The sequence below is a fragment of the Mesorhizobium sp. CNPSo 4661 genome, assembly GCF_057784215.1.
This window is the reverse complement of sequence record NZ_JBWGIO010000003.1, coordinates 1-111391: the sequence shown is the minus strand read 5'-3', so window position 1 is coordinate 111391 and position 111391 is coordinate 1. Positions and strand designations below refer to the sequence as shown.

Below are 111391 nucleotides of genomic sequence, written 5' to 3'. Positions count from 1 at the left end.
CCGGCTTTGCCGGAATGCTGATCGCCCGTCTCGACCAGATGTCGGCCTTCACCACCCAGATCTCCGAGGCGCGCGCCAAGCTCGAGGACTTCTACCGTCTTGAAGACTCGGCCGCCGAAACCGTCGAGCCCGATGGCCTGCGCGAGCTCACCAACGTCACCGGCCATGTGCGCTTCGAGGACGTCAGCTTCGAGTTCGCCAATTCCGGCCACGGCATCGAGGACGTCTCGTTCGAGGTCCAGGCTGGCCAGACGGTCGCTATCGTCGGCCCGACCGGCGCCGGCAAGACGACGCTCATCAACCTGTTGCAGCGCGTCTTCACGCCATCCAGCGGCCGTATCCTGATCGACGGCATCGATACCCGCACGGTGACCCGCAAGTCGCTGCGCCATTCGATCGCCACCGTCTTCCAGGACGCCGGCCTGCTCAACCGTTCGATCGAGGACAACATCCGCGTCGGCCGCGCCGATGCGAGCAATGACGAGGTGCACGCTGCTGCCAATGCCGCCGCCGCACAGGACTTCATCCTGTCCAAGAGCTGCGGCTACGACACTGTCGTCGGCGAGCGTGGCGGCCAGCTCTCGGGCGGCGAACGCCAGCGTATCGCCATTGCCCGCGCCGTGCTGAAGGACGCCCCGATCCTGGTGCTCGACGAGGCGACCAGCGCGCTCGACGTCGAGACCGAGGACCGCGTCAAGGAAGCGATCGACGAGCTGCGCCGCAACCGCACGACCTTCATCATCGCCCACCGTCTGACCACGGTCCGCGACGCCGACCTCGTCGTCTTCATGGACAAGGGCAAGGTGGTCGAGTTCGGCGGCTTCACCGAGCTATCGCTGCGCAACGGCCGCTTCGCCAGCCTGCTGCGCGCCGGCGGCCTGCTCAACGACGAAGAGGTCCGGCGCCTCAGCCGTCCGGTCACGGAAGCGGCGTAAGCACGGCGCTTCTCCTTCTCCCCTTGAAGGAGAAGGTGGCCGCGTAGCGGCCGGATGAGGGGTGCTCCAGGGAAAGCCGACGTCTCACTCCGCTGGAACACCCCTCATCCGTCTCGGCGCTATCGCGCCGATCCACCTTCTCCCACAAGGGGAGAAGGGAAGGTCGCGCCGTCTGCGACAACCGTCCAATTGCCCTCGATCCATCGTCGGTCTATTTAGGTCGGCATGAGCGATACCACCTCACGGCTTGCCGCCTGGACCGATCTCGCCAACCCGACGCGCTTCGTCGGGCTGGCGGACAAGGTCATTCCGTGGCTGGCGGCGGTCGCGGCGATTCTGCTCGCCGTTGGCCTCTATATGAGCTTCACCGCGCCGGAGGATTTCCAGCAAGGCATCACGGTGCGCATCATGTATATCCACGTGCCTTTCGCCTGGCTCGCCATGATGTGCTACACGATCATGGCGCTCTCGGCGCTTGGCACGCTGGTCTGGCGTCATCCGCTGGCCGATGTCGCGCTGAAATCGGCGGCCCCGATCGGCGCCACCTTCACAGCGCTGGCGTTGATCACCGGCTCCATTTGGGGCAAGCCGATGTGGGGCACCTGGTGGGTGTGGGACGCCCGGCTGACCTCGGTGTTTGTGCTCTTCCTGATGTATCTCGGCATCATTGCGCTGACGCGCGCGCTGGACGATGCCGGCCGCGCCGCCTGGGCCGCCGCCATCATCACGCTGGTCGGCTTCATCAACATCCCGATCATCAAATTCTCGGTCGACTGGTGGAATACGCTGCACCAGCCGGCTTCCGTTTTCCGCCTCGGCGGCCCGACCATCGATCCCTCGATGCTGTGGCCGCTCGCCGTGATGGCGCTCGGCTTCACGGTGCTGTTCTTCGCGCTGCATCTGATGGCGATACGCACGGAGATTTTCCGGCGCCGCGTCACCGCGATGCGCAGGGTTGCGGCAAGGCAGGCGGAGCGGGCCTAACCTTCTCCCCTTGTGGGAGAAGGTGGATCGGCGCGTAGCGCCGAGACGGATGAGGGGTGTTCCAGCGGAGTGAGGCGCTGGTGTTCCCTGGAGCACCCCTCATCCGTCGCCTTCGGCGACACCTTCTCCCACAGGGGGAGAAGGAGAGGCCGCTCCTCACCCCATCCGCCCCCTTGCCGCAACCGGCAGCGTTTCCAGCAGCTTGTCGCCGTCGATCAGATGCACCTGCTCGAACAAATTCGTCACCACGCAGCAATGGTCGGGAACGACGCGCACGCGCTCGCCGATGTGCAATGCGGCGCCGTCCGATAGCGTGACGGTGCCGTGCTCTTCGCTCAAGCCAGTGACGCGGGCGCCGGGCACGCCCAGCAACTCGCCGAACTCCGGCAGCCCCAGCGTATCGGAGGACAGTGCCTTGCTCCCGCTGTCCAGGATGGCTCGGGTCGGGGTCGGATGGCTGACCACCGTGGCGAGTACCGTCAGCGCACAATCGTTCAGCGTGCCGACGCCTTTGGCGACCTGGTAGCGATCGAGATAGATGTAGGTGCCGGGCCGATATTCGGTGACGACGCTGTCCTCGCCGGAACGCCACATGTCCGGCGTGCCGCCGCTGGAGATGCGCTCGCATGCGAGGCCGGCCGCCGCAAGCGCGTCGCGCGCGGCCTTCAGCCACGCTTCCGCCTCGGCGGCGCGGCCCGCCGCCGGATAGGTCATCAGCCCGCCGAAGGCGAGCCCCTTGGCCTTGTCGATCACTTTCGCCAGCGCCAGTGCATCGTCGGCGCTCTGCACGCCGCAGCGGCCCATGCCGGTGTCGCACTCGACCAGAACCTGCAACGGATGGTCGGTATCCGTGAAGGTGGCGGCAAGGCCTTCCAGCGTCTCACGGCTGTCCGCCGTCACCGACAGCGTCACGCGCCCATGCAATGCCTTCAGCCGCTCCAGCTTGGCGCGGCCAAGGATGTTGTAGGGCAGAAAAATGTCGGTCAGCCCGGCATCGGCCATCACCTCGGCTTCGCCGATCTTCTGGCAGGTGATGCCGACGGCGCCGGCCCCGACCTGTTTCTTCGCCCAATAAGGCAGCTTGTGCGTCTTGATATGCGGTCGCAGCTTCAACCCATGCGCGTCGGCATGCGCCTGCGCCTTTTTGATGTTGGCTTCTGCGCGTGCCGCATCGATAAGGATCGCCGGCGTGTCGAGGTCGTCTATGCTTGGCATGAGATCACCGTCCAAAGCATGCCTGCCGATTCCGGCACGAGGACATGCGCTTCAAAACCCGACTGGGTTATGGCCCCGATCCGGCCAGATGTCACGGTCCAGAACCGCCGGTTTGCGTCGACAGCGGATCGGCATTGGGTTATTCGGAAGGGGCAGATTTCAGCAGGCAGCGGCCGGAAGGAAAAGAACCCATGAAGCGCTCAAAGATCAACGACATCATCCGCGAAGCCGACGCCTTCATCCGCTCCTTCGGCTACATCATGCCGCCCTTCGCCTATTGGTCGCCGGAAGAGATGAAGGCGCACAAGGCCGACTCCTCGGCCATCTTCACCTCGCGCCTCGGCTGGGACATCACCGACTACGGCCAGGAGAAGTTCGACGAGCTCGGCCTGTTCCTGTTCACCGTGCGCAACGGCCGCTACGAAGACATGAAGCTCGGCATGGGCATGCTCTATGCCGAGAAGATCATGATTTCGCGCAAGGATCAGCTGTCGCCGATGCACCGCCACAACATCAAGGCCGAGGACATCATCAACCGCGGCGGCGGCAAGCTGGTGCTGGAACTGTTCATGCACGACCGCGACGGCGGCATCGACCCGAAGGCCGAAGTCTCGGTACCGGTCGACGGGACCATCACCAGATTGCCGGCCGGCGGCCTGCTGAAGCTCGATCCCGGCCAGAGCGTGACACTGCTGCCCGGCGTCTGGCACGCCTTCTGGGCCGAGGGCAAGGATGTGCTGATCGGCGAGGTTTCCACCGTCAATGACGACCTCACCGACAACGTCTTTCGCGAGCCGATCGGCCGCTTCTCCAACATCGACGAGGACGTCTCGCCGGTGCACCTCTTGGTGTCGGACTATGAGAAGTGGGTCGGGTAGGCGAGGGCGCTGAGACTTCTATTTGATCTGAGTGAGAAGTGCGCGCAGTCGGCGCACTTCCGTGATCAGGCGCGGGAGGTCCTGACGTGCGGCGGCCATAAAATCCTGGTCTGCAACTGTTGCGCCGGACATTTCTATGTCCTCGCCACGTTCTGCCCCATTGCCGGTCTGGATGAAGTTCGATCCTCCGTCGAAATCCCGGCCTTCGACCCATGATTTCCACGGACCGGGTTGGGCTGCCGCCGCCCGTGTTTCCATTTCTTGAATTTCGAGTTCTGACAGAGACGTCTTCATTTGAGATCACTCAGGCGCGCTACCGCGCGTACTTATCCGCCTTGCGGTTCCCAAGCAGCAGCTTGCGTTCGAGATGCGCGCGCAACTCGCCATAGTAGGCGGTGAGGAAAGCCTTTGAATCGATCGGCTCGACCCTGGCGCCGATCTTGCGGGCGATGGTCTCCGCCACCGCCTTCAGCGCGGAATAGTCGTCGCGGCGCAGCACTTCCTCCAGCTTCTGCAGTTCGGCGATGCCATAGGCGTCGAGCTGCGCCGGACTGAATTGGAAGCGGGCCGCGACCGGATCCTTGCGCTGCGAAAGGTCTTCGAGCAGCGCCACTTTTGGCGCCTCGACCACCCAGGTGCCGGCGAGCAGGTCGCCGATTCTGAGCCGGTCGCGGTTGAACAGCGGGAACAGCGAGAACAGCAGCGCCCAGACCAGGCCGAAGATGGTGGTCAGCGTGTCGGCGACATCGGCGCTGGCGCGCGCGGCGAGGATCGACAGCGGCAGGAAAACTTCGATCTCGCGCATCAGGTTGCGCGCGATGACCTGGTCGAGCGTGAGGCCGGCGCCGCTGCGCGACGCGACCCTGACGCCAACCATGCGCTTGCCCGGCGTCGCTGCCCGCCGGCCCGCTTCGAAGGCGATGAAATAGACGTTGCGCAGGAAGAAGATGAAGATGATCCAGACGATGAACAGCGGCTGCGCATCCTGCACGCCAAGCCCGCCGAGGCCGAACAGCGCGACGAGGCTCACCACGACCGCCGCCACGATGATGATCACCACGTCGAGCAGGAAGCCCGAAGCCCGGGTGCCGGCGTCGGCCAGCTTGACCCTGAGGTCGACGCCCTCCGGCGTGACCAGTGGACGGATCAGCGCTGCCGGGTCCTTGACCTTCGCTGCCCTATCGGTCGCCATGCCGCACCATCCGGAACAGGTAGAAATAACAGATCCAAAAGGCCAGCATGCCGCCGCCTATCGAATAGCGGGGGAGGTCGCTGGTGATCGTCTGCCGGCCGATGCCCTCCAACAATCCGGCGAAAAGCAGCATCACCGTGACGCCGATCATGGCGGTCGCCGCCACGCGACCGGCCCGCGCTGCGGCCGCCATGCGGGTCAGTTTGCCGGGAAAGGCGATGCTGGTGCCGATGCGCATGCCGGCAGCACCCGCGATGGCGATGGCGAACAGCTCCGTCGTGCCGTGGATCGAAAGCCAGCCGCCGAGCTCGAAGCCAAGGCCCTTGGCGGCATAGATCTGGAAGATGGCGCCGAGCATGCAGCCATTCATCAGGATGATCAGCACGCTCGGCACGGCGAAGGCGAAGCCCAGCGCGAAGGCCAGGATCGAGACCTGCGTGTTGTGGGTGAAGAGATAGGCGGCAAAGCCCGACAGAAATTGGTCGCCGCCGCCGTAAAGCACGGCCCGCAGCGTCTCGGTCGACGAATCCGGGTTGCGCCCGCCCGCTAGGCTCGGCGCGATGATGGCGTCGTACCAGCGCTTGTCGGAGGCGACCAGCCAATAGCCGGCGATGGCGCCGATCACCGTCAACCCGACCGATGTCCACACCTCGCGCCAAAGGTCGCGGATCGCCGCCGGCCAATCATGCAGGAAAAAGTCGCCGATGCGTGTCCTCAACGATCGCCGCGCGCCGTAGAGATAGAAATAGCCGCGCAGGCACAGCGCCTCTAGATAGGCGATCAGCGCGCTGTCGAGCGAGGTCGCGCGCGCTACCGAAAGCGAGGACAGCGCCGAACGGTAGAGGAGCGGCAGCGACAGGAGTTCGTCTTCCGACAGCGCGCGCGGCGCACGCTTCTCGACGCGCGCCAGCAGCGCCTCGAAGGCTTTCCAGTCGGCTTCGCGCTCCTGGCGGAAGCTTGCCAGCGACTGGCGCACCGCATCGGTGCCGGCCGACAGCGTCATAAGAGGTTCTCCTCCTTGAGCTGGATATAACGCTCGACCAGTGCCGGGCCGAGCCGCTGATGGTCGGCCTCGATGACATGCGCGCCGAGCAGTCTGAGCCTGCCGATCACCACCTGCCGCTGCCGCAACAGGTCGCCGGCGGTGACGGAGCGGGCGACATCCTCGGGCGCCGCCGGCGCCATGTCGGCCAACGTTTCGAGCTCCACATCCTTCATCAGCATGAACAGCACCAGATGCCGTTCGGTCAGCCGGCCCACGGTGCGCAGCATCAGCTCGGCGCTGATCGGATCGACGAAATCGGTGAAGACGATGACCAGCGAGCGCCGATCGAGCCTGGCCGAAAGCGTGGTCAGCGCCAGGGTGAAGTTGGTCTCCTCGGTCGAATAGTCGATCTCGGCGGCGCGCTTCTGGATCATGGTGAAGCTCGGCGAGCCGCGCACCGCGCCGCTGGAAACGCGCGGCCTGGCGTCGAAGGAAAACAGGCTGACGAGATCGCCGCCTTTGAGCGCGATGAAGGCCGACAGAAGTGCTGCCGTCACCGCGCGGTCGACTTTCGGCACGCCGTCGACGGGCTCGCACATCAGCCGGCCGCTATCGATGGCTAAAACGATGTTGTTGTTCTCCTCGATCCGGAATTCGCGCGCCAGAAGCTTGCCGTGGCGGGCGCTGCGCTTCCAGTCGATCATGCGTCGGCCCATGCCGGGCTGGTAGTCTTTCAAAGCCTCGAACTCGCGGCCCTGGCCGGCGCGCTTCTGTGCATGGCCGTCGGCAAGCGCGGAGCGCTGCAGAAGCGTGATCGCTTCGTCGCGCGCGCTGCTGACGTCGGGCAGCACCGCAACCTTGCGATCGACCGGCAGAACGACCTGGTTCCAGATCAGCCCGAACGGACCCTGCCAGCGCAGCCACAACCGGTCGAAACTGGCGATGCCGCGGCGGATGGCCTCGAATTCGAGGTCGAGCGTGCCGCCATTGGCCGGCAGCGCGCCGCCGGTGCCGGCGACCGGCTGAAGCCGCTGGTCATGTCCGACACGCGCCTGCAGGCGCCGCGGCTTGGCGCCGAAACCCGCCGCGATGTGCAGCGTGAAGCGCCCGCCGACGCCGACCTGCGGCGGCGCGGTCAGCGTGGCATTGAGCGAGGCGCGGCCTCGCCCGGCGGCGGCGTCCACCGCCAGGAAGGCGAGCAGCAGGCAGATCCACAACAGGCCGAGATACCAGACATGCGGCAGAGCGAGCGCGATCAGGAAGGCGGGGATCGCCCCCGCCGCCGCTGCCCAGACCGCTCTGCCGCTCGGATAGATCAACGCGGCGCTTCCGTATGGTCGACGAGGTCGGAGACGATCTGCTCGACCAGCCGTCCGTCGATCTGCGCTGCCGGCGAGAGAACGACGCGGTGGCGCAGCGCCGGCACGGCCAAAGCCTTGACGTCGTCCGGGATGACGTAGTTGCGGCCGTCTAGCGCCGCCCTGGCGCGCGCGGCGCGCGCCAGCATGGCGCCCGCGCGCGGGCTGGCGCCGACCTCGAGGTCAGGACTTTCGCGCGTGCCGCGCACGAGTGCTGCGATATAGCCGACGATATCGTCGACCAGCGTGACCTCGCCGACCGTCGCAAGGGCGGCTTCCAGCGTCTTGCGGTCGGTCCGCGCCTTGATGCCGTATTGCTCGATATCGTGCGAGGCCGAGCCGCCGCCGTGATGGATGATGATGGCGCGCTCTTCCCGGAGGTCCGGATAGCTCACCCGATGCTTGAACAGGAAGCGGTCGAGCTGCGCTTCGGGCAGCGGATAGACGCCCTGATGCTCGATCGGGTTCTGCGTCGCCACCACCATGAAATTCCGGCCAAGCGAATGCGTGGTGCCGTCGAAGGTGACGGCATGCTCCTGCATGGCCTCGAGGAGTGCTGCCTGCGTCTTCGGCGGCGTGCGGTTGATTTCGTCGGCAAGCAGAAGGTCGCAGAAGATCGGGCCGCGCGTCAGCGTGAACTGCCCGCTCTGGAAATTGTAGATGTTGGCGCCGACGATATCGCCGGGCATCAGGTCGGGCGTGAACTGGATGCGGCCATAGGCGACGCCGAGCGCCTGCGCGAAGCAGCGCGCCGTCATCGTCTTGGCGGTGCCCGGCGGGCCTTCGAGCAGGATGTGCCCGCCAGCAAACAGCGCCGTCAGCATCAGGTCGACGGTATCGCGCTGCCCGGTAATCGCTTTCGCTACTTCTTCCCTGATCGCGTTCGCCAGGGCCTTCACTTCATCGACGTTCACCGAGCCTCCTTGCCGTCCAGTCATGCAGCTTTTCCGCTGCTTCATGCATTCCGGCCAAACTATTGGAATCATTCACTGCCTTGAACCGCGCGGTGAAGCCGTGCGCTTCATCCTTGTCGCGGGAGTCCAGCCAGCGGTCGAGCGCCTCGCCTTGCAGCCCGTGCGGCGCGCCAAGCAAGGCAGCGGCGCGTTGGCGCATCAGCGCCGCATAGCGGTCGCCAAGCTCTTGCAGCCGCCCGGCGCGCCTCAGCAGCATCGCCGTGGTGTCGACCAGCGCCCGCTTGCCGAAGGCGATGGCGCGGCCTTCCGCACGCGGCGGGCCGAAGCGGCCGAGCCCATGCAGGAAGGCGAGCCCGGCGGCCACCAGCACCGACAGCGTCAGCGCCAGGAAGGGCGGTTCGACCAACAGCTTGGCAAGATCGTATTTCTGGCCGATGCCGTGCAGCGTCAGGTCGAACATGACGGCGCCCTTGGCGGGCTCGATCATGGCGATCATGTCGAGCGCGGCGGCTGCCGTCTGTTCGTCCTTCAGCCCGGCATTGTTGATGAAATCGGGATCGGTGAGGATGTAGAAGGGCTCGTTGTCGAGTTCGGTCAGGATAGCCCTGCCGTCGCCGGCCGCGATCAGCGGATGGTCGTCCGCCACCCATTGCAGGTCCTCCGGCGCGGGCACCGTTCGGCCGGCGATATTGATCTGCGAGAGCGTGTTCTTCGCCTCGCCGAGCTTCGCCTTGGCGATGCGGCCGAGCCAGTCGTTGACGACCGTGTTGGGCAGCCGCTCGACCTTGGTCTCCCAGCCGTCATGGCTGAACAAGGGAAAGGTCTGCCATTTCGGCAGCACGAAGAGCGTGTCCTTGCCCGAGCGCAGCTTGATGATGTGGTCGAGCGCGGCCGGGTCGCTGCCCGGTGCGATGGTGACGACGAGCAGGAAAGTCGAGGCCAGCGGGGACGCCAGGTCCTTCTCGCCGCGTTCCATCGGCGGCGCTTGTCCGTTGGTCAGCTTCAGCCATTCGACAAGCCCGGCATAGCCGGTGCCGCCCTTCGAGAACGGCGTGCCGCCGCCTTCGGGTTCGCGGAAATCGGGGGCATAGGTGGACAAAAGGAAAAACCCGGCCGCCGCCAGCAGGCTGGCGAAAATGCCCCAGAACAGGGTTTTGCGGCTGAACGGTTCTTGCGCTGCCCCTGTCACCTGCGCGGTCATGCCCAGGCATCCCGAAAGGCGAAACGCTCATAGGCGCCGCGCGCCTGCCGCCAGCCCTCGACTCCGACGGGACGGCGGGCAAACAAGGCTGCCTCGACGATGCGGGCGATCTCGCTGAAGGCGGCGCGGGGCCGGGTGGGGATGGAGCCCGCGCCGGCGATATCGCGCGCGGTGAGCGACGGCCGCAGGAAATCGGGCAGCCGCGTGGCGATGTCGGCGACGCTGCGGCGAAGCAACAGATGCACCGCCTCGTCATATTCGCCGCGCGCTGCCAGCGCATCGGCCTCGGAGAGCAGGATCTGGGCGGCGCCCGCGTCAGGACGCCACTCTTCCTTCGCTTCGGTCTCTTCGCGTTCCCGCCGCCATGGCAGGCGCCAGGCAACGCCTTTGGCCTCGAGGAAAAGCAGGAAAGCAATGATGGCGACGCCGACAATCACCGCGCCCCAGAACAGGTAGATCATATACGGACCGAGCTTTGCCAGGCCGTCCAGAAACGGCTTCAGCCACGCCGGCGGCTCGGGCCGCACATAGGTCGGCAGCCCGAACTGGATCGAATCGTCGGCCAGCAGCTGCTTGTGCAACTGCGCCAGCCGTCCGGCCCCCTCCGTCGCTGCGGCTGTCACCCGCTCGTTCCCCCTGCAACCTGCGGTTCGGGGCCGACACTGGCAATACGCCATGACAATTGCAAGCGCACTGGACGTAGCCCTTTAATCTTGGCAAATTTACTTTGAAGTCATCCGTTGGATACGGTGGTGGTTCGGGGGAAATTATCATGACGACTGTGACATTGGGACAACCCGGCAGATTCGAGATCGGCAGGGTATTCAGCAACACCTTCGGCGTGATTGGCCGAAACATCGGACTTTGCGTGGGGTTGGCGGCTTTGTTTGCGGGCCTGCCGGCATTGCTCATCAGGCTGTGGACCCAGCCGCAGATCGACGCGATGATGCAGCGAGACCCCGCCGCCATGGCCGACCCAAGCGCCATGTTCCGCAATTCCTACATCACCATCTTCGCCGGGCTGATCTCCTTCGTGTGCGCGCTGCTGCTGCAATCGGCGCTGGTGCGGGCGACCATCGAGGACCTCAACGGCAAGCGGCCGTCCTTCGGCGACTGCATCCAGATTGCGATCCGCTTTCTGCTGCCGACGCTCGCGATCGGCCTTCTCGTCGGGCTCGGCGCGGGCATCGGCCTGATGCTGTTGATCGTGCCGGGCATCATCCTGTGGCTCGGCTGGTCGATGTCGGTGCCGGTCCTGATCCAGGAGCGTCGGGGCGTGTTCGGCTCGATGTCGCGCAGCCGGGCTCTGACCAAGGGCAGCCGCTGGTCGCTTTTCGGCCTGTTTCTCATTCTCATCATCATCGCGATGATCATCCAGTGGGGGATACTGCTCATTCTCGTGCTGTTCGGCGGCATCATCGCCGAGATCGGAGCCGCGCTGGTGCAGACCGTGGTGTCGATGGTGCTCTCGATCGCCACGGCGGTGAGCTACGTCGAACTGCGCCAGGCGAAGGAAGGAGCGAGCATCGACGAACTGGCGGAGATCTTCTCGTAGCGGCTGGCGCCGTCGTCGCGGAGCAACAGCACGCCTAGAGCAATTCCAGGAAAAGTGTGAGCGGTTTTCCGTCCGGAATTGCGTCAAAACAAGGAGATAGAGCGGTTCGCCGTTTCCGTGAAACGGTGGAACGCCCTAGTGACAGCAGCAATGATCCGCTGGCACGCTCGTCCTGCAGAGGCAGGACGAGGTGATCGCCACATCCGCCTTGGCCAGCGCCGTGGCAAGCTTCGCCTGCAACCTGGGCAGTTCCTCTTTCTCGCCGCGCCGCTTCAGGCATTCGACCAAGCCGTGCAGCGCCCAGACATTGTCCGGATGCTGGGCGCAGCGTTGCACGGCGCCGCTCAGGCCCAGATCGTCGCGATAGACCTGCTCGGCCTCGGCCGCGTGGCCCTGGTCGAGCAGGAGTGCCGCGAGCGCATGGCGCGGCGGATGCATCCAGGCCCATGGCTCGGTGTAGGAGAGATTGTCGTCGATCTCGACTGCGCGGCGCAGATGCGAGTAGGCCTCGTCGTGACGGCCCTGGTGATAGGCGAGCTCGCCGTCGAGCAGCGCCGCGCCCACCGCGAGCGAGGCTTTCGTAGGGTTGCTTAAGAATCGGCGCTCGGGCGGAATGCTATCGATTTGCCGGCTAAATAAATCGCATTGGCGCTCGGCGTCGGCGAATTCGCGCAGCGTCGCATGCGCCACGCCCTTGGCGTAATGCTGCAGCGCGGCAGTCACCACATAGAGGTCGGGCTCGCTATTCATCGGCTCGTCGATGATCTCGCGCCAGCGCCCGAAGCGCACCTGCACGTGCGATTTCATCGCGTGATAGCCCTCGACCGTCTGCGTCAGCTTCGGCCGCTCGGGGATGCTGACGACGTCGCGCGTCACCAGGTTGCGCACCTTGTCGGCCGCCCACAGAGCAGGGCGGTACTGGCCAAGAAACATGCAGGTGAACATCATTAGATGCAGGTCGTGGCAGCATCCAAGCAGGTAATAGGTCGGCTCGCCGGCATAGGCGAGGTAGAGGTCGTTGGCGCGCACCGCCTTCTCGCTGGCGATCTTCGCCTTCTCATACTCGCCGCAGAGCACGTAAATGTGCCCCGGCATATGGTTCATGTGACCGGCATCGGGGCACATCGTGACCAGCCGCTCCGCCGAGCGCATGCCGCGCTCCGGCTGCGTCGACATTTCGAGCAGGTGGATGTGGAGATGAAGCGCCGCCGGATGCGGCGCGGCGCCTGCCTCGTCCGAGAGCCGGATCGAACGTTCGCAGATGTCCAACGCCTCCAGCACATCGGAATTCGGCGCCGGCTCGCCGGTCTTGAGGTTCCACAGGCGCCGCACCGTGCGCATCATCAGCGCCTCGACCGTCAGCGCCATCACGTCATGGTCGTCGGGAAACGCGCGAAAAACTTGCCGCATGGCGGCGGCATAGGCGTCGTCCCACTTTTCGAACTCCGCGGCGCTCACGCCGTGCGGCTGCTGGACGCGGGCGGCCAGCGCATCGATCAGCCGCTGCTCGACAGGGCTGGCGCTCGCCGCATTGGCTTGCGCCAGCCGCACATGCTCGAAGCAGCGCCTGGCGACATGATCGGCCTCGGCCTTGCCATGTTCCTTCCAGGTGAGGTTATAGAAAGGCCCGGCGGCATAGGCGATGCCCCAATGCACGAAGGCGCAAGCTGGATCGGTCCCCAGCGCCTTCTCGAAGCACTTTATGCCTTCCTCGTGGTTGAAGCCGTAGCGCCAGTTCAGCCCGATATCGAACCAGCGCTGCGTTTCGGGGGAGGACGTGGAGATGGGGCGGCGATAAGTGCCGAGGTCGAAATGATCCATGCCTTGCTGCTTCTCGCATTCCGTGCGGGCGGGACCCGGCGCAATCTGAGCCGAAACGCAACAGCTTGGCAAACGGCTTCTCAGCCATCGAAGCGCGAGGGGCGAAACGGCTCGAGCAAGGGATTGGCCGTCCCGCTGACGATCTCGCCGGCCAGCAGTTCGCCTGCGATGAGCCCCAGCGTCGCGCCACTGTGACTGAAGACGACATGATAACCCGGAATATCGGTCAATTGGCCGACGACCGGTTCGCCGTCCGCCGGAATCGGCTTCGGCCCCACGTGAAGGCTCTGCAGGACAAGCCTCGGGTTGCCCTCCAGCACCGAGGAGGCTTCCTTGAGCAGCCCTGCGATCGTGGACGGCTTTGCCTCGTATGTGCCATCGTCTCGCACGATGACTTCCTCTTCCGACCATGCCGAATCCAGCGCGAAGGCGCCGTTCGGAGTGGGCCTGATGGCGACGCGAGGCGTGTTGAGCACGGCACGCAGCGGATGCGGAACCGGTTTGCTGAAAACCAGCAGCGCACGTGTCGTGCCGTCGCCTATATGCCTGCCGACCTTGGCAGCCATTGCCGGCACTGCCGGGCCGGTCGCGACCACCACGACATCGGCACCGACCACCTCGCCGGAAGAGGTCTTCACGCCGCTGACGCGGCCGTTGGCGAGTGTGACGTCGGCGGAGCCGGCGTCGCTGAGAATGCGGCCGCCGCGTTCGCGAAATTCCGCCAAGAGGAGGTTAATCAATGAAGGCAGGTCTACCCAGCCTTCGCCGGCATTGAAGATGGCGCCCTGGGGCGAGACAGCGCGCGGGTCGACACCAGGCGTGACGGCGCTGAGTTCAGAAGGCGCGAGTAGCTGTGTCTGGTAGCCAATAGCCTGCTCGTGCCGGTGGATCTCCGCTATCTGGTTGGAAGCATCGTCGGCGTCCCAGGTCAGGCCGCCGTCGAACCGCAGCCAGGCGCTGCAATCATGACTGGCCGCAAAAGCCTTGTAGCGTTCAAGGCCTTGAATACGCAGCTTGTGATACGCCGCGGAGCGCTTCCGCGCCGAATTGAGCCAGGCCAGCGAGCGCGACGATGCCCCGTTGGCGACGGCGCCGTCGTTCACAATGGTGGTTTGGACGCCGAGGCGAGCGAGGTGGAAGGCTGTGGAGACGCCAAAGACGCCGGCGCCGACGACGACGGCCTTGAGGGCGGTGTTATTGGTCATGGAAGCAACTTTCGATGGTTCGGACGATGAGTTCTATTGGATATCGGAACGATAGGTTGGGGGCCGACATCGTTCACAGCACCTCGGCCAGGAATTGCTTCAGTCGCGGGCTCTTCGGCCTGTCGAAGACTTCGGCCGGCGGACCGACCTCGACGATGCGGCCCTCGTCCATGAACGCGACCTGGTCGGCGACCTTGCGGGCGAAACCCATCTCGTGGGTGACGACGATCATCGTCATGCCGCGTCGCCCCAGATCGGCCATCAGGTTGAGCACGCCTTTGACGAGTTCGGGATCGAGCGCGCTGGTGACTTCGTCGAAGAGGATGACCTCGGGTTCCATGGCGAGAGCCCGCGCGATTGCAACGCGCTGCTGCTGGCCGCCCGAAAGGCGGCTCGGCCGGTAGTCCGCGCGGGCGGCGAGACCCACTTCCGTCAGGCGTCCCTCGGCAAGCCGCCTGGCCTGGCTTTGCGCCATGCCTTTTATCCTGGTCAGCGCCAGCATGACGTTCTCTATTGCCGTATGGTTCGGGAACAGGTTGAAATGCTGGAACACCATGCCGACACGTCGCCGCAACTTCTCAGGCCGCATCGCCAGGATGCTTTCGCCGTCGAGCATCACGTCGCCGCCTTTGGGTTCGACAAGCCGGTTGAGGCAGCGCAGCAGGGTCGATTTCCCTGAGCCGGACGGGCCGATGATGCAGGTGACCGTCCCCGGCTCCACCTTGAGCCGGATCTGCTTGAGAACCTGATGCTCGCCATAGGCCATGTCGAGATCGCGGACTTCGAGGCTGCCGGCCTTGATGGCTGGTTCCTTCTCGGCCTTGGCCACTGAATCCTTCAGTTCGCCCACTTCGACGAGGCCGCTGACAACGCCTCCCGCCTTCTGTTTGCCGAGGCGCAGCCGGTTGTCGATGTAGTTGACCACATGGGTCAGTGGCACGGTGATGACGAGATAGAAGACGCCGGCCAGGAGCAGCGGCGACAGATTGCCGGTTACGACCGCCTGGTCCTGGCCGATGCGGAATATCTCTCGTTCTGAGGCCAGCAGGCCGAGAAAGTAGACGAGGCTGGAATCCTTTACGTTGCCGATGAACTGATTGACCAGCGCCGGAAGCACGCGGCGTATGCCCTGTGGGATTACGATCAGCCGCATGCCCTGGTTGTAGCTCATGCTGAGCGCGCGGCAGGCCTCCATCTGGCCGCTTTCGACGCTCTGGATACCCGAGCGGAAGATCTCGCCGATATAGGCGCCGGCAATCAGGCTGAGCGCCAGGATGCCGAGCGGGTAGGGCGAGGGGCCGAAAATCTCACGCCCGATACGGGCGAACCCCTGGCCGATCAACAGGATGGTGAGGATGGCGGGGAGGCCGCGAAAGATGTCGGTATAGACGCGTGCCGGGATGCGCAGCCAGGCGGAGCGGGAGATGCCCATCACGGCGATCACCATCCCAATCAGGACGCCGAGGACCGTCGATGCGGCGGCGAGGATTAGCGTATTCTTCAGTCCGACCGCCAGCAGCGATGGCAGCACCGATGCCATCGCGTCCCAGTCGAAGAAACTTCGTTGAAGATTTGCGAGCCAGTCCATCCGTCATCCTGCCTTGCGAGGCGGCGCAAATTGCCGCTCGGCCGATCATTTGCGGTCTGCCAAGGGAATGGCCACCGGCATTCGCGCCGGCGGCCGAGCCCAGGTCAGTTCTTCTTGGGCAGGTATTGATCCGGCATCGGGGATCCGGGGAACCATTTCTGGTAGAGGTCCCGCCAGGTGCCGTCCTGCATGGCTTCGTGGATGCCCTTGTTGAGCGCCTCGCGGAACGCGTCGTTGCCTTTGCGCACCACAAATCCAGCGGGTGCGTCGAACGACGGGATGTTGACGGCGATCTTCAGGCTCGGATAGCGCTCGCCATATTGCTTGGCGGCTTCATAGTCGAGGAAGTGACCGTCGATCGTGCCGTTGTTGAGCGCGGCGATGGCCGAGTTGTTATCCGGGAATTTCACCAGGTCCGTGTTCTTGAAATTCTTGGTCGCGTAAATCTCCTGCAGCGTCCCCTGGACGACGCCCAGCCGCTTGCCGGCAAGGCCGTCGGCGGAGGTGATCTTGGGGTCCGACGTCAGCACCGACAGATATCCGGCGAGATAGCCGTCTGAGAAATCGACGGTCTTCTTCCGCTGCTCGGTCGTTCCGATCGCGGCGACCGCGACGTCGAAGCGCTGGTTGGCGACCGATGGCATCAGCGCCGAGAATTCCTGGCCGGTGAAGGTCACCTGGTCCGGCTTGAAGCCCATCCGGCCCACCACGTTCAGGAAGAATTCGAGATCGAAACCGGTGAACTTGCCGTCGGCCGTGGTGAAGGCATAGGGCTTGGCATCTCCCATCGTGCCGACGCTGATCGTCTTTGGGTCTATGAGATTGTATGGGTTGTCCGTCGCCCAGGCCTTGGGCAGCGATAGGACTGCAAGTGCGACTGCCAAGATCAAGGAGCCGACGCGCTGACGCCGGCTTGATATGAAAAGACCTCTGATATTCATGGTTGTTCTCCACTCTGAAGATCGGCCCGTGCGGGGGCACAGCGAACAATTTTCTGTACGGCCTGCGATCCGGCGCCTGTCGCGCTCTTGTTATCGTGAGACCGGTCTCAAGTTGGCTTGAGACCGGTCTCTTGACATTTGTAGCCACGACGACGAGCATCCGTCAACGAATTTGAGAGTGTGACTTGTCCACAATGAAGCGGCCGCCCAAGATTTCCTCGATCACCGTTAGCGACGTAGCCCGGGAGGCGAAGGTTTCGAAGGCGACCGCCGCGCGCGTTCTGGGCGGTTATGGCCGGGTCAGTCAGGCGGTGCACGTGGCCGTGTTGGAAGCGGCTAAGGCGCTGGACTATCGACCGAATGAGCTGGCGCGCAGCATGACGACCGGCCGTTCGGGCAGTATCGGCGTCGTCGTCGGTGATATCGAAAATCCCTTCTTCTCGCTCGCGGTGCGTGGCATCAGCGATATCGCGCGGTTGTCGGGCATCAACGTCATCCTGGCCAACTCGGGTGAGGAGGTCGAAGCGGAAAGGAACGCTATACGCGTGCTCCTGGCAAAGCAGGTCGACGGCCTGATCGTCACGCCCGCCCAGGCTGGAGACATCGCCCACCTCCGGGAGATTTCCTGCCCGCTGACGCTGCTCGACCGGGCACTGCCGGAGCTCGATGTCGACACGGTCACGGTCGATGACCGCGACGCCGCGCTACGCGCCACGCGCATGTTGACCGAAGCCGGGCACCGTAGAATCGCCTATGTCACCGCCGCGGTGCTGTCCGGGGATTTTCGCGGTGCCGCCTCAAGGATCAATACTTCCACGGTGCGCGAGCGCATACTGGGCTTCCTTGAAGCCTGCCGCCAAGCCGGCATCGAGGATGCGGAGCGCAACATCCGTTTCGGCAGCAGGCGGTCGGAGAGGTCGCATGCCTCGCTGGTGCAGTTGCTCCGGAGCGCCGACAGGCCAACCGCAATCCTGGCCTCCGACAGCGTCGTGGCGCTCGATCTCTTCAAGGCGATCCGGGAATGCGGCCTCGGCATTCCGCGGGACATATCGCTGGTGACCTTCCACGATGCCGACTGGACCAGCGTGACGACGCCCCCGATTACCGTGATCGATCAGCCGGTCTACGCGCTCGGAAAATCGGCGGCGGAGCTGCTCATCCGCCGCCTGAAAGGCGATGACCGGCCACCTGAAAGGATAGTCCTGCCGACGACGATCATCGAGCGGATGTCGGTAGGTGGCCCCCTGACCCAATCGGACGATCGATCCTGACCCGTGCATGCCGCCACAAACGGCCCGCGCGACTGGAAGGTCGCGCCGGCCGTCTCAGTTCCGGAAGGATCAGGACTTCAGCCAGACTTTTTCGAAATGCTGCTCGAGCGCCTGGTGCTGTTCGCAGCCCTGCACGCCCTTGCGATAGGTGCGGTAGACCGAGCGCCAATAGGGTTGGATGATGATGCCGGAGTCGCGCAGGTTCTGTTCGATCTTGGCCATGATCTCCTTGCGCGCCGCCGCGTCCGGGGTCGCCAGCGCCTTGTCGAGAAGCTCGTCGAACTCCTTGCTCGCATAGGCGCTTTCGTTCCACGCCGCGCCCGACTTGTAGGCGAGTGCCAGCACCTGGACACCGAGCGGACGTCCCAGCCACTCGGTGCAGGAATAGGGGAACTTGGCCCAGTCGTTCCAGAAGGTCGCGGCCGGCAGAACGGTGCGCTTGATCTTGAGGCCAGCCTCGCGGATTTGAGCGGCGATCGCGTCGGCGGTGCTCTTTTGCCATTCGACGTCGACAGAGATCAGCTCATATTCATGGTCGGCCTTGCCGGCTTCCGAGATTAGCTTCTTGGCCTGGTCGACATCGCGTTTGGCAGGGCCGATATCGGCGAATTCGGGATGCATCGGGCCGACATGGTGGTTGTCGGCCGGCTTTCCGCGGCCGTCGATGCCGAGCTTCAGCACCGCCGCATTGTCGACGGCGAGCTGGGCGGCCCGGCGCACCTTGACGTCGTCATAGGGCGCATTGCCGACGTTGAAGCGCGCGACGATGGTCGAGCCGGTGGCGATTTCCGAATTCTGCAGGCCCATCTTGTCCGTCTGCGAGACTGCGTCCGACGCGGTCTCGTGGTCGGTGTCGATCTCGCCGGATTCGAAGGCCGACAGCGTGGCGTTGGGATCCGAGCCGTAGTCGACCCATTTGATGCCGTCGAGATGGAACTCGCCCTTCCACCAGGGCTTGTCCTTGCGCTTCACCTCGGCGCCCGTCTCGGCGTCCCAGCTCACCAGCTCGCAAGGGCCGGTGGTGATGGCCAGGGCCTTCTTCGGGTCGGCATCACCCTCATAGGAGCGGTGCATGATCAGTGCCGGATAGTCGGCCATGCCGGCGATCAGCGAAATGTCGGGCTTCGACAGGTTGAGCTTGACGGTGTAGTCGTCGACCTTCTGGATGCCGCCGTCGACAGGTTTCTTGGTGTCGGCGTTGACCAGCGCGCCCATGCGCGCCGCGACCGAATTGCCGGCGACCGAGGCATCGCACCAGCGGTTGAGGTTGTGGATCACGTCGTCGGCATTGAAAATGTCGCCGTTCGACCAGGTGATGCCCTTGCGCACGTGAAGCGTGATCGTCTTGGCGTCGTCGCTGGTCTCCCAGCTTTCCAGCAGCCAGGGTTCGAAGGAAAAGTCGGTTTTCCAGCGCACGAGATATTCGTTGCACTGGCGCGCGACATTCGACATCTCGACGCCGTCAAAGGTGCGCGGATCCTTGAAACCCTTGACGTTCATCGCGACGCGGAGCACGCCGCCCTTTTTCGGCTCGGCGGCACGGGCAGGCGAGGGAGCGATCCCGCCCAGCGCCATCGCGCCGGCGGCGCTGACGCCGAAGCCGGCCATCAAAGCCAGATATTCGCGCCGGCTGATCGCGCCGGTCTTGAAATCGGCGGCGATCGGCTTGGCCTGCGGGTGCAGTTTTCTGTCGGTCAGCATGAATTTCATCGTCGTTCCCTCTGTTGTTGGCGCATGTTGCCCGCGCGGCGGTCTGTTGGGGCAACGAGTTGCACGAAGCCAACGGTCGCCCCGAGATCGCGAGGCGGGGGCGGATGCGACCGCCAGGGCGCCGTTGCCTGCGAGGGAATGATAGGTCCGCTTCCCGCGGCGAAATGGTTGGATTTCCGCAGTTCTTGTGCGCTGTTCCGCAAGGCGTTGATACAGCTGATCTCCCCCTTGTGAGAGTTGAGGAGCGATCCGCGTAGCGGACGCAAAGCCAATTGCTTGGCTTTGCGTCCGCTACGCGGACCGCTCCTCAACCCCCACGCGGAGGGAGATCAGCGCGTCACCGCCGGCACCCAGCTTGCCGATGTCGCCGATAATTCTGGCAAACGCCTCCGCCGCCCTTGGCACCGTTGCACGCGCCCGCAGAAAACTGTGCACCAGCCGCTTCTCTTCGCGCCACAAGGCCTGTCCGCCAGATGCAACAATCCGGTCGCGATAGGCTTCGCCGTCCGAGGAGAGCGGATCGCATTCGGCAGTGACGATGATCGTCGGCGGCAGGCCGGAGAAATCCCGGTCTTTGAGCGGCGAGAAGGTCGGGTCGTCCTGTGGCTGCCCGGGTGCGGAACGGACGCGCCGATAGAAGTCGATGTCGGCGAGCGTCAGCAGCGGCGCTTCGGCATGCTCGATGTAAAAGCGCCCGCTCTCGTCGCCGCCCAGCCCGGGATAGATCAGCATCTGCCCAATGGCGGGCCGCATATGACGCTGCGTCGCCTGCGCCACCGCGGCGGCGAGATTGCCGCCGGCGCTTTCGCCGCAAAGGACGATCGGCAGCGTGCTGGTCGCGGCGACCCACTCGAACACGGCAAAAGCATCGTCGAAGGCGGCTGGATGCAGATGCTCCGGCGCCAGCCGGTAGTCGGCCGAGACCACCTCGAAACCGGTGCCGGCGCAGATCTCGGCGCAGATGTCGTCATGGCTGTCGAGGTCGCCGAGCACAAAGCCGCCGCCGTGATAGTACACGACAACCGCTGCCGCCGCCTTATCCGCAAGGCGGTACCGCCGGACCGGGATCGCATGCGCCGCCGTGGCGACGAGGCGGTCGCTGGTCGTCACGCCTTCGGGATGACCCTGATGGAACGCCACGCACATCTTGTCGTACACCGCGCGCTGCTCGGCGATCGGCGCGGCCACGATCTCCGGCGGGTACCAGCTGTCGACCTTGTCGATATAGTCCCACAGCTCCGGGTCGAGCCGATCGGCATATTTGCCGCGGCTCGTCGAATTGCTTGGGTTGCTGACCACTGTCGTCAGAGCTCGGCGTAAAGCCGCGCCGCGTTCTCGAAAGTGAAACGCAGCGGCACCGACCCTTCGACCTGCCAGACGCTCACCGTGTCGCCGGCCATCAGCCGGCAGGCGTCGAGCGTGTTGGCGACGGCGCCGCCATAGAGCCGGTTGGCGAGATTGAGGATACCGGTCTGGTGCATGGCGGTGCTTGCGCTGCCGCAGGCGTCCTTGACCAGCAGCACGCGAAAGCCGCGCGCCACCGCGTCCTTCACCGTGGCGTCGATGCAGGCCTCGGTCCACACGCCGGCGATGACCAGCCACTCGATGCCGGCTGCCTTGAGCTTGTCGCCAAAATCGTTCCTGCCGAAGGCGCTAGCTTCCTGCTTGACCAGCATGGCTTCGCCGTTTTGCGGCGCCACTTCATGGCAGATCGCCGTCAGCGGATCGTCCTTGTCGGAAAAGGCCGACTTGCCGCTCTCGTCGACGGGATGGAATGGCCGCGCCTCGGCGAGATCGACGATATAGGCCCAGTGGTGGAGCGGCACGAAATTGCGCCGCGCCGCCTCCTGCAGGCGCTGGACGTTGGCGAGGATGTCGGCAAACCCCTCGACCAGATAGCGCTTGTCCTTGCGATGCTCCTCCTGGAGATCGATGAACACCGCGGCCACCGTGCCGCGTCGGATGGAAATGGGGGTTTTCATGCGGATGCCCGAACTTCGTCATTCCAGGGCGAAGCAGCCGCGTAGCGGCGTCGCGAAGACCCTGGATTCCATGCCGTTACCTTGGTTGTCGATCGCTGCCTAACAGAATTCCGCACCGTGGCGAAGCGGAGACGGAACGGCATGGATTCCAGGGTCTGCGCCGCGTCGCTTCGCTCCTTGCTCCGCCCTGGAATGACGACGGCAGGTACGCCACGGCTAGTCTCGAAGCCTTGCGGTATTGCGCACCGGCTGGCAGTGGACGCCGACATCACTTCGCTCATTCCAAAAACTCATCCTCATACGGGAAGCGCGAGAGCAGCTCCGTGCCGGTCTCGGTGATCAGGATCTCGTCCTCGAGCTTGACGCCCTCGCGGCCGCCTTTCTCGCCGATATAGCTTTCGACGCTGACCACCATTCCGGGCACGATGATGCCGTCGCGACCATAGGTCTCGTAGTCCATCGAATGCGCGATGAAGGGCGTCTCGCCATGCATGCCGACGCCGTGCATGACCGAAGTGTAGCGCTGGTCGACGAAACGGTCCGGGATCTTCCACGCCTTTTCGGCGATCTCCCTGAAGGCCATGCCGGGCTTCACGATGCCGATATTGTGCTGCACCTGGTCGTGCGCCATGCGGTAGAGCGACTTCTGGTAGGGCGTCGGTCTGCCCGGGCCGCAGCGGAAGGTGCGCGAGAAGTCGGAATAGTAGCCGTAGCAACCGATCGTGTCGGTATCGAGCGCGACAAGCTCGCCCGGCCTGATCTTGCGGCCGCTCGCCTCGTTGAACCACGGATTGGTGCGCTGCCCCGAGGTGAGCAGCCGGGTCTCGATGAACTCGCCGCCTTGGCGGATGACCTCGCCATACATGATGGCGAACAGCTCGTTTTCGGAAACGCCGGGCTTGATCGCCTCGCGCACGGCCGCCACCGCAGCCTCGGCGCCGGCCATCGAGGCCTGCAGGCACTTCACTTCCTCCGGCGTCTTCACGGCCCGCACGGCCAGGATCTCGCCCTGGCAGTCCTTGACCTCGCAGCCGCGCTTTTCCAGCGCCAGCGCCTGCAGATGGCTGCAGCGATCGAGGCCGAGCTTCATCGAGCCACCGCCATGCTTCTTGAGCAACTCGGCGATCTCGTCGGCGAAGGGCCCGGCCGTCTCGTCGTCGCGACCGGAGACGGACGACCAGACGAGCTTGGAAGGCCGCGCCTCGTCGATCGTGTCGAGCACCATCGAGACATGGTAGCTCTGCGGATATTCGAACAGCACGACCGGCCCTTCGGTCGGGACGAAGAAGTATCGCGTCGAGTTGCGCAGGAAATAGCCGAACATGTTGCGCGAGCCGGTGGCATAGCGCTGGTTGTAGGGATCGAACAGCACGACGCCGCCATAGCCCGCCTCGCGCATCCAGGCGCGCAGCTTGGCCAGCCGCCCCTTGCGGAGCGCGTCCGCGTCGATGAAGGACGGCTCGGTGTCGGACAGCCACATGCCGCCGGCCGGATCGGCCGCGACCGGATGGCGCATGCGGTCCTTGAAGTCCACATCCTCGGTGCTGTCGGGGTCGAAAACGACGATGCTCATGCGGGGCCTCCTGTTGCGGAGACCATAGCCGGATGGCGTTTGGAGCTTGTGCGGCATTCCGCAGATGTTGTGCTGAGTGCCGCAGAGATGTCGGCGGGACAGCACCCCTCTCTGTCCTGCCGGACATCTCCCCCGCAAGGGGGGAGATTGGATGTCGCCGTCACTTTCGCCAATGGCCGACGTTGCAGGAACAGTGCCGTCGGCGGAACTGCTGATCTCCCCCCTTGCGGGGGAGTTGGCCGGCAGGCCAGAGGGGGGGTGTGAAGGAACTCGGCGTGGTAGGAAGAACGCGTGCCTAATGCCTTCGCACCGCCTTCGGCGCGTGCCCATGCTCTTCCCGAAACGCTCTCGCAAAGCTCGACATCGAAGCAAACCCGCAGGCCAGGGCCACGTCGCGCACCATCAGCGTCGAATGCGCCAACAAATCGGCCGCCCGCTTCAGCCTGAGCCGCCGGTAGTAACCGTTGGGCGAGACGTCCAATTCAGCCCGGAAATTGCGCTCGAGCTTGTCCGACGACACGCCCAGCCGCTCGGCCAGCTCGGCCATGCCAAGCCTTTCCTCCACCGCGTCCTCCATGATGGCGATGGCCGACAGCACCAGTTCGTTCTGCACGCCGGTGCGCAGCCTGAGCGGCATCAGCTTGCGGTCGACGCTGGAGCGCAAGGGAGAGTGCACGAACCACTCCGCGACGCCCGCCGCGATCTCGGCGCCACAGTCGCGCGTGATGATTTCCAGCATCATGTCGAGGCTGCCGACGCCGCCGGCGGAGGTGAAGCGCTTGCGGTCGATGACGAAGAGATCGCGCCGAAGCTCGATATCCGGAAAAGCCTCGGTGAAGGCGGCCTGGCTGGTCCAGTGCAAGGTGCAGGCATGGCCGTCGAGCAGGCCGGCGCGGGCGAGGAAGAAGGCGGCGTCGGCGACAGCGCCGATATGCGCGCCGCCGCGCAGGCTTTTGCGAATCCAGCTCATCGCCTCGTCGGCCACGACATGGTCGGCGTCGCCGCCCGAGCAGACCACTATGCGGTCGACCTTCGGCGCGTCCGCCGCGGAAAAGCCCGGCTGGATGACGACGCCGTTGGAGGCTTCGACCGTGCCACGGTCGGCGCCGACGATCACCCAGCGGTAGCAGTCGCGCCTGGCAAGCACGTTGGCGGCGCGCAGCGGCTCGATGACGGACGAAAACGCCATCATCGGAAAGCCGGGAAAGACCAGCACGGCGAAGGTGAGGGGCGCTCCGCCCGCCTCCTGTTTTGGCTGGTTGCGTGAACTCATGGCTGACGACCGTAGCGCGGCAGCACGATATCGGCGGTGAGCGGCGCGAGCTCCATGCCGTTTGCCAGATCCGGGTTCAGCCAGATCATCTCCTCGATCTCGGCCGCCGGGACCGGCTCGCCGGTGATGGAGAGCTCGAACAGCTCGGCCTCGACGCGGGCATCCGGCTCATTGACGGCAGGCGCCGAGAAGGAGCCGAGATGGAAGGCCGCGGCCGGATCGACGGCCACGCCCAGCTCCTCGCGTAATTCGCGGGCAAGGGCGGCGGCCGGCAACTCGCCCGGCTCGATCTTGCCGCCGGCCTGCATGAAGGCGCTGGTGCCGCGCTTGCGCACCAGAAGCAGCCTGCCGCCGTGGTCGCGGATGACAGCGGCGGCGATATGGATCGTCCTGGCCCTCGCTGTTCTGGAGTGGCTGGTGGTCACGATAGGCAGTTTCCCGGCGGCGTTTTGGTGGCAGAGAGGCCGGACTGTATCGGGCGCCTCAATGTTCTTGCAACGGAGAAACGACCAGGATGTGTCTGTGGCTGCCGCAACACTTGTGCGATTTCCTTGATTTGTACGCCGATGCGACGTACATATATACACAAAGGAGCAGGAGCATGGAAACTTTCCATGATGAAATTCCAGAGATCGAGGAGCGCAGCAGCGAGCGGATGAACTTCCGCACAAAACCGCGCATCAAGAAAGCGATTCAGCAAGCCGCGGCTCTTGCCGGTGTCGATGACTCGGTTTTCACGATGAATGCCGCATACAGGGCCGCCATGGAAACGATAGAGGCTCATGAGCGCACCGCTCTGCGGCCTGTTGATCGTGCTGCCTTCTTTGCGGCCCTCGACAATCCCCCGCAGCCGACGGATCGGCTACGGGCGTCGTTTGCCCGCTATACCAAAACCGTCATTTCCAAGTGACGCGACAGCCTGAAGTCGCCAACATCATAGAGCCGTTCGATCCCGAAAAGCATGATCGAACGGCTTTTTCCTGTGGCGTGGATCAGGTCGACAATTTCTTCAAAAGGACAGCCAACAAGCTATCCAAAGCCGACAATCTTCGTGTCCTCGTGATGCTCGGTTCAGCTGAAGACCTGATCGGCTTTTACGCCATCAATTCGCACTCGGTGGATTATAGCGAATTGCCGCACAAATATGGGAGAACCCGGCCAGGGCATGGGAGCATCCCTGCGGCCTATCTGTCGATGATGGGCGTCGATCTGCGATACACGGGCAAAGGATATGGCGGCGATCTTTTGCTTGACGCGCTGGCACGCATAGCGAGGGTTGCCGACCAAATCGGTATTGCTGTTGTCATGCTGGATGTGCTGGATTGCGGCGACCCGGCCAAGGTAGCGCGCAGGAAAAAGCTCTATGTCGATCATGGTTTCAGCGCATTGCCATCCAACGAATTACGACTGTTCCTGCCCATCAAAACCGTTCAGGAACTGATGAGCCACAACCAGTAAGCCTCGCGGCTGGCTTGCAACGGAGAGATCAAGCGATGTTTGCGGCAACGGCAATCGACACGAGCAATAAGCCGGCCTTCTACAAGGAGTTGGCCACGCAATTGAAAGCACTGCTGGAAGGCGAGGGCGATTCCGTCGCCAACGCCGCCAACACGGCGGCGCTGATCTACCAGATGGTGCCCGACCTCAACTGGGCCGGCTTCTATTTCCTCGCCTCCGAGGACGAACTGGTGCTCGGGCCTTTCCAGGGCAAGCCCGCCTGCGTTCGCATCGCCGTCGGCAAGGGCGTCTGCGGCAAGGCCATCGAGCTCGACATGTCGATGCTGGTCAAGGACGTCAACGAATTTCCTGGCCACATCGCGTGCGATGCCGATTCGCGTTCCGAGCTGGTCGTGCTTTTGCGCGATGCCGAAGGCGCCTTCGGCGTGCTCGACCTCGACAGCCCGCTGCCCGGGCGCTTCGACAAGGAAGACCTGGCCGGCATCGAGAAGTTGGCCGCGATCTATGTCGCGGCGTGTGAGTTAGAGGACGATGACGAGGACTAAGAGGTAAGGCGACCCTACCTCGATCTCAGGCGAACCGCACCAGCACCAGGCTGAAGCCGGCGATGAAGATGAAGGCCAAGAAGGCCAGCATCAGCGGCCGCAGGCCACGCGAGCGCAGTTGGGAAATGTCGGCCTGAAGGCCCATGGCGGCGAGCCCCATGGTCAGCATCACCTGAGCGGCCAGGGCGATTGCGGCATGGAGCTGGGCCGGAATCGCGACCAGGCTGTTCAGCGCCACGACCGCGACGAAAGCAGCCACGAACCAGGGCATCGGCGGCTTGGCGCCGGATGCGTCGGTGTTGCCACGGCGCGCCATCAGGCCGAGCGCGATCACCATCGGCGCCAGCATGGCGACACGCGTCAGCTTGGCGACGGTCGCTGTCTCGCCGGCAAGCGTGCCGTTCTGGAAGCCGGCGCCGATCACTTGCGCCACCTCATGGATCGAGGCGCCGGCCCAGAGACCGAAGGCGTGCTGGTCGAGGCCGAATACCGGCGCCAGAAGCGGGAAGCCGAGCATGGCGACGGTGCCGAACAGCGTGATGGCGGCAACCGCGTAGGTGACATCCTCGTCGCGCGCATCGGTGACGATGTTGGTGGCGACGATCGCCGAGGCGCCGCAGATCGAGGTGCCGGCGGCGATGAGCTGCGCGAGCTTGCGGTCGACGCCGATCAGCCGTCCGAGCGTGACGGTGAAGAGGAAGGTGGCGCCGAGCGTGGCCGCGACGATGCCGACGCCGCCAAACCCGATGCCCGCCACCTGGCCGAGCGTCAGCTGGAAGCCGAGCAGCACGATGGCGAAGCGCAGCAGGCGCTTTTGCGAAAAGGCGATGCCGGCCTTGGCGTGGGCGGGCACGCCGAGCACGTTGGAATAGACCATGCCGGCGACGACGGCGAGGATCATCGGGCTGAACAGCGTGAGGCCGGAGAAGCCGCGCGCCGAATAAGCGACGCTGGTGATCATCGCCACCAGCACCAGTCCCGGCACGACGCCGGTTGAGATCGAGGTCAGGGCGGGGCGATTGTGCCCGGCTTTGGCCGAATTCAGGCTGTTTGGAAGATCGTTCGCGGTGGCGGGCAGGAAAGACAATTGAATTCTCCAGACACTTTCGCCGCCGAAATGCCATTCCAGAACCAATCTTTCCAACGAATTATTCGAGTTATAATGATCGATTTTTACGAACGATGCGCTAGCGGTTCGCCAGACGAGGCGATACGCCCGCCGCTCGGCGCTGCCGGCTTGACAGCCGCTCGGCTCCCGGTCCAACTTCCGGCCATGACCGCCTTTTTCGCAAATCCGCAGCGACGCCGCCGTTCGAAGGAGCGGCAAGCTGATTGCGTGAAGACAAAGGCCGGCTAGCAAGTCACCCCGGTTCTTTCATCCCAGCCCCGCCCATCGCAACGATCGGCGGGTTTTTTGCATTTGGAGTGTCTGAATGAGCGTCGTTTCTTCCCTGGAGTTTCGGCCGGCCGAACCGGCGGATGCCGCGGCCATCAAGGCTGTCGTGCGCGAAGCCTATGCCAAATGGGTGCCGGTGATCGGCCGCGAACCCTTGCCGATGCGCGTCGATTACGACAAGGCCGTCCGCGAGCATCGATTCGAGCTCGCCATCGAGAACGGCCGCATCATCGGCCTGATCGAAACGATGGCGCATGAGGATCATATCTGGATCGAGAATGTGGCCGTGGCTCCCGCGGCGCAGGGCAGGGGTATCGGGCGCAAGCTGCTCGACAGCGCCGAGCGCGCGGCGCTTGAAGCTGGCTTTCGCGAACTTCGCCTGCTGACCAATAGCGCCTTCGAGGCCAATGTGTCGCTGTACAAAAGGCACGGCTATGCGGTCGACCGTGAGGAGCCGTTCATGAACGGCACGACGGTCTATATGAGCAAGAGCCTCCCGTGACCGCGCCAACCAAGGACGGAGTTCGACGAATGGCTGCCCGTATCCGACTGAAGCAACTTCCCGGTCCTTATGCGATTTCACGTCTTGAAGCTGGAGAAACTATTCCTGACTGGGCGGACGGAGCAGGCTTCGTCAGCATCAGCAGGACGCAGGACGAACTGTCGATCGTCTGTTTGCAGGAGCGTGTCCCGGCTGCCGTCAGGCAGGACAACGACTGGATTGCTTTCAAATTCGAAGGCCCCTTTGCCTTCGGCGAAACCGGCATCGTGCTGTCGGTCGTCAGGCCGCTGTCGGACAATGGCCTGGGCGTCTTTGTCGTCTCCACCTTCGACGGCGACCACCTGTTGGTGAAGGCCGCGGACGGGGGCGCGGCGATACGCTTGCTGGGGGAGGCAGGGCATAGGCTGCTCTAGTCGAGAATGTGGCGGCGACACCAGCTCTGGCGCAATGCCCGACGCGCTGGCTCAAGCACTTCTCGCTTGCGTTTGACAGAGCACATGCCGCATCGTTATTTCTGGCGATATACGACGACCGCCTCACCACAATCGAGCAAAGCGGCCCGCAGGGAGCGAAACGATGCCACACAATCTGCAATTCTATATCGACGGCGCGTGGGTCGATCCCGTGGTGCCGAACACGCTCGACGTCATCGACCCTTCGAACGAGGACGCTTTCGCGCAGATTTCGCTCGGCTCCAAGGCGGATGTCGACAAGGCGGTGGCCGCCGCCAAGCGCGCTTTCAACACGTTCGGCTTCACCTCGGTCGAGGAGCGGCTCGATATCCTCAACCGCGTCATCGAAATCTATAAGAAGCGCAGCAAGGACCTGGCGCTCGCCGTCTCGCGCGAGATGGGCGCGCCGCGCCAGATGGCGCTGGACAGCCAGGTCGGCGTTGGCCAGGCGCATCTGGAAAAGATGGCCGAGGTGCTGAAGATCTTCCAGTTCCGCCATGTCAAAGGCTCCTCGCTCATCGTCAAGGAGCCGATCGGCGTCGTCGGCCTGATCACGCCCTGGAACTGGCCGCTGAACCAGATCACCTGCAAGGTCGGCCCGGCGCTTGCCGCCGGTTGCACCATGGTGCTCAAGCCGTCCGAGATTGCGCCGCTCGACGCCATCATCTTCGCCGAGATCATCGACGAGGCCGGCGTGCCGAAGGGCGTCTTCAACCTCGTCAATGGCGACGGCCCGGGCGTCGGCCAGGCGCTGGCCGGCCATCCCGATGTCGACATGATGTCCTTCACCGGATCGACCCGCGCCGGCATCCTGGTCGCCAAGGCGGCGGCCGACACGGTCAAGCGCGTGCATCAGGAGCTCGGCGGCAAGTCGGCCAACATCCTGTTCCCCGATGTCGATCTCGAGCGGGCCGTTACAAAGGGGGTCGCCGGCTGCTTCGGCAACAGCGGCCAGTCCTGCAACGCGCCGACCCGCATGTTCGTGCCGCGCGACCGGCATGACGAGGCGGCCGGCTATGCCAAGAAGGCGGCGGAGAAATTCACCGTCGGCCCTGCCGACGCGCCGGCGTCCAAGCTCGGCCCTGTGGTCAGCCAGATCCAGTTCGACAAGATCCAGGACCTGATCCAGAGCGGCATCGACGAGGGCGCCACGCTGGTCGCCGGCGGCCCCGGCCGGCCGGCCGAGCTCAATCGCGGCTACTACGTCCGCCCGACCGTCTTCGCCAATGTCACGCACGACATGCGCATCGCCAGGGAAGAGATCTTCGGGCCGGTGCTGTCGATCATGCCGTACGACACGGTGGAGCAGGCGGTCGAGCAGGCCAACGACACGGTCTACGGCCTGGCCTCCTACATCCAGGCCAGGGATATCGAGAAGGCGCGCGCCGTGGCGGCACGCATGCGTTCCGGCAATGTCTACATCAACTACCCGACCTGGGACGCCGGCCTGCCCTTCGGCGGCTACAAGCAATCCGGCAATGGCCGCGAATACGCCGAATACGGCCTGGAGGATTTCCTCGAGATCAAGGGCATCGCCGGCTACGAGGCTGCGGAGTAAGCGCCCGGAGACCAGGCCTCCGAAGAGCTTGGGAAGGGCACGGTCTCGGCCGCGCCTTTTCATTTGGGCCGAGAGCCGCACTCGAAATTAAGATCCATCCAATGGCTTGCGACCGCGCCGCTTGGGCTGCGGTAGCAACGGCTCTTCAGAGCGTATTCTTCACCGGACAAATCACTTGTATAGCGCTCACGCACAATATTATATCGTTTCCGATCGGCTTCCGTTCCAGGGCATGTCCTCCCTCACCGCTATTGGCCAGCTGTCGCAAAAACTGCCATGATTGAGCTTTCAGCATGGGTTTAGACCGCAAACCGCAGGTACGCCGGACGACGCCGCCGTCGGAAAGTATCGTTGCGAACTGGTACGAGAACGCCAGTTCACTCGATAGCTACAGCATTGACTTGAGCGCATCGGAACAGTCGAGCATGCGCGAGTTGGCGACGCGGACGCTCGTCAATCCACCCGCGTGGCAAAAGGCGTTGATCGCGCTGCGCGACGCCATGGTTACGCCCTTTGGCATCAAAACCTCCGATACGGTCAGGTCGTCCCAGGACAGCCGTGAACGGGTGGACTTCTTCCCGGTGCACTGGGAAGGCAAGGACGAAATTGTGCTCGGCACGGATGACCGACACCTGGACTTCCGGCTATCTCTGCTCCGACGCCATTCTCCAACGGGTACGTTGCTCATCGCGACAACCGTTGTGCATACCCACAATGCCTTGGGCTTCACCTATCTCAACGCAATCAGGCCTTTTCATCACCTCGTGGTCAGGGCCAACCTGGCACGCTGCGCACAAACGCACATGCAGTAGAGCTGCAGGAACCTCGAATTTTAAACGATAAAATACGGCAGGGGCGCTCCCAACTGCCGGCGATGCGGGCTGCATCCTTTCGAGACGTCAGCGGGAGATTGCCCCCCTCTATTCCGGTCAATCCGGCGCCGTCTGGTGATCAGGGCCATCCCACTCGCTGGGACGAATAGCATCGCTTCGAACAGAAAGAAGCCCCGCCGGCGAGATGCCTGCGGGGCTTTTTTCAGCGGACGTGCCGATCAGCGACGATCGCCGCGGCTGTCATGGTGGCCGCCGTTGTTCGCGGCACCCAGGCACATGCCATAGTAATCGTCGTGGTTGCTGCACGAATTGACGGTCGTCTGCTGAGCATAAGCCGAACCGGCCAGGCCGGAGACAGCAACAACGGCGAGAATTGCATTGCGAACGATCTTGGACATTTCGTTTTTTCCTTCGTTTGAATTCCGGTCGTGCCGGTCGGTAGCGGTTTTCCCGCAGTTGGGTTTCGGTTTGATGGCGCATGAGCGCGAGTTTGTTTCGAAATGGCAACTTGTCATACGGCAGCAGGCCGAGTTGGCCGACGCCTCGCAAGCCGTGATGGGCTCGTTTGCATGCAAATGTTTCAGCGGCGGCCGGTTCTCGTTACGGGCCTCGTGCTTGCGTGCAATGCGCCGGAAACGGTGGCCGATCATTTAAATCGCCATGGTGAAGGCGGCGGGGATTGTCTCCGCGAGAGCCATGGCGAACCAGGGATGAAGTCTATGTCGATCATGAAGACGTTGAGCCGCATGGGCGCGGCCTTGAAATATGCGCAGGATGCCCGCAAGACCGAGCGCATGCTGAACGGCCTGACGCACGAAATTCAGATGGATATTGGCTGGCCGGTGATGCCAACAACCAAACACTTGTCGTCGAACATTTGGGGAGGCTTGAGATAAGGTTTGCCTGAAAATCCGAGCTGTGCCGGTTAATGGCAGTCATTCCTCGCGAGTCGCGGGCACGTCAGCGCCGCGTCTCGACGTCGCCTAAGATTGAGAAGACAATCACAAAAGTAAGCTTGGCTGGGGAACCTGGATTCGAACCAGGACTAACGGAGTCAGAGTCCGTGGGTCTACCGTTAACCTATTCCCCAGCAGGCGCGGCTGGTACCGCGCGAAGCGGGCGGCTCATGTGCCGCGAGCGCTGCCTTGTAGCCGCCATCCGAAAATAGTCAAGCCCGCAACTGAGATCAACCGCAGCCTTTTTGCCGGTGACTTCCTTCGGGCGCTCGCAAGGCCTCAACTCTCTCCGCGGCTGTATTGCGAATGCTCGAAATAGAGCACCACGCCAAGGCCGATCAGCAGGGGAATGATGAGATAGAACAGGCGGAACACCAGGAGTGCGGCGAGCACGCCGACCGGGTCCATGTCCGAAAGCCCGGTGAGGAAGACGACTTCGAACACGCCAAGCGCGCCAGGCGCATGCGAGAGGAGCCCGATCGAGAACGACACCATGAACACGCCGAGCACCGCGAAATAGCCGGGATTGCCGGCCCCGGGCAGGACAAAATAGATGATCGCGGCGGCCCCCAGCAGTTCGACCGGGCCGACCAGCAATTGCCGCGCGACGATCGGCAGCGCCGGGTAGTGCATCTGGAAGGAGCCGATCTTCAGCGGTCTCAGCCGTAGCCAGCTGCCGAAGGTGTAGGCGCCGACGAGAATGAGCATGGCGAACCCGGCGGCGAAGGTCGCGCCATGATGCGGCGCGCCCGTGAAACGATCGACGATCTGGGGTTCCAGCAACAGAATGACGCCGCCGAGGAAAACGCTGGAGAGGATGAATGTGAACCAGCAGATGGCCACCAGCACGCCGATTTCCTGGCCAGTCAGCCCCCGCGTGGCATAGGCACGGTAACGGATGACCGCGCCGGAAAACACGGAGCCGCCGATATTGTGCGACACCGCGTAGGTGGTGAAGGAGCACAGCGTGACGAACAGCCACGATACTTTCTTGCCGAGATGCAGCAGCGCGATGTGGTCGTAGCCGGCGAGCGAGGCGTAGGCGACAACCGAGCTCAGCGCCGCGAGCACCCAGCCGCGCGGCGGGATGGCGGCGATGCCGGCCCAGACATCGTCGAGTGAAATGCCGCGCAGTTCATGAATGAGCAGCCACAGCGAGAACGCGACGGCCGCGATCCCTACGACCGGCCAGAAATAGCGCCTCCAATTCATGGCGTCGTCATCATGCGTTGCAGCTCATTGATTTGATGTGCCCAAGCCCTTCGAACCCTCATTTGAGACATGCCTGATTGAAGCCGGCTATTCAACCGGCAAGACGTTGCCCCAACGTGACGCTGGCAAATGTGACGTCAGCGAAATTCGGCCTCGCGCTCTTGGTGATTGCGAAGGGCACTGCTACTCTGTCGCCAACTTGAAACAAATCGAGGTGCCTGCTGCGTCCGTTCCCGGTTCGCGCGGCGCCGGAAGGAACTGAAGTGGAAGACCACGATACCGGCGCGGGCGCGTCGGCAGTGGGCATGTCCGGGGCATCGCCGACGCAGTCGGCAGGCTCGCAGCCGGCGCGATTCAGCCGCCACGCGGGTGCGCACCAAAGACATGCCGACCCCAGACATGCCAACCAGAGGCAGACTGGCGCGAGCCTGGCCGACCAGCAGGGCGATCCGCCGAAAGGCAAGACGCGCAAGCGCCGCAAGCGCCGGCGCGGTCGCAAGGTGTTTGCGCGCGACGACAACGGCGCCCCGCCGCCTGCCGCGCCCGCCGCCATTCCCGCAAGCCAGGCTCAGAGCGCGCCGTCGCAGGTCGAGCCAAGGCCGCCCCAGTCCCCGCCACGTCCGCCGCAGCAGGAATTGCCGGTTTTCGCCGCGCTCGACCTTGGCACCAACAATTGCCGGCTGCTGGTCGCGGTGCCCGGCCGCCACGGCCAGTTCCGTGTCATCGACGCTTTCTCGCGCATCGTCAGGCTGGGCGAGGGGCTCACGGCCAGCGGCCGCCTGAGCCAGGCCGCGATGGACCGCGCCGTCGAGGCGCTGAAGATCTGCGGCGACAAGCTGCGCAACCGCAAGATCAGGAAAGCCAGGCTGATCGCCACCGAAGCCTGCCGTTCGGCCGCCAACGGCGTCGAGTTCCTGGATCGTGTCGAGCGCGAGGCCGGGCTGAAGCTCGAGATCATCGACCGCCAGACCGAGGCCCGCCTTGCCGTTTCCGGCTGCGGCTCGCTTGTCGAGCGCGACACGCAGGGCGTGGTGCTGTTCGACATTGGCGGCGGCTCGTCGGAAATTGCCTTGATCGACCTGACCGGACGGCGCTCTCCTCGGCTCGCCAACCACATCGTGTCGTGGACCTCGCTGCCTGTCGGCGTGGTGTCGCTCGCCGAGCGCTTCGGTGGACGCACGGTCACGCGCGAGACCTTTGCCGCCATGGTCGACGACGTGGCCGCGCGGCTGAAGGTCTTCGACGGCCGAGACAGGCTCGCGCATGTGCTGGCCAGTCCAAACTTCCATCTGCTCGGCACCTCCGGCACGGTGACGACGCTGGCCGGCGTGCATCTCGATCTCGAGCGATACGACCGCCGCCGCGTCGACGGGCTCTGGATGGACCGCGACAGCGTCGATCGCATGATCGAGCGGCTGATCGGCTGGGATTTCCAGCAGCGTTGCGCCAACCCCTGCATCGGCGCCGACCGCGCCGATCTCGTGCTCGCCGGCTGCGCCATCCTGGAAGCGATCCGGGGCGTCTGGCCGTCCGAGCGGCTGCGCGTCGCCGATCGCGGCTTGCGCGAGGGTATCCTGAGCGAGCTGATGGCCGATGACGGCGTCTGGCGTGGCGGCCGACCATGAGCAAGAAACCTGAAAAGCCGGGTTCGGGAAGCATTCGCGTGCTGAAGACCCGGATCAAGAAGAAGAGCGGTCTGAAGGAATCCTCGCGTCGCTGGCTCGAGCGCCACATGAACGATCCTTATGTGCAGCGCTCCAAGGCAGACGGGTATCGCTCCCGCGCCGCCTACAAGCTGATCGAGATCGACGACAAGCATCACTTGTTGAAGCCCGGCATGAAAGTGATCGACCTGGGTGCTGCCCCTGGCGGCTGGTGCCAGGTGGCGGCCGCGCGGACGAAGTCGACGGCGGAGAATCCGCATGTCGTCGGTATCGACTATCTCGAAATGGACGCGGTTCCGGGCGCGGTCATCCTGCAGATGGATTTCCTCGAACCCGATGCGCCGCAAAAACTTGCCGAGGCGCTGGGCGGCCAGCCGGATGTGGTGTTGTCCGATATGGCGGCGCCCACGACCGGGCACCGCCGCACCGACCATTTGCGCACCATGCATCTGTGCGAAGTCGCGGCCGATTTTGCGCTGCACGTCCTGAGGCCGGGCGGGCATTTCCTCGCCAAGACTTTTCAGGGCGGCGCCGAGAACGAGCTTTTGTCGCTGCTGAAGCAGAATTTCCGCTCGGTCCATCACGTCAAGCCGCCGGCCTCGCGGGATGAGTCGGTGGAGCTTTATCTGCTGGCCAAGGAGTTCAAGGGGTAGCGCCTCTCCCTTCTCCCCTTGTGGGAGAAGGTGTCGCCGAAGGCGACGGATGAGGGGTGCTCCAGCGGAGTGAGACGTTGGCTTTCCCTGGAACACCCCTCATCCGTCTCGGCGCTGCGCGCCGATCCATCTTCTCCCACAAGGGGAGAAGGCAAGGGGCTACTTCCCCGCGGTTCCCGCCGTTTCCAGCGTCTTCGGCGTTGTCAGCCGTCCATGCCCGGAAACGGCATTGCCGGCGTCCGGCGCCAGCCGCATGAAGGTGATCGACGCCGCCGCCGAGACGGCCGCCACGATGAAGAAGGCGATGTGGAAATCGCTGAGCGTCAGCGATCCGCCATGGATGGACGTCGACACTTCGAGGATGCCGCCGGCCAGCGCCACGCCGAGCGCGATCGACAATTGCTGGAAGACCGCGGTGATCGGCGTCGCCTTGCTGGTGTCGGCGGGCGTGATCTCGGCATAGGAGAGCGCATTGACGCCGGTGAAGAACATCGAGCGGATGAAGCCGCCGACCAGGAGTATCGCCAGCATCAGCGCATAGGGCGTCTGCGGCGTGAACAGGCCGTAGATGGCGATCGAGGCGGCCGCGACAAGCGAGCCCCAGATCAGCACGCGGCGGAAGCCGGCGAGCCGGAACAGCAGCGCGGTGACGAACTTCATGCCGATGGCGCCGATCGCCGAAACGAAGGTGATCATGCCGGACTGGAAGGGCGTCAGCCCGAAGCCGATCTGGAACATCAGCGGCAAAAGGAACGGCACCGCGCCGATGCCGATGCGAAACAGCGAGCCGCCGAGCACGGAGGATCGGAAAACCTGGTTGCGGAACAGCTCCAGGGCCAGCAGCGGGTTCTTTGCACGGCGGGCATGGAGGAGATAAAGCACGCCGGAGATTACCCCGACAGCCACCGTGATGAAGCCTGCCATCGGCGGCAGGGCGGGCAGGCTGACCACGGAAAGGCCGAAGACGACGCCCGATGCCGCAAGCCCCGAAAGCACGAAGCCGGGGAAATCGAGCGGCGGCGTCCGGGCAGGCTCCGTCTCCGGCAAATAGCGCGTGGCGAGCCACATGCCGACTAGGCCGATCGGCACGTTGATGAGAAAGATCCAGTGCCAGGTGAAATAGGTGGTGATGAAGCCGCCGATCGGCGGACCGACCAGCGGGCCGACCAGCGCCGGCACGGTCAGCCAGGACATCGCCGCGACAAGCTCGTTCTTCGGCGTGGCGCGCACCAGCACCAGACGGCCGACCGGCGTCATCATCGCGCCGCCCATGCCTTGCAGGAAGCGCGACACCACGAAGGCCGGCAACGAATTGGCAAACGCGCAGGCGACCGAGCCGGCGATGAAGACGCCGATCGCGGCGCGAAAGACGTTCTTGGCACCGAACCGGTCCGCCATCCAGCCGCTGATTGGAATGAAGATCGCCAGCGACACCAGATAGGCCGTCAGCGCCAGCTTCAGCGCGATCGGGCTGGTGTGGATGTCGACGGCGATCGCCGGCAGCGACGTCGCGATCACGGTCGAATCCATGTTCTCCATGAAAAGTGCGACCGCCAGGATGAGCGGGATGATGCGGTTCAAGGGAAACGCCCTGAGTTGTCTTCGCGATTCTAGGCCCGGCTTGGGGGCGAACCGGTGCGACCGGGCGGTTATCACGCCTCGGCCGGGATGTCGCATTAAATTGCTGTCACTTTTGCGGGACCGCAACCACTGGTAGGGCAATTTCTCGACGGAATGTGATTGTGCCAGGCTTACTGCCATACTACCGATGCCGCATGGAGTGCTGAGATGGACAACACCGTCCCCATAGCTGACGTTAAACGTAAACTCTCCTTCATCCTGCGTGGAGCCAGTGAAGGACAGAGCTATGTCGTGGTCAGTAATGGGCGGCCTGTGGCGCGGATCATTCCTGCCGACACGCAGGAGTTATTTCCCCACTTGCGCGCAGCGTTGTTGTCCCGGCTCAAGCAACAGCCCGTTGTCGCTGTCGAAAACTGGACGCGCGACGACGCGTATGAGGACTAACGATGAAGGTCTTAGCGCGAAACGAGAACCCGTCGCGTCGCGCAACGATCGGCTTTTCAACCGCGACAGGACGTGTTACCAGCCAGCGCCAATCCTGAAAGGGAAGATGAGAGTCGGCGCTGGCCAATCGGCCCGGCGCCTTTTCCGCATTCAAAAGGACTGGCCATGGCAAAAATCATCGAAACGTCCACCGGCGCATTGGCGCTGACCTTCGACGACGTGCTTCTGCAGCCCGGCCATTCCGAAGTCATGCCGGGCGAAACCGACATCCGCACCCGCATCGCCGGTGACATCGATCTCAACGTGCCGATCCTGTCGGCGGCCATGGACACCGTCACCGAGGCGCGGCTGGCGATCGCCATGGCGCAGGCCGGCGGCATCGGCGTCATCCACCGCAACCTCACGCCGGCCGAGCAGGCCGAGCAGGTCCGGCAAGTGAAGAAGTTCGAATCCGGCATGGTGGTGAACCCGGTCACCATCGGCCCGGACGCCACGCTCGCCGACGCACTGGCGCTGATGCGCACAAACGGCATCTCCGGCATTCCCGTGGTCGAGAATGGCGGCACCGGCGGTCACACGGTCGGCCGGCTCGTCGGCATCCTCACCAACCGCGACGTGCGCTTTGCCTCCGATCCGGCGCAGAAGGTCTACGAGCTGATGACGCGTGAGAACCTGATCACCGTCAAGGAGAACGTCGACCAGGACGAGGCCAAGCGCCTGCTTCACAAGCACCGCATCGAGAAGCTGGTGGTGGTCGACCGGAAGGGCAATTGCGTTGGCCTGATCACCGTCAAGGACATCGAGAAGTCGCAGCTCAACCCGCATGCCACCAAGGACGCCCAGGGACGCCTGCGCGCCGCCGCCGCCACCAGCGTCGGCGATGACGGCTTCGAGCGTGCAGAGCGCCTGATCGACGCCGGCGTCGACCTGCTCGTCATCGACACCGCGCATGGCCATTCGCAGCGTGTCCTGGATGCGGTGACGCGGGCGAAGAAACTCTCCAATTCAGTGCGCATCTTGGCCGGCAACGTCGCCACCGCGGAAGGCACGAAGGCGCTGATCGATGCCGGCGCAGACGCCGTCAAGGTCGGCATCGGCCCAGGCTCGATCTGCACCACGCGCATCGTCGCCGGCGTCGGCGTGCCGCAGCTCTCGGCGATCATGTCGGCGGTGGAGATGGCGCAGAAGTCGGGTGCGACGGTGATCGCCGATGGCGGCATCAAATATTCCGGCGACCTCGCCAAGGCGCTCGCCGCCGGCGCTGGTGCCGCCATGATCGGCTCGCTGCTGGCCGGCACGGAGGAGAGCCCGGGCGAGGTCTATCTGCACCAGGGCCGCTCCTTCAAGGCGTATCGCGGCATGGGCTCTGTCGGCGCCATGGCGCGCGGCTCGGCCGATCGCTACTTTCAGGCCGAGGTCCGCGACACCCTCAAACTGGTTCCGGAGGGCATTGAAGGGCAGGTTCCCTACAAAGGACCTGTGGCTGGCGTGCTGCACCAGCTTGCAGGCGGCCTGAAAGCCGCTATGGGTTATGTGGGTGGACGTGACCTTGCAGACTTCCGCGAGCGCGCCACTTTTGTGCGCATATCCAATGCCGGACTTCGTGAAAGCCACGCCCATGACGTCACGATCACCCGCGAAAGCCCAAATTACCCGGGCGGAATTTGATCGGGAGGCCGATCAGGCCGACCGCCAGGGCCTGTGGCGTGGCTTGAGCGTGGCGGTTCTGCGGCTGTCGCGGCACGCGGCGGCCCTCTCCATCGCCTCAATTGCGCTTTTCCTTGCCATGACGGCGCTGGAGTTTCTCTATTTCCAGCGTCTGAGCGGTGGCCTGGCTTCGCTCGACATGCGCGTCGCCGGCTTCACGCCCGACGAAGGCATGGCGTGGCTCACAGCACTCGGCCGTCGCGGCGGCGAGATCATCATCGTCTGGCACTATTTGACCTTCGACCTTTTGTTCCCGGCCCTGCTGTCGCTGACGCTGGTCAGCCTCATCCTTGCCTTCGGCAGGCGGCTCAGCACCTTCCGAGCCATGCCGGCGCAACTGCAGGCCTTGTTCTCGCTCGTCCTGGTGTTGCCCTACACGGTCGCCGACTACGCCCAGAATTTTGCCTTGGCGCGGCTGCTTTCCGATTTCCAGTTGGCCAATCCCGATTCGCTGGCCTTCGCCTCTTCGCTGACCGTCACCAAATTCGCGTTGCTGGCGATCCCAGTCTTCGTCGTCGCATTCTTCGCGCTGGCCGGGCAACGGCGGCGCTGACGGGAGGAGAGGGCGCACATATGCACCAGACCGCCATCTTCTGGCCAATGCTGGCGCATGTGCTCCTGGTCTACATCGTCTATCTGGTGATGCTGAAGCGGCGCTATCTCGCCGTGAAATCGGGCGAAGCGAAGGTCAGCCAGTACAAGGTCCGCTCGACCGAGCCGGCGTCCAGCGTCACCGTCGCCAACAATCTGATCAACCAGTTCGAGCTGCCGGTTCTCTTCTACGCGCTCTGCCTGGCGCTGTTCGTCACCAATGGCGTGAACTACCTGACTCTGGCATTGATGTGGCTGTTCATAGCCACGCGCTATATCCACGCCTGGGTGCATCTCGACAGAAATTATGTGCTGCACCGCAGCCGCGCCTTCTTCCTCGGCGCGGGCATACTTTTGGTTGCCTGGATCTGGTTTGCGCTGCACCTGGCTGGGGCGGTGTGAAGAGGCGCTAAAGATCGAACACCGCGATCCTGCGCCTGTCGAATTTGATGCCGATCTCGCCGCGGACCAGCCTTAGCGCCTGCTCGCCGAAAACGGCGCGCCGCCAGCCCTGCAGCGCCGCCACGTCGGCCTCGTCGCCCTCGGCCGCTATGCGGTCGATATCGTCGCTGGAGGCAAGCACCTTGGTGGCGACGCCTTCCTTCTCCGCGACGATCCTGAGCAGCACCTTGAGCAGTTCCGCCGCCGCGCTCGATCCTTCCGGCGGCTGCACGCTTTTCGGCAGTTTCGGCATCGAGTCCTTGGGCAGCGCCAGCGCCGCGTTGACCGCGCCAAGCAGCGCGATTGCCGTCGCGGAGCGCTCCCAGCCTTTCGGCGTTGTGCGCAGCTTGCCGAGCGCCGCCGCGTCGCGCGGCGCCTGCTGCGCGATCTCGTAGATGGCATCATCCTTGAGCACGCGGCCGCGCGGCACGTCGCGCTCGCGCGCCTCGCGTTCGCGCCAGGCGGCCACCGCCTGCACGATCGCCAGCTCCTGCGGCTTGCGCAGCCTCATCTTCAGCCGCTTCCAGGCATCTTCGGGATGCGGATCGTAGGTCTCGCGCGAGGTCAGCACATCCATCTCCTCGTTCAGCCAATGGGCGCGATCCTCGCGCTTCAGCTCGGCGCTGAGATGCTGGTAGACCTCGATCAGGTGGGTGACGTCGGCAAGCGCGTATTCGAGCTGCTTGTCGGAGAGCGGCCGGTGCCGCCAGTCGGTGAAGCGCGAGGACTTGTCCAGCCGGGCTCCGGTGACCTTCTGGACGAGCTGGTCATAGGAAACGCTGTCGCCGAAGCCGCAGACCATAGCCGCCACCTGGGTGTCGAACACCGGATGCGGCACCAGATCGCCGAGATGGACGATGATTTCGATGTCCTGCCGCGCCGCGTGGAAGACCTTCAGCACCGCCTCGTTGGCCATGAGCCGGAAGAATGGTTTCAGGTCGATGCCGGGCGACAATGGATCGATAAGCGCCTCAATCCCAGGCGCGGCAATCTGGATCAGGCAGAGGATCGGCCAAAAGGTCGTCTCGCGGATGAATTCGGTATCGACGGTAACGAATTCCGACTTTTCGAACGCCGCGACAACGCTCTCGAGTTCTTCTTGTGTGGTAATGACGTGCATCAAATCGCTTTTGGCACAATATTAGGCCTCTTTCAATTTCAGCCGCGCGCGCTTTCGTCAAGCGCCGCGACGTCGTCACGCACCGCTAGTTTCGCGCGATCTCGATATCCGACGGCTGGGCGCAGTGTTTCAGGCCTCTGCGACCGGCGCTTCCACTCTTGGCCGTGCGATATCCGCGACTTCGGCCGCGGACCGTCGGCCAAGCGCGCCGGCGGCGGCCAGGCTGAGCAGGATGAAGGGGAGGCCGATGCCGAAGGCCGAGCGGATGCCCCAGTGATCCGATACGAAGCCGAGCAGCGGCGGACCAAGCAGAAAGGCGACGAAGGAGATCTGCGACAAGGCGGCGACATTGATCGCCGCGGGACGGTCGGTGCGCTGCGCCGCCGCCGAGATCGCCAGCGGAAAGATGGCGCTGCTGCCGATGCCCAGAAGCGCGAAGCCCAGCATCGAGACGAAGGGCAGGGGCGAGAAGAAGACGATGAACACGCCGACCAGCATTGTCGCCAGCAGCACGCGCGCCACGCCGCTCGGTGAGTGGCGATCTACAAAGCTGTCGGCGAAGAAGCGTGTCGTCGCCTGCGAGAAGGCGAACAGCGCCACGGTGAAGCCGGCAACGAAGGGCCCTGAGTCGAACACGGTGCGCATATAGATCGCCGACCAGTCCATGCTGGCCCCTTCCATCAGCATGGCCGATAGTGTCACCGCGACGAGGATGAGGATCGGCAGAGTCGGCCGGGCATACATCGGCGGCTTGTCGCCGGTCGCGGCGAAGCGGGCGGGCGCCGGTTCGAAATTGCCGAGGAACAACGCCATCGCAACCGCCACAATCGGCACGACCAGCGCCAGATGCACTTGCGGTGACAGGCCGAGATGAGCCACGGCGCTGCCGAACAGGCCGGCGCCGAAGAAGCCGATGCTCCAGAATGAATGTGCCCGGTTCATGATGCGGCGTTGGAGCAGGAACTCGGTCCTGTCGGCCTCGACATTCAAGATGATCTCGATGCTGCCGATCATCAATCCGACCGGGAGCAGCATCAGGAACAGAGCGGCCGGGCCCGGTGCGTGCACCGCGATGGCATAGGCGAGCGCGAGCAGCGGCACCAGCCACAACAGCGCGCGGCGAAAGCCGACGCGCTCCAGGATCGGCGTCGCCAGCGTCAGCGCGATCAAGGTAGCGATGGGCGTGCCGATCAGGGCCAGACCGAGCGTGCCGTCCTCGATCCCCATGGCTCGCTTGATGTCGGGCAGGCGCGGAAAAATGTTGCCCATGGCAAAGGAATAGATCGCGAAGCCGGCATAGACGCGGTGCTGGGGGGCGAGTTTCGGGCCAAGGGTCATCATGGGCAATCCAACAAGGAGATTCTGTCGGGCCTCGTCGGGCCACCAACGACTCTGCTTCTTGCATGAACAGGCAAAACATGCAACAATGTGCACAAATAAATAGGATCGTGCATGCTCACCGAGGAACGCCACCAACTCATTCGCGACCAGCTTGCGGCCGACGGAAAGGTGCTGGCCGGTGAACTCGCCAGCCGTTTCGGCGTGTCGGAAGACACGGTGCGCCGCGATCTCCGGGAATTGGCGAAGGCCGGGCAGTTGCGCCGCGTCTATGGCGGCGCGGTCGCGTCGGCGCCCTTTGCCGCCGCGACGCTCGGCCAGCGCAGCCGTCATGCGGTCGAGGAGAAAACGCGGCTCGCCAGGGCGGCGGTTGGGCTGCTGAGCGCGGGGCAGTCGCTGTTCATCGACGGCGGCACGACCAACGAGGCGATCGCCAGGGCGATGCCGCGCGACATGGAACTCACCGTCGCCACCAATTCGCTGGGTGTGGCCTCGGCTCTGACGGACCTTCCCCTGGTCGAGCTGATCGTGCTCGGCGGCCGCTATGTGCCCGATCTCGGCTCCTGCGTCGGGGCCGACACGCTCGCCGCCGTGGCGCAGCTCGGCGCCGATCTGTTCTTTCTGGGCTCCTGCGGGCTGGATGTCGCGCGCGGCGTCACCGCCTTCGATTCGGCCGAAGCCGAGGTGAAGCGCGCCATGGCGAAAAACAGCGCCGGCATCGTCATTGCCGTCACCAACGACAAGCTCGCCACCGCCGCGCCCTATCGCGTGGCGGGAGCGGATGCGATCCGCCATCTGGTGGTGGAAAAGACCGCGCCCTCCGCCACGCTCGCCGAGTTCCAAAGCCGGGGTGCGCAGGTCCACTTTGCCTGAACGGCCGCGCTAGCGCGCCTGTGTGACCGGTTGCCTTGACAAAGCCGGCCTCTCATGCGCTTTTCGCGCCAATTTTCGAGCCGGGCCGATGCCCGCAATTTCCGGACTTTACCCATGACCACGCATCGTTACCGCAGCCATACCTGTGCCCAGTTGAGAAAGAGCGACGTCGGCAATTCCGTTCGCCTGTCGGGCTGGGTGCATCGCGTGCGCGACCACGGCGGCCTGCTCTTCATCGACCTGCGCGACCACTATGGCCTGACTCAGATCGTCGCCGATCCGGATTCGCCCGCCTTCAAGGTGGCCGAAACACTGCGCGGCGAATGGGTGATCCGCGTCGACGGCGAGGTCAAGGCGCGCCTGCCCGAGACGACCAACGCCAACCTGCCGACCGGCGAGATCGAGATTTTCGCACGCGAGATCGAAGTGCTGTCGGCGGCCAAGGAGCTGCCACTGCCGGTGTTCGGCGAGCCGGAGTACCCGGAAGACATCCGCCTGAAATATCGCTTCCTCGATCTGCGCCGCGAGACGCTGCACAAGAACATCGTGGCGCGCACCAAGATCATCTCCGAGATGCGCAAGCGCATGGGCGAAGTCGGCTTCACCGAATTCTCGACGCCGATCCTGACCGCGTCGTCGCCGGAAGGCGCGCGCGACTTCCTGGTCCCGTCGCGTATCCATCCCGGCACCTTCTACGCGCTGCCGCAAGCGCCGCAGCAATACAAGCAGTTGATCATGGTCTCCGGCTTCGACCGCTATTTCCAGATCGCGCCCTGCTTCCGCGACGAGGATCCGCGCGCCGACCGGCTGCCCGGCGAATTCTACCAGCTCGACCTTGAGATGAGCTTCGTCGAGCAGGACGACGTGCTTTCCACCATGGAGCCGGTGCTGCGCGGCGTCTTCGAGACGTTTGCCAACGGCAAGCCGGTGACGCAGAAATTCCAGCGCATCCCCTACGACGTGGCCATGCGCAAATACGGCTCCGACAAGCCGGACCTGCGCAACCCGATCGAGATGCAGGCGGTTTCGGATCATTTCCGCGATTCCGGCTTCAAGGTGTTCGCCAACATCCTGGCCAACGATGCAAAGGCCGAAGTCTGGGCCATTCCGGCCAAGACCGGCGGCAGCCGCGCCTTCTGCGACCGCATGAATTCCTGGGCGCAGGGCGAAGGCCAGCCGGGTCTCGGCTACATTTTCTGGCGCAAGGAAGGCGAAAAACTCGAAGGCGCCGGCCCGCTGGCCAAGAACATCGGCGAGGAACGCACCGAGGCGATCCGCCAGCAGCTCGGCCTCGCCGACGGCGACGCCGCCTTCTTCGTCGCCGGTGACCCGAAGAAGTTCGTCACCTTCGCGGGTGCGGCGCGTACCCGCGCCGGCGAGGAGCTGAACCTCGTCGACCGCGAGCGGTTCGAGCTTTGCTGGATCGTCGACTTCCCGTTCTTCGAATGGAACGAGGACGAGAAGAAGATCGACTTCGCCCACAATCCGTTCTCCATGCCGCAGGGCGGCATCGACGCGCTCAACGGCGAGGAGCCGCTCGGCATCAAGGCCTTCCAGTACGACATGGTCTGCAACGGCTTCGAGATCGCGTCGGGCGGCATCCGCAACCATCTGCCGGAAACCATGGTCAAGGCTTTCGAGATGGTCGGCCTGGACCGCGCGACGGTGGAGGAGCGCTTTGGCGGCCTCTACCGCGCCTTCCAGTATGGCGCGCCGCCGCATGGCGGCATGGCGGCGGGCGTCGACCGCATCGTCATGCTGCTCGTCGGGGCAAAGAACCTGCGCGAGATCACCATGTTCCCGATGAACCAGCAGGCCTATGACCTGCTGATGAACGCGCCTTCGGAAGCGACCCCGCAGCAGCTGCGCGAGCTGTCGCTGCGTGTCGCCGTGGCCAAGAAGGAAGGCTAGGGCTCAGAGCCAGGCCTTTCTTTCTGCTCGCAGAAACAGCATCCATTGAAAAGCCCGGCATCGCTGCCGGGCTTTTTGCTTGAAGCGTGTCGCTCGATCAGTCCTGGTTCGCCTTGACCTTGACGCCCAGCGTCTTCGGCAGGTCGAGCGGGTTGGACATGGCGCCGGCCATGATCAGCGCGAACGGCACCGACGACGGCGGCTCGGCCGAGATTTCCAGGCTCTTCGGATCGTCGAGGAAGGTGTTGACCGCCGACGAGACTTCCGCCGTCAGCTCGGGATTGTTGAGCTGCGCCATGCCGAACGGCACGATCGCCTTGGCCTGGTTGGCGACGTCCTTGGCCGACATGCCCTGCTGCTTGCCGACATAGTCGAGCACCTTGCCGGTGAGCGAATCGTCCTCGAAGCGCACCGAGGCGCCGTTGAAGGAAAGCTGCTGCATCAGGCCGAGCATGGCCATGCCTTGCGCGGATTTGTCGGCGCCTTCCGGCTGGGCGGCGAGCTGCTTCTGCATGGCCTGCATCGACTTGATGAAGTCCAGCGTATAGCCGCCGAGGTTGAAGGTCATGCCGAGCGTGCCGGCATTCTCGACCGAGATGTCATATTTCGACAGCTCCATCTTGCCGTCGCTCGGCTGCCAGGTGCCGGCCATGTCGATGTTGCCCGAGATGTTCTGGTAGCCGAGCGCCTCGATGGCTTCCTTCGACTTCGGGTCGTCGACCAGCGACAGATCGGCGGTGAATTTTTCGGTGTTGGCGGTGAAGTCCATCGCCTTGCCGTCGGCTGGCGGGGTGATCTGGACGGCAAGCCCGTCCATCGCGAACGCCGTCTTGTCACCGACCTTGACCGTCATGTTGGAGAGCTCCGCCGACTTGTACATCATCAGCGAGCCGAGCGGATCGGTGCTGCCTTCGGCCGGGACCTTCATGTCGTGGATGACCACGGGGCTGAGGTTGAGCGTCACGCCGTCCTTGCTGTGCTCGAAAGCCGAGGTCGAGACGGTGGCGATCTCGTAGCCGCCATCGGCTTTGGTGACCCCTTCCAGCTTTACGTCGCCGATCGGCAGCGCTTCCTTCTCGGCCGCCGGCTTGATCGAAACACCCTGCAGCACGGCATTCGAATCGTCGCCGGAGACACCGGTCCACGAAATGTCGACGCCCTGGGCGCCGAGAGCTGCCTTGATGCGCTCGGCCACCGCCGGATCGGCGGCGAAGGCCGTGTTGAGCGGCAGCGTCAGCAGAAAGGTCGAAAAGGCCAGTTTCTTGAGCGTTGAGCGTTGGATTGTCATGGCGAGTTCCCTGTCCTGATTTGGCTATGATGAGATTGTTTTGAAAGCTGCTCCATCACCATTCCGTGACGAACGGGACGGGAAAAAGGCATTTCCCCGCACATTTGTCGAAAATGGCGATGAAAGGCAAACGCCGGCCGGCAGCCATTCCCGATGCGGTGAATTTATCATGAAGGCCGCGGCCCCTTGCGCCAGCGCGTTGCATTGCCAGATAGCGGCCGCATGTAACGGATTGATGTTGGCCGGCGTCATGTTGCCGACTAAGCCTGTTGCAGATCGGTGGCAAATTGCCGCCGTCGCCTTGCCGCTTCCGTGAAATCCTTCACACCCGCCGGCTGCATGTCCACGGCCGCGACGAATGCGCCGATGTTCACGCGGCGCTTGCCGCGAATCACCCGCTCGGCTAGTCCAAATCCATGGGAAAGAGGCTTTTGCCGCCTGATGACAATGGCGGCGGCGACAAAATCGAACCGGTCGATCTGAAGGAAGCGCTCGAGCGGCGCTACCTCGCTTACGCGCTGTCGACCATCATGCACCGGGCCCTGCCGGATGTGCGCGACGGGCTGAAGCCGGTCCATCGCCGCATCATGCATGCCATGCGGCTGCTCAGGCTCAACCCCGATCAGGGTTTTGCCAAATGCGCCCGCATCGTCGGCGACGTGATGGGCAAGTTCCATCCGCATGGCGACCAGTCGATCTACGACGCCCTGGTGCGTCTCGCGCAGGACTTCTCGATGCGCTACCCGCTGGTCGACGGGCAGGGCAATTTCGGCAACATCGACGGCGATAACGCCGCCGCCATGCGCTACACCGAAGCGCGCATGACCGAGGTGGCGAGCGAGCTGCTTGCCGGCATCACCGAGGACGCGGTCGATTTCCGGCCGACCTACAACGAAGAGGACGAGGAGCCGTCCGTCCTGCCGGGCGCCTTCCCGAACCTGCTCGCCAACGGTTCCTCCGGCATTGCCGTCGGCATGGCGACCTCGATCCCGCCGCACAACGCGGCCGAGCTTTGCGATGCTGCGCTTCATCTGATCGAGCATCCGGAAGCGCCGGTGGCGAAGCTGATGGATTTCGTCCAGGGACCGGATTTCCCGACCGGCGGCATCATCGTCGACAGCCGAGCCTCGATCCTCGAAGCCTATGAGACGGGCCGGGGCGGTTTCCGCGTGCGCTCGAAATGGGGCCAGGAGGACCAGGGCAGGGGCACCTGGAGCATCGTCGTCACCGAAATCCCTTACGGCGTGCAGAAGGCCAGGCTGATCGAGAAGATCGCCGAGCTGTTGATGGCGCGCAAGCTGCCGCTGCTCGAAGACATCCGTGACGAGAGCGCCGAGGACATCCGCGTCGTGCTGGTGCCGAAGAGCCGCACCGTCGATCCCGGCATCCTGATGGAATCGCTGTTCAAGCTCACCGAGCTCGAAAGCCGTTTTCCGCTCAACATGAACGTGCTGTCGCGCGGCAAGGTGCCGAACGTCCTGTCGCTGAAGGGCGTGCTAAAGGAGTGGCTCGACCACCGCCGCGAGGTTCTGATCCGCCGCTCGAAATATCGGCTGGGCGAGATCGAGAAGCGGCTGGAAATCCTTGCCGGCTACCTGATCGCCTATCTCAACATCGACGAGGTCATCAGGATCATCCGCGAGGAGGATGAGCCCAAGCAGGTGATGATGGCCCGCTGGTCGCTCACCGACAACCAGGCCGAAGCCATCCTCAACATGCGCCTGCGCGCTTTGCGCAAGCTCGAGGAGATCGAGATCCGCAAGGAGTTCGACGGCCTCACTGCCGAGAAGAAGCAGATCGAGGCCCTGCTGGCGTCCGACGCCAAGCAATGGTCGACGATCAAGTGGGAGGTCGGCAAGGTCCGCGACACGTTCGGTCCGGAGACCGAGCTCGGCAAGCGCCGCACCCAGTTCGCCGACGCGCCCGAGCATGACCTGACCGACATCGCGCATGCCATGATCGAGCGCGAGCCGGTCACCGTGGTGGTGTCGGAAAAGGGCTGGCTGCGCGCCATGAAGGGTCACCTGACCGACCATTCACAGCTCACTTTCAAGGAAGGCGACGGCCTGAAGCTTGCCTTCCACGCCCAGACCACGGACAAGATCCTGGTCTTCACCACGGGCGGCAAGTTCTACACCATCGGCGCCGACCGGCTGCCGGGCGGGCGCGGCCATGGCGAGCCGATCCGCATCATCGTCGACATGGAGAACGACCAGGACATCGTCACCGCCTTTGTCCATGATCCCAAGCGCAAGCTGCTGCTCGTCTCCTACGATGCCAATGGTTTCGTCGTTTCGGAGGAAGAGGTCGTCGCCAACACCCGCAAGGGCAAGCAGGTGATGAACGTCAAGGCGCCGGACGAGGCCAAGCGCTGCATCCCGGTTTCGGGCGACCATCTCGCCATCGTCGGCGAGAACCGCAAGATGCTGGTCTTCCCGCTGGCCGAAATTCCGGAAATGGCGCGCGGCAAGGGCGTGCGCCTGCAGAAGTACAAGGACGGCGGCGTGCTGGACCTCAAGACGTTCACACTCGAGACCGGGCTCTCCTGGCAGGATTCGGCGGATCGCACTTTCGTCAAGTCGCGCGAGGAACTGGCCGAATGGATCGGAGCGCGCGCCGCCGCCGGCCGCATGGTGCCGAAGGGTTTCCCGCGGACGGGTAAGTTCGGGTAGCACGGCCTTTTCCTTCTTCCCTTGTGGAAGAAGGTGGACGAGCGAAGCTAGGCCGGATGAGAAGTGTTCCAGGGAACGCCGACGTCTCACTCCGCTGGAGCACCCCCTCATCCGTCTCGGCGCTACGCGCCGAAGAGCGCCCAGCCAATCATTTGGACTATCGTCACGATTGCTGCACTATGATGGTGCATAAGCATCCATTGAACCTTCGGGCAGGGGAGAAACGCCGGGTTGAAGCGGGCTGAGATCCAGAAGCCGGGGCAGCGCCTGTTCGGCCTGTCGACGCCGCTGCGGGCGGCCGTCATCCCGCCGCTGTCGGCGGCGCGCTGGCTCCTGGTCCTGATCGTCGCCGCCGGCGTCTATTTCTTCCACGGCTTCCTGTTTCCGGTGCTGGCGGCCCTCGTCATCGCCTTCGCCAGCTGGCCGCTCTACCGCCGGCTGCTCGTCGTCGTCGGCGGCAACCGCACCGCCGGCGCGACGCTTGCGATCCTTTTCATCCTCACCTTCCTGGTGGTGCCGATCGCGCTTGCCGGCACCTATGCCATCAACGAGCTGCGCGAGTGGGTTACCTGGGCGATCGAGACCAATCGGCACGGCGCGGTAACGCCGCAATGGATCGCCACCATGCCGGTGGTCGGCGAGTGGCTGAACGAGCAGTGGACGGCGTATCTCGGCCATCCCGGCGGCATCGGCGAATTGATCCAGCTGATCAGCGGCTCCAACATCGGCACCATCTATCGCGGTGCCCTGGCCGCCGGCGGCAGCGCCTTCGGCCTGTTGCTGACACTTCTGTTCATGATGATCGCGCTGTTCTTCGCCTATCGCGACGGCGAATCTTTCGCGGCCCAGGTCGATCGCCTCGGCGAACGCATTCTGCCGACGCGCTGGGAGCGTATCTCGCGCGTCGTGCCGGCAACCATCTCCTCGACCGTGACGGGCATGACCATCATCGCCATCGGCGAGGGCCTGGTGCTGGGCATAGCCTATTGGCTCGCCGGCGTGCCGTCGCCGGTCACGCTCGGCGCGCTCACCGGCATCATGGCGCTGATACCGGGCGGCGCGCCGCTCTCCTTCACCCTGGTGTCGATCTACCTTGCCGCCAGCGGCCAGCTTTTTGCCGGCGCGGCGCTGTTCGTCTGGGGCGCGGTCGAGCTCTTCATCGTCGACAAGACCTTGCGGCCCAAGCTCGTCGGCGGCCCGATCAAGCTGCCGTTCCTGCCGACCTTTTTCGGCTTGATCGGCGGCGTCAAGACGATGGGCTTCCTCGGCCTGTTCATCGGCCCGGTATTGATGGCGCTGCTCGTCGCCATCTGGCGCGAATGGCTGCGCGAGGTTGAGTTGATGGACGAGATCCCGCCAGTCGCCGACGAGGCTGGCGCGCCGCCCCGGATCGAGGCGGCCGCGGAGCCGAGGAAGATTCAGGCCGGATGATGCACCGCGAGGTCCGCGCGGCGCTTGCGGCCCTCATGCAATTGCCACAGCGAATGCGCGACCAGCGTTACGATCATGATGCCGCCGCCGATCAGGCTGTTGCGTGACGGTGTCTCGGCGAAGATCATCCACACCCAGACCGGCGCCAGGATCGTTTCCAGGAGATAGAACATCGCCACTTCCGCGCCCGAGATGTATTTCGGTCCGTTGGCGAGGCAGAAGAATGCGATCGGCATGACGACGCCGCCATTCAGCATGATCCACCACGGCGCCGCTACCTGGAAGCCGGTCCTGGAAACCATGAACGCCGCCACCCCGAAAGGCAGGATGACGCCAATCAGCGCGGTGAAGCCCATGTCCTTGCCGCTGGCGCGCGAGATGGTGATGGCGCAGGCAATCAGGAAGGCGGAGCACAAAGCCATCAGGTCACCGAACAGATATCCGGTGCCGACGGAATCGCCAACGATGATGGCGACGCCGACGATCATCAGCGCCATCGCGGCGAGGGTCAGCGGCCGCGGCCGCTCTTTCAGGAACAGCCAGGACAGCAGCGCCGCGAAGACGGTGTTGAAGGCCAGGATGAAGACGAGATCGGCCGTCGATGTATGGTAGACGGCTGTCATGAAGGCAACCGCGCCGAGCCCGTAGATCACGGCCACGATCAGTCCCGACCAGCCCGGTATGAGCTGCGGCGCATTCTTGCTGTACGAGCGCCAGACGGCCCACATGATCAGCGCCGCCGCCAAGGTGCAACTGGTGCGCAGCAAAAGGATGGTCCAGGCCTCGCCATTCGCGAGCCGGATCAGCGGAATATCGATGCTCAGCACCAGCCCGCCGATGGCGGTGACGAGAAGGCCTTTCTGATGATCGGTGTGGGAAGACATGTGATCGTTCTCGAAACAAAGCGAGAGCAAGGGCCGGCGCGATTGCGCACGTCTCGCGCGAGGGCGCGCAGGACCGGCGTCTTCTCCCTTGAAACACTATAAGGGCGGGTTCGGGAAAACTGTTTTAGCGACTGACCGCTTCGTGGTCGAAGCGTTCCCAGCCTTTCGGGCCGAGATGCTCCTGCGGCATGAAGCGCATCTTATAATTCATCTTGCGCGAGCCGTTGACCCAGTAGCCGAGATAGACGTGGGGCAGGCCCATCGCCTTGGCGCGGGCGATGTGGTCGAGGATCATGAAAGTGCCGAGCGAGCGGTCCTCGAAGTCGGGATTGAAGTAGGAATAGACCATCGACAAGCCGTCGGCCATCTTGTCGGTGAGCGCGACGGCGATCAGCTCGCCATGGCCCTTGCCGGTGATGAACGTGTCGGGGCCACGACGCCGGTATTCGATGATCTTGGTGTCGACATGCGTGTCTTCCACCATCATCGCATAGTCGAGCACGGTCATGTCGGACATGCCGCCGCGGCGATGGCGGGCGTCGAGATAGCTGCGGAAGAGCGAATATTGCTCGGTCGAGGGCTGCGCGTCATGCATGGCCCCGACGAGATCGGCATTGTGCTGGATGACGCGGCGCATGTTGCGGCTGGGGTCGAATTCCTGCGCCAGGATGCGCACCGAGACACAGGCGCGGCACGATTCGCAGGCCGGGCGGTAGGCGATGTTCTGCGAGCGCCGGAAGCCGCCTTGCGTGAGCAGGTCGTTCATCTCCGGCGCCTTGTCGCCGACAAGGTGCGTGAACACCTTGCGCTCGAACTGTCCCTCCAGATAGGGGCACGGTGACGGCGCGGTCAGGAAGAACTGCGGCGACTGGGTCGGATGCTGCGTCATCTAATCTTGGAAACGCTCCTGCGAATCGCTCTACCTTTGGCCCGGTCGGCGAAAAATTCAACAGGATTGTGCTGACGCGACGGGCTCGACCTGTTCATATTTATGCGCAGGCGGTGCGGCGGTTTGATCGACGCGGCCGTGGACACCGTCAGATATCGGTGCGGGTGACCACCGTGCCGAGCAGCAGATCGTGCAGCGTGCGCTTGCGGTCGGAGAACAGCGTGACCAGAAGCACCAGCGGCGTCAGGATGACATTGCCGGCCCAAAACAGCACCGAGTGAACGACGGCCGTCATGCCGTCGATGCGGCTGCCGTCGAGCTTCTCCAGGCGGATGCCCATGATCTTCATGCCGGTCGTCGCCTGGTCGCGGCTTCCAAGCGTGTTCCAGATGTAGAGAATGGCTACCATCGGCACCAACACCGAAAACAGCGCCCAGCCGAGGCCGAAGGTCAAAAGCCCGAGGATGGCGACCAGGATGGCGAAGGGAATGGTGAGCAGCGCGACGAAAAAATAATCGAGCAGGAAGGCGAAGATGCGCCTCGTGCGCACGCCGCGATAGGCGCGGGTGTCCTCGAACCTGGTGGTGATGATCTCGCCGTCCAACACGCGTGCGTTCATGTCCGTTCCTCGATCGCGGCATCCGCTTGAGGATGCCTGTCGCCACTGTCAGATGGTGAGGGCGGCCCGGAATTCAAGGAACATGCCCGCCGCGACCGGCGCGATATCAGAAGATGCCGGGGCAGAGCCTGTAGCGGACCCGCGAGAGATAGTCGCGATACTCATCGGTCATCGCCAGGATGCGCTCCTCGCGCAGGATGCGATGGATCTGGAACAGGGTGATGATCGCGTAGACCGTGAAATTGTAGATGGAGAAGCTCGAAAGCAGGAACAAGATGTGCCCGGCCAGGTAGCCGGCATAGATCGGGTGCCGCACGAACCGGTAGGCGCCGCTGGTGACGACGCCGCGATTGGCAGGCAGGATGGCGAAAGAACGGCCGAGCGACATCTTGCCCCAGATAACCACCCAAAGCGCCAGGAACTGCAGCGGCGCCGCAATGTAAAGCGGGACGATCGCGATGCCTTGTTCCAGCGAAACCAGACCGGAGCCAAAGCCGGCGGTCAGCGAGATGAAGACGGTGAGCGGGCTCCAGTCGCGCACAAGCGGCCGGCGCGCCAAGAGCAGCCAGACAAAGGTGAGCGTCTCGGAAATCAGCAGCATCAGGACGTTGAGCCGGCCGCTGTCGATGACGAGGTTGTTCACGCCGCGATAGATGAAGACTGCTGCTACCGCGAGCGCGATGAAACGAAACAGCCCCTCGCGCAGGTCGGTGAGAACCGCGCTGCTCTGCAGGCCGGACCAAAAACCGTTCTCCGCGCCAGGCAGCATATCGCTCTTGGAAATCGCCAACTCTGTTACCCCGGTGGTCCCCTCGCGAGGGACCATTGCACGCAAGCCTTGCCGTCCGGTTAAGGTTTCGCACGCTTTTGGTTGCATCTGGAGGATTTGCGTCGTTACGCACGAATACCGGATGATGTGTTGGCAGTTGAACATGACATTCTTCCCGGTCTAGCTTGCTGCGGCGCACAAAGGGGACAGGGACATGGACTACGACATGCTGGTCATCGGCAGCGGCCCTTCGGGGCGCCGGGCCGCGGTGCAATCGGCAAAGCTCGGCAGGTCGGTGCTGGTGGTCGACAGGGGCCGGCGCCTGGGCGGCGTCTCGGTGCACACCGGCACCATCCCGTCGAAGACGCTGCGCGAGACGGTGCTCAACCTCTCGGGCTGGCGCGAACGCGGCTTCTACGGACGCGGCTACCGGGTCAAGCAGGACATTTCGATCAGCGATCTGGTCGACCGGCTGCACAAGACGCTCGACCATGAGGTGGAGGTGCTGCAGCACCAGTTCATGCGCAACACGGTGAGAAGCGCGCGCGCCGCGGTGAAATTCCTCACGCCGAACAAGGTCAGCCTGACCGCCGACAATGGCGACTACAGCGAGGTTGGCTTCGCCAACGCGCTTATCGCCGTCGGCACCAGGCCGCACCGTCCGGCCGACGTGCCCTTCGACAAACAGCGCGTCTTCGATAGCGACGAGATGCTGGAGCTCCACCATCTGCCGCGCACGCTGACGGTGATCGGCGCCGGCGTCATCGGCGTCGAATACGCCACCATCTTTTCCGCGCTCGACGTGCCGGTGACGTTGGTCGAGCCGCGCAACACCATCCTCGACTTCATCGACCGCGAGATCGTCGACGACTTCATCCACCAGATGCGCGACCGCGGCATGACCATCCGCCTCGGCAGTGCGGTGAAGGAGATCGCCTCGAAGCCCGACCATGCCGAAGTGACGCTGGCCGACGGCCGCACCATCCGCTCTGAGATGGTGCTCTACGCCGCCGGCCGCACCGGCAACGTCGCCAGCCTCGGCCTCGACACCGTCGGGATCGAGGCCGACGCCCGGGGCCGCATCAAGGTCGATCCGGACACCTTCCAGACCAGCGTGCCGAACATCTATGCTTCCGGCGACGTCATCGGCTTCCCGAGCCTCGCCTCGACCTCGATGGAGCAGGGCCGGGTGGCGGCCTGTCACGCCTTCGGCGTCCACCTGCCGCCGCCGCCGGAGAGCTTTCCCTACGGCATCTACGCCGTGCCGGAAATCTCGACGGTCGGCTTGTCGGAAGAGCAGGTGCGCGACAGCGGTGCCGCCTATGAGGTCGGCCTGGCACGGTTCCGCGAAACCTCGCGCGGCCACATCATGGGCGTCTCAAGCGGCTTCCTGAAGCTTCTGTTCTCTGTCGAGACGCGCCGCCTGCTCGGCGCCCATATCGTCGGCGAGGGCGCCACCGAGCTCATCCATATCGGCCAGGCGGTGATCAACCTCGGCGGCACGGTCGACTTCTTCGTCAACAACACTTTCAACTACCCGACGCTGGCGGAAGCCTACAAGATTGCGGGTTTGGACGCCTGGAACCGGATGGGACAGGGCTAGAGCAATTCCAGGAAAAGTGCGAGCGGTTGGGCTCGGCGACTTCGCCGTAGCCTTCCGTCCGGAATTGCGCAAAAGTAAATACTCTGGGTCGACTAGACTTCCAACTGCGACAGCAGCGACAGCATGACGTCGGCCGACGGCATCGGCAGTACCGCCTCGATCTCTGCCGGCCGCACGCCGGCAACGGCGTCGGCGTCGCCCGCCACGGTGCCGAGCGGCCCGCGGAATCCATGTTTTGACCAGGCGAGTTGCTGCAGTTTCGGGCTGGTCAGCGCCTCGAGCAACTGGTCGACCGCCGGATCGATGACGATCAGCGGATGCGCCGAATAGACGGTGGGACGCGGGTAGAGGATTTCCGGCTTGGCGCCGGCGCCGGCCTGCACGCGCTGCCAGCGCGCCGGATCGGCGAGCGCCCATTCCACGAGCTGGTTTTCGTAACCCACTGCCATCGGTTCGGCGCCCAGGCCTCCGGCGATGTATTGGTCGAACAGCTTGCCGGATGACGACGATTTGAGGCCCATGCTGCGGAAGATCGACTTCGCCTGCTCGCCATGCTGCACCAGCAACTCCTGCGTCGCCACGTCGCCGCTCATCAGGCTGAGCACCAGGCCCGCGAACATGAAGCCGGAGTTGGAGCGGTTGGGATCGGTGGAGACGATACGGGCGCGGCCATAGAGTTCGGAAATGCCGAGATCCGACCAGTTCTTGCCGGCAAGGATGGCATCGAGCAGCGCCTTCAGGTCGAGCTGGTTGTAGCCGCCCTTGGCGGCGACCGTGACCAGGCCGCTCTTCTTCAGCCCCTCGACCACCGGGCCCCAGGTGTAGACGACGATCGGCGAATTGAGCACGACCTGGTCGTTGCGGATGGAAACGCCGCTCTTGCGCGCAAGGTCGACCATGATCGAGGAGGACGGCCAAAGGAACTGCGGCTTCTGTGTCAGGAGAGCCGGCTCGCGCACCATCTCGACCGAGCCTGCGACGCGGGCGTCGAGCTCTAGCCCGTAGCCGCCCAGCGCGCTCACCACATCGGGGTCGGCGAGGAACGCCTGCTTCTCGCCGCCGATGAAGCCGAACAGATGCGCCCGGTTGCCGAGATAGCCGCGGAATTCAGGCCGGTCCTTCAGCGTCAGATAGCCGCCCGTTCCGGCCGCGGCGGCGGCAAGCAGTCCAAGTCCGAAAGCGCGGCGAGAAAGGGCCATCAGCGACCGATATCCTCTTTCAGCGACTCCTGGATGAGTCGCAGGTCAACGTCGAGCGTGCCAAGCTCGGAGTCCGCCTGGCTGTCGGCGTAATGCACGAAAGCGTCCTGCAGCTTGGTGATCACCGAGCCGATCGAGGCAAGCCGCTGCTGGCTTGGCGCGCGACGATCGGCGAGCGTGGCATAGCCTTCCGCGATCTCCGCCGCCTGCGGCACGTAATAGGTAAGGAAGCGCCGCACGGAAGCAGCGCTTGCCGGCTTCGCCTCGACCTTGGAGATGACGTCGGCGGCGATGTCGGACAGGTCCTTCACCTTGGCTTTCATGTCCTTGTCGGCGATCGAGCCGGCCGCCGCCGCCAACCGGTCGGTCGCCGGCTGCGCCTGCGCCAGCAACTCACGCGCGAACGCCACCTGGCCGCCGCCGATGGAGCGCAGATCGAACCCTTCGAACAGCTGCCGCGGCGCCAGCACGAAGACCAGTCCGAAAAACACCAGCACCGAAATCACCGCCGAGACCAGGAAGGGGAAGCGGGTGAGCGTGCCGAGACCGATCAGCAGCGCGGCCGATACCAGCCCCGCCACGATCCAGTTCCAGTCATTGCCGAACAAGCCGCGCATGGTTGGCCTTAATTGTAGCCGCGCGCGGCGCGGAAGGCACCGGCAAGGTCGCCGCCCCCGTCGAAGACTCGCGCCGAGGTCTCCTTGGCGAGACTGTCGAGCTGGCTCTTGTCGGCATCGCCGAAGGTGATGCCGAACACCGGGATCCGTAACGGCGCCTGCCGCCACTCAGCCAAAAACGGTTCGGCGCTGCCGTCGGTGCGGCCGTCCGTCATGATGACGATGGCCGGCAAATATTTAGAAAGGTCGGGCGTCGCCAGGATCTTCTGCAGCGCCTGTGAGGCGCAAGCATACATGTCCGTGCCGCCGCCAGCCCGCTGCTGCGCCACGTCGCCAAGCAACTGGCTCTGGCCCGCCGGATCGCCGGTCGCGTCGAAAATGTCGCGCACCGTGCTGTCGAACGGCAGCACGAAGATGTGGTCGGACGGCGTCCACTGCACAAGCACTTCGCTCGACTTTTCCGGCGTGAACAGGAACTGCGCGGCCTCCTGCAACTGCTTCTCGCCTTCATTCTCCATCGAACCGGAGAAGTCGAAGCAGAGCGCCGTCAGCGACGGCTTGCGCAGGGCTTCCTGATAGAGATTCAGCGCCGTACGGATCACCGCGGGTTCCGGCATGCGGATCGACGTCACCAGCTTGCCCGGATCGAAATTCCAGTCGGGCTCGGCCGTCGCCTGGACCGCGGCGCCGCCAAGCGGCAGTCGCCGGCCGGTGTCGGCGATGCGCTTGCGTACTGCATCCGACTGCAGATAGGCGAGCAGGTCGGTGAAGAATTTTTCGACATCGGCGCCGCGCCCATGGTCGATGAAACCGAGCGGGGAATCGCCGACCGCGACGCCGTCGGCCGGATAGACCGCATAGAGCGGCTCGTCGCCCATCTGCTTCAGCTTGTCGTTGGTCTCCTTCAGCGTCGCCTCGTAATTCCACATCGCGTCATAGAGCGTGCCTTTGCGCGCGCTGTCGACATAGAGGTCGGCCAGCCAGCCTGAGGACCCGGACGAGCGCTCGACGCCCTGCAACAGGGCACCGACCGTGTCGTGCACGGAGGCATTGTCGAGGTCGCCGGGTTCGATCACCTGCTTGCCGCCGAGCGCGCTGGAGAGCATCGCCAGATAGGCGCTGGCGCCGGAATTGGACTGCGTGGCCGAAGTCATCAGGAATTTGAGCTTGCCATCCTTCACCGCGGCAAGGATGTCCTTCATGTACACGTCCTTGCCGACCCAGCCGAGTTCGGCGGCCTTGGATTTGCGCACGCCGAGGATGACCGGCATTTGCGCGATCGAGGTGAGGTTGCGCACCTTGCGGCCGGTATCGAACAGGTCGACCCAGGCGCTCGACGCCGGCCACACCGCGTCCTGATCGAGCCCGCCGGCCTTCTGCAACCCGAGACCGATATCGAGCGAGCCCTGGTAGGTGATGGTGCAGGTCGCGCCCTGCTTGGCGCAGAACTCCTGCACGATCGGTTCCAGCACCGTGTTCTCGGACCCGGAGACGATCGAGAATTTGACGTTGCTGGAATTGCAGGCTGCCAACAGCAGCGCGGCCGCCAGCGCAAGAACGGACGAAAGCTTCATTCGCATCGAGGCCCCGTCAGCTCTTGAGCCGGATGATTTCAGGTCGAGTGGACCTGAAATCATCCGGCTCCAAATCAAAGAGATGGAGCATGATGTCGTCCGAAAACCGCTTCACACTTTTCGGCATCATGCTCCAGTGAGCGCTTTCTTGAGGTCGGCGGTCATCTGGTCCATCTGCTTTTCGGCATCGGCCCGCTTCTGCCGGCCTTGCTCCTGGACCTTGAGCACGCCCTGCACGGTGTCGATCAGATCGCGGTTGGCCTGCGCCAGCGTCTCGACATCGACGATGCCGCGCTGCGCCTGCTCCTCGATGGAGATGGCCTGATCCTTCATCATCTTCGATGTCTGGCGGATCATCTCGTTGGTGGCGTCGGTCACCGTCTTTTGCAGCTCCAGCGCCGATTTCTGGTTGGTCAGCCCAAGCAGGATGACCATCTTCTGCTTCCACGCCGGCACGGTCAGCGCCGAGGTCGCCTGCAGGTTCTCAATCAGCGTCTCGTCGCCGGACTGCACGATGCGGATCTGCGGCAATTGCTGGATGCCGAGCTGGCGCGCCTGCACCAGGTAGAAGATGCGCTTCTCCAGCCGGTCGAGCGCCTGCACGGCGTCCTGGTAGGTCTGTGCCTCTAGCGCTCCGGCGGAATCGCTCGCCTTGGCGTCTGCCGCGGCCTTCAGCTTCGGCAGTTCGTTGGCGCGGTAGTCGTCGACGAATTTCTTGCCGGCCTGCACATAGGCGTCGAGGTTGAGGATGGACTCCTTGGTCTGCTCGTGCAGGTCGTCGAGCACGGCGATGTCGCGGCGCAGCGTGTCCTTGTGGCGGTCGAGCTCCAGGCCGATGCGGTCGATCTGCCCGGCGACGTCCTCGTATTTCTCCTTGAAGCGTTCGAGCCTGGCCTTGAACGAGGAGAACAGGTTGCCCAAGAACCCTTCTTCCTTCAGCGAAGCCGGATCGAGGTTCTTGGCCTTCATGATGATGTCGGTCAGCAATGTGCCGGTATCGCCGAGATCGCGGTTGCGGATCTGCGACAGGATCTTGTCGGCATAGTCGCTGACCGCTTGCTGGGCGCGGTCGCCGAAGACCGAAATCGCCGCGCGGTCGCGCATATCGATGCCGCCTTCAATCCTGGCGACCTCGCCCGGACTGGCGGCGATGACGGGCAATTTTGAAGTGTCGTCGAGCAAAGTGATGCTGTTCTCGTCGGCCATTGAGACCTCCCCTCGGTGAACAGTATCTCGATAGACAGTGTGTGACAGACATATGACAATGGAGCGACATGCCGCGCCAGGCTGTGAAGTGCGTCACCTTTTTGGCGCCTGGGCGATGGAAGGAGACGCTCTCCGCGCAACCGGCGCAGACTCTGCAAGCCACTGCCGCATGATCGCGGCGTCCGCATCGCCAAATTCGTGGCCCGAGGCGACGATGCGCGCGTCGACCTCGGCGCCACGCTGGCTGAACAGCGTCACCAGAGCGGGTGCGAACGGGCCGTAGGTCTGGTCGGCGGCGCCAGCGACGATCAGCACGCGGCTTCCCTCGAGGTCGGTCATGGGCGAAGTGTCGAGCACCGGCATTGCCCGCAAGAGCGCCGCCTGCCTGACCACACCCGGATGGAGCAGCATCAGGCTGGAGACGACATTGGCGCCGTTCGAATAGCCAAGGAAGGTCGCACGCTGAAGGTTGAGCCCATGCTCCCTCACGGCTTCCATTGCGAACTGGGCGTAGGCAGCCGTCTCCGCATGGATGCTGGCCTGCTCGAAACTGGTCGGCGTGATTCGCTCGAACCAGCGAAATCCGTCCTCCTGCGGGATGCGGCCGCGCGCTGCGACGATCACCGAACGCGGCGCGATCTGCATGGCCAGCGGCAGCATCGTCGTCTCGTCCACACCCGAGCCGTGCAGCACGAACAGGCACTCGCCGCTTGCGTTTGCCGGCTTCAGCAGACGGTAGGGAAATCTCAGATCCTCGCGCAGGACGCTGTTTTTGTCGCTATATTCGGGAACGCTCATATCCATTTGATTCCATGAGAGATTCGTTGATTTGCCGGCTTCAAAACGGAATATTTTGGCGCTCCGCGAAAGTTGATTGAACCATGCGCATTTCAGTCCGTTTCTGCGCCGATACACTCCTCATGGGAGGAATCGAAGCGGTGCGCCCCGGGGGTCGCATTGCTGGCTATGAACAACCAGCTTTGAGGCCTTTTGTCGATGACCACCCCTGTTCCTAACGATCGCCATAGGCGTATCGACGAGCGCGATACGCGTATCGACGTGCTGCGCGCGCTCGCGCTGCTCACCATTTTCGTCGACCATGTGCCGGGCACTGTCTTCGAGAACTGGACCTACAAGAATTTCGGCTTTTCCGATGCTGCCGAAGCCTTTGTGCTGATTTCCGGCATCTCGGTCGCGCTGGCCTACGGCACGAAGTTCAAGCCGGGCGGCCGATTGCTCGCGACTTTGAAGATGTGGCGGCGCGCCGGCGTGCTCTACATCTCCCACATCGTCATCACGATGGTGGTGATTGCGCTGTTTTGCGCCGCCGCGGTGTTGGCTCATCGTCCGGAAATGCTGACGATGATCAACATCGAGCCCTTGATGAAGAACACGCCGCAGGTGCTGCTCGGCATCGTCACGCTCGGCCACCAGCTCGGCTACAACAACATCCTGCCAGTCTATGCGGCGCTGCTTCTGGCGGCGCCCCTTTTCGTGCTGTTCGTCAGCTATCGGCCGGTGCCGGCGCTGATCGTGTCCGGCCTGCTTTGGCTCGTCGCCGGCATCTGGCAGATCGCGCCGCCGAACTATCCGGAGCCGGGCTTCTGGTTCCTCAACCCGCTGTCCTGGCAGTTCCTGTTCAACATCGGCCTTGCCGCCATGCTGCATGTGAAGCGCGGCGGACGGATCCCGGTCAATCCGTGGCTGCTTGGTGGCGCCGGCATCTATGTGGCCGGCGCGGCGATCTGGGTGCACACCCCGCTTTGGGGGCAGATCACCTGGTTCAACCTGCCGGTAGTGATCGGCGGCTTCGACAAGACCTTCCTGTCGCTGCCGCGGCTCTTGCACATTCTGTCGGTCAGCTATCTGATCGTGGCCCTGCCAGCGGTCTCCAACTTCTTCCGCGTCCGGCCCGACAATCCTCTGGCGATCCTGGGTAAGCGCTCGCTGCCGGTGTTCGTCGCAGGCACGCTACTTGCCATGGCGGCGCAGGTGCTGAAGCTGATCAATCCGGGCGGCCTGGCCTACGATACGCTGCTGATCGCGGCCGGCATCGCCATGCAGCTCGCGCTTGCGCTCTATCTCGAATGGTTCGCCGGCCTCGGCCCGTCCCGCGCCAAGCCGATGCGCGAGGAGCCTGGACGTAAGCCATTCGGCGCGCAGCCGCTGCCGGCGAGGGCGGGGGGATACTAGCGTGATGCCGAACTGATCTGAGCGCGCGCACTGCGCAGTTTCTGTTGACGAGTCTCAGACCCCTGTAAGGGCACCATGGACGAGTGCGCGCAGTTCCTTGCGCACCGGAATGGCGCTCGAGGGCAAGAGTTGCGTGAAGAGAATGACCACCATGTCGTCGACGGGACTCACCCAGAAGAAAGTGCCTGCCGCTCCGCCCCAGCCATAATCTCCGACCTGCGCCGAAATTTTTGCCTTGGCCGGATCAAGGACGACGGAGCCCAACAAACCGAACCCGATACCATCGAATTGGGTCTCGGCCCAAACTTCGGTTGCCAACGAGGCAAGATCTCCCGGCAGGTGATTGCACGCCGCCAATCTCAAAGTGCGCGGACCGAGGATGCGTTCGCCGTTGAGTTCGCCTCCAGCGCGTAGCATTTCGGCGAACCGCCAATAATCGTCGATGGTTCCGACGAGGCCGCCTCCGCCGCAGAACGTATCAACCTTGCCTTGCAGCCACGCCGAAATCTCCGGCGCTTCGTTCAATGCTATGCCTGCGGGGGTTACCTCATACTGCGGGGACAAGCGGCTCATCTCGGATTCCGGCACCGAGAAACCTGTGTCGGTCATACCGAGAGGCTCGAAGATCCGTGTTGCGAAATACTTGTCGAGCGTCATCCCCGAAACGACTTCCACGATACGGCCGATGACATCACTTCCGACGCTATATTGCCATCTCGTACCCGGCTCCCACTCCAACGGCAGCTCGGCGATCCGGCGCACCATCTTGTCGAGCCCACCATAGCCCTTGGCTAGGCCGAGCGCTTCTCTAGCATAAGCTTCACCGAGTAAGCGAGGGCCGGTAAAGAGGCTCAAACCCGATGTGTGGGTCAGTAGATGGTGGATCGTCGGCTTCGTCTTGACGGGCACCGTCTGGTCGAGCGAGGTCGCGCCCGGTATCAGAAGTTGCATATCTTTGAATTCCGGCAGATAGGCTTCGACCGGGTCGTCGAGATGCACGCGCGTTTGCTCGTACAGCATCAGCAGCGCGACCGCGGTGACAGGCTTGGTCATCGACCAGATGCGGGCGATGAGGTCACGCTGCCAAGGCCGCTTAGCTTCGACGTCGGCGTGCCCGGCGCATTCGAAAAAGGCGAGCTCTCCGTGGCGAGCGACGAGTACCGCACCGCCGGGCCAGCGCCCCGTGTCCGTGTAGCGCTGCATCCAATGCTTGAGTCGCGTCAGCCGTACCTTGTCGAAGCCGAGGTTCGCAGGATCACCAACCGGTTCGCTGTCCAAGGGGCTCATTGCGCCGATGTCCTCGTCGCCATCAAAGGCTAACTAGGCATCCTGCACGCTCTCCGCGCCATTGCCAACTATTGCTTGCTAGCTGCAAGCGAAAGGTCGCTCAGCCTCTTGGAGCGGGGCCGGTCGAGCCTCTGACGATGAACTCGACGCCCATCGTCTCGCGCCGCACCGCGCCGTCATGGTCGAGGATCATGCGCGCGGCGCGGCGGCCGATCTCGATGATCGGCTGGGCGATGGTCGTCAGCGGCGGCGTGGACAGCGCGCCGTCCGGCACGCCGTCGAAGCCGACGATGGAGACGTCGCCGGGAACGTTGAGGCCTCGGGCTTTCAGCCAGTCGATGGCTATCAGCGCCATGCGGTCCGACATCGCCAGGATGGCGGTCGGCGGCTCCTCCTTGGCAAAGATCGCCTCGAGGCCGGCCCTGGTGCTTTTGTCTTCGTTCTCAGTCTCGTAGACGGGGATCTTCGCCGTATCGATGCCGAAGCGGGAAAGCTCCTCGAAATAGCCGGCAAGGCGATCGCGCGTTCCGGTGTAGACTGCGCTGCGCACGGCTTCCGGCGTGGCGAAGCCGGTGCGATTGTCGGCAAAGCCGAGCGACAGCACGGCGAAGCGGCGATGGCCGAGCTCGGCGAGATGGCGCGCGGCGAGCCTCGCGCCGGCGACATTGTCGACGCCGATGGCCGATACCGTTTCGTCCTGGAAGCCGAGTTCCAGCGCAACGAAAGGCAGCCTGCGCTCGCGCGTCAGGTCGACAAGGCGAGAACCGCCTTCGATGCAGAACAGCACGAAACCGTCGACGAGCGCGCTCTGGATGTTCCAGGCGAGCTTTTCCTGGTTGGCGGCCGAGACCAGCGCGATGCCCGCGCCGGTGGCGTCGCAGGCCTGCGAAATGCCGGCCATCATCACGCGGGCGAACGGATCGTCGAAGAAGTAGGAGAGGGGCTCGGTGGTGGCGACGCCGATGGCGTTGACCTTGCCGGCGCGCAGCAGGCGGCCTTTCGGGTCCGGGCCGGCATAACCCATCTGCTCAGCGACCGCCTTGACCCGTTCCCGCACTTCGGCGCGCACGATCTCGGGGCGGCTGAAAACGTTCGAGGCCGTGCCATGCGAGACGCCGGCGGCCTTGGCGATGTCGGCCAGCCTGATCGGTCTTGCCTGGCCTTCGAGGAGTGATGCCATGTCGTTCCTCCGAATCCGGTCACGCGACGAACATGACCGCTGAATTGTCGCAGGTCATCTAACATTTTTGTTGGATCGATTCAAATTTCAGCTTGACTTGAGGTGGATGAGGCCTATGATTTGAATCGATCCAAGTCCCATATATGGCGGGTTTCGACAGGAGGGTGCCGTGCATCCGGTGAGCTATTTGTTCGAGGACATCTACCGCGACGACTGGGGCATCGCCTCGGTCGCCGCCAGCGAGAAACGCCGGGGCAGATTGGGCCCGTGGAAGCGCGCGCCGCGCTTTCTCGTGGAGCGCAAGCGCGGCTGACCCACGGTCATATTTTACGCCGGCGTATTGGATCGATTCAATAGAAGGAGAACGTGGTCATGCATCCGATCGGCCATCTGTTTCAGGACATCTACCGCAACTATTGGGGCATCACGCCCGGAACCGAGCAGCCTGAACGGCGTCGCGTGGACGGATTGCCGGTGCGCCAGCGCAAGCGGCGTTTCGGGCAAAGGTAGGTCAGGGCAAAGATAGGTCAGGGTCGCGGGCGCCACAGCGCCGAGACGGCGATCGCCACCCAGCCGGCGATCAACAAGGTGCCTCCGATCGGCGCCGACATCGGGAACAGCCGCGAGCCGAGAAAATCGCGGGCGAGCAGATCGCCGCAGAACAGAAGCAGGCCCGCGAGCAGGACGAGGCTGGCGATCCTGAGGCAGCGGTTGCCGCCGGCAAGGCCGATGACGAGGAACGCCGGCGCATGCATCAGCAGGAAGTTGGCCGCCGTGCCGGTGAAGGCGCCGCCGCGATGCGCGGCCGCCGCCGACAACGCCACGCCGGCCGCGCCGACGAGGCCGGCTGCCAGCACGAGGACGCGGCTCCCGCCGCCTGATGCCTGGGCCGTAAGACTCATCTTGGATGCTCCATGCTGCGGTTGGGCGATGTGCCGGTCAGGACTCGCCGGCTTCAAGCAGCATATGCCGTGCCCGCCGCGACTGGACAATCCAGTTATAGACCGCGCCGAGCGCCATCAGCACCGATGTGCCCAGAAAGACCGAGCGCATGCCGAAATGGCCGCCGACGTAGCCGCCGGACAGCGGTCCCGCGACCTGGCCGACATATTGCGCCGAGATCGCCAGGCCAAGCACATTGCCGCCGATCCCGTCGGGGATGTTGTGGCGGATAACGCTGGTGATGCAGGGCAACAGTCCGCCCAGCGCCAGTCCCATCAGGAAGCGCAGGCCGATCAATTGCCAGCCATTGGTGACGAAGGCCTGCGGAATGAGCAGCAAGGCCGAGACAGCAAGGGCGCCGACCACGACGTTCCAGTGGCCGACGCGGTCGGCGAGTTTTCCCAGCCAGGATGAGGACAGGATGGTGCCGAGCGCAGCCGCGGACATGACGACGCCGGCGACCATGGTGACCTTGCTCTGGTCCTCGACGAGCTGCTGCACATAGACGGTGATGATCGGCTCGATCGACATGGTGGCGAAGGCGAGCAGCATGCCGGTGGTCAGCATGGCGATGATCGGCCGCTTGTCGGGAATCTGCGACCAGCCGCTTTTCGGCTTCGCCGTCGAGGCGGGCTTGGGCGCCGGCGGATTCTCCTTGATCAGGAAAGTCGTCGCCAGGAAGGCCAGGAAGATGACGGCGCCGGACAGCAGGAAGGTCGCGCGGATGCCGATCAGCGGCGGCAGCAGCCCACCGAGCAGCGGTCCGACCAGCGAGCCCGCCGTGATGCCCGCCGCCAGCACGCCCAGCGCCCAACCCGAACGCTCCTTCGGCGTCTGCATAGCCACCAGAATTGTCGAACCTGACGAATAGCCACCGGCAAAACCGATCAGCAGCCGAAGCAGCACCAGCTGCCACACACTTTGGACCATGCCGGTCAGCGACATGCAGATCGCCATGCCGAACGAAGCGCGCACCAGCATCAGTTTGCGGCCGTAGCGGTCGCCCAGTCGTCCCCACAAGGGCGCGACCAGTGCTGCCGCGAAGAAGGTCGCACCATAGGCGATACCCGACCACTGCACGATGGCCGCGTGGCCCTCGGCGCCGAGTTGCTCGACGTAAAGTGGCAGGAACGGCAACAGCAGCGTCATGGCGATAAGCGTGCTGAACGAGCCGGCGAAGCAGACGGCGAGGTTGCGCCGCCAATGGATGTTGAAGCCGCTCTGTTCGGATTCGTTGGACGTCATGTCAGGCATGCCAATGCTGGGGTTGTTGCGGATACCGATTTGGGATACCAAGCTGGTATTCGTCATGGACCTGACATTAGCCGCTGTCAATGCGGCGTTGGAAAACGGAACGACAATGTCGCAGATGCAAAATGTCGAAAGGCAGCTTCGCGAGATGATCCTCGGGCTGGAGATCGGCCCGGGCGAACGTTTGACCGAACGCTGGATCGAGAGCCAGTTCGGCGCTTCGCGCACGCCGGTGCGGGCGGCGCTGCTGCGCCTGGAAACGGAAGGGCTGGTCGGCCGCGATGGCCGCGGCTGGACGGTGGCGCCGATCAACCTCGCGGAGCTCGGACAGATCGCCGTCTACCGCGAGGCTGTCGAGGTCGCGGCGGTTCGCCTGACGGCGGCGCTCGACGACCGCGGCGGCATCGAGGTGATCGCGGCGATGCTCGATTCCTGCGATGCCGAGACGCCGCGCGAGGAGTGGCATCGCGTCGGCCTGGATTTCCACATCGAATTGGCAAGGCTTTCCGGCAACGAGTTTCTGCTCAGGGCCGTTCGCGATGCAATGACCAGGCTGTCGCGGGCACGCTGGCTGGAGGTGCGCGATGAGAAGGCCCTCGGCCGCGCCTGGACCGAACATCATGCCATCCTCGCCGCCGTCAGGAGCGGCGATGCCGAGCAAGCGGCGCGGCTGCTTTCCGCTCACATCGCCGGCAGCCGCGATCGGCTGGTCACCTCACTGCATGACGACCGGCGCGGTCTGCGCGCAAGAGGGTTCGCCGTCGTCGCAGCGTAAGGTCCTGTGGGGTCATTCGCATTAGCGGGCTTGCAACATGGCTGGGAGAATGCTGTAGGAGACGAGGGGGATGAAGGCCGACTACCATTGACCATCTTGCTGAACTCGCGGACGCATGGCCACACTCTCACGAACCGCCGCAAAGCTGTTCTACTACGCGCGCAATTTCGCGCGTGACCGCGCACCGCAATCCCTGTTCCGCGACCGCCTGGCCAGCAGGCTCGAGCAGGCCAGGCTTTCGGGCAAGACGGTTCGCGAGCGACTGAACTACTACAACAAACTGCAACACCCGTTCGTGACCAGTCCGGACGCCATAGCTGTCGGCAAGCTGCCGTCCGCTTCCAGCATGTATTATTACGACCTCAAGGAATTCGCCCGCTATTTCGATCCCGGCCTGCTGATCGATTTCGAATTCGGCGACGTCGTCGGCGTTCCGGAGGTACCGAGGATCGTCAAGGACCGGCCCATCGGCGACGACAACGCGAACGGCGTGCTGATGAAGCTGAACAAGTTCCGTCACTTCTACATGCCGCCCGACAAGCTGTCTTTCGCCGACAAGCGCCCGATGGTGGTCTGGCGCGGTCACCTCAACAATCCGCTTCGCACCCGATTCGTGGAAAAGGCCGCCGAGCTGCCGATTTGCGATGCGGGTTCCCACAGGGCCGACGCGCCGGATGGGTACCGCAAGCCGTTCCTGAACATCGAGCAGCAGCGGCAGTATCGCTACATCGTCTCGCTCGAAGGCAATGACGTCGCGACAAACCTGAAATGGATCATGAGCTCCAATTCGCTCTGCCTGATGCCGGAGCCGACCTACGAAACCTGGTTTGCGGAAGCCCAGGTCGAGCCCAATGTCCACTACGTGCCGCTGCGGCAGGACTTCTCCGACCTGGTCGACAAGGTGGCCTATTTCGAAAAGCATCCCGCCGAGGCGGGGCGGATAACCGCCGCCGCCAACGCCTATTGCCGCAAATTCGGCAATGAACAGGACGAGCAGGCGATCTCGCTGCTCGTCCTCTATAAATATTTCGTGCTGAGCGGACAGATAAAGCCCGACCCGGAAGTCTGGCGCTTTATCACCGGCTGACTGTTTTAGGCATGCGAGCGGTCGAGCACCTTATCGGCCGGTCCGAACCGGTCCCTGGCGGTGAACTGCTGGTGCCAGTAGGGATAAAGCACCGGCGGTCGGCTAACCACGTCAAGGCGCTGCCGTTCTTCTTCGCTGAGCGACAGGCTGGCCGCGGCGAGATTGTCCTTGAGCTGCGCCTCGTTGCGGGCGCCGATCACCAGCGAGCTTACGGCCGGACGTCCAAGCAGCCAGGCAAGCGCGACTTGCGCTCCCGACACCCCTCGCGCGTTGCCGATGTCGACCAGCACGTCGACGATGCGCCACAGGCGGTCCTCGTCGCGGATCGGCGGTTCCTTCCAGCCGCCAAGCTGGCGCGCGGTCGGGCTGTCGCGACGGTATTTGCCGGAGAGCAGCCCGCCGGCCAGCGGGCTCCAGACCAGCACGCCGAGGCCCTGGTCGACCGAGATCGGCAGCAATTCGTATTCGGCCTCGCGCGCTTCCAGCGTGTAGTGGATCTGCTGGGTGACGAAACGGGCCTGATGGCGGCTGTCGCTGACGGCAAGAGCCTTCATCACCTGCCAGCCCGAGTAGTTGGAGCAGCCGATGTAGCGGATCTTGCCCTGGTTGACCAAGGTGTCGAGCGCCGCGATCGTCTCCTCGACCGGGGTGAGGCCGTCCCATTGATGGACGAAATAGACGTCGATGACGTCGGTCTTGAGCCGCTTCAGGCTCTTTTCGCATTCGCGGATCAGATGGTGGCGCGACAGGCCCTCGTCATTGGGGCCGGTGCCGATACGCATGCGCGCCTTCGAGGCGATCAGCACATCGTTCTTGCGCTTGCCGCCAAGCGCCTCGCCGATGATCTCTTCCGACAAGCCGTTGGAATAGACATTGGCGGTGTCGATGAGGTTGATGCCGGCATCGATGCAGGTGTCGATGATGCGTCTGGCTTCCGCGAGATCCGAATTGCCGACGGCGGCGAACGGACCGGTGCCGCCGAAGGTCATGGTGCCAAGCGTCAATGTCGAGACTTTCAAGCCGGATCGGCCCAGCGTGCGGTATTCCATGTCAGTCCTCGCAATTTGTTTGAAAGAAGCGCCGTGGCGAGCGCTGGAAGAGGCGAGGGGATTTGTAGGACAATTCGCGCCGCTTGTCGCCCTGCTGTCGATACGGACCGATCACATATCTTCGAGGTTTGCGACGGGCGATTGCAATAAAACCGTCATTGCGCCTCTGTATCTCAGTCGGCTTACGGAGTGTCCGGCCGGAGCCGATTCCGAAGCGATGATGGCCGACAGGCAGACGGAGCTGCGCGATGAATGAACTGAAATCGAATTCCGGGGCGAAGGACTGGCTCGAAGCCGAACTCGAGGACACGCTCGACGAAGACTATGAGCTGGAGCTTTCCGAGCCGGCGCTCTCGCTCGAGATCGCCAAGATCTACAAGAAATCGCATCCGCCCTCCATGGAGCGCATGACCTATTTCCGCGAGTTGCTCAGGTTGCAGTCCGAGCTGATCAAGCTGCAGTCCTGGGTCGCCTACCACAAGAAGAAGCTGGTGGTGATCTTCGAGGGCCGCGATTCTGCCGGCAAGGGCGGCGTCATCAAGCGCATCACGCAGCGGCTGAACCCGCGCATCGCCCGCGTCGTGGCGTTGCCGGCGCCGACCGAGCGCGAGAAGTCGCAGTGGTATTTCCAGCGCTACGTGCCGCATCTGCCCGCGGGCGGCGAGATCGTGCTGTTCGACCGCTCCTGGTACAACCGCTCCGGCGTCGAGCGGGTGATGGGCTTTGCCAATGGGGACCAGGTCGAGGAGTTCTTCCACGACGTGCCGGAATTCGAGCGCATGCTGGTCCGTTCCGGCATCACGCTGGTGAAATACTGGTTCTCGATCACCGACGAAGAACAGCAGATGCGCTTCCTGATGCGCATCCACGATCCGATGAAGCAGTGGAAGCTGTCGCCCATGGACCTGCAGTCGCGCGTGCGCTGGGAGCAGTACACCAAGGCCAAGGAAGAGACCTTCGCACGCACCAACATTCCGGAAGCGCCCTGGTTCATCGTCGAGGGCAACGACAAGAAGCGCGCGCGGCTGAACTGCATCGACCACCTGTTGCAGCAGATGCCGTATGAAGAGGTGCCGCACGAGGAGATTTCGCTGCCGGAGCGTGTCTTCAACCCGCAATACGAGCGCCAGGTTCTGCCGCGCGACCTCTACGTGCCGGAGAAGTATTGAGGCGCCTCTTCCTTCTCCCCGTAAACGGGGAGAAGGTGCCCGAAGGGCGGATGAGGGGCGGCGCCGACGTGGGCGGTTGAAATCCCATTCGCCGCAAGGGCAGGTGCCACAGGTGCTTGGCCAACCTCTAACCGGCAGCGCTGCCCCTCATTGCCCTACCGGGCATTTCTCCCCGTGAACGGGGAGAAAGAGCTACTTCGCCTACACCCGCCCGATCATCACATGCGTCGCATCGGCGGTCGCCACCTGCCCGGTACAGCGGTATCCCAGCTTCAGCATGTCGAGCCCGGCGAACAGATGCTCGCCCGAGCCGAGCAGGAGCGGCGAGACAACCAGATGCATCTCGTCGATGAGCTTCTCCTGCAGATATTGACGGACGGTCGAAACGCCGCCGCCGACGCGCACATCCTTGTCGCCGGCAACTGCCTTCGCCTGTTTGAGCGCCGACTGGATGCCGTCGGCGACGAAGTAGAAGGTCGTGCCGCCTTCCATCTCGATCGGCGCGCGCTTGTGATGCGTCAGAATAAAGGTCGGCACGTGGTAGGGCGGGTTGGGGCCCCACCAGCCTTTCCAGTTGTCATCCGGCCATTCGCCGCGGCTCGGCGCGAACATGTTGCGACCGAGGATCCAGGCGCCGACATTCTCAAAACTGCGCACGGCAAACTCGTCATCGGTATCCGTCGTCCCGCCATCCTTGCCGATCATCTGTTGGAACGAGCGGGTTTTGATCATCCATTTGTGCAGATTTTCGCCGCCCACGCCGAGCGGGTTGGCGAGGCTCTGGTCGGGGCCGGCGCCGTAGCCGTCGAGCGACAAGGTGAAAGCGTTGACACGCAGCCTGGACATCATTGCCTCCTAAACCAGTTGTAATTTGCAAGCGGTTGTTAGGTAGCTTGGCTGATTGCGAAATGCAAGCGGTATTTTTCCGGTGCGATCGATTTAGGCGATGCCATCCAGGGCCGCAATGATCTCTGCGATGATCGGCTTGGTCTGACGCGGTGCCATCAAAATACGCGCACGGCCGATCGTTCGATATCAGCCTTCAACATCGGATGAAGACTGTCCCGTGTGGTGATGTCGACTTCGGCCGACATCTTCTCTTCGAGAAATTGTTTGATGACGACGAGGTCGATCAAGGAAAAGCGCCGCGCCGGATCATAGTCTATGAAGAGATCGAGATCGCTGTCCGGCGTGCGTCGCCGCGGGCGGCCGATCCAAACAGATAGAGCGAAGTCGCGCCCATGCCCCTGATGGCATCTGCGTTCTCCCGTAACCGTTCGATGACTTCATTCCTGCTCATGGATGCATTCTAACGAATCCCGTTAGAATTCCAAAATCGCGAAGCAGCCCTAGCCCTTCAGCATCTGCGCCACCACGGGCGCGAAATAGGTCAGCACGCCGTCGCAGCCCGCCCGCTTCAGCGCAAGCAGCGATTCCAGCATCGCCTTCTCGCCGTCGATCCAGCCATTGGCGGCGGCCGCCTTGATCATCGAATATTCGCCCGACACCTGATAGGCGAAGGTCGGCATCTGCAGCTCGTCCTTCAGCCGGCGGATGATGTCGAGATAGGGCAGGCCCGGCTTCACCATCAGCATGTCGGCGCCTTCGGCGAGGTCCTGTTCGGCCTCGCGCACCGCCTCGTCCGAATTGGCGTGGTCGATGTAGTAGGTCTTCTTGTCGCCCTTGAGCAGGCCGGCGGTGCCGACCGCCTCGCGATAGGGACCGTAGAAGGCCGAGGCGAATTTCGTCGCATAGGACATGATCGCCACGTCCTGAAAACCGTTGGCGTCGAGCGCGTCGCGGATGGCGCCGATGCGGCCGTCCATCATGTCCGACGGCGCGATGATATCGGCGCCCGCCGCCGCCTGGATGACGGCCGCGGCCGCGACCTGCTCCACCGTCTCGTCATTGACGATGACGCCGTCGCGCAGGATGCCGTCATGGCCATGGCTGGTGAACGGGTCGAGCGCCGCGTCGGTGATGATGCCGATCTCCGGCACCGCGTCCTTGATGGCGCGCGTGGCGCGGTTGATGACATTGTCCGGATCGAGGATGTGCGAGCCGGTCTGGTCGCGTAGCGCAAGCTCGACATTGGGGAAGGTGGCGATGGCCGGGATGCCGAGCTTGGCCGCGCGCTCGGCTTCCTTCACCGCGAGGTCGATGCTCAGGCGATAGACGTCGGGCATGGCTGCGATCGGCTCGCGCGTGTTCTTGCCGTCGACGACGAAGATCGGCCAGATCAGGTCGTTCACCGAAAGCTGGTTCTCCTGCACCAGCCGGCGCGACCAGTCGGCCTTGCGCATGCGCCTGAGCCGCCGGCTGCCGGTGATCTCGTCGACGCTGCGCGCGCCGGCAGGTTTTGCGGGGGTGAATTTGTTCATGGCCGAAAACTCTCTTTTGGGCCGGCTTTTACCACGCGTCTCCGCCCCTGACCAATGCGACACGATTGTGCCAAGCACGCGCCAAGGCAGGGCAGGTCGATATTCAGGTGATGCCGGTCTGCAAATGGTGGGTTCCGAGAACCGGAGCGGAGCGTACTTTTCGTACGTGAGCACCGGAAGCGCAGGAAGCCGCCATTTGCAGACCGGCATCACCTGAATATCGACCTGCCCTAAGGTTGTCCGTGCCCTGACAAGATCTGCGCCGCGCCCCTGATCGCGACCCGGAACGCCTCGTCGAAGCTAACGCCGCGCGCCTGCCAGCGATAGGTCTTGCCGTGGTCGGCCAAGCGCCAGTCGGCGACCCAGCCGAGTTCCTTCTCGCTCCACACGATGCTGCCGGCGAGCGCCCGGGCCGCTCCCGCTTTTTTCGCGAGCTTGTCGAGCCGTGCCATATCGGCCCCCGAAAGCGCCTTCTCACCGAGGCCGCCAAGCTGTCCGGCCTTTGGAAAGATGACGCGCATCAGCATCGGATCGGTCGCATTGGCGAAGGATTCACGCATCGTCTTGCCCTGGTCCTCATCCGCCGTCAGCACGAAATGCCGCGCGCCCTGCTCGGCGGTCATGAAGACGGCAATCGGCGACCGCTCGCCGAGCCATGGCCTGCTGCCGAGCTGCGCCAGAAGCTTGTTGACCACGGCCGGCTTGTAGAGGCAGGTCAGGTCGTGCGGCCGGTCATGCGTGCCTTGCTCGTCATGGATCGGAATGCCTTCCAGCCGATCATGATAGCGGAAGGATTGAACGAAATGACCGGCCTTGTCGCGCAGCGCCAATATCTCCGGTTTCTGCGTCAGGCGCTGGTCGCCCGAGACCTTGACCAGCACCTTGTCGAGGCATTCGCGAAAGCCGATCTGCCGGTTGACCTCTCCGGTGCCGGTGACGATCGCCTGCGCTTGGTAAAGGTCGTTGGTCGTCGCGGCATGCGCGGCAACCCCCAATGCGAGGAGACCGACCAATCCAACCACGAAGCGAGAAATTCCAGGCATGTCGGTCTGCTCGAAACCTGTCGGGGCGCGGGCGTGGTGCTTTGCCGGTTACCTAACATCTGGCGCGGCCGCCCGCTAGCGCAAGGACCGCCACCATTGACGCGTTCTCATGCCGCCTTTAGCACTTCTCCGCCCGCAGGCGCGGGGGAGGATTCTCTCATTATGGATTTTGGCGGAGGCGACGAGATCCGCTTCGAGCGGCTGGGCAGAGCGGGCGTGGTCACCTTGACCCGGCCCAAGGCGCTCAACGCCGTCACGCACAACATGGTCAAGGCGCTCGGCAGGGCGCTCGACGTCTGGGAGCAGGATGCGGGCGTCGGCGTCGTCGTCGTCAAGGCCGAGGGCAGGGCGTTTTCCGCCGGCGGTGATATCCTGCACATCTATGAGGCCGGCCGGGCCGGCAGGCCGCCGGTCGACTTCTTCGCCGACGAGTACCGGCTCAACGCCCGCATCGCGCGCCTCAAGAAGCCCTATGTCGCGCTGATCGACGGCATCGTCATGGGCGGCGGTGTCGGCATCTCCTTCCATGGGTCGCATCGTGTGCTGACCGAAAACGCGCAATTCGCCATGCCCGAGGTCGGCATCGGCTTCTTCCCCGATGTCGGCGCCAGCCACTTGCTGCCCGATCTCGGCGGCTCTTTCGGCATGTATCTCGGGCTGACGGGAAATCGCATCCGCCATGGCGATGCGCTGTGGTCGGGGCTGGCCACCCACACGATCAAGGCCGAGGACCAGGCGGGCTTGCTCGATGAGCTGGCGACAAGCGGCGACGCCAATGCGGAGCTGCGCGATTTCTTCGTGCCGGCCAAACGCGAGACCGAGCGGCAGGACCTGGAAGCGATCGCGCGCCATTTTTCGCAGAGCTCGCTCGGCGGCGTCATCGACAGCCTGGAGCGGGCAGGGGCGGAGGATGCTTTTGCCGCAAAGACGCTGGCGACGCTGAAAACCCGCTCGCCGACCAGCCTCAACGTCGCCTGGCGCCAGATCAGCGCGGGATCGACGCTGTCGATGGACGAATGCATGAAGATGGAGTTCCGCATCCTCAACCGCATGCTGGCCGGCCATGATTTCTATGAAGGCATCCGCGCCGCCATCATCGAGAAGGGCTCGACACCCGAATGGCGGCCGGCGGGCCTGGATGAGGTCAGTGCTGCCGACATCGACGCCTATTTCGCGCCGCTCGGGGATAAGGAACTCGCGCTGTGAGCGAGGTCACCTCCAGGCGCGTGGTGCTGCAGCCTTCGACCACCGAAGTCATCTTCGCCTGGTTCCAGCGCGTCATCGCCGGCTACTGCCTTTTGTTCGGCATCCTCTACTGGATCCGCCTGATCGGCATCTATCCGGGCGAGTTGTGGCGCTTCGACCTGATGCCGGTGCATTGGCAGGTGGCGGCGGCGACGCTTGCCGTCTTCTTCCCATTCGCCGCGGCGGGCCTGTGGATGCTGGCGTCCTGGGGGCCGGTGATCTGGTTCATCTGCGCGGTGACCGAGACGGTGATGTATGCCGGTTTCCCCGACCTCTTCGGCCACCGCATCCTGATCGTCGTCTCGCATGCCTGCGTGGCCTTGCTCTACATCGTCTTTCGCGTCACCATATGGCTGCAGAAGCGCCAGCTCCGCCAATGAGCATGATGCCGAAAAGTGTGAAGTGGTTTTCGGACGACATCATGCTCCACTCATAGAGCCGGCCGAAGACGGGCCTCCCGGGCCGATTTCCGAGCCCGGTTTTCCCCAAAATCCATTGGCTAAATCTTTAGGTTAATTGTTCTTGCTCGGGTGACCGATCGTTAAGCGTCTTCCGAAACCTCTTACCGGTAAGCTCTTGTTAGCCCTGGCGTTTAAGTCGAATTTTATGAGTATTCGATAGTGTCGCGATCAAGGTGAAAAACAAAAAATCACCAAGGCGACAAACGAGAGGCAAAGACAATGATCAATTCGCGTCCGGCGGCGAAGACCGCAAACGTATCCGACGATCGCCGCGAGGCTATCCGCTCGCTGTACATGGAATCGCTGCAGCTGGTGGAGCGTCTGCACCGCCGCCTGCTTGACGTGATCAAGGACGAGTTCGACCGCAACGGCCGTTCCGACATCAACGCCATCCAGGCGCTGCTGCTCTTCAACATCGGCAACTCCGAGCTGACCGCCGGCGAGCTGCGCTCGCGTGGCTATTATCTCGGCTCGAACGTCTCCTACAATCTGAAGAAGCTGGTCGATCTCGGCTTCATCAACCACCAGCGCTCGCGCATCGACCGCCGTTCGGTCCGCGTCTCGCTGACGCCGAAGGGCAACGAGGTGGCCGACGTCGTCGCCGGCCTCTACGAGCGCCATGTCGGCTCGATCGAGGCGGTCGGCGGCATCAACACCGACGAATTCAAGCAGATGAACCGCGCGCTGCAGCGGCTCGATCGCTTCTGGAACGATACGATCGCTTACCGGATGTAAGAGCTACGAACTGGAACGGGAAGCCGCGCCGAAGAAGTGCGGCCCGGGGGAAAGAATAGGGAGGGGCCGGTGCCGAAACGCGCCGGTCCTTTTCTTTTTTGCGAAGGCAGGCAACCGCGGAAAGCGCTGATGCAGAAAAGCATCGGTATTTTTTCCTTCATTGCGCCACCACAACCAAATCGCGGGCCAAGGCCACGTTGCCGCCATAATCGCGGGCAATGCGAAGTGTGGGTGATGCTGCGGGCCTATGCCCTGCGCTCCTTGGAACCTGGGTGGCGGCAGCGCGTTTCTGGCAGCCGGCGATGCGGGTCATGGTTGGCGAATTGTTAAGTTCGCCGCCCCTAGAGTGCGGACAAGCCGCCCTGCAAGCGAGTTGAGCGAGAGCGATAAAGCAAGAATGTCTGCCATGAGAACCAGCCGCCGTTTCTTCCTTACCGGAGCCTCCGCGCTCGCTGCTGCCGTGGTTGCCGGCCATGCCAGCGCGCAGGACGTGGTCGGGGACATCCTGAAATCCTCGACGCGTGGCAATTGGGACGACCAGTTCGACGCCCGCGCCAGCGACACCAACAAGGTCGCCTCGACGCTGCCGATCTTCAGCCAGCAGACGGTCGCCTTCACCGAGCAGGCGGTGGCGCAGTATCAGAACATCGTCTCCCAGGGTGGCTGGGAGCAGGTGCCGGCGACCAAGAAACTGCAGCTCGGCGACGACGATCCGGATGTCGTGCCGCTGCGCAAGCGGCTGATGGTCTCGGGCGACCTGCCGCAGAGCGCTGGCATTTCGACGGCCTTCGATTCCTATGTCGACTCGGCGGTCAAGCGCTTCCAGCTGCGTCATGGCCTGCCGGCAGACGGCGCCATGGGCAAATACACCTATACGGCGATGAACGTCTCGGCGCAGATCCGGCTCGGCCAGTTGCAGACCAATCTGCAGCGCCTGAAGGAGAAGGCCGGCACGCTCGGCAGCCGTTACGTGCTGGTCGACATTCCCGGCGCCCAGATCGAAGCGGTCGAGAACGAACGCGTCGTGCTTCGCCATACCGCGATCGTCGGCAAGATCGACCGCCAGACGCCGATCGTGAATTCGAAGATCAACGAGATCATCGTCAATCCGTACTGGAACGCGCCGGTCTCGATCGTGCGCAAGGACATCATTCCGCTGATGCGGAAGGACCCGAACTACCTCAAGGAGAGCCACATCCGGCTGTTCGCGCCCGACGGCAGCGAGGTCGATCCGATGAACGTCGACTGGTCGACGGACGATGCCGCGAAATACCGTTTCCGCCAGGATCCGGGCAGCAACAACGCCATGGCCTCGGTCAAGATCAACTTCCCGAGCCCGGACGGCGTCTACATGCACGACACGCCGCAGCAGAGCCTGTTCGGCAAGCTGATGCGCTTCGATTCCTCCGGCTGCGTGCGCGTCCAGAACGTGCGCGACCTCGTCACCTGGATCCTGCGCGACACGCCCGGCTGGGATCGCCAGCATTTCGAGGCGGCGATCAAGACCGGCGAGAACACGCCGATCCAGGTCGTCAATCCGGTGCCGGTGCACTTCCTCTATCTGTCGGCCTGGTCGACGGGTCCGGGCGTCGTGCAGTTCCGCGACGACATTTACGGCCTCGACGGCGCCCAGGAGCTGCAGATCAGCTCGGCTCAGTAAGTGTCTGATCTTGAATGCAAAAAGGCCGCTCTTGCAGCGGCCTTTTTTGTTGGATGAGGCGCTGTCGGCCGCGGGTAGAGCCGCGTCTGCAGATAGGAGGCGCCGAATCCTGCATCGTCGCGAGAACGCCACGCTGGCGTCTTCGTCGGTAGGTGGCGCATACGCCGCTTCGACATGCGTCATCAATCGTGGCCGGCGGACGGCATTGCTGGACGGCGCGCGTTCAATTGCGCATGGTCGGATCAGATCAGCTCGGCATTTGGGCAACCGGAATCGTGCCATGGACGTCGCCGTCTTCATTCTCGTCGTGCTCGCCTTCGTCACCGTTTCCGGCGCGTTGGTGCGGCTGGTGCGCGTGCCGCTTCCGGTGCTGCAGATCGCGATCGGCGCCGCCCTGGCATGGCCAGCGCGTGGCTTCCATCTCGAAATCGATCCGGAACTGTTCCTGCTGGTGTTCATTCCCCCGCTGCTGTTTGGCGATGCGTTCTCGGCGCCGAAGCGCGAGCTCATAGCGTTGCGCGGCCCGATCCTCGACCTCGCCATCGGGCTCGTCTTCTTCACCATCGTCGGCTTCGGCTACGCCTTGCACTGGCTGGTGCCGAGCATTCCGCTGGTGGTCGCCTTCGCTTTGGCCGCCGTGCTGTCGCCGACCGACGCGGTCGCCGTTTCCTCGATCGTCGACCGCAATGTCGTCCCGGCCCGGCTGATGCACATATTGGAGGGCGAGTCGCTGCTCAACGACGCCTCCGGTCTGGTGATGTTCCGCTTCACGGTCGCGGCAGCGCTGACCGGCAGCTTTTCGTTTGCCGCGGCATCCCTGAGCTTTGTCTTTGCCGTGGCAATAGGCATCCTCGCCGGTGTCGCGGCGCTGTTCATCGCCGCGAAGTCGTTGCAGATCCTTGGCCGCATCACCAGCACACCGGCCGAAGCGCAGGTGCTGGTCATGGTGCTGCTGCCCTTCGTCGCCTATCTGATCGCCGAGCATTTCGGCGCTTCGGGCATTCTGGCGGCGGTCACGGCCGGCCTGCTGACAGGATACTCCGGCATCGTCCGCCACATGGCGGTCTCGGCGCGCATCCAGACGATCTCGCTCTGGTCAATGCTGATCTTCATGTTCAACGGCTCGCTGTTCATCCTGCTTGGCCTGCAATTGCCCGACATCATCCGCAAGGTGCCACCGGAGCTGACGACCCGGCACTGGCTGTTCGAGCCGGCATTGACCGTGCTGTTGCTCACGCTCTGCCTGATCGCCTTGCGCTTCGTCTGGGTCTGGATCGGCGATATCAGCGCTGTGCTCGCCGCGCGGCTTGGCAAGCGCAAGGCTGAACCCTTTGGTTTTCGTGTCCGGCTCGCCGGTTCGATCGCCGGCGTGCGCGGCGCGGTGACGCTGGCCGGCATCCTCTCCCTGCCGCTTACCTTGCAGGACGGCTCGCCGTTCCCGGCCCGCGACCTCGTCATCTTCCTTGCCGCCGGCGTCATCATCTGCTCGCTGGCGATCGCCAGCCTTGCCCTGCCGACGGTGGCGCGGGGCCTCGTCGAACCCGGCGAGCATCCGGGTGCCGCGGAAGAGCGCCGGGCCCGCGTCAGCGCCGCCAACGCGGCCATCGCCAGGATCGAAAACCTCGCCAGCGACGGCAATGAAGGAGAGGCGGCGGACATGAAGCTCGCCATCGCCGAGAGCGTCGCATCCATCTACCGGCGGCGCATCTCGCTTTCCGACGGCGCCGATGAAGCCCGCGCCGAGGCCCGCGAAACCGGGCGGATCGAGCTGGAACTCAGGCTTGCCGGCATCGAGGCCGAGCGCGCGGAACTTCAGGCCATGTTCCGCCGCGGCGACATCAACGACCACACGGCGCGCAAGCTGTTCACGGAAATCACCTTCTCCGAAGCGACCCTCAAGGGGCGCCTACCGCGGGATTAGTGCCGGTCGGCCAGTCTTGGCGCAAACCGGCCAGCAAATTTCGCGCCGCAAACGTGGCGGCCCCAAAACAACTGTGTTAATGCGCGGCGACCTCGCAGACCTCCGGCCCCAAGGGAAAGCAAGCCATGTCAAATGCAGCGGCAGCCTCCAGCAAATTCGAATCCTTCTTCGAGACCACGCTTGCCGACGCCGATCCGGAAATCTTCGGCGCCATTCGCAACGAGCTCGGTCGCCAGCGCCATGAGATCGAGCTGATCGCGTCGGAGAACATCGTGTCGCGTGCGGTGCTCGAAGCGCAGGGCTCGATCATGACCAACAAATACGCCGAGGGCTATCCGGGCAAGCGCTACTATGGCGGCTGCCAGTTCGTCGACGTGGCCGAGGAACTGGCCATCGACCGCGCGAAGAAGCTCTTTGGTTGCAACTTCGCCAACGTCCAGCCGAATTCGGGCAGCCAGATGAATCAGGCCGTGTTCCTGGCGCTGCTGCAGCCTGGCGACACCTTCATGGGCCTCGACCTGAATTCGGGCGGCCATCTCACGCACGGTTCGCCGGTCAACATGAGCGGCAAGTGGTTCAAGGTCGTCTCCTACGGCGTGCGCAAGGACGATCACCTGCTCGATATGGATGCGATCGAGAAGACCGCGCATGAGACGAAGCCGAAGCTGATTCTCGCCGGCGGCACCGCCTATTCGCGCATCTGGGACTGGAAGCGCTTCCGCGAGATCGCCGATTCGATCGGCGCCTATCTGATGGTCGACATGGCGCATATCGCCGGCCTCGTCGCTGGCGGCATGCATCCGTCGCCGTTGCCTTATGCCCATGTCGTGACCACGACGACCCACAAGTCGCTGCGCGGCCCGCGTGGCGGCATGATCCTGTGCAACGACGAGGAAATCGCCAAGAAGATGAACTCGGCGGTGTTCCCGGGCCTGCAGGGCGGCCCGCTGATGCATGTCATCGCCGCCAAGGCGGTGGCGCTCGGCGAGGCGCTGAAGCCGAGCTTCAAGGCTTATGCCGAAAGCATCGTCGCCAACGCCAAGGCGCTGGCCTCCAGCCTGCAGGAGACCGGCCTGGATATCGTCTCTGGCGGCACCGACAACCATTTGATGCTCGTCGATCTTCGTCCGAAGAACGCCACCGGCAAGCGCGCGGAAGCCGCGCTCGGCCGCGCTAACATCACCTGCAACAAGAACGGCATCCCGTTCGATCCGGAAAAGCCGTTCGTCACCTCGGGCGTGCGCCTCGGCACGCCGGCCGGTACCACGCGCGGTTTCGGTCAGGCTGAATTCCGCGAGATCGGCAAGCTGATCGCCGAGGTGCTGGACGGGTTGAAGGTGGCGAATTCCGACGAAGGCAATGCGGCGGTCGAGGCCGCCGTCAAGGCCAAGGTCACGGCGCTTACCGATCGTTTCCCGCTCTACCCCTATCTCGGCTGATCCACGCTCGGTTGCCCTCCGTCGGTTGACCGCGCGACATACGTCATCTTTTATCCCTGCGCTTCGCGCCGCTCCTTGATCGGGCGGCGCGGCCTACCGGAGACTTTGATGATGCGCACTTTCCGTCTTGCCATCCTTGCCCTGTCCGGCTCGCTGGCCGTTTTCGCCCTATCCGGCGCGGTTGCGCAGGAGCAGCAGCCCAGCTCCGACATGCCGGCCACCAATACCTTTGGCAAGTGGACCACCATCATCGATACGCTCGATACCGGGCAGGATGCGCACAAGACTTGCGCCGCCTCGACCGCGTTCGTCGACGGCGACGGCAATGCCGGATCCTTGACGATGTCGATCTCCACCGGCGACGCGCTGCCGCCGGATGCGTATCCGGCCATCATGTTCATCGTCGACAACAAGACGTTGCCGACCGGCAACAAGATCGCCGCGACCTTCGGCGATCCTGGCGTGAAGGTAACGGCGACCGTAACCTCCAACGCCGCCGCCGGCGGTCGCCCCAGCTGGATGGTGGACAACCAAGCCAAGACCAGCCTTGCCTTGCTGCGGGCCATGCGCAAGGTCACCTCGCTCGATGTCACCTTCGGCAAGCAGGCCGTCGCCAGCATCCCGATGGATGGCTTCACCAAGGCCTATCGCAATCTCGGTACATCCTGCGGTTTTTCGACCAAAGACGTGGCGCCCTGAGCCTGCTGACGGTCGGGACAGGGCGCTGGCAATCTTGCTCGCGCATCGCTATCTCTGAGGCATAAAAGGCTCTAAGCCTTTCGCCCACAAATCGCGAACCCAAGGCTCTCCATGCGCTGTCCCTATTGCCAGTCCGAAGATACGCAGGTGAAGGATTCGCGTCCAGCCGAGGATGGCGCGGCGATCCGCAGGCGGCGGGTGTGTCCTGATTGCGGCGGCCGCTTCACGACCTTCGAGCGCGTCCAACTGCGCGACCTCGTCGTCATCAAGAAATCCGGCCGCAAGGTGCCTTTCGACCGCGACAAGCTGCTGCGCTCCGTCGAGATCGCCGTGCGCAAGCGCAACGTCGACCCCGAGCGCATCGACCGCGCCGTCACCGGTATCGTGCGCCAGCTTGAAAGCTCCGGCGAAACCGAGGTTGCTTCGGGCGAAGTCGGCCGGCTGGTCATGGAGGCCCTGAAATCGCTGGATGACGTGGCCTATGTCCGCTTCGCCTCGGTCTATCGCAATTTCCGCGAAGCCAGGGATTTTCACGAGCTGCTGGGCGAGCTGAAGGGCGACGAGGAAAAAACTGAAGAGGAAGCCGGCTGATCATGGCGGGACAGCGACTGGACGAGGCCGCGCAGGCGGCCCTTGACCGCCGTTTCATGGCCGCGGCCATCAGGCTGTCGCGCCGCAATGCCGGTCGTACCTCGACCAACCCTTCCGTCGGCACCATCATCGTGCGCGACGACGGCGCCGGGCCGATGATCGTCGGCACCGGAGTGACGGCTGTCGGTGGCCGCCCGCATGCCGAGACCGAGGCACTGGCCGAGGCCGGCGAGTTGGCCCGTGGCGCAACCGCCTATGTCACGCTGGAGCCTTGCGCCCATCACGGCCGCACCCCGCCCTGCGCCAACGCGCTGGTCAATGCCGGCATAGCGCGCGTCGTCGGCGCCGCGAGCGATCCAGATCCGCGCGTCTCCGGCCAAGGCTACGCCATCCTGCGCGCCGCAGGTGTCGAGGTGGTGGAGAAGGTATTGGCCGCCGAGGCCGCAGAGCAGATGGCCGGTTATCTGACTCGTTCTCTGAAGAAGCGCCCGGAAGTAACTCTGAAGCTTGCGCTTTCGAGCGACGGCAAGATCGGCCGTAAGGGCGCGGGCCAGGTCGCCATCACCGGCGAGGTCGCGCGGCGCGATGTCTATCTGATGCGCGCCGAGGCCGACGCCATCCTGGTCGGCATCGGCACCGCGCTTGAGGACGACCCGGCGCTGACCGTGCGTCTGCCCGGGCTGGAGAACCGCTCGCCGGCGCGCATCGTTCTCGATCGGCAGATCCGGCTGCCGGAGACCTCCAAGCTGGTATCCGGCGTCGACCGCGTGCCGCTCTATATCGCCTCGTGCCTGGAGGCCGATGCGCATCGACGCGCGGCGCTCGAACGCGCGGGCGTGCGCTTCATCGGCACTGAAACCCATGACGGCGTCGTCGCCTTGCCGGAACTGCTCGAGGACCTTGCCGCGCTCGGCATGGCAAGCGTTTTGGTCGAGGGTGGCGCTCAAGTCGCCAAGGCATTCCTTGACGAAGATTTGGTCGACCGCATCGTGCTGTTCCAGGGACCGGACGCGATCGGGAAGGACGGCATTGCGTCGCCGATCGACGCCGACCATATCCCGACAGGTTTTCGCAAGCTGCGCGAGATGCGGTTTGGCGAAGACAGCTATGCCGAGTGGGTGAGACCATGATCCCAAAAAGTGGGAACCGGTTTTTGGATCAGATCATGGTCAAAACGAAAGACACTCTCTGATGTTTACTGGAATTGTGACTGACGTTGGCACCGTTGCGAGCGTGAAGCCGCTCGCCGAGGGCGTCGGCCTGCGCATCGATACCGCCTACGATCCCGAGACCATCGCTATCGGCGCCTCGATTTCTTGCGGCGGCGTCTGCCTGACTGTTACCGCTTTGCCTGAGCATGGCTCCAACGCGCGCTGGTTCGAGGTCGAGGCCTGGGAGGAAGCGCTCAGGCTGACCACCGCATCGAGTTGGAGATCCGGCACCAGGATCAATCTCGAACGGGCGCTGAAGATCGGCGACGAGCTCGGCGGCCACATCGTCTCCGGCCATGTCGACGGCACCGCCGAGATCGTCGAACGCAAGGAGGAGGGCGATGCCGTGCGCTTCACGCTGGAAGCGCCGCGCCATCTGGCGAAGTTCATCGCGCCAAAAGGTTCGGTCGCGCTCGATGGCACCTCGCTCACCGTCAACAAGGTCGAGGGCACCCGCTTCGACGTGCTTCTGATCCATCACTCGCTGAGCGTCACCACCTGGGGCGAGCGCCAGGCCGGCGACCGCGTCAACATCGAGATCGACACCATGGCCCGCTACGCCGCGCGTCTGGCGGAAGCTGCGAAAGAGGGGCTTTGAGGTGCCAGCCTTGAAATTCCCGGCCATTGGCCGTACATTGCTGCGCCAGGAGAGCGACAATGACGGCACACCCACCACGCCGCGTTCGTGGCGAGCGTCTGGAAACACGCGTCACGGCCGACCAGAAGAGCCTTATCGAGCATGCTGCGGCGCTACAGGGCCGCACCGTGACGGATTTTGTGCTGACCAGTCTCCAGGAAGCTGCCCGCCGCGCAATCGAGGAGCACAAGCGCCTGGAGCTATCTGTCCGCGACAGCCGGGCCTTCGTGGACGCTCTCATCAATCCGAAACCAGTGAACGATCGCCTGCGCGATACAGTACGTCGTTATCGCCAAGCTACTGGCATCTGAGGGGTGACGGGCTCAACCGAGGTCTCTGTACGAGTTGAGGTGCTCGGTCCGCAGCACGTCAGAAGCGCATTCGAAAGTGGCGTAGAACCGCTCGATCGATATCTTCGGCTGCAGGCCGGGCAAGACGCCCGCAAGAACATTGCGGCGCCGTTCGTGCTGGTCATGCCGGATGGAGCTATCGCCGGCTACTACACGCTCTCGTCCACTGCGGTGAATGTCGGCGAATGGCCTGCCGAGACCGTACGCAAGCTGCCGCGCTATCCCCTCGTTCCCGCGACGCTACTCGGACGCCTGGCCGTCGATCGACGGCAACAGGGTAGGGGTTACGGCCGATACCTCCTGGCCGATGCATTGCACCGGTCTCTCCGTAGTGAAATCGCCTCGTTCGCGGTCATTGTCGACGCAAAGGACGAGAACGCGCGGCGCTTCTACGAACGGGAGAGTTTCTTGCCATTTCCGGATCAACCGATGAAGCTGTTTCGACCAATGGCCGATATCGCGGGATTGTTCAGATGAAAAAGGGGGCTCCAACGGAGAGTGATAATTCCGAGTTCAAGGAACGGCTGACACGCGAAGCAATGGCCGATGTGGACGCAGGCCGTGTGGTAGACCACCGAGCCGTTCTTGCCTGGGCTGAAAGCCTGGGGTACCGGCTGTCCGCTCCCGCCGCCTCGGATAAAGATGCGATAGACCAAGCGGCACCCGGACCAATCTTCCGCTTGCGATAAACCCGGCTTCGGCCTAAGTCACCGGCAACCCCCCGGAGACTTTTATGGCTGGAACATCCCAACACGGCAAAGCGTTCATTCGCCCAAAGGCGAAGGCGCATCTGCTCATTGTCGAAGCGCGCTTTCATGACGACCTCGCCGACGCCCTGCTCGAAGGCGCGACCGGCGCGCTCGACGAGGCCGGCGCTACCTATGACGTCGTCACGGTTCCCGGCTCGCTCGAAATACCGGCGGTCATCACCTTCGCGCTCGACGGCGCCGCCGAAGGCGGCACACACTACGACGGTTTTGTCGCGCTCGGCACCATCGTCCGCGGCGACACCTATCACTTCGACATCGTCGCCAATGAATCGAGCCGCGCGCTGATGGATCTGTCGGTGCAGGAGGCGATTGCGGTCGGCAATGGTATCCTGACCACAGAGAACGATGCGCAGGCATGGGCGCGCGCGCGCAAAACGGAAGGCGACAAGGGCGGCTTCGCCGCCCGCGCGGCGCTGACCATGATCGCGCTCAAAGAGAAATTCGGAGCCCAATCGTGAGCGATCCCGCCTCGACCGGAGCGGTGCGCCACGCCAACAAGCGCGGTGCCGCCCGTCTTGCCGCCGTCCAGGCGCTCTACCAGATGGATGTGGCCGGCGTCGGCGTTTTCGAGATCACGGCCGAATACGAGGCCTTCCGCCTCGGCAAGGAAGTCGATGGCGCGCTCTATCGCGAGGCCGACGCGCAATGGTTCCGCGCCATCCTGACAGGCGTCGTCGAGAACCAGAAGACCATCGATCCCGTCATCCGCCAGGCGCTGACCGAGGACTGGCCGCTGTCGCGGCTTGATTCGACGCTGCGCGCCATCCTGCGCGCCGGCGTCTATGAATTAATGAAGCGCGAGGACGTGCCGGTGGCCGTGATCGTCTCCGAATATGTCGACATCGCAAAGGCCTTTTACGAGGAAGACGAGCCGAAGCTGGTGAACGCCGTCCTTGATCGTGTCTCGCGCCGGGTTCGCGGCGAGGGGCGTGGCAAGGACGCTTCGTGACGACCGCAACGGCCGCGGTCGCCGAGACCGGCAGGGAAGGGCGCCGCACCGCGGTGCTGCTTGCCGCCGCGCAGGCGATCGTCGGGTCGGCCGCGCCAATCGCCATTTCGCTCGGCGCGCTTGCCGGGCAATATCTGCTTGGTCCCGACAAGTCGCTCGCCACCGCGCCGGTCACCGGGTTCAACATCGGCGTGGCGCTTGGCGCCTTGCCGGCCGCCGCCCTCATCCGCAACCTCGGCCATCGCGGCGGCTTCATGACCGGCACGATCGTCACCGCGCTTGGCGGCCTGATCGCGACGCTCGCGCTCTATCAGTCGAGCTTCTGGCTGTTCGCCTTCGGCCTCTGCGTCATCGGTATCGGCGGCGCCTTCGTCCAGCAGTTCCGCTTCGCCGCCGCCGACAACGCGCCGCCCGAATTCAAGGCGCGCGCCATCTCCTTCGTGCTGGCAGGCGGCATCATCACCGCCATCCTCGGGCCGCAGATCGTCATCTACACGCGCGAATTGCTGGCCCCGGTGATGTTTGCCGGGTCCTTCGCCTCGATCCTGCCCCTGGCGGCGGCCGGCGCGCTCATCTTGTCGTTCCTACGGGTTTCGTCCCGCACGGACACTGTCACTGAAACCGCCGCAAGCGATGCCCGCCCGCTGATTGAAATCGTCACCCAGCCGCGTTTCGTCGCCGCATTGTTCTGCACCGTCGGCAGCTACGCGCTGATGAGCTTCGTCATGACCGGCGCGCCGCTCGCCATGGTCGGCTGCGGCCTGTCGGAAGACAATGCCACGCTCGGCATTTCCTGGCACGTTATGGCGATGTTCGGGCCGAGCTTCTTCACCGGTTCGCTGATCCATCGCTTCGGCGCCGAACGCATCGTCGCCACCGGCCTTATCCTGCTGATCGGCTGCGGCGTCGTGGCGCTTTCCGGACTGGCGCTGTGGCAGTTCTGGACGGCGCTGATCCTGCTCGGGCTCGGCTGGAACTTCGGTTTCATCGGCGCCACGGCGATGGTCGCCGCCAGCTACCGGCCTTCGGAGAAGAGCAAGGTCCAGGGCTTTCATGATTTTGTCTTGTTCGGCTCCGTCGCCTTCTCCTCGCTGATGTCGGGCGCGATCTACAATGCCTGGGGCTGGACCATGCTGAACTGGATCGTGTTCCCGGTCGTCCTGCTTTGTTTTGTCGCGCTCGGCACATTGAAGATGGTGGGCGCCCCCAAACTTTGAAGAAGGCGCCGGATCAGTTCTTCCAGCCCGCTCGCACAGCCTGCCCTAATGCATGTCGCCCAGAAGTGCGCAGCGGTTCTGGGACAACGACTTGCATCCAAACAAGGACTTGAAGCGCATCGCCTGAATCCGTTTCAGCGAGACGCGCTTAGACAGCCAGCGTCATGCATCCGGCGGGAGCACCTGCAGGACCCGCGCGATGAACATGTGGAATTCGTCCATGTAGTTGCGCAGGAATGTTTCGGTCGACTCCACCGTCACCTCGCCATCGTCGGTGATCAATCCCGGGGTAAACTGAATGTAGGCTTCGGGAGAGTTCATCTGGGGTGCGTTGCAGAAGCTCAAGACGCTGCGCAGGCTCTGCTGGGCGACCGCGGTTGCGATCGCGCCGGGTGAGGTTCCGATGACCGCAGACGGTTTACGGGCAAAGGAGTTTTTGCCGTAAGGGCGGCTGGCCCAGTCGATCGCATTCTTCAGGCCGCCCGGGATCGAGCGGTTGTATTCCGGCGTGACGAAAAGCACCGCCTGGACGGACGCGATGGCTTTCTTGAACTCCAGGGCGACCGGAGGAAAGTTGGCATCGTAATCGTAGCTGTAGAGCGGCAGGTCCTTGAAGGAGATCTCCGTCATTTCAAGTTCCGGAGGCGCCAGTTTCACGAGGGCCTTCGCGAGCTTGCGGTTGATGGAGCCCTTGGCGAGGCTGCCGATGAGGTAGCCGACTTTGTGCTTGGCCATGACATACTCCCGTGTTGGCCGCCGACCCCGCCGCTCCTAATATTCCCCAGAACAGGGGAAGTCGCCAGCCGACCTTAGGTCGGCATTGCGTTATGTCGGGTGGGGTAAGGCTTAACCCCGGCCGAACAAAATTATTGCGCGTGTCCCCCTAGTTATGAAACCGTATGCCCCGACTGGCCGTTAAAGCCGTGCTCATATGCGGCCACCGATCGATCGGTTCATAGCAAGGGATTTTCACAATGTTTTCAATCAGAAAGCTCGCTTTCGCGGCGATAGCGCTCGGCATCGCGACGGCTTCGGCGGATGCCCAGGTGGTGGTGTCCTCGAAGATCGATACCGAAGGCGGGGTGCTGGGCAACATCATCCAGCTCGTTCTCAATGCCAACAACATAAAGACGACGGACCGCATCCAGCTCGGCGCGACGCCGGTCGTGCGCAAGGCGATCACCGCCGGCGAGATCGACATCTATCCCGAATACACCGGCAATGCCGCCTTCTTCTTCCAGAAGGCCGACGATCCGGTCTGGAAGGATGCCGCCAAGGCCTACGAAACCGCCAAGAAGCTCGACTACGATGCCAACAAGATCGTCTGGCTGTCGCCGTCGCCGGCCAACAACACCTGGGCGATAGCGCTGCGCAAGGAAGTGACCGACCAGAACAAGCTCGTGACCTTGACGGATTTCGGAAAATACGTTGCGGGCGGCGGCAAGGTGGTGCTCGCCGCTTCCGCCGAGTTCGTCAATTCGGCGGCGGCACTTCCGGCCTTCCAGACGACATACGGCTTCACGCTGAAGCCCGACCAGCTGATCACGCTCTCCGGCGGCGACACCGCGGCGACCATCGCAGCCGCCGCCAACCAGACCAACGGCGCCAACGCCGCCATGGTCTATGGCACCGATGGCGGCATCCAGCCTTCCGGCCTCGTCGTGCTCGATGACGACAAGGGCGTGCAGCCCGTCTATCAGCCCGCGCCGATCATCCGCGAAGAGGTCCTGAAGCAGCATCCCGAGATCGAGGCGCTGCTGAAGCCGGTCTTCGCCAAGCTCGATCTCGTCACGCTGCAGGAGCTCAATGGCCGCGTGCAATTGGGCGGCGAACCCGCGAAGGGCGTGGCGGAGGATTTCCTCAAGAAGAACGGGTTTTTGAAGTAACAAGTTTGGCCTGAAGCGCGCGAAGTCGGTGCGAGGCACCCCCCTCTGTCCTGCCGGACATCTCCCCCCCAAGGGGGGAGATCGCCAGCTGCTGCCTCCCGCTTTCTTCTCCACCCCAGGTGATTGGCGAAAACTTTCGCGACATCTGATCTCCCCCCTGGAGGGGGAGATGGCCGGCAGGCCAGAGAGGGGCGCTTCGCGCAACCCCTCCTCATGAACCTCCGCTTCGACAAGCTCGGCGTCGTGATCACCGCGATCGTCGCCTACGCCGCCTTGGCGGCCCCCTTTGCCACGTTCCGTGCCAACCGCATCGTGCCGGGGCAGGCGCGTTCGATCCTCGAGGCGCTGCCGCCCGCGCTAGGCATGCTGCTGCTGGCGATAGTGATCGCCGCCGCCATCGTCGCCTTGCTCAGGACCCCGCTGGTGCTCAGGCTGGCGGCCAGCGTTGTCGCGCTTGTCGCGATCACGATCCTTATTGGCGTTGCCGGCGGTTTCCTGACACCCGCCGGCAACACTTTTGCCCGCGTCGCCCCAGCTTCGGGTTTCTGGCTGCTGGTCTTTGCTTTCGCCTTGCTGTTGGCCGACGTGCTGACCAGGCTGAACCTGTCGCCCTGGGCGCGCGTCAGCGTGCTGGTGCTTGCCGCTTTGGCCATCGCAGCGCTGCTCGTCTCGGGAAGCTGGGACAGCCTCTCCATTCTCAAGGAATACGCCAGCCGCGCCGACAGTTTCTGGACGGAAGCCTCCAAGCACGTCACGCTGGCGCTCGGCTCGCTCGCTGGCGCGGTGATCGTCGGCATACCGCTCGGTATCCTTTGCCATCGCGTCGACAAACTGCGGGCGGGGGTGCTCAATGTGCTCAACATCATCCAGACCATTCCCTCGATCGCGCTTTTCGGCCTGCTGATCGCGCCGCTCGGCTGGGTTGCCGTCCACGTGCCGGGCGCCGCCGCGATCGGCATCAGGGGCATCGGCACCGCGCCGGCTTTTGTCGCCCTTTTCCTCTATTCGCTGCTGCCGGTGGTGGCCAACACCGTGGTCGGCCTCGCCGGTGTGCCTCGCGCCGCCAATGACGCCGCGCGCGGCATGGGCATGACCGATCGCCAGCGCCTGTTCGATGTCGAATTTCCGCTCGCCTTTCCGGTGATCCTGACCGGCATCCGCATCGTGCTGGTGCAGAATATCGGCCTTGCCACAATTGCCGCGCTGATCGGCGGCGGCGGCTTCGGCGTGTTCGTTTTCCAGGGCGTCGGCCAGACGGCGATGGATCTGGTGCTGCTCGGCGCGCTGCCCACCGTGGCGCTGGCCTTTGCGGCGGCCATCATCCTTGATGCGGTGATCGAGATGACCGCCACCAAGCGCAGGGTAGTTGAAACGGCATGATCGAGATCGAAGGCATCACCAAGCGCTATGACGAGACGACGGTGGTCGACAATGTTTCGATGGTCATCGAACCGCGCACCATCGCAACCATCGTCGGCACGTCGGGGTCCGGCAAGACGACGCTGCTGAGGATGATCAACCGGTTGGTCGAACCGACCTCCGGCGTCATCAAGCTCGACGGCGCCGACAACCGCTCGGTGCCCGGCTACCAACTGCGCCGCAGCATCGGCTACGCCATCCAGGGTCACGGCCTGTTTCCGCATCGCACGGTGGCGCAGAACATCGCCACCGTGCCGCTGCTGCTCGGCTGGGACAGGGATCGCATCAAGGCCCGCGTCGACGAGTTGATGACGCTTTACCAGCTCGACCCGCAGGCCTATGGCCCGCGCTATCCGCACGAGCTTTCCGGCGGCCAGCAGCAGCGCGTCGGCGTCGCCCGCGCTTTGGCCGCCGAACCCAACGTGCTTTTGATGGACGAACCCTTCGGCGCGCTGGATCCGATCATCCGCACCAAGGCGCAGGAGGATCTGCTGGCGATCCAGAAGCGTTTCGGCACCACCATCATCCTCGTCACTCACGACATGGAAGAGGCCGTGCATCTGGGCGATAAGATCGCCGTCATGGATGCCGGCAAGCTGGTGCAATACGCCAAGCCGGCTGAAATCCTGGCGAGGCCGGCAAGCGACTTCGTCGAGGAATTGGTCGGCGCCAGCGAAAGGCCGTTCCGGCTGCTGTCGCTTGGTGCCGTGCGCGATGCCGTGGAGCCGGGCGGCGCCGAGGGCGAGGCTATCCCAGGCGAGGCCACGCAGCGCGATGCGCTGGCCGAACTGTTGTGGTCGGGCCGCCCTGCGCTGCCGGTGAAGGACGCCGCCGACGGCAAGCTCATTGGCCGCGTCACCGTCGAAGGCCTGGTGAAGCGCGCGGCGAGGCCGCAATGAAGGCCTGGCTGCCCGCGCTGCTGAGGCTGGCCGTTCTGGTGCTGCTGGTGGTCTTCATCACCAACCCTGGCTGGTTCGAGCCATTGCTGAAGCCGCTGACCGAGAATGGCGCGCCGGCAATCTACAACCAGGGCAGTCTGCTGACGCTGACCTTGCAGCACCTGCGCACCGTGCTGATCGCGACGGTCGCCGCGACGATCGTCGCGGTGGCGCTGGCCATCCTGGTCACCAGGCCGGCCGGCGCCGAGTTCCTGCCCCTGTCGCGCAGCCTGGTCAATATCGGCCAGACTTTCCCGCCGGTTGCCGTGCTGGCGCTTGCCGTGCCGGCCGTCGGCTTCGGCGAAAAACCGACGCTGATCGCGCTCTTCCTCTACGGCCTGCTGCCGATCTTCGAGAATGCGCTGACGGCGCTCACCACGCTACCCGGCAACGTGATGGAAGCGGCACGCGGCGCCGGCATGACCGGCTGGCAAAGGTTGATGAAGGTCGAGCTGCCGCTGAGCGCTCCGGTGATCCTCGGCGGCATCCGGCTCTCCGTGGTCATCAGCCTCGCCACCGCGACCATCGGCTCGACGGTGGCGGCCAAGACGCTGGGCGAAGTGATCATCGCCGGCCTGATCTCGAACAACCTTGCCTTCGTCCTGCAGGGCGGTCTGATCGTCGCCGCGCTTGCGGTCCTGATCTATGACGGCCTGTCGGTAATCGAACGCTATGCCGCGCGGCGCATGGGGCAGGGCGTGGAGTAGGGAGGTTCAGACTTCGTTTTCGTTGATTTCGGCCATCTTCAGAAGTCCTGTCTTGAGCGGCTTGTTGCCATGAATTGGAATGGAGAGACTCGATCCTGAACAGCCGCACGCAGCGTCATTTCAATCGATCTAATTCCAGGCTCGCGCTGGCACAACGATTCCTGCCTTCTTCTTTTGGGCGAAAGCCGGGCAAAAACCGAACAATATCTTGACGTTCCAAGCCCTGTTTCGCATACACCCCAGCCAAGGGGTGGATTCCGTGCGCGGCACTCATCTCCGTTCCAACGGCCCAGGGAGGGGTTCTTTTGGGCCATCAATCGAGGAAAATCCGGCAATGACCATCATTACCGCCGTCATCGCCTGCGGCTTGCTGTCAGTTCTATACGCCATCTGGGCGACACGTTCGGTCCTTGCGTCCGATCAGGGCAATCAGCGCATGCAGGAAATCTCTGCCGCCATCCGCGAAGGCGCCCAGGCCTATCTGGCGCGCCAGTACACGACCATCGCGGTCGTCGGTACCGTCGTTCTCCTGCTTGCCTGGTGGCTGCTTTCGATCACCGCCGCTATCGGCTTCCTGATCGGCGCGGTGCTTTCGGGCGCCGCCGGCTTCATCGGCATGCATGTCTCGGTGCGCGCCAATGTGCGCACCGCGCAAGCCGCTTCGAACAGCCTCGCCGCCGGTCTCGACATCGCCTTCAAGTCGGGCGCCATCACCGGCATGCTGGTCGCGGGCCTGGCGCTCCTCGGCGTCTCGATCTACTACGCCATCCTGACCGGCCCGCTGGGCCTGCAGCCGAACGACCGCGTCGTCATCGATTCGCTCGTCGCGCTCGGCTTCGGCGCCTCGCTGATCTCGATCTTCGCCCGTCTCGGCGGCGGCATCTTCACCAAGGGCGCCGACGTCGGCGGCGATCTCGTCGGCAAGGTTGAAGCCGGCATTCCGGAGGACGATCCGCGCAACCCGGCCACCATCGCCGACAATGTCGGCGACAATGTCGGCGACTGCGCCGGTATGGCCGCCGACCTGTTCGAGACCTATGCGGTGACCGTCGTCGCCACCATGGTGCTCGCCGCCATCTTCTTCGGCGGCACGGCCGCGCTGGGCGCGGCGATGCTCTATCCGCTGGCCATTTGCGGCGCCTGCATCCTGACCTCGATCGTCGGCACTTTCTTCGTCAAGCTCGGCGCCAACGGCTCGATCATGGGCGCGCTCTACAAGGGCCTTATCGTTACCGGCCTGCTGTCGATCGTCGGCCTCGCCATCGCCACCTCGGCCACGGTTGGCTGGGGCGAGATCGGCACCGTTGCCGGCATCGCCATCACCGGCAAGAACCTGTTCATCTGCGGCCTCATCGGCCTCGTGGTGACCGGTCTTATCGTGGTGATCACCGAATACTACACCGGCACCAACAAGCGTCCGGTGAACTCGATCGCCCAGGCGTCGGTGACCGGTCACGGCACCAACGTCATCCAGGGTCTCGCGGTCTCGCTGGAATCGACTGCGCTGCCGGCCATCGTCATCGTCGGCGGTATCATCGCCACCTACCAGCTCGGCGGCCTCTTCGGCACGGCTATCGCCGTCACCACCATGCTCGGCCTGGCCGGCATGATCGTGGCGCTCGACGCCTTCGGTCCGGTCACCGACAATGCCGGCGGCATTGCCGAAATGGCCGGCCTGCCCAAGGAAGTCCGCCACTCGACCGACGCGCTCGACGCCGTCGGCAACACCACCAAGGCAGTGACCAAGGGCTATGCCATCGGCTCGGCCGGCCTCGGCGCTCTGGTGCTGTTCGCCGCCTACTCGAACGACCTCAGGTTCTTTGCCGCCCATGGCGATAAGTATCCCTACTTCCAGGGTATGGGCGAGATCTCCTTCGATCTCTCCAATCCGTACGTCGTCGCCGGCCTGATCTTCGGCGGCCTGATCCCCTATCTGTTCGGCGGTATCGCCATGACCGCTGTCGGTCGCGCCGCCGGCTCGATCGTCGAGGAAGTGCGCAAGCAGTTCCGCGAGGACAAGGGCATCATGGCGGGCACCTCGAAGCCGAACTATGCGCGCGCCGTCGACATCCTGACCAGGGCGGCGATCCGCGAAATGATCATCCCGTCGCTGCTGCCGGTGCTGGCGCCGCTCGTCGTCTATTTCGGCGTGCTTCTGATCTCGGGCTCGAAGGCCTCGGCCTTCGCGGCGCTCGGCGCCTCGCTGCTCGGCGTCATCGTCAACGGCCTCTTCGTCGCCATCTCGATGACTTCCGGCGGCGGCGCCTGGGACAACGCCAAGAAGTCGTTCGAGGACGGCTTCACCGACAAGGATGGCGTCAAGCACCTCAAGGGCTCGGACGCGCACAAGGCGTCGGTCACCGGCGACACCGTCGGCGATCCCTACAAGGACACCGCGGGGCCTGCGGTCAATCCGGCGATCAAGATCACCAACATCGTCGCGCTGCTTCTGCTCGCCGTGCTCGCGCACGGCTGATTGCAGCCGCGGCTCGAAGGCAAGGCCCGCGGGATCGCTCCCGCGGGCCTTTTCCTTAAAGTGGGCCTTCCGGTCCTCCGTCGCTGCCGCGATAGCGAGCCAGCAACTCCTTCAAGCCCGGTTCGCGACCGGGCATTGGAGGCAGGCCACGTTTCCGCCGCAACATTTCGATGAACGCGCCGCGGCGGTAAAGACGGCGGAAGGTACGTGCCCGCGGGTGCACGCCAAGCATAGCCAGAAGCCTGCGTTTGAGGTAGCGGAAGCGCTTGAGAGGAACAGGTTCCTCGGCGTTGCCGAGAACCCTGACGCGCAACGCGTCTGGCGCGTTCATTGCGTCCATCAGTTCTTCCTGCTCCCGCGCCGTGTCTCGTGCATAGCTGCCTTCGCGCTTGCCCGAATGCAGCATGAGCACGGTTAGATGGGGCATTGTCGCAATCACCGCACCCTTGCGCCATGCACGGAACAGCCAGTCCTGAGAACTCTCGCAAACGCATTGGCTTGCCGGGCGCCATGGCCCCAGTCCTGGCAGCGACGTCCTCCGGATCATTTGCGCGGAGCCGAATCCGACTGTGGTGACTGGGTCATAGAAACCGTCCCGCCCCATCCCGAGGATCATGTGCCTGGAACCTTTGCTCGCGGCCGACTCGATGACTGCCCCTCGGGCGATCACCACGTCGGCGCCGGTGGCTTCGATCCAGCCGCACATGGACGCCAGATGGTCGGGAAACCAGAGATCGTCATGGTTCAAGATGGCAACGAAACGGCCACAGGCCCGGGCAAAGCCGATATTGTTGGGCCCTGATTGCTCGCCGAAATTCACCGGAAGGTCGATATAGGAGATGCGGGCGTCTTCGAATGCGGCGACTGTGGTCGCGGTGTCCGCCCGACATGCGTCGCCGACGACGATCGCTTCCCAGTCCTGCATGGTCTGGCCCAGCAGGCTCTTCAGCGCCTGGCGCAGCACCGCCGGACGATTATGCGTCGCGATGACGACGGAAACCAGCGGCTCGAACCGTCCGGTTGGCGCGCGAGGGTCGGCGGGTTCCACGCTACACCAGCTTATAGGGGATGTGCTCTGTGTCCGGCGGCAAGCGCCAATGGTCGGGCGCGTCATAGGCGTAAGCCTTGTCGACGAGGTTGAGCAGCAACGCCGTCTCCGGTCCGAGAGCGACGACACCGTGCCAGACGCCCGGCGGAATGGTGACGATTGCCGGCCGCAAGGGGCCGACGATCTTGTGCCAAAGCGCGCCGAAACTGGGCGAGGCCTTGCGCCCATCGAAAAGCGATATTCGCACGCTGCCGGCGCAGCAGAACAGGCGGTCGAGGGTCGCCGCATGCGCGTGCCAGCCCGTCACCGCGCCCGGATACATCGTGCGTTGAAACACTTGCCCGACCGGCGATTGATCGAGAGCCCATTCCTCACGAAAGATCTCGGTCAGGTAGCCGTTGGACGTTGCAACGGAACTGATTTCCTTGACCCGGACGCCCTCGATTGCCGGAGGGTCGATTGCGAGCCAGCCGGGGGTTACGGTTGGCTGGTCAGGTGTGCCCGTGGCCATCCAGCCGTGCGGCCTTGGACGCTCATCGCTGGACATTTTCAAGCCCTCCCAACCCGGTCGGCTTGATAAGGGTTCACCTTGGAGATGACAAGCTGGACTATCCCAGGGATGGAAAAAAGCCCGTGAGAGCAATCGCACGAGCTTTGTTGCCGCGACGAGAGAAGTCGCCGAAAACGGCGGTGCCGGAGGCCTCAGGGAGTGCCGCCGCCGGGGACGCCGGGCGCGAGCTTGCTGGCGCCATTGATGATCTGGCTCAGGAAGTTCTGGTCCTTGCCGCCGGTCGGCGTCGTCCGCGAGATGAAGTCGAAGACCTTGCCGTCCTTGAGGCCGTAATTGGCGATCTGGGTGACGCGGCCGTCGGCGCCGAAATAGACCGCCAGCACATGCTGGTCGATGATGCGGGGGTTGTCGAAGGCAACGTAGCGCTTGCGCGTTTGCGAGATGTAGTAGAAGGCCTCGTTGTCGAAGGTCGCCGTCGTCGACGGCGTGCCCAGCGCCAAAAGCACTTGTTCGCGGCTCGATCCGACCGGCACCGAATCGATCGCCTGCTGGTCGATGACGTAGCCTTTCGTCAGCGTCTCGCTTGGATGGAGATCACCGAACATCTTGGACGAATTGCAGGCGGAAAGCGCTGACACCATTACCAGCAGCGAAGCCACGCCCACTGGGGCGGGCGCAAAGAACGACTTGAATTTCAGCGCACCCAACAACAATTCTCCATCACATCCCCGCAACTTGCGCTGGGCCGCAAAACCGGTAAACCAGCTTGCATGCCGATGCAACAAGGCCAAACTAAACAACAGGTCCCCGGGAGACCGCCCTCAATGTTCCAGCGCCTTTTTGGCCGCGAACGCAATGCCAACCGCGCTATCACCGAGGCGCTCTACGCACAAATCGTGGCGGCGGCGCGGCAAACGGTGTTTTATTCCGACTGGAATGTGCCGGATACGCCGCTCGGCCGCTTCGAGATGTTGTCGCTGCACATGTATCTCGTCCAGCACCGGCTGCGTGGCGAGCAAGGTGTGGCCGCCGAGGTCGCGCAGGTGCTGATCGACGAGTTCTTCCTCGACGTCGAGCATTCGTTGCGCGAACTTGGCATCAGCGATGTCGGCGTGCCCAAACGCATGAAGAAGCTTGCAAAGATGTTTTACGGTCGTACGGCCGCTTATGACGACGCGCTCAGGGAAAACGACCGGGTGGCGCTTGCGGCGGCGCTCGCCCGCAACGTCAGGCCGGACTCCGGCTCCTGGCCGCAGGCGTCGCTGCTGGCGGACTATGTCTGTGAGGCTTGCCAAAAGCTTGCCGCGCAGCCGACCGAATCGATCGCCGCCGGCACCGCCGCGTTCCCGGCCGCCGGGGCCGCGTGAAGGAGGCCGCGATGAAAGACGACGAATTGCGCAGCCCCGTATCCTTTGTCGCCAATGTCGCGCGGTTGCCGCAGAAGGGCTTGCCTGTCCTGGTCGAGGCCGATGAGCGCCAGCGCGAAGCGCTTGCCGCCCAATATGAGTTGCTTTCGGTCGAAAGCTATCGCGCCGAGCTGCTAGTGGCTTCCTGGAAGCGCAATGGAGTCAAGGTCACCGGTCGCGTCGAGGCCGACATCACGCAAGCCTGCATCGTCACGCTCGATCCGGTGACCGCGCATATCGACGAGCCCGTCGAGGCGCTGTTTCTGCCCGAGCAGTCGAAGCTTGGACGCGAGGGTTTCGAAGGCGGCGGCGAGATCATCCTCGACGCCGACGGGCCGGACAGTCCGGAGACATTTTCCGGCGACGCCATCGACGTCGGCGCGCTGGCCGAACAGTTTTTCGGCCTGGCGATCGACCCCTATCCGCGCAAGGCGGGGGCCTCGCTCGACGTCGCCGGCGACGATCAGCCCGAGGAAAGCGATTTCCAGAAAAAGCTGCGTTCGCTGCTTGGAAAATCCTGAGAGTGGTGCGGATTTTGGAAAAGCTGGTTGTGTGCAGGCGCAAAACCGCTATTTTCGCCGAACCTTCGCGAGCCCCCTTACCCTGGCAGGCGTCCGCCGCAAGCCATGCAAACCGTGAGAAAAGCACTACGTGATCAGGATTTCCATCGATGCCATGGGCGGCGATCACGGACCGAGCGTGGTCATCCCGGCGCTGATGACGGTTGCCATCCGCCGCCCGGACATCCGCTTCGTCATCTATGGCCGCGAGGACGTGGTGCGTCCCGAACTCGCCAAGTTCCCGAAACTCGCCGAGATAAGCGAATTCGTCCATTGCGAGATCGCCGTACGCATGGACGACAAGCCGAGCCAGGCGCTGCGCCATGGCCGCTGGAAGTCGTCGATGTGGAAGGCCGTCGAAGCGGTCAAGAACGGCGGCGCGCAGGCCTGCATCTCGGCAGGCAACACCGGCGCGCTGATGGCGATGTCGAAATTCTGCCTGCGCACCATGGCCACGATTGAGCGCCCGGCGATCGCGGCGCTGTGGCCGACGACGCGCGGCGAGAGCGTGGTGCTGGACGTCGGCGCCACCATCGGCGCGGACGCGCACCAGCTTATCGATTTCGCCATTCTGGGCACCGGCATGGCGCGCTCGGTGTTCGGCATCGATCGGCCGAGCGTCGGTCTGCTCAATGTCGGCGTCGAGGAGATCAAGGGCCAGGAAGAGGTCAAGGAAGCCGGCCGCATGCTGCGCGAGGCCAACATGGCCTCGATGAATTATCGCGGCTTCGTCGAGGGCGACGATATCGGCAAGGGCACGGTCGACGTGGTGGTTACCGAGGGTTTTGCCGGCAACATCGCGCTCAAGACCGCCGAGGGCACCGCAAGACAGATCGCCGGCTATCTGCGCGCCGCCATGAGCCGCACGCTCATGGCCAAGATCGGCTATGTCTTCGCCAAGGGCGCCTTCGACAGGCTGCGCGAAAAGATGGATGTCGGGCGCTCCAACGGCGGCGTCTTCCTGGGGTTGAACGGCATCGTGGTGAAGAGCCATGGCGGCGCCGATTCGGACGGCTTCGCGGCCGCCATCGAACTGGGCTATGACATGGTGCGCAACAATCTGCTTGACCGGATCGAGGCCGACCTCGATCTGTTCCATGCGCGCAACCCGACCGCGCAGGCAAACAGGAAGTCCGGCGTCGCCGGCTCCGAGGAATAGGAAAGAGCCTTGATCAGATCAGTCGTGCGCGGCAACGGTGCCGCGCTGCCACGCCGCATCATGAAGAATGCCGACTTCGAAGGCATGGTCGAAACCTCCGACGAGTGGATCGTCCAGCGCACCGGCATTCGCCAGCGCCACGTTGCTGCCGACGACGAGACGACGGCCTCGCTTGGCGAAGCCGCGGCGCGCGCCGCGCTCGACAGCGCCGGCATGACGCCCACCGATATCGACCTCATCATCCTAGCGACCTCGACGCCCAACAACACGTTCCCGGCGACCGCTGTCGAAATCCAGAACCGGCTCGGCATGCATCACGGCTTCGCCTTCGACATGCAGGCCGTGTGCTCGGGCTTCGTCTATGCCGTCGCCACCGCCGACCTTTATATCCGTGGCGGGCTGGCCAAACGCGTCCTGGTGATCGGTTCGGAAACATTCTCGCGCATCCTAGACTGGAACGACCGTTCGACCTGCGTGCTGTTCGGCGACGGCGCCGGCGCGGTGGTTCTGGAGGCCGGGGAGGGAACCGGCGCCATTGCCGATCGCGGCGTGCTGGCGGCGAGCCTGCGCTCCGACGGCGTGCACAAGGACAAGCTCTTCGTCGACGGCGGTCCTTCGAGCACGGGGACCGTCGGCCATCTGAGGATGGAAGGCCGCGAAGTGTTCAAGCATGCCGTCGGCATGATCACCGATGTCATCGAGGCGACCTTCGGCGAGGCCGGCATAACGGCCGGGGACCTCGACTGGTTCGTGCCGCATCAGGCCAATAAACGGATTATTGACGCTTCCGCCAAGAAGCTCGGGATTGCCGAGCAGAAAGTGGTGGTCACCGTCGATTTACACGGTAACACCTCGGCTGCCTCGGTGCCGCTCGCTTTGTCGGTGGCGGTCGCCGACGGCCGCATCAAGAAGGGCGACCTTGTGCTTCTCGAGGCGATGGGTGGAGGTTTCACCTGGGGCGCGGTATTGCTTCGCTGGTAAGTGCCGAACTCGCCGGTTCGGTTCTTGACCTTGCCGGATCAATTACTTAGGCTCAGCCTTTACCTGTATCGATTTATTTTTTTAGCGAGCTGATGGGACGGTCGCATGGGGGGAAAGACACTTACGCGTGCCGACCTTGCTGAAGCCGTTTACCGGAAGGTTGGCTTGTCGCGAACTGAATCCGCGGAGCTGGTCGAGGCTGTCCTGGATGAGATCTGCGAGGCCATCGTTCGCGGCGAGACGGTGAAGCTGTCGTCCTTCGCCACCTTCCATGTCCGTTCCAAGAACGAGCGCGTCGGCCGCAACCCCAAGACGGGCGAGGAAGTGCCGATTCTGCCGCGCCGGGTGATGACGTTCAAATCGTCGAACGTGCTCAAGAGCCGGATCCTGCGTTCGCACCAGAACAGCAAGGGCAAGGGCGGCAAGTAGTTTGCTGGCGAATGCGGTTGAAAACCGCCGGCCGTTTTGAAGCCGGGCTTGAATATCGTTTCATAAATCGCTGAAATAAGGGGCGATTCGGCACCATGCCCGGATCGCGGTCCAGTGTGGAGGATTGGCCCATGGACAAGAGCCCGGATGCTTTCCGCACCATCAGCGAAGTCGCGGAAGATCTCGATCTGCCGCAGCACGTGCTGCGTTTCTGGGAGACCCGCTTCACCCAGATCAAGCCGATGAAGCGTGGCGGCGGCCGGCGTTACTACCGGCCGCAGGACGTCGAGCTGATCAAGGGCATCCGGCATATGCTCTACGATCAGGGCTATACGATCAAAGGCGTGCAGAAGCTGTTGCGCGAGAACGGCAACCATTTTCTGGTCGCCATCGGCAATGGCGACATGGCCGCCGTGGAGGCGATCGCCCAGCGCCGCCAGGCCGAGCAGGTGCCGCTGACGGCGGCCGCGCAGCCGCGCGGCGACGAGGACGCGCTGGTCGGCCAGCCGAAGGTGAAGCCCAGCCGCCGTTTCTTCGGCCTAGGCAAGAGCGACGACGAAGGTCCGGTTCAACCAGACGCTTCGAAATTGTCGCGTGACAATCGCGCCTTGCTGCAGGAAGCGCTGTTCGACCTCTTGGAATGCAAGCGCCTGCTCGACCAGGTGCGCTGAACGGTCGTCATTCCGCTTGATGCCTCGCGGTCTGCCCGCCGGAACTGGCTCGTCGTCCGCGCGTTAGGCCTTCTCGAAGAGAAGGACAACAAGCATGGCATCGTTTTCGACCCTCTCCGACCTTGATATCGACAAGCAGGTCGCGGCGCTTTCGCGACAGTTGCACGACCTCAGGAAGGTTCTGGCCAGGCGTGGTGACGACTATTACGAGGATAGCCGCGAGGCGGCGTCCGACTATTATTCGCAACTTGCTGATCGCCTCCACGAGGCCCTGCCGGCAATCCGGCGCAGGGGCAGGGTGATCGAGCGAACGGCGCGCGATCACCCGGCGACGGCCGCTGCAGTCGGGCTGGTCGTGGTCGGATTGCTTGCGGGCCTTTTGATCAGCCGGCGCTGATCGATCGACGCGATTGAAACAGAAATGGCGGCCGTCCTCGACGGCCGCCATTTTCGTGCCCTGTGGTTTCAGGCGATCAGTTCGCCAGCTTGAGCCGGGTCTTCGCCGTTTTTGTCGGTGGTGTCGGTACAGATGCTCCTGCGGCACCAGGCACGAGCCATGGCCCTTACAGATCGCGCGGCCGTCGCGCGATTTTTCTCGTTTGACCGGCGAGTCAGTGTTCAGCCGTCAAAATTATCGGTGCCGCGCATCGCGCATCTGGCACGCAGCGCCTCGGCATAGAAGCGGCTCACTCCGCGATGCCGACGCCTGAGGTAGGCCGAGTCCTCAAGCCGCCACAGCCGTGCGAGTTGCTCGGCGATTGCAGGATTGGTCCATGTGCCATAGCCGGCGGCGGAATAGATGCAGATTTCACCGGCATAGAGACCCTTGTCCGTGACCAGGAAATCGATCCTGGCATGATCGAGGTCTCCGGCGATATGGGGCGCCAGCGCTATCGCTTGCCGGACAAGGTCGAGCAGGGCGGGACCGACCGGCAGGAATTGGTCCTCACGCGGGTAGTCAGGGTCGCGTCCGGGTAGCGGACGCCCGTCGCCATCGAACAGATGCGAGCGCTCGGCGAGCTTGTCCTCGGCCCAGACATGGCTGATGTCGCCGCTGCAGACATGAACCTTGATGTCGGTGGCGATCGTTCTGCCGCTGAGTTTCAGCCGCTCCTCGACGAGAACGACGGGGGGCGATTGGCCAATAGGCCCATTCGCCGCTACGCCGCCCGAAGCGTTTCGTAAGCCACCGCCTTGTCTTGCGCACGATCTCCGCCCGTTCGGGCTGGCCGTCGGAAACGAAGAGGTTCATTTCGCAGCCATGGTTGGTTTTAACGACGACTTGGCCGGCAAGCAGTGCCGCCGGTATGTCTTCCGGATTGCTGCCGGACCACAGCGTTTCAGGCACCGGCAACTCAGGACAGGCGGCGCGGATATGAGCCTTTGCCGCCAGCTTGTCGGTCAGCGTCACGAACAGCGGATTGTGGTCGACGATCTTCCGCCACAGCATCAGCTCGTTGTAGCGCGTTGGGGCGGCTGGGTTCGGCAGATAGCCAAGTCTCATGGCGAAGCGGGCAACGAGAACCGGATGGCGAAGGGTCAGCAAGATTCGAGCGGCCATCAGCACCAGGCGGTGTCTGGCCGGAAGGTCGGCGCTGGCCTCCTCCATCAGACACATTCCGGAGCGTGGTGCGGCATCACCGGATGCTAAAGCAGAAAAATTCCGATGGGGAGGCCGGACCGCGCAACAAGCGAAGGCCTGCCCATCGGCAAAAGCGAAAGGTCAGTACTTCTTCGGAGCCATCTTCTTGTGGTGGTGATGATGATGGTGATGGTGGTGATGATGATGCCAGCGATGATGCCTGTGGTGATGACGATGATGATGATGCTTCTTCATCGGAGCTGCATCAGCGCTGGTGGCGCCCAGGATCGGCATGGTGAACGCCAGGGCCAGAGCCAGCCCGAGCGCTGAGAGAAGGGACTTCTTCATGACTCGTCTCCTTGTTAAGCGGGCGTTCCGGATGCACCGGATCAAATCCGGGACCCAAGCCTCGCAACAAGGACTATCCTCCTGGTTTTTTTCGACAATTTTTCCCAACTGTAGATTTTTGTTTCTGGATTGTTTCCGGGAAGCCCGTTGCGTCGCGCCCCCGCCCCGAAGGACGAGGATTGCGCGATCTTCTGGAAATCCAGAGACGCGGCCGCCTGGCCTTACATGGGCGGCGCGATGCCGTGATTTCCGACCACGACCCGGTTGGCGACGAGCTTGCCGTCGCCGCCGCGCTCGGCGTTGACGAACACCGCGATGCCAGGCGTCAGATCCGCCGGCGTGGCGGCGGCGAATGTCACGATCGGCGTCGTCTGCGGGATCGCGATCTGCTTCTTCTGGCCGTTGTCATAGGTGAGCGTGACCGAGCGGCCCTGGATCTCGGTGACGTCGGCGACGGTGCCGTTGGTCATGCGGCTGTTGGGCTGCAAATCCCAGTCGCGGTCGCCTTCGCCCGTGCCCTTAAGCGCGGCCGGGAAGATCACGACCTCAAGCGCGCCGCTGCCGCCATCGGCCTTGGACACCGAGGCGATGCCGAGAAAATCGCCCTGCTTGATATCGGCTGCCGATGCCTTCGCGACCCCCGAGATCTTCCAGCCGCCGGCAAGCGTGATCGCGTCGGTTTTGCCATCGCGGTCCTTCACCGTCAGCGTCGATCCGGCAACGCTGACGACGCTGCCTCGAATGCGCGTGACGTCCGCCGCCTGCGCATGCGTCGCGCTGATGACGCTTGAGATTGTGCCGAGCACAATTGCGAACGATTTCAAATCCATGGCATTCGATCCTTCCGTGAAGTGCCCGGCGCGCGGGTTTCGGCTGCCGGTGACGGCGAGCTAACGAATAGAGGCGTCGAAAATGCCGGCGAATCCGGCCGCCGCCCTTCAAAAGAACTTGATTGAGCGCCGCGCGGCCTTACATGTACGAAGCCCGAGGCATTAGGCCAAAACGCGCTTCACGATGGCGTGACGCCGTACCGGTGCTCTTGGCAAATCATTTGTTAACGAGCATTCTCCCGCCCGTCTCAGGCAACGCCACATTTCATCCGACCTGTTTCACCTTTAAGGAGTTGCCATGCCCAACACCGTACGAAACGCTGTTGCCAATGACATCATTGCCGCGTCCGGCCTCAATCCATTGAAAGCCGCTCGCGAAACGAGGGGATACACGATCGAGGAGCTTTCTCTGACCTGCGGCCTGGCCGTGGGCGAGATCGTCGACATCGAGGACGGCAAGGACGCCGACCCCGCCAAGCTTCGCCGCATCGCTTCCGCGCTGCAAATGCCGGAAGAGGAATTGATCAGGGTGCCGTCCACAGAGAATCGGCCCACGCAGCAATAGAGGCGCCAGAAGCGTCAATTCAGGAGCCCGCCGCGGTTTGTCCCGGCGGGCTTTTTAGTGCCTGCGAGGCGCAGGCGCTGGCTCTTGCCAATAATGGCCGCGCCATGCGATTCGCCGATCGCTGCTGTCCGACAGACCTGACGAGGGTTCATCATGAGCTTGGAATCGGTTCACGCCTTCTTTGCCGAGCACGCGCCGGACGTGGAGGTCGTCGTCACCAAGGCAAGCTCGGCCACTGTCGCGCTGGCAGCCGAAGCCCATGGCGTCACGCCGGCACAGATCGCCAAGACGATCTGCCTGCGCGTCGGCGAGGAGACCATGCTGGTCGTGACCAGCGGCATCGCCAGGCTCGACAACCGCAAATTCAAGGACAGGATGGGCGGTAAGCCGCGCATGCTCAGCGGCGAGGAGGTGCTGGCAGTCACCAGCCATCCGCCGGGCGGCGTCTGTCCGTTCGGTCTGCCGGCGCCGCTGCCCGTTTATTGCGATCTGTCGCTCAAGGCTTTCGACGAAGTCGTTCCGGCGGCCGGCGCGACAAATGCCGCAGTGCGCATCACGCCGCAGCGCATGGCCGATCTGGTTGGCGCCGTTTGGGTTGACGTTTGCCAGTAACAATTGCCACCCGAAGCAATTCCCGGAAAAGTGCGTAGCGGTTTTCCGGCCGGAATTGCGTCAAACAAGAGACAGAGATCTCTTCATGGTTCGTCGAGGGCCATGGCGCGGTTTTGACCGACATTCGGCCGCGGCTGTTCGCTTCTACAGGCGTCCGCTGCCCGTGCCTTTCGCCGTTGCGCCTCGAGCAATTGGAAAAGCGTCGACCAATGCCCAAAACCTGGACATTAGTCTTGACAGAAATACATATGTTCAATACCGGTCAAGCAACCGAACAGCATGCGACATGGGAGGAATACACGGTATGGCATCCAACATTTCGTTGACGGGCCTTGCCCGCGACCTTGAGGAACGAGCCAAGTCCGGCAAGCCCATCCGCATCGGCCTGATCGGCTCCGGCGAAATGGGCACCGACATCGTCACCCGCGTCGCCCACATGTCCGGCATCGAGATCGGCGCCATTTCCGAACTCAACCTGCCGGCGGCCAGCAAGGCCGTCGACATCGCTTTCCAGGAAACCGGACACGCGCGGGAAGTGTCGACCGCCTCGGCGATGAATTCGGCCATGGAGGCCGGCAAGATCGCCGTCACCAACGATTCCAGCCTGGTCATCGGCAACGACTTGATCGACGTCGTCATCGACGCGACCGGCGTTCCGGCCGTCGGCGCCGAGATCGGCCTGCGCGCCATGGAGCATGGCAAGCACCTGGTGATGATGAATGTCGAGGCCGACGTCACCATCGGAGCCTATCTCAAGAGCGAGGCCGACCGGCTGGGCGTCACCTATTCGCTGGGCGCCGGCGACGAGCCGTCTTCCTGCATGGAGCTGATCGAGTTCGTCTCGGCCATGGGCCATCCGATCGTGGCCGCGGGCAAGGGCAAGAACAACCCGCTCAACATCGACGCCACGCCTCCGGATTATGAGGAGGAAGCGAAGCGCCGGCATATGAATGTGCGCATGCTGGTCGAGTTCGTCGATGGTTCGAAGACCATGGTCGAGATGGCGGCGATCGCCAACGCGACCGGGCTGGTCCCTGACAAGCCCGGCATGCACGGTCCGGCCGCGACGCTGGGCGAATTGTCGAAGGTGCTGGTGCCTGAGAAGGACGGCGGCGTGCTGTCGAAGGTCGGCGTGGTCGACTATTCGATCGGCAAGGGTGTTGCGCCGGGCGTCTTCGTCGTCGCCGACATGTCGCATCCGCGCATTTCGGAGCGCATGGAAGACCTGAAGATGGGCAAGGGCCCGTATTTCACCTTCCATCGCCCCTATCACCTGACCTCGCTTGAAGTGCCGCTCACCTGCGCCCGTGTCGTGCTTTACGGCAAGGCCGACATGGTGCCGCTGGCCAAGCCCGTGGCGGAGGTCTGTGCGGTCGCCAAGAAGGATTTGAAGCCCGGCGACAAGCTCGATGCCATCGGCGAGTATTGCTATCGCGCCTGGATCATGACGGCCCCGGAGGCCCATGCGGCCCGCGCGGTTCCCTGCGGCCTGCTGCAGGGCGGCTCGGTCACCGCACCGATCAAGAAGGGCGAGCTCATCACCTATGCCAACGCGGCGCCCGCGCCGGGCTCGAAGATCGCCGAGCTGCGCGCCCGCCAGGACAAGCTCGTTTATGGCGCTGTGGAGGCGTGATGATGGCTGGAGCCAGCAAAGCCGTCGCGGCCGGCAAAGCCGTCCTGGATAGCCGGGCCAACCTGCCTTTCGTCTATCGCCAGTACAGCCCGGAGCAGCTGAGAGCGGTGCTTCATAAGATGTACCTCATCCGCCGCTTCGAAGAGGGCGCGGAAGAGTGCTACACACGCGGCCTCATCCACGGCACGATGCACCTGTCGATCGGCCAGGAAGCGAGCGCCATGGGCATCTGCATGCCGCTCGCCGAGGATGACCAGATCACCTCGACGCATCGCGGCCATGGCCATTGCATCGCCAAGGGCGCCGAAGTCAGCCGCATGTTCGCCGAGTTCTTCGGCAAGACCACGGGTTACTGCAAGGGCCGTGGCGGCTCCATGCATATCGCCGATGTCGCCAAGGGCAATCTCGGCGCCAACGGCATCGTCGCCGGCGGCATTCCGATCGCGGTGGGCGCGGGGCTCTCGTCCAAGATGATGAAGACCGGCAAGGTCGTGGTCTCTTTCTTCGGCGACGGCGCCAACAATGAGGGCGCCTTCCACGAAGCGCTGAACATGGCGGCGATCTGGAAGCTGCCGGTGATCTTCGTGTGCGAGAACAACGGCTACGGCATGTCGACCTCGACGGCACGCTCGACCGCGGTGAAGAACATCGCCGAGCGGGCGGCCGCCTATTCGATGCCCGGCGTCATCGTCAACGGCAATATCTTCTCCGAGGTGGCCGAGGCGTCCTTCAAGGCCGTCGAGCGGGCGCGTGCGGGCGAGGGACCGACGCTGATCGAATCCAAGACCTACCGGCATCGCGGCCATTCCAAGAGCGACCGCAACCGCTACCGCACCAAGGAAGAGATCGAGGATTGGATGGCGAACCGCGATCCGATCACGCTGTTCGAGACCGAGCTGCGCGATTTCGGCTTCATCGACGACCAGGGCATCCAGGCGATCCGCGACGCGGTCACCAAGGAGATCGCCGACGGCATCGAGTTCGCCAAGGCGAGCCCGGCGCCCGAGATCGCCACCCTTCAGAACTATGTTTACACGGAGCATGCGTGATGGACGCCGCGGTGCGTGAACTGAGCTACGCCCAGGCGATCCAGGAAGCCATGGCGATCGCCATGGACATGGATGAACGCGTCTTCCTGATGGGCGAGGATATCGGCGTCTATGGCGGCGCCTTCCAGGTGACCGGCGACCTGGTCGAGCGCTACGGCGCCGACCGGGTGATCGACACCCCGATTTCGGAATTGGGTGGCGCCGGCGTCGCGGTTGGCGCGGCCGTCACCGGCATGCGGCCGATCTTCGAATTCCAGTTCTCGGATTTCGCCACGCTCGGCATGGAGCAGATCGTCAACCAGGCGGCCAAGATGCGCTTCATGCTCGGCGGCGAGGTCTCGGTGCCGGTGGTGATGCGTTTCCCTGCCGGCTCCGGCACGGGTGCCGCCGCACAGCACAGCCAGAGCCTCGAAGCCTGGCTCGGCCACGTGCCTGGCCTCAAGGTCATCCAGCCGGCAACGCCGCACGATGCCAAGGGCATGCTGCTTGCCGCGGTCGCCGATCCGGACCCGGTCATGATCTTCGAGCACAAGCTGCTCTACAAGATGAAGGGCCATGTGCCGGAAGGCCATTACACGGTTCCGATCGGCAAGGCCGAGATCCGCCGTGAAGGCCGCGACCTCACCGTCGTCGCGACGTCGATCATGGTCCAGAAGGCGCTCGATGCCGCTGCGGTGCTGGAAGGCGAGGGCATCGACATCGAAGTGGTCGACCTGCGCACGATCCGCCCGATCGACAGGCAGACCGTCATCGACAGCGTGAAGAAGACCTCGCGCCTGCTCTGCGTCTACGAAGCGGTGAAGACGCTCGGCATCGGTGCGGAAGTGAGCGCGCTCGTCGCCGAAAGCGAGGCGTTCGACTATCTCGATGCGCCGATCGTGCGCCTTGGCGGCGCCGAGACGCCGATCCCCTATAATCCGGATCTGGAAAAGGCGACGGTGCCGCAGGTTCCCGACATCATCACTGCTGCTCGCGACCTCGTGAAAGGGGTTCGCTGAGCGATGCCGACAGAGGTCATTCTTCCCAAGGTCGACATGGACATGGCGACCGGACAGATCTCGCGCTGGTTTGCCGAGGAGGGGGCTCACGTCAAGAAGGGCGATGTGCTCTTTGAGATTGAGACCGACAAGGCGGCGATGGAGATCGACGCCCCTGCCAGCGGCACGCTGCGCAATGTGACAGGCAAGGAGCGCGTCGACATCCCGGTCGGCGAGCCTGTGGCTTGGATCTATGCTGACGACGAGGTTTATGCGTCTGAGAACAAGGCTCCAATCTCCCCCCAAGTGGGGGCGCTGTCGGCGAAGCCGACAGAAGGGGGCGCTGTCCCTCCGGCCTCTCAGCCTGTCGCGCCCCCGTCTGCGCTGCCGGCCATATCCCGCACAAGTGGAGATATCAGCCAATCGCCGACCGGCGAACGCGCGACGCCGCTTGCGCGCCGCCTGGCCCGCGAGGCAGGTCTTATGATTGCCGATATACGAGGCAGTGGCCCTCGCGGTCGTGTGGTGCGCACCGATGTAGAGGCCGCAGTCGCCGCGAAGGGCTCAGCTACACTTGAGCAGCCGGCCGAGATCACGTCGCCGGCCTTGGCTGAAATCACGTCAGCCGCTTCAGCCCCACCCAAATCGATGTCGGACGACCAGGTGCTGAAGCTGTTCGCCGAAGGCTCCTATGAGCTCGTGCCGCATGACAACATGCGCAAGACGATTGCGCGGCGCCTCGTCGAGGCGAAGTCCACCATCCCGCATTTCTATTTGACGCTCGACTGCGAGCTC

Annotated in this window: 113 protein-coding genes, 1 tRNA gene and 1 pseudogene (1 of these 115 cut by a window edge); 63 read left to right on the top strand and 52 right to left on the bottom strand. The window is 63.9% G+C overall.

The window, feature by feature from the left end; genetic code table 11:
* Together AC0YKC_RS05305 and AC0YKC_RS05300 are read left to right on the top strand one after the other, a co-directional pair.
* Positions 1-935, top strand: the 3' portion of a protein-coding gene (locus AC0YKC_RS05305; RefSeq protein WP_434722408.1) for a glucan ABC transporter ATP-binding protein/ permease. The gene continues 835 nt to the left of window position 1, outside the view; the window shows 935 of its 1770 coding nt (coding positions 836-1770); the start codon falls outside the window, past its left edge; it ends in the stop codon at positions 933-935.
* A 225-nt stretch (positions 936-1160) separates the two neighbouring features.
* Positions 1161-1919, top strand: coding sequence for a heme ABC transporter permease (locus tag AC0YKC_RS05300; protein WP_434722409.1), 759 nt, complete (start codon positions 1161-1163; stop codon positions 1917-1919).
* 156 nt (positions 1920-2075) lie between these two features.
* Here AC0YKC_RS05300 and AC0YKC_RS05295 read toward each other — a convergent pair whose 3' ends face one another.
* Positions 2076-3134, bottom strand: coding sequence for a D-TA family PLP-dependent enzyme (locus tag AC0YKC_RS05295; RefSeq protein WP_488510383.1), 1059 nt, complete (start codon positions 3132-3134; stop codon positions 2076-2078).
* Positions 3135-3325: 191 nt separating this feature from the next.
* Between AC0YKC_RS05295 and AC0YKC_RS05290 the strand changes: the two genes are divergently transcribed.
* Complete coding sequence (locus AC0YKC_RS05290) at positions 3326-4012, top strand: D-lyxose/D-mannose family sugar isomerase (protein WP_434722412.1); 687 nt, start codon at positions 3326-3328, stop codon at positions 4010-4012.
* Between the two features lie 18 nt (positions 4013-4030).
* On the opposite strand, the gene AC0YKC_RS05285 is transcribed toward AC0YKC_RS05290, so the two are convergent.
* The 7 genes from AC0YKC_RS05285 to AC0YKC_RS05255 are packed head-to-tail and all read right to left on the bottom strand — an operon-like array spanning position 4031 to position 10285.
* On the bottom strand, positions 4031-4306 hold the full coding sequence (locus AC0YKC_RS05285; protein WP_488510382.1) for a hypothetical protein: 276 nt from the start codon (positions 4304-4306) through the stop codon (positions 4031-4033).
* 19 nt (positions 4307-4325) lie between these two features.
* Positions 4326-5204, bottom strand: coding sequence for an RDD family protein (locus AC0YKC_RS05280; RefSeq protein WP_488510381.1), 879 nt, complete (start codon positions 5202-5204; stop codon positions 4326-4328).
* Positions 5191-6207, bottom strand: a complete 1017-nt coding sequence (locus AC0YKC_RS05275) for a stage II sporulation protein M (protein ID WP_488510380.1) — start codon at positions 6205-6207, stop codon at positions 5191-5193. The genes AC0YKC_RS05280 and AC0YKC_RS05275 overlap by 14 nt, the downstream gene beginning before the upstream one ends.
* The gene (locus AC0YKC_RS05270; protein WP_488510379.1) at positions 6204-7508 is read right to left on the bottom strand and encodes a DUF58 domain-containing protein; all 1305 of its coding nucleotides are present in this window, start codon (positions 7506-7508) and stop codon (positions 6204-6206) included. The genes AC0YKC_RS05275 and AC0YKC_RS05270 overlap by 4 nt, the downstream gene beginning before the upstream one ends.
* Entirely contained in the window at positions 7505-8461 is a 957-nt protein-coding gene (locus tag AC0YKC_RS05265; RefSeq protein ID WP_434722416.1) for an AAA family ATPase, read from the bottom strand. The genes AC0YKC_RS05270 and AC0YKC_RS05265 overlap by 4 nt, the downstream gene beginning before the upstream one ends.
* On the bottom strand, positions 8448-9662 hold the full coding sequence (locus AC0YKC_RS05260) for a DUF4350 domain-containing protein (RefSeq protein WP_320297348.1): 1215 nt from the start codon (positions 9660-9662) through the stop codon (positions 8448-8450). Before AC0YKC_RS05260 ends, AC0YKC_RS05265 begins: the two co-directional genes overlap by 14 nt.
* Positions 9659-10285, bottom strand: a complete 627-nt coding sequence (locus AC0YKC_RS05255) for a DUF4129 domain-containing protein (RefSeq protein ID WP_488510378.1) — start codon at positions 10283-10285, stop codon at positions 9659-9661. Before AC0YKC_RS05255 ends, AC0YKC_RS05260 begins: the two co-directional genes overlap by 4 nt.
* Positions 10286-10434: 149 nt before the next feature.
* Here AC0YKC_RS05255 and AC0YKC_RS05250 point away from each other — a divergent pair, with 149 nt between their 5' ends.
* On the top strand, positions 10435-11217 hold the full coding sequence (locus tag AC0YKC_RS05250; RefSeq protein ID WP_488510377.1) for a YciC family protein: 783 nt from the start codon (positions 10435-10437) through the stop codon (positions 11215-11217).
* Between the two features lie 135 nt (positions 11218-11352).
* On the opposite strand, the gene AC0YKC_RS05245 is transcribed toward AC0YKC_RS05250, so the two are convergent.
* From AC0YKC_RS05245 to AC0YKC_RS05230, 4 genes are all read right to left on the bottom strand, one after another.
* Complete coding sequence (locus AC0YKC_RS05245; protein WP_488510376.1) at positions 11353-13038, bottom strand: hypothetical protein; 1686 nt, start codon at positions 13036-13038, stop codon at positions 11353-11355.
* A gap of 80 nt (positions 13039-13118) precedes the next feature.
* Positions 13119-14243, bottom strand: coding sequence for an NAD(P)/FAD-dependent oxidoreductase (locus AC0YKC_RS05240; RefSeq protein WP_488510375.1), 1125 nt, complete (start codon positions 14241-14243; stop codon positions 13119-13121).
* Between the two features lie 73 nt (positions 14244-14316).
* Positions 14317-15831, bottom strand: coding sequence for an amino acid ABC transporter permease/ATP-binding protein (locus AC0YKC_RS05235; RefSeq protein ID WP_320297344.1), 1515 nt, complete (start codon positions 15829-15831; stop codon positions 14317-14319).
* Positions 15832-15935: 104 nt separating this feature from the next.
* The gene (locus tag AC0YKC_RS05230; protein WP_320297343.1) at positions 15936-16772 is read right to left on the bottom strand and encodes an ABC transporter substrate-binding protein; all 837 of its coding nucleotides are present in this window, start codon (positions 16770-16772) and stop codon (positions 15936-15938) included.
* A 194-nt stretch (positions 16773-16966) separates the two neighbouring features.
* On the opposite strand from AC0YKC_RS05230, the gene AC0YKC_RS05225 reads away from it, so the two are divergent.
* Positions 16967-18043: a LacI family DNA-binding transcriptional regulator gene (locus AC0YKC_RS05225; RefSeq protein ID WP_434725707.1), complete on the top strand. Its 1077-nt coding sequence runs from the start codon at positions 16967-16969 to the stop codon at positions 18041-18043.
* A gap of 69 nt (positions 18044-18112) precedes the next feature.
* Here the strand turns inward: AC0YKC_RS05225 and AC0YKC_RS05220 are convergent, their stop codons facing one another.
* From AC0YKC_RS05220 to AC0YKC_RS05195, 6 genes are all read right to left on the bottom strand, one after another.
* Positions 18113-19753 (bottom strand): ABC transporter substrate-binding protein, encoded by a 1641-nt coding sequence (locus AC0YKC_RS05220; RefSeq protein WP_488510374.1) that lies wholly within the window; start codon positions 19751-19753, stop codon positions 18113-18115.
* Between the two features lie 291 nt (positions 19754-20044).
* Positions 20045-21052: an alpha/beta hydrolase gene (locus tag AC0YKC_RS05215; protein ID WP_488510373.1), complete on the bottom strand. Its 1008-nt coding sequence runs from the start codon at positions 21050-21052 to the stop codon at positions 20045-20047.
* Between the two features lie 5 nt (positions 21053-21057).
* A complete protein-coding gene (locus tag AC0YKC_RS05210; protein WP_488510372.1) occupies positions 21058-21735 on the bottom strand; it encodes an isochorismatase family protein in 678 nt (225 codons plus the stop codon).
* A gap of 277 nt (positions 21736-22012) precedes the next feature.
* The gene (locus tag AC0YKC_RS05205) at positions 22013-23308 is read right to left on the bottom strand and encodes a M24 family metallopeptidase (RefSeq protein ID WP_320297339.1); all 1296 of its coding nucleotides are present in this window, start codon (positions 23306-23308) and stop codon (positions 22013-22015) included.
* Between the two features lie 295 nt (positions 23309-23603).
* Positions 23604-24581: a GlxA family transcriptional regulator gene (locus AC0YKC_RS05200; RefSeq protein ID WP_434722426.1), complete on the bottom strand. Its 978-nt coding sequence runs from the start codon at positions 24579-24581 to the stop codon at positions 23604-23606.
* A complete protein-coding gene (locus AC0YKC_RS05195; RefSeq protein WP_488510371.1) occupies positions 24578-25006 on the bottom strand; it encodes an NUDIX hydrolase in 429 nt (142 codons plus the stop codon). Before AC0YKC_RS05195 ends, AC0YKC_RS05200 begins: the two co-directional genes overlap by 4 nt.
* 176 nt (positions 25007-25182) lie before the next feature.
* Between AC0YKC_RS05195 and AC0YKC_RS05190 the strand changes: the two genes are divergently transcribed.
* The 3 genes from AC0YKC_RS05190 to AC0YKC_RS05180 are packed head-to-tail and all read left to right on the top strand — an operon-like array spanning position 25183 to position 26584.
* Complete coding sequence (locus AC0YKC_RS05190; protein WP_488510370.1) at positions 25183-25491, top strand: type II toxin-antitoxin system TacA family antitoxin; 309 nt, start codon at positions 25183-25185, stop codon at positions 25489-25491.
* Entirely contained in the window at positions 25488-26039 is a 552-nt protein-coding gene (locus AC0YKC_RS05185) for an N-acetyltransferase (RefSeq protein ID WP_488510369.1), read from the top strand. The genes AC0YKC_RS05190 and AC0YKC_RS05185 overlap by 4 nt, the downstream gene beginning before the upstream one ends.
* A gap of 35 nt (positions 26040-26074) precedes the next feature.
* Positions 26075-26584: a GAF domain-containing protein gene (locus tag AC0YKC_RS05180; protein ID WP_488510368.1), complete on the top strand. Its 510-nt coding sequence runs from the start codon at positions 26075-26077 to the stop codon at positions 26582-26584.
* Positions 26585-26609: 25 nt separating this feature from the next.
* Here the strand turns inward: AC0YKC_RS05180 and AC0YKC_RS05175 are convergent, their stop codons facing one another.
* Positions 26610-27671 carry a YeiH family protein gene (locus AC0YKC_RS05175; RefSeq protein WP_488510367.1) on the bottom strand — a complete coding sequence of 354 codons (1062 nt, stop codon included), beginning with the start codon at positions 27669-27671 and terminating at the stop codon, positions 26610-26612.
* A 346-nt stretch (positions 27672-28017) separates the two neighbouring features.
* Here AC0YKC_RS05175 and AC0YKC_RS05170 point away from each other — a divergent pair, with 346 nt between their 5' ends.
* The 4 genes from AC0YKC_RS05170 (at position 28018) to AC0YKC_RS05155 (ending at position 31304) form a co-directional block, all read left to right on the top strand.
* Positions 28018-28482, top strand: coding sequence for a GNAT family N-acetyltransferase (locus tag AC0YKC_RS05170; protein WP_434722431.1), 465 nt, complete (start codon positions 28018-28020; stop codon positions 28480-28482).
* A gap of 29 nt (positions 28483-28511) precedes the next feature.
* Positions 28512-28895: an ACT domain-containing protein gene (locus tag AC0YKC_RS05165; RefSeq protein ID WP_488510366.1), complete on the top strand. Its 384-nt coding sequence runs from the start codon at positions 28512-28514 to the stop codon at positions 28893-28895.
* Positions 28896-29058: 163 nt separating this feature from the next.
* Positions 29059-30492 (top strand): aldehyde dehydrogenase family protein, encoded by a 1434-nt coding sequence (locus tag AC0YKC_RS05160; RefSeq protein ID WP_488510365.1) that lies wholly within the window; start codon positions 29059-29061, stop codon positions 30490-30492.
* A 293-nt stretch (positions 30493-30785) separates the two neighbouring features.
* Positions 30786-31304: a DUF2867 domain-containing protein gene (locus tag AC0YKC_RS05155; RefSeq protein WP_488510364.1), complete on the top strand. Its 519-nt coding sequence runs from the start codon at positions 30786-30788 to the stop codon at positions 31302-31304.
* A 239-nt stretch (positions 31305-31543) separates the two neighbouring features.
* On the opposite strand, the gene AC0YKC_RS05150 is transcribed toward AC0YKC_RS05155, so the two are convergent.
* Complete coding sequence (locus AC0YKC_RS05150; protein WP_488510363.1) at positions 31544-31975, bottom strand: hypothetical protein; 432 nt, start codon at positions 31973-31975, stop codon at positions 31544-31546.
* Positions 31976-32044: 69 nt separating this feature from the next.
* Between AC0YKC_RS05150 and AC0YKC_RS05145 the strand changes: the two genes are divergently transcribed.
* Positions 32045-32221, top strand: coding sequence for a hypothetical protein (locus AC0YKC_RS05145; protein WP_488510362.1), 177 nt, complete (start codon positions 32045-32047; stop codon positions 32219-32221).
* A 120-nt stretch (positions 32222-32341) separates the two neighbouring features.
* On the opposite strand, the gene AC0YKC_RS05140 is transcribed toward AC0YKC_RS05145, so the two are convergent.
* Together AC0YKC_RS05140 and AC0YKC_RS05135 are read right to left on the bottom strand one after the other, a co-directional pair.
* A tRNA-Gln gene (locus AC0YKC_RS05140) sits at positions 32342-32415 on the bottom strand.
* Positions 32416-32560: 145 nt separating this feature from the next.
* A complete protein-coding gene (locus AC0YKC_RS05135; RefSeq protein WP_488510361.1) occupies positions 32561-33493 on the bottom strand; it encodes a lysylphosphatidylglycerol synthase transmembrane domain-containing protein in 933 nt (310 codons plus the stop codon).
* A 263-nt stretch (positions 33494-33756) separates the two neighbouring features.
* Here AC0YKC_RS05135 and AC0YKC_RS05130 point away from each other — a divergent pair, with 263 nt between their 5' ends.
* Positions 33757-35118 (top strand): Ppx/GppA phosphatase family protein, encoded by a 1362-nt coding sequence (locus tag AC0YKC_RS05130; protein WP_488510360.1) that lies wholly within the window; start codon positions 33757-33759, stop codon positions 35116-35118.
* Positions 35115-35810: an RlmE family RNA methyltransferase gene (locus AC0YKC_RS05125; RefSeq protein WP_434722462.1), complete on the top strand. Its 696-nt coding sequence runs from the start codon at positions 35115-35117 to the stop codon at positions 35808-35810. The genes AC0YKC_RS05130 and AC0YKC_RS05125 overlap by 4 nt, the downstream gene beginning before the upstream one ends.
* A gap of 159 nt (positions 35811-35969) precedes the next feature.
* On the opposite strand, the gene AC0YKC_RS05120 is transcribed toward AC0YKC_RS05125, so the two are convergent.
* Positions 35970-37391 carry an MFS transporter gene (locus AC0YKC_RS05120; protein WP_488510359.1) on the bottom strand — a complete coding sequence of 474 codons (1422 nt, stop codon included), beginning with the start codon at positions 37389-37391 and terminating at the stop codon, positions 35970-35972.
* A 207-nt stretch (positions 37392-37598) separates the two neighbouring features.
* Here AC0YKC_RS05120 and AC0YKC_RS05115 point away from each other — a divergent pair, with 207 nt between their 5' ends.
* From AC0YKC_RS05115 to AC0YKC_RS05100, 4 genes are all read left to right on the top strand, one after another.
* Positions 37599-37835 (top strand): type II toxin-antitoxin system Phd/YefM family antitoxin, encoded by a 237-nt coding sequence (locus AC0YKC_RS05115; RefSeq protein WP_320297322.1) that lies wholly within the window; start codon positions 37599-37601, stop codon positions 37833-37835.
* A 165-nt stretch (positions 37836-38000) separates the two neighbouring features.
* Positions 38001-39503 carry an IMP dehydrogenase gene (gene guaB, locus AC0YKC_RS05110; protein WP_320297321.1) on the top strand — a complete coding sequence of 501 codons (1503 nt, stop codon included), beginning with the start codon at positions 38001-38003 and terminating at the stop codon, positions 39501-39503.
* Between the two features lie 43 nt (positions 39504-39546).
* Complete coding sequence (locus tag AC0YKC_RS05105; RefSeq protein WP_320297320.1) at positions 39547-40095, top strand: hypothetical protein; 549 nt, start codon at positions 39547-39549, stop codon at positions 40093-40095.
* Positions 40096-40115: 20 nt separating this feature from the next.
* On the top strand, positions 40116-40535 hold the full coding sequence (locus AC0YKC_RS05100; RefSeq protein ID WP_488510358.1) for an MAPEG family protein: 420 nt from the start codon (positions 40116-40118) through the stop codon (positions 40533-40535).
* 7 nt (positions 40536-40542) lie between these two features.
* Here AC0YKC_RS05100 and rnd read toward each other — a convergent pair whose 3' ends face one another.
* Both rnd and AC0YKC_RS05090 read right to left on the bottom strand, forming a co-directional pair.
* A complete protein-coding gene (gene rnd, locus AC0YKC_RS05095; protein ID WP_320297318.1) occupies positions 40543-41694 on the bottom strand; it encodes a ribonuclease D in 1152 nt (383 codons plus the stop codon).
* A 129-nt stretch (positions 41695-41823) separates the two neighbouring features.
* Positions 41824-43035, bottom strand: a complete 1212-nt coding sequence (locus AC0YKC_RS05090) for an MFS transporter (protein WP_488510357.1) — start codon at positions 43033-43035, stop codon at positions 41824-41826.
* A 111-nt stretch (positions 43036-43146) separates the two neighbouring features.
* On the opposite strand from AC0YKC_RS05090, the gene AC0YKC_RS05085 reads away from it, so the two are divergent.
* Both AC0YKC_RS05085 and aspS read left to right on the top strand, forming a co-directional pair.
* On the top strand, positions 43147-43905 hold the full coding sequence (locus AC0YKC_RS05085) for a DeoR/GlpR family DNA-binding transcription regulator (protein ID WP_488510356.1): 759 nt from the start codon (positions 43147-43149) through the stop codon (positions 43903-43905).
* Between the two features lie 114 nt (positions 43906-44019).
* On the top strand, positions 44020-45816 hold the full coding sequence (aspS, locus tag AC0YKC_RS05080; protein WP_488510355.1) for an aspartate--tRNA ligase: 1797 nt from the start codon (positions 44020-44022) through the stop codon (positions 45814-45816).
* 97 nt (positions 45817-45913) lie between these two features.
* Here the strand turns inward: aspS and AC0YKC_RS05075 are convergent, their stop codons facing one another.
* Positions 45914-47104, bottom strand: coding sequence for a hypothetical protein (locus tag AC0YKC_RS05075; protein WP_488510354.1), 1191 nt, complete (start codon positions 47102-47104; stop codon positions 45914-45916).
* Positions 47105-47364: 260 nt separating this feature from the next.
* Positions 47365-47499 (bottom strand): hypothetical protein, encoded by a 135-nt coding sequence (locus AC0YKC_RS05070; RefSeq protein WP_488510353.1) that lies wholly within the window; start codon positions 47497-47499, stop codon positions 47365-47367.
* A gap of 21 nt (positions 47500-47520) precedes the next feature.
* Here AC0YKC_RS05070 and parC point away from each other — a divergent pair, with 21 nt between their 5' ends.
* Together parC and AC0YKC_RS05060 are read left to right on the top strand one after the other, a co-directional pair.
* Positions 47521-49776, top strand: coding sequence for a DNA topoisomerase IV subunit A (gene parC, locus AC0YKC_RS05065; protein ID WP_434722470.1), 2256 nt, complete (start codon positions 47521-47523; stop codon positions 49774-49776).
* A 231-nt stretch (positions 49777-50007) separates the two neighbouring features.
* Positions 50008-51207, top strand: coding sequence for an AI-2E family transporter (locus tag AC0YKC_RS05060; protein ID WP_488510352.1), 1200 nt, complete (start codon positions 50008-50010; stop codon positions 51205-51207).
* On the opposite strand, the gene AC0YKC_RS05055 is transcribed toward AC0YKC_RS05060, so the two are convergent.
* The 4 genes from AC0YKC_RS05055 to AC0YKC_RS05040 all read right to left on the bottom strand — a co-directional run bounded on the left by AC0YKC_RS05055 (position 51195) and on the right by AC0YKC_RS05040 (position 54389).
* A complete protein-coding gene (locus tag AC0YKC_RS05055; RefSeq protein WP_320297311.1) occupies positions 51195-52091 on the bottom strand; it encodes a DMT family transporter in 897 nt (298 codons plus the stop codon). The two genes, AC0YKC_RS05060 and AC0YKC_RS05055, sit on opposite strands and share 13 nt — an antisense overlap.
* Before the next feature lie 124 nt (positions 52092-52215).
* Complete coding sequence (locus tag AC0YKC_RS05050) at positions 52216-52980, bottom strand: arginyltransferase (protein ID WP_434722472.1); 765 nt, start codon at positions 52978-52980, stop codon at positions 52216-52218.
* 148 nt (positions 52981-53128) lie between these two features.
* Complete coding sequence (locus AC0YKC_RS05045; protein WP_073989170.1) at positions 53129-53599, bottom strand: RDD family protein; 471 nt, start codon at positions 53597-53599, stop codon at positions 53129-53131.
* Positions 53600-53705: 106 nt separating this feature from the next.
* The gene (locus AC0YKC_RS05040) at positions 53706-54389 is read right to left on the bottom strand and encodes a methyltransferase family protein (RefSeq protein ID WP_488510351.1); all 684 of its coding nucleotides are present in this window, start codon (positions 54387-54389) and stop codon (positions 53706-53708) included.
* A gap of 193 nt (positions 54390-54582) precedes the next feature.
* Here AC0YKC_RS05040 and sthA point away from each other — a divergent pair, with 193 nt between their 5' ends.
* Positions 54583-55971, top strand: coding sequence for a Si-specific NAD(P)(+) transhydrogenase (sthA, locus tag AC0YKC_RS05035; protein ID WP_488510350.1), 1389 nt, complete (start codon positions 54583-54585; stop codon positions 55969-55971).
* Positions 55972-56063: 92 nt separating this feature from the next.
* Here sthA and AC0YKC_RS05030 read toward each other — a convergent pair whose 3' ends face one another.
* The 5 genes from AC0YKC_RS05030 to AC0YKC_RS05010 all read right to left on the bottom strand — a co-directional run bounded on the left by AC0YKC_RS05030 (position 56064) and on the right by AC0YKC_RS05010 (position 61365).
* Positions 56064-57170 carry a type 2 periplasmic-binding domain-containing protein gene (locus AC0YKC_RS05030; RefSeq protein WP_320297306.1) on the bottom strand — a complete coding sequence of 369 codons (1107 nt, stop codon included), beginning with the start codon at positions 57168-57170 and terminating at the stop codon, positions 56064-56066.
* A complete protein-coding gene (locus tag AC0YKC_RS05025) occupies positions 57170-57787 on the bottom strand; it encodes a 5-bromo-4-chloroindolyl phosphate hydrolysis family protein (protein ID WP_488510349.1) in 618 nt (205 codons plus the stop codon). Before AC0YKC_RS05025 ends, AC0YKC_RS05030 begins: the two co-directional genes overlap by 1 nt.
* Before the next feature lie 8 nt (positions 57788-57795).
* A complete protein-coding gene (locus AC0YKC_RS05020) occupies positions 57796-59367 on the bottom strand; it encodes a substrate-binding domain-containing protein (RefSeq protein WP_488510348.1) in 1572 nt (523 codons plus the stop codon).
* A 120-nt stretch (positions 59368-59487) separates the two neighbouring features.
* Positions 59488-60567, bottom strand: coding sequence for a toxic anion resistance protein (locus AC0YKC_RS05015; protein WP_488510347.1), 1080 nt, complete (start codon positions 60565-60567; stop codon positions 59488-59490).
* Positions 60568-60660: 93 nt separating this feature from the next.
* Positions 60661-61365 (bottom strand): alpha/beta hydrolase, encoded by a 705-nt coding sequence (locus AC0YKC_RS05010; protein ID WP_488510346.1) that lies wholly within the window; start codon positions 61363-61365, stop codon positions 60661-60663.
* Positions 61366-61563: 198 nt separating this feature from the next.
* Between AC0YKC_RS05010 and AC0YKC_RS05005 the strand changes: the two genes are divergently transcribed.
* Positions 61564-62760: an OpgC family protein gene (locus AC0YKC_RS05005; RefSeq protein WP_488510345.1), complete on the top strand. Its 1197-nt coding sequence runs from the start codon at positions 61564-61566 to the stop codon at positions 62758-62760.
* Between the two features lie 54 nt (positions 62761-62814).
* On the opposite strand, the gene AC0YKC_RS05000 is transcribed toward AC0YKC_RS05005, so the two are convergent.
* Both AC0YKC_RS05000 and AC0YKC_RS04995 read right to left on the bottom strand, forming a co-directional pair.
* The gene (locus tag AC0YKC_RS05000; RefSeq protein WP_488510344.1) at positions 62815-64047 is read right to left on the bottom strand and encodes a serine hydrolase domain-containing protein; all 1233 of its coding nucleotides are present in this window, start codon (positions 64045-64047) and stop codon (positions 62815-62817) included.
* Between the two features lie 100 nt (positions 64048-64147).
* A complete protein-coding gene (locus AC0YKC_RS04995; protein WP_488510343.1) occupies positions 64148-65227 on the bottom strand; it encodes a LacI family DNA-binding transcriptional regulator in 1080 nt (359 codons plus the stop codon).
* A gap of 169 nt (positions 65228-65396) precedes the next feature.
* On the opposite strand from AC0YKC_RS04995, the gene AC0YKC_RS04990 reads away from it, so the two are divergent.
* Positions 65397-65540, top strand: a complete 144-nt coding sequence (locus tag AC0YKC_RS04990; protein WP_320297298.1) for a hypothetical protein — start codon at positions 65397-65399, stop codon at positions 65538-65540.
* Between the two features lie 59 nt (positions 65541-65599).
* Positions 65600-65737: a hypothetical protein gene (locus tag AC0YKC_RS04985; RefSeq protein ID WP_320297297.1), complete on the top strand. Its 138-nt coding sequence runs from the start codon at positions 65600-65602 to the stop codon at positions 65735-65737.
* A gap of 17 nt (positions 65738-65754) precedes the next feature.
* Here the strand turns inward: AC0YKC_RS04985 and AC0YKC_RS04980 are convergent, their stop codons facing one another.
* On the bottom strand, positions 65755-66129 hold the full coding sequence (locus tag AC0YKC_RS04980) for a DUF423 domain-containing protein (protein WP_488510342.1): 375 nt from the start codon (positions 66127-66129) through the stop codon (positions 65755-65757).
* 37 nt (positions 66130-66166) lie between these two features.
* Complete coding sequence (locus tag AC0YKC_RS04975) at positions 66167-67414, bottom strand: MFS transporter (RefSeq protein WP_488510341.1); 1248 nt, start codon at positions 67412-67414, stop codon at positions 66167-66169.
* A gap of 115 nt (positions 67415-67529) precedes the next feature.
* Between AC0YKC_RS04975 and AC0YKC_RS04970 the strand changes: the two genes are divergently transcribed.
* Positions 67530-68195, top strand: coding sequence for a GntR family transcriptional regulator (locus AC0YKC_RS04970; protein ID WP_320297294.1), 666 nt, complete (start codon positions 67530-67532; stop codon positions 68193-68195).
* A 115-nt stretch (positions 68196-68310) separates the two neighbouring features.
* Positions 68311-69282: a glycosyl transferase family 90 gene (locus AC0YKC_RS04965; protein WP_320297293.1), complete on the top strand. Its 972-nt coding sequence runs from the start codon at positions 68311-68313 to the stop codon at positions 69280-69282.
* A 5-nt stretch (positions 69283-69287) separates the two neighbouring features.
* Here the strand turns inward: AC0YKC_RS04965 and AC0YKC_RS04960 are convergent, their stop codons facing one another.
* Complete coding sequence (locus tag AC0YKC_RS04960; protein ID WP_488510340.1) at positions 69288-70331, bottom strand: aldo/keto reductase; 1044 nt, start codon at positions 70329-70331, stop codon at positions 69288-69290.
* Between the two features lie 248 nt (positions 70332-70579).
* Here AC0YKC_RS04960 and ppk2 point away from each other — a divergent pair, with 248 nt between their 5' ends.
* Positions 70580-71500, top strand: coding sequence for a polyphosphate kinase 2 (ppk2, locus tag AC0YKC_RS04955; RefSeq protein ID WP_320297291.1), 921 nt, complete (start codon positions 70580-70582; stop codon positions 71498-71500).
* A 201-nt stretch (positions 71501-71701) separates the two neighbouring features.
* Here the strand turns inward: ppk2 and AC0YKC_RS04950 are convergent, their stop codons facing one another.
* From AC0YKC_RS04950 to AC0YKC_RS04935, 4 genes and pseudogenes are all read right to left on the bottom strand, one after another.
* Entirely contained in the window at positions 71702-72346 is a 645-nt protein-coding gene (locus tag AC0YKC_RS04950) for a dihydrofolate reductase family protein (protein WP_488510339.1), read from the bottom strand.
* A gap of 158 nt (positions 72347-72504) precedes the next feature.
* A pseudogene (locus AC0YKC_RS04945) lies at positions 72505-72800 on the bottom strand (nucleotidyltransferase family protein).
* A gap of 49 nt (positions 72801-72849) precedes the next feature.
* Positions 72850-73881: a porphobilinogen synthase gene (gene hemB, locus AC0YKC_RS04940; protein ID WP_488510338.1), complete on the bottom strand. Its 1032-nt coding sequence runs from the start codon at positions 73879-73881 to the stop codon at positions 72850-72852.
* Positions 73882-74111: 230 nt separating this feature from the next.
* Positions 74112-74924: a DUF2066 domain-containing protein gene (locus AC0YKC_RS04935; protein WP_488510337.1), complete on the bottom strand. Its 813-nt coding sequence runs from the start codon at positions 74922-74924 to the stop codon at positions 74112-74114.
* Positions 74925-75086: 162 nt separating this feature from the next.
* On the opposite strand from AC0YKC_RS04935, the gene AC0YKC_RS04930 reads away from it, so the two are divergent.
* From AC0YKC_RS04930 to AC0YKC_RS04860, 15 genes are all read left to right on the top strand, one after another.
* A complete protein-coding gene (locus tag AC0YKC_RS04930) occupies positions 75087-76130 on the top strand; it encodes an enoyl-CoA hydratase/isomerase family protein (protein WP_488510336.1) in 1044 nt (347 codons plus the stop codon).
* Positions 76127-76549 (top strand): DUF6163 family protein, encoded by a 423-nt coding sequence (locus tag AC0YKC_RS04925; protein WP_320297286.1) that lies wholly within the window; start codon positions 76127-76129, stop codon positions 76547-76549. Before AC0YKC_RS04930 ends, AC0YKC_RS04925 begins: the two co-directional genes overlap by 4 nt.
* Positions 76550-76849: 300 nt before the next feature.
* Positions 76850-77365, top strand: a complete 516-nt coding sequence (gene ldtR / locus AC0YKC_RS04920; RefSeq protein ID WP_040983294.1) for a transcriptional regulator LdtR — start codon at positions 76850-76852, stop codon at positions 77363-77365.
* Positions 77366-77771: 406 nt separating this feature from the next.
* Positions 77772-79025, top strand: coding sequence for a L,D-transpeptidase family protein (locus tag AC0YKC_RS04915; protein WP_488510335.1), 1254 nt, complete (start codon positions 77772-77774; stop codon positions 79023-79025).
* 280 nt (positions 79026-79305) lie between these two features.
* Positions 79306-80946, top strand: a complete 1641-nt coding sequence (locus tag AC0YKC_RS04910; RefSeq protein WP_488510334.1) for a Na+/H+ antiporter — start codon at positions 79306-79308, stop codon at positions 80944-80946.
* A gap of 125 nt (positions 80947-81071) precedes the next feature.
* Positions 81072-82385 (top strand): serine hydroxymethyltransferase, encoded by a 1314-nt coding sequence (gene glyA, locus AC0YKC_RS04905; RefSeq protein WP_320297283.1) that lies wholly within the window; start codon positions 81072-81074, stop codon positions 82383-82385.
* A 111-nt stretch (positions 82386-82496) separates the two neighbouring features.
* A complete protein-coding gene (locus AC0YKC_RS04900; protein ID WP_488510559.1) occupies positions 82497-83084 on the top strand; it encodes an invasion associated locus B family protein in 588 nt (195 codons plus the stop codon).
* Positions 83085-83195: 111 nt separating this feature from the next.
* Positions 83196-83675 carry a transcriptional regulator NrdR gene (gene nrdR, locus AC0YKC_RS04895; RefSeq protein ID WP_320297281.1) on the top strand — a complete coding sequence of 160 codons (480 nt, stop codon included), beginning with the start codon at positions 83196-83198 and terminating at the stop codon, positions 83673-83675.
* A gap of 2 nt (positions 83676-83677) precedes the next feature.
* Positions 83678-84805: a bifunctional diaminohydroxyphosphoribosylaminopyrimidine deaminase/5-amino-6-(5-phosphoribosylamino)uracil reductase RibD gene (gene ribD / locus AC0YKC_RS04890; RefSeq protein WP_320297280.1), complete on the top strand. Its 1128-nt coding sequence runs from the start codon at positions 83678-83680 to the stop codon at positions 84803-84805.
* Between the two features lie 61 nt (positions 84806-84866).
* Entirely contained in the window at positions 84867-85484 is a 618-nt protein-coding gene (locus tag AC0YKC_RS04885; RefSeq protein WP_320297279.1) for a riboflavin synthase, read from the top strand.
* 59 nt (positions 85485-85543) lie between these two features.
* Positions 85544-85834, top strand: coding sequence for a type II toxin-antitoxin system TacA family antitoxin (locus AC0YKC_RS04880; RefSeq protein ID WP_320297278.1), 291 nt, complete (start codon positions 85544-85546; stop codon positions 85832-85834).
* A gap of 39 nt (positions 85835-85873) precedes the next feature.
* A complete protein-coding gene (locus tag AC0YKC_RS04875) occupies positions 85874-86350 on the top strand; it encodes a GNAT family N-acetyltransferase (RefSeq protein WP_488510333.1) in 477 nt (158 codons plus the stop codon).
* A 256-nt stretch (positions 86351-86606) separates the two neighbouring features.
* Positions 86607-87101 carry a 6,7-dimethyl-8-ribityllumazine synthase gene (gene ribH, locus AC0YKC_RS04870; RefSeq protein WP_320297276.1) on the top strand — a complete coding sequence of 165 codons (495 nt, stop codon included), beginning with the start codon at positions 86607-86609 and terminating at the stop codon, positions 87099-87101.
* Positions 87098-87592: a transcription antitermination factor NusB gene (gene nusB / locus AC0YKC_RS04865; RefSeq protein WP_320297275.1), complete on the top strand. Its 495-nt coding sequence runs from the start codon at positions 87098-87100 to the stop codon at positions 87590-87592. The genes ribH and nusB overlap by 4 nt, the downstream gene beginning before the upstream one ends.
* A complete protein-coding gene (locus AC0YKC_RS04860) occupies positions 87589-88809 on the top strand; it encodes an MFS transporter (RefSeq protein WP_320297274.1) in 1221 nt (406 codons plus the stop codon). The genes nusB and AC0YKC_RS04860 overlap by 4 nt, the downstream gene beginning before the upstream one ends.
* A gap of 162 nt (positions 88810-88971) precedes the next feature.
* Here the strand turns inward: AC0YKC_RS04860 and AC0YKC_RS04855 are convergent, their stop codons facing one another.
* Positions 88972-89544, bottom strand: a complete 573-nt coding sequence (locus tag AC0YKC_RS04855) for an NADPH-dependent FMN reductase (protein WP_434722491.1) — start codon at positions 89542-89544, stop codon at positions 88972-88974.
* A 239-nt stretch (positions 89545-89783) separates the two neighbouring features.
* Here AC0YKC_RS04855 and osmF point away from each other — a divergent pair, with 239 nt between their 5' ends.
* The 5 genes from osmF to AC0YKC_RS04830 all read left to right on the top strand — a co-directional run bounded on the left by osmF (position 89784) and on the right by AC0YKC_RS04830 (position 96235).
* Entirely contained in the window at positions 89784-90695 is a 912-nt protein-coding gene (gene osmF, locus AC0YKC_RS04850) for a glycine betaine ABC transporter substrate-binding protein OsmF (RefSeq protein WP_434722492.1), read from the top strand.
* Positions 90696-90908: 213 nt separating this feature from the next.
* Positions 90909-92075, top strand: a complete 1167-nt coding sequence (locus tag AC0YKC_RS04845) for an ABC transporter permease (RefSeq protein ID WP_320297271.1) — start codon at positions 90909-90911, stop codon at positions 92073-92075.
* The gene (locus tag AC0YKC_RS04840; RefSeq protein ID WP_488510332.1) at positions 92072-93013 is read left to right on the top strand and encodes an ABC transporter ATP-binding protein; all 942 of its coding nucleotides are present in this window, start codon (positions 92072-92074) and stop codon (positions 93011-93013) included. Before AC0YKC_RS04845 ends, AC0YKC_RS04840 begins: the two co-directional genes overlap by 4 nt.
* Positions 93010-93759, top strand: coding sequence for an ABC transporter permease (locus tag AC0YKC_RS04835; RefSeq protein ID WP_488510331.1), 750 nt, complete (start codon positions 93010-93012; stop codon positions 93757-93759). The genes AC0YKC_RS04840 and AC0YKC_RS04835 overlap by 4 nt, the downstream gene beginning before the upstream one ends.
* A 334-nt stretch (positions 93760-94093) precedes the next feature.
* Positions 94094-96235 (top strand): sodium-translocating pyrophosphatase, encoded by a 2142-nt coding sequence (locus AC0YKC_RS04830; RefSeq protein ID WP_488510330.1) that lies wholly within the window; start codon positions 94094-94096, stop codon positions 96233-96235.
* Between the two features lie 55 nt (positions 96236-96290).
* Here the strand turns inward: AC0YKC_RS04830 and AC0YKC_RS04825 are convergent, their stop codons facing one another.
* The 3 genes from AC0YKC_RS04825 to AC0YKC_RS04815 form a co-directional block, all read right to left on the bottom strand.
* Complete coding sequence (locus AC0YKC_RS04825; protein ID WP_488510329.1) at positions 96291-97283, bottom strand: glycosyltransferase family 2 protein; 993 nt, start codon at positions 97281-97283, stop codon at positions 96291-96293.
* Between the two features lies 1 nt (position 97284).
* A complete protein-coding gene (locus AC0YKC_RS04820; RefSeq protein WP_320297266.1) occupies positions 97285-97830 on the bottom strand; it encodes a dTDP-4-dehydrorhamnose 3,5-epimerase family protein in 546 nt (181 codons plus the stop codon).
* A gap of 155 nt (positions 97831-97985) precedes the next feature.
* Positions 97986-98501 carry an outer membrane protein assembly factor BamE gene (locus AC0YKC_RS04815; RefSeq protein ID WP_488510328.1) on the bottom strand — a complete coding sequence of 172 codons (516 nt, stop codon included), beginning with the start codon at positions 98499-98501 and terminating at the stop codon, positions 97986-97988.
* Between the two features lie 117 nt (positions 98502-98618).
* Between AC0YKC_RS04815 and AC0YKC_RS04810 the strand changes: the two genes are divergently transcribed.
* The 7 genes from AC0YKC_RS04810 (at position 98619) to AC0YKC_RS04780 (ending at position 103397) form a co-directional block, all read left to right on the top strand.
* A complete protein-coding gene (locus AC0YKC_RS04810; RefSeq protein ID WP_488510327.1) occupies positions 98619-99161 on the top strand; it encodes a ubiquinol-cytochrome C chaperone family protein in 543 nt (180 codons plus the stop codon).
* 11 nt (positions 99162-99172) lie between these two features.
* Positions 99173-99721, top strand: a complete 549-nt coding sequence (locus AC0YKC_RS04805; RefSeq protein WP_488510326.1) for a YceD family protein — start codon at positions 99173-99175, stop codon at positions 99719-99721.
* A 130-nt stretch (positions 99722-99851) separates the two neighbouring features.
* Positions 99852-100919 (top strand): phosphate acyltransferase PlsX, encoded by a 1068-nt coding sequence (plsX, locus tag AC0YKC_RS04800; RefSeq protein WP_320297263.1) that lies wholly within the window; start codon positions 99852-99854, stop codon positions 100917-100919.
* 9 nt (positions 100920-100928) lie between these two features.
* Complete coding sequence (locus AC0YKC_RS04795) at positions 100929-101900, top strand: beta-ketoacyl-ACP synthase III (RefSeq protein WP_488510325.1); 972 nt, start codon at positions 100929-100931, stop codon at positions 101898-101900.
* Between the two features lie 105 nt (positions 101901-102005).
* On the top strand, positions 102006-102329 hold the full coding sequence (locus AC0YKC_RS04790; RefSeq protein ID WP_320233628.1) for an integration host factor subunit alpha: 324 nt from the start codon (positions 102006-102008) through the stop codon (positions 102327-102329).
* A 131-nt stretch (positions 102330-102460) separates the two neighbouring features.
* Positions 102461-103000 (top strand): MerR family transcriptional regulator, encoded by a 540-nt coding sequence (locus tag AC0YKC_RS04785; protein ID WP_042640150.1) that lies wholly within the window; start codon positions 102461-102463, stop codon positions 102998-103000.
* A 94-nt stretch (positions 103001-103094) separates the two neighbouring features.
* Entirely contained in the window at positions 103095-103397 is a 303-nt protein-coding gene (locus AC0YKC_RS04780) for an ElaB/YgaM/YqjD family protein (RefSeq protein ID WP_320297261.1), read from the top strand.
* A gap of 561 nt (positions 103398-103958) precedes the next feature.
* Here AC0YKC_RS04780 and AC0YKC_RS04775 read toward each other — a convergent pair.
* The 3 genes from AC0YKC_RS04775 to AC0YKC_RS04765 form a co-directional block, all read right to left on the bottom strand.
* Positions 103959-104609, bottom strand: a complete 651-nt coding sequence (locus AC0YKC_RS04775) for an ATP-grasp domain-containing protein (protein WP_488510324.1) — start codon at positions 104607-104609, stop codon at positions 103959-103961.
* Between the two features lie 114 nt (positions 104610-104723).
* On the bottom strand, positions 104724-104930 hold the full coding sequence (locus tag AC0YKC_RS04770; RefSeq protein ID WP_488510323.1) for a hypothetical protein: 207 nt from the start codon (positions 104928-104930) through the stop codon (positions 104724-104726).
* A 221-nt stretch (positions 104931-105151) separates the two neighbouring features.
* Positions 105152-105760 (bottom strand): hypothetical protein, encoded by a 609-nt coding sequence (locus AC0YKC_RS04765; protein WP_434722502.1) that lies wholly within the window; start codon positions 105758-105760, stop codon positions 105152-105154.
* Between the two features lie 298 nt (positions 105761-106058).
* Between AC0YKC_RS04765 and AC0YKC_RS04760 the strand changes: the two genes are divergently transcribed.
* From AC0YKC_RS04760 to AC0YKC_RS04735, 6 genes are all read left to right on the top strand, one after another.
* Positions 106059-106325: a helix-turn-helix domain-containing protein gene (locus AC0YKC_RS04760; RefSeq protein ID WP_320297257.1), complete on the top strand. Its 267-nt coding sequence runs from the start codon at positions 106059-106061 to the stop codon at positions 106323-106325.
* Positions 106326-106478: 153 nt separating this feature from the next.
* A complete protein-coding gene (locus AC0YKC_RS04755) occupies positions 106479-106937 on the top strand; it encodes a YbaK/EbsC family protein (protein ID WP_488510322.1) in 459 nt (152 codons plus the stop codon).
* Positions 106938-107241: 304 nt separating this feature from the next.
* A complete protein-coding gene (locus AC0YKC_RS04750; RefSeq protein ID WP_320297255.1) occupies positions 107242-108570 on the top strand; it encodes an NAD(P)H-dependent oxidoreductase in 1329 nt (442 codons plus the stop codon).
* Between the two features lie 2 nt (positions 108571-108572).
* Positions 108573-109619, top strand: a complete 1047-nt coding sequence (locus tag AC0YKC_RS04745; RefSeq protein ID WP_488510321.1) for a thiamine pyrophosphate-dependent dehydrogenase E1 component subunit alpha — start codon at positions 108573-108575, stop codon at positions 109617-109619.
* Complete coding sequence (locus tag AC0YKC_RS04740) at positions 109619-110617, top strand: alpha-ketoacid dehydrogenase subunit beta (RefSeq protein WP_488510320.1); 999 nt, start codon at positions 109619-109621, stop codon at positions 110615-110617. Before AC0YKC_RS04745 ends, AC0YKC_RS04740 begins: the two co-directional genes overlap by 1 nt.
* A gap of 3 nt (positions 110618-110620) precedes the next feature.
* Positions 110621-111391, top strand: a 771-nt coding sequence (locus AC0YKC_RS04735; protein ID WP_488510319.1) for a biotin/lipoyl-containing protein, incomplete at its 3' end; no start/stop codon positions are given.

What these genes read in the sequence shown, in the direction of transcription:
- AC0YKC_RS05290 (WP_434722412.1), top strand. Translation starts at nt 3,326, where the DNA reads ATGAAGCGCTCAAAGATCAACGACATCATCCGCGAAGCCGACGCCTTC.
- AC0YKC_RS04755 (WP_488510322.1), top strand. Translation starts at nt 106,479, where the DNA reads ATGAGCTTGGAATCGGTTCACGCCTTCTTTGCCGAGCACGCGCCGGAC.
- AC0YKC_RS04845 (WP_320297271.1), top strand. Translation starts at nt 90,909, where the DNA reads ATGAACCTCCGCTTCGACAAGCTCGGCGTCGTGATCACCGCGATCGTC.
- AC0YKC_RS05025 (WP_488510349.1), bottom strand. Translation starts at nt 57,787, where the DNA reads ATGCGCGGCTTGTTCGGCAATGACTGGAACTGGATCGTGGCGGGGCTG.
- AC0YKC_RS04780 (WP_320297261.1), top strand. Translation starts at nt 103,095, where the DNA reads ATGGCATCGTTTTCGACCCTCTCCGACCTTGATATCGACAAGCAGGTC.
- nrdR (WP_320297281.1), top strand. Translation starts at nt 83,196, where the DNA reads ATGCGCTGTCCCTATTGCCAGTCCGAAGATACGCAGGTGAAGGATTCG.
- AC0YKC_RS04840 (WP_488510332.1), top strand. Translation starts at nt 92,072, where the DNA reads ATGATCGAGATCGAAGGCATCACCAAGCGCTATGACGAGACGACGGTG.
- AC0YKC_RS05170 (WP_434722431.1), top strand. Translation starts at nt 28,018, where the DNA reads ATGAGCGTCGTTTCTTCCCTGGAGTTTCGGCCGGCCGAACCGGCGGAT.
- AC0YKC_RS05030 (WP_320297306.1), bottom strand. Translation starts at nt 57,170, where the DNA reads ATGGCCCTTTCTCGCCGCGCTTTCGGACTTGGACTGCTTGCCGCCGCC.
- AC0YKC_RS05020 (WP_488510348.1), bottom strand. Translation starts at nt 59,367, where the DNA reads ATGCGAATGAAGCTTTCGTCCGTTCTTGCGCTGGCGGCCGCGCTGCTG.
- AC0YKC_RS05135 (WP_488510361.1), bottom strand. Translation starts at nt 33,493, where the DNA reads ATGAATTGGAGGCGCTATTTCTGGCCGGTCGTAGGGATCGCGGCCGTC.
- AC0YKC_RS04880 (WP_320297278.1), top strand. Translation starts at nt 85,544, where the DNA reads ATGACGGCACACCCACCACGCCGCGTTCGTGGCGAGCGTCTGGAAACA.
- AC0YKC_RS05100 (WP_488510358.1), top strand. Translation starts at nt 40,116, where the DNA reads ATGCACCAGACCGCCATCTTCTGGCCAATGCTGGCGCATGTGCTCCTG.
- AC0YKC_RS04980 (WP_488510342.1), bottom strand. Translation starts at nt 66,129, where the DNA reads ATGAGTCTTACGGCCCAGGCATCAGGCGGCGGGAGCCGCGTCCTCGTG.
- AC0YKC_RS05075 (WP_488510354.1), bottom strand. Translation starts at nt 47,104, where the DNA reads ATGACAATCCAACGCTCAACGCTCAAGAAACTGGCCTTTTCGACCTTT.
- aspS (WP_488510355.1), top strand. Translation starts at nt 44,020, where the DNA reads ATGACCACGCATCGTTACCGCAGCCATACCTGTGCCCAGTTGAGAAAG.
- AC0YKC_RS04830 (WP_488510330.1), top strand. Translation starts at nt 94,094, where the DNA reads ATGACCATCATTACCGCCGTCATCGCCTGCGGCTTGCTGTCAGTTCTA.
- ldtR (WP_040983294.1), top strand. Translation starts at nt 76,850, where the DNA reads ATGATCAATTCGCGTCCGGCGGCGAAGACCGCAAACGTATCCGACGAT.
- AC0YKC_RS05055 (WP_320297311.1), bottom strand. Translation starts at nt 52,091, where the DNA reads ATGTCTTCCCACACCGATCATCAGAAAGGCCTTCTCGTCACCGCCATC.
- AC0YKC_RS05010 (WP_488510346.1), bottom strand. Translation starts at nt 61,365, where the DNA reads ATGAGCGTTCCCGAATATAGCGACAAAAACAGCGTCCTGCGCGAGGAT.
- AC0YKC_RS05160 (WP_488510365.1), top strand. Translation starts at nt 29,059, where the DNA reads ATGCCACACAATCTGCAATTCTATATCGACGGCGCGTGGGTCGATCCC.
- AC0YKC_RS04805 (WP_488510326.1), top strand. Translation starts at nt 99,173, where the DNA reads ATGAAAGACGACGAATTGCGCAGCCCCGTATCCTTTGTCGCCAATGTC.
- AC0YKC_RS05050 (WP_434722472.1), bottom strand. Translation starts at nt 52,980, where the DNA reads ATGACGCAGCATCCGACCCAGTCGCCGCAGTTCTTCCTGACCGCGCCG.
- AC0YKC_RS05245 (WP_488510376.1), bottom strand. Translation starts at nt 13,038, where the DNA reads ATGGATCATTTCGACCTCGGCACTTATCGCCGCCCCATCTCCACGTCC.
- AC0YKC_RS04900 (WP_488510559.1), top strand. Translation starts at nt 82,497, where the DNA reads ATGCGCACTTTCCGTCTTGCCATCCTTGCCCTGTCCGGCTCGCTGGCC.
- AC0YKC_RS04835 (WP_488510331.1), top strand. Translation starts at nt 93,010, where the DNA reads ATGAAGGCCTGGCTGCCCGCGCTGCTGAGGCTGGCCGTTCTGGTGCTG.
- AC0YKC_RS05210 (WP_488510372.1), bottom strand. Translation starts at nt 21,735, where the DNA reads ATGAAAACCCCCATTTCCATCCGACGCGGCACGGTGGCCGCGGTGTTC.
- AC0YKC_RS04765 (WP_434722502.1), bottom strand. Translation starts at nt 105,760, where the DNA reads ATGGATTTGAAATCGTTCGCAATTGTGCTCGGCACAATCTCAAGCGTC.
- AC0YKC_RS04770 (WP_488510323.1), bottom strand. Translation starts at nt 104,930, where the DNA reads ATGAAGAAGTCCCTTCTCTCAGCGCTCGGGCTGGCTCTGGCCCTGGCG.
- AC0YKC_RS04970 (WP_320297294.1), top strand. Translation starts at nt 67,530, where the DNA reads ATGTCGCAGATGCAAAATGTCGAAAGGCAGCTTCGCGAGATGATCCTC.
- ppk2 (WP_320297291.1), top strand. Translation starts at nt 70,580, where the DNA reads ATGAATGAACTGAAATCGAATTCCGGGGCGAAGGACTGGCTCGAAGCC.
- AC0YKC_RS04960 (WP_488510340.1), bottom strand. Translation starts at nt 70,331, where the DNA reads ATGGAATACCGCACGCTGGGCCGATCCGGCTTGAAAGTCTCGACATTG.
- AC0YKC_RS05300 (WP_434722409.1), top strand. Translation starts at nt 1,161, where the DNA reads ATGAGCGATACCACCTCACGGCTTGCCGCCTGGACCGATCTCGCCAAC.
- AC0YKC_RS04950 (WP_488510339.1), bottom strand. Translation starts at nt 72,346, where the DNA reads ATGTCCAGGCTGCGTGTCAACGCTTTCACCTTGTCGCTCGACGGCTAC.
- sthA (WP_488510350.1), top strand. Translation starts at nt 54,583, where the DNA reads ATGGACTACGACATGCTGGTCATCGGCAGCGGCCCTTCGGGGCGCCGG.
- AC0YKC_RS05200 (WP_434722426.1), bottom strand. Translation starts at nt 24,581, where the DNA reads ATGAGTTCACGCAACCAGCCAAAACAGGAGGCGGGCGGAGCGCCCCTC.
- AC0YKC_RS05090 (WP_488510357.1), bottom strand. Translation starts at nt 43,035, where the DNA reads ATGATGACCCTTGGCCCGAAACTCGCCCCCCAGCACCGCGTCTATGCC.
- AC0YKC_RS04740 (WP_488510320.1), top strand. Translation starts at nt 109,619, where the DNA reads ATGGACGCCGCGGTGCGTGAACTGAGCTACGCCCAGGCGATCCAGGAA.
- AC0YKC_RS05275 (WP_488510380.1), bottom strand. Translation starts at nt 6,207, where the DNA reads ATGACGCTGTCGGCCGGCACCGATGCGGTGCGCCAGTCGCTGGCAAGC.
- AC0YKC_RS05145 (WP_488510362.1), top strand. Translation starts at nt 32,045, where the DNA reads ATGTCGATCATGAAGACGTTGAGCCGCATGGGCGCGGCCTTGAAATAT.
- AC0YKC_RS04965 (WP_320297293.1), top strand. Translation starts at nt 68,311, where the DNA reads ATGGCCACACTCTCACGAACCGCCGCAAAGCTGTTCTACTACGCGCGC.
- ribH (WP_320297276.1), top strand. Translation starts at nt 86,607, where the DNA reads ATGGCTGGAACATCCCAACACGGCAAAGCGTTCATTCGCCCAAAGGCG.
- AC0YKC_RS05260 (WP_320297348.1), bottom strand. Translation starts at nt 9,662, where the DNA reads ATGACCGCGCAGGTGACAGGGGCAGCGCAAGAACCGTTCAGCCGCAAA.
- AC0YKC_RS05180 (WP_488510368.1), top strand. Translation starts at nt 26,075, where the DNA reads ATGTTTGCGGCAACGGCAATCGACACGAGCAATAAGCCGGCCTTCTAC.
- AC0YKC_RS05165 (WP_488510366.1), top strand. Translation starts at nt 28,512, where the DNA reads ATGGCTGCCCGTATCCGACTGAAGCAACTTCCCGGTCCTTATGCGATT.
- AC0YKC_RS05000 (WP_488510344.1), bottom strand. Translation starts at nt 64,047, where the DNA reads ATGAGCCCCTTGGACAGCGAACCGGTTGGTGATCCTGCGAACCTCGGC.
- AC0YKC_RS04995 (WP_488510343.1), bottom strand. Translation starts at nt 65,227, where the DNA reads ATGGCATCACTCCTCGAAGGCCAGGCAAGACCGATCAGGCTGGCCGAC.
- AC0YKC_RS04935 (WP_488510337.1), bottom strand. Translation starts at nt 74,924, where the DNA reads ATGCCTGGAATTTCTCGCTTCGTGGTTGGATTGGTCGGTCTCCTCGCA.
- AC0YKC_RS04810 (WP_488510327.1), top strand. Translation starts at nt 98,619, where the DNA reads ATGTTCCAGCGCCTTTTTGGCCGCGAACGCAATGCCAACCGCGCTATC.
- AC0YKC_RS05015 (WP_488510347.1), bottom strand. Translation starts at nt 60,567, where the DNA reads ATGGCCGACGAGAACAGCATCACTTTGCTCGACGACACTTCAAAATTG.
- AC0YKC_RS05150 (WP_488510363.1), bottom strand. Translation starts at nt 31,975, where the DNA reads ATGATCGGCCACCGTTTCCGGCGCATTGCACGCAAGCACGAGGCCCGT.
- AC0YKC_RS05115 (WP_320297322.1), top strand. Translation starts at nt 37,599, where the DNA reads ATGGACAACACCGTCCCCATAGCTGACGTTAAACGTAAACTCTCCTTC.
- AC0YKC_RS04790 (WP_320233628.1), top strand. Translation starts at nt 102,006, where the DNA reads ATGGGGGGAAAGACACTTACGCGTGCCGACCTTGCTGAAGCCGTTTAC.
- AC0YKC_RS05220 (WP_488510374.1), bottom strand. Translation starts at nt 19,753, where the DNA reads ATGAAATTCATGCTGACCGACAGAAAACTGCACCCGCAGGCCAAGCCG.
- AC0YKC_RS04855 (WP_434722491.1), bottom strand. Translation starts at nt 89,544, where the DNA reads ATGGCCAAGCACAAAGTCGGCTACCTCATCGGCAGCCTCGCCAAGGGC.
- AC0YKC_RS05045 (WP_073989170.1), bottom strand. Translation starts at nt 53,599, where the DNA reads ATGAACGCACGCGTGTTGGACGGCGAGATCATCACCACCAGGTTCGAG.
- AC0YKC_RS05190 (WP_488510370.1), top strand. Translation starts at nt 25,183, where the DNA reads ATGGAAACTTTCCATGATGAAATTCCAGAGATCGAGGAGCGCAGCAGC.
- AC0YKC_RS05085 (WP_488510356.1), top strand. Translation starts at nt 43,147, where the DNA reads ATGCTCACCGAGGAACGCCACCAACTCATTCGCGACCAGCTTGCGGCC.
- AC0YKC_RS04760 (WP_320297257.1), top strand. Translation starts at nt 106,059, where the DNA reads ATGCCCAACACCGTACGAAACGCTGTTGCCAATGACATCATTGCCGCG.
- AC0YKC_RS05295 (WP_488510383.1), bottom strand. Translation starts at nt 3,134, where the DNA reads ATGCCAAGCATAGACGACCTCGACACGCCGGCGATCCTTATCGATGCG.
- AC0YKC_RS04885 (WP_320297279.1), top strand. Translation starts at nt 84,867, where the DNA reads ATGTTTACTGGAATTGTGACTGACGTTGGCACCGTTGCGAGCGTGAAG.
- AC0YKC_RS04910 (WP_488510334.1), top strand. Translation starts at nt 79,306, where the DNA reads ATGGACGTCGCCGTCTTCATTCTCGTCGTGCTCGCCTTCGTCACCGTT.
- AC0YKC_RS05250 (WP_488510377.1), top strand. Translation starts at nt 10,435, where the DNA reads ATGACGACTGTGACATTGGGACAACCCGGCAGATTCGAGATCGGCAGG.
- ribD (WP_320297280.1), top strand. Translation starts at nt 83,678, where the DNA reads ATGGCGGGACAGCGACTGGACGAGGCCGCGCAGGCGGCCCTTGACCGC.
- AC0YKC_RS05285 (WP_488510382.1), bottom strand. Translation starts at nt 4,306, where the DNA reads ATGAAGACGTCTCTGTCAGAACTCGAAATTCAAGAAATGGAAACACGG.
- glyA (WP_320297283.1), top strand. Translation starts at nt 81,072, where the DNA reads ATGTCAAATGCAGCGGCAGCCTCCAGCAAATTCGAATCCTTCTTCGAG.
- hemB (WP_488510338.1), bottom strand. Translation starts at nt 73,881, where the DNA reads ATGAACAAATTCACCCCCGCAAAACCTGCCGGCGCGCGCAGCGTCGAC.
- AC0YKC_RS04820 (WP_320297266.1), bottom strand. Translation starts at nt 97,830, where the DNA reads ATGTCCAGCGATGAGCGTCCAAGGCCGCACGGCTGGATGGCCACGGGC.
- osmF (WP_434722492.1), top strand. Translation starts at nt 89,784, where the DNA reads ATGTTTTCAATCAGAAAGCTCGCTTTCGCGGCGATAGCGCTCGGCATC.
- AC0YKC_RS04775 (WP_488510324.1), bottom strand. Translation starts at nt 104,609, where the DNA reads ATGGAGGAGGCCAGCGCCGACCTTCCGGCCAGACACCGCCTGGTGCTG.
- AC0YKC_RS05005 (WP_488510345.1), top strand. Translation starts at nt 61,564, where the DNA reads ATGACCACCCCTGTTCCTAACGATCGCCATAGGCGTATCGACGAGCGC.
- AC0YKC_RS05280 (WP_488510381.1), bottom strand. Translation starts at nt 5,204, where the DNA reads ATGGCGACCGATAGGGCAGCGAAGGTCAAGGACCCGGCAGCGCTGATC.
- AC0YKC_RS05240 (WP_488510375.1), bottom strand. Translation starts at nt 14,243, where the DNA reads ATGACCAATAACACCGCCCTCAAGGCCGTCGTCGTCGGCGCCGGCGTC.
- guaB (WP_320297321.1), top strand. Translation starts at nt 38,001, where the DNA reads ATGGCAAAAATCATCGAAACGTCCACCGGCGCATTGGCGCTGACCTTC.
- AC0YKC_RS05205 (WP_320297339.1), bottom strand. Translation starts at nt 23,308, where the DNA reads ATGAGCATCGTCGTTTTCGACCCCGACAGCACCGAGGATGTGGACTTC.
- AC0YKC_RS05235 (WP_320297344.1), bottom strand. Translation starts at nt 15,831, where the DNA reads ATGGACTGGCTCGCAAATCTTCAACGAAGTTTCTTCGACTGGGACGCG.
- AC0YKC_RS05125 (WP_434722462.1), top strand. Translation starts at nt 35,115, where the DNA reads ATGAGCAAGAAACCTGAAAAGCCGGGTTCGGGAAGCATTCGCGTGCTG.
- rnd (WP_320297318.1), bottom strand. Translation starts at nt 41,694, where the DNA reads ATGCACGTCATTACCACACAAGAAGAACTCGAGAGCGTTGTCGCGGCG.
- AC0YKC_RS04785 (WP_042640150.1), top strand. Translation starts at nt 102,461, where the DNA reads ATGGACAAGAGCCCGGATGCTTTCCGCACCATCAGCGAAGTCGCGGAA.
- AC0YKC_RS04930 (WP_488510336.1), top strand. Translation starts at nt 75,087, where the DNA reads ATGGATTTTGGCGGAGGCGACGAGATCCGCTTCGAGCGGCTGGGCAGA.
- AC0YKC_RS04745 (WP_488510321.1), top strand. Translation starts at nt 108,573, where the DNA reads ATGGCTGGAGCCAGCAAAGCCGTCGCGGCCGGCAAAGCCGTCCTGGAT.
- AC0YKC_RS04750 (WP_320297255.1), top strand. Translation starts at nt 107,242, where the DNA reads ATGGCATCCAACATTTCGTTGACGGGCCTTGCCCGCGACCTTGAGGAA.
- AC0YKC_RS05155 (WP_488510364.1), top strand. Translation starts at nt 30,786, where the DNA reads ATGGGTTTAGACCGCAAACCGCAGGTACGCCGGACGACGCCGCCGTCG.
- AC0YKC_RS05230 (WP_320297343.1), bottom strand. Translation starts at nt 16,772, where the DNA reads ATGAATATCAGAGGTCTTTTCATATCAAGCCGGCGTCAGCGCGTCGGC.
- parC (WP_434722470.1), top strand. Translation starts at nt 47,521, where the DNA reads ATGGGAAAGAGGCTTTTGCCGCCTGATGACAATGGCGGCGGCGACAAA.
- AC0YKC_RS04975 (WP_488510341.1), bottom strand. Translation starts at nt 67,414, where the DNA reads ATGACGTCCAACGAATCCGAACAGAGCGGCTTCAACATCCATTGGCGG.
- AC0YKC_RS05225 (WP_434725707.1), top strand. Translation starts at nt 16,967, where the DNA reads ATGAAGCGGCCGCCCAAGATTTCCTCGATCACCGTTAGCGACGTAGCC.
- AC0YKC_RS04985 (WP_320297297.1), top strand. Translation starts at nt 65,600, where the DNA reads ATGCATCCGATCGGCCATCTGTTTCAGGACATCTACCGCAACTATTGG.
- AC0YKC_RS04915 (WP_488510335.1), top strand. Translation starts at nt 77,772, where the DNA reads ATGAGAACCAGCCGCCGTTTCTTCCTTACCGGAGCCTCCGCGCTCGCT.